Annotated in this window: 110 protein-coding genes, 1 tRNA gene, 1 other RNA gene and 4 pseudogenes; 43 read left to right on the top strand and 73 right to left on the bottom strand. The window is 63.4% G+C overall.

From position 1 onward, the window contains the following. The 7 genes and pseudogenes from ACFX5Q_RS27330 to glmM all read right to left on the bottom strand — a co-directional run. Positions 1-968 (bottom strand): annotated as a pseudogene (locus ACFX5Q_RS27330) (hypothetical protein); the annotation flags it as partial. 73 nt (positions 969-1,041) lie between these two features. Beyond that, positions 1,042-2,340 (bottom strand): adenylosuccinate synthase, encoded by a 1,299-nt coding sequence (locus ACFX5Q_RS27325; protein WP_404282984.1) that lies wholly within the window; start codon positions 2,338-2,340, stop codon positions 1,042-1,044. Between the two features lie 201 nt (positions 2,341-2,541). Next, the gene (gene serA, locus ACFX5Q_RS27320) at positions 2,542-4,143 is read right to left on the bottom strand and encodes a phosphoglycerate dehydrogenase (protein ID WP_404282982.1); all 1,602 of its coding nucleotides are present in this window, start codon (positions 4,141-4,143) and stop codon (positions 2,542-2,544) included. 70 nt (positions 4,144-4,213) lie between these two features. Next, the gene (locus ACFX5Q_RS27315; RefSeq protein WP_404282980.1) at positions 4,214-5,389 is read right to left on the bottom strand and encodes a phosphoserine transaminase; all 1,176 of its coding nucleotides are present in this window, start codon (positions 5,387-5,389) and stop codon (positions 4,214-4,216) included. A 197-nt stretch (positions 5,390-5,586) separates the two neighbouring features. Continuing rightward, a complete protein-coding gene (locus ACFX5Q_RS27310) occupies positions 5,587-6,459 on the bottom strand; it encodes an outer membrane protein (protein ID WP_404282978.1) in 873 nt (290 codons plus the stop codon). Positions 6,460-6,747: 288 nt separating this feature from the next. Further along, the gene (locus ACFX5Q_RS27305) at positions 6,748-7,593 is read right to left on the bottom strand and encodes an outer membrane beta-barrel protein (protein ID WP_404282977.1); all 846 of its coding nucleotides are present in this window, start codon (positions 7,591-7,593) and stop codon (positions 6,748-6,750) included. Between the two features lie 257 nt (positions 7,594-7,850). Further along, on the bottom strand, positions 7,851-9,203 hold the full coding sequence (gene glmM, locus ACFX5Q_RS27300) for a phosphoglucosamine mutase (protein WP_006202419.1): 1,353 nt from the start codon (positions 9,201-9,203) through the stop codon (positions 7,851-7,853). Between the two features lie 885 nt (positions 9,204-10,088). Between glmM and ACFX5Q_RS27295 the strand changes: the two genes are divergently transcribed. Next, complete coding sequence (locus ACFX5Q_RS27295) at positions 10,089-10,745, top strand: hypothetical protein (protein WP_404282993.1); 657 nt, start codon at positions 10,089-10,091, stop codon at positions 10,743-10,745. A 453-nt stretch (positions 10,746-11,198) separates the two neighbouring features. Here the strand turns inward: ACFX5Q_RS27295 and ftsH are convergent, their stop codons facing one another. The 9 genes from ftsH to ybgC all read right to left on the bottom strand — a co-directional run bounded on the left by ftsH (position 11,199) and on the right by ybgC (position 21,120). Beyond that, on the bottom strand, positions 11,199-13,133 hold the full coding sequence (gene ftsH / locus ACFX5Q_RS27290) for an ATP-dependent zinc metalloprotease FtsH (protein WP_006200109.1): 1,935 nt from the start codon (positions 13,131-13,133) through the stop codon (positions 11,199-11,201). Between the two features lie 120 nt (positions 13,134-13,253). Continuing rightward, the gene (tilS, locus tag ACFX5Q_RS27285; RefSeq protein WP_404282974.1) at positions 13,254-14,621 is read right to left on the bottom strand and encodes a tRNA lysidine(34) synthetase TilS; all 1,368 of its coding nucleotides are present in this window, start codon (positions 14,619-14,621) and stop codon (positions 13,254-13,256) included. Next, positions 14,615-15,694, bottom strand: coding sequence for a tol-pal system protein YbgF (ybgF, locus tag ACFX5Q_RS27280; RefSeq protein WP_192182068.1), 1,080 nt, complete (start codon positions 15,692-15,694; stop codon positions 14,615-14,617). The genes tilS and ybgF overlap by 7 nt, the downstream gene beginning before the upstream one ends. Positions 15,695-15,882: 188 nt before the next feature. Further along, the gene (gene pal, locus ACFX5Q_RS27275; protein ID WP_192182067.1) at positions 15,883-16,389 is read right to left on the bottom strand and encodes a peptidoglycan-associated lipoprotein Pal; all 507 of its coding nucleotides are present in this window, start codon (positions 16,387-16,389) and stop codon (positions 15,883-15,885) included. A gap of 259 nt (positions 16,390-16,648) precedes the next feature. Continuing rightward, the gene (gene tolB, locus ACFX5Q_RS27270; protein WP_244425862.1) at positions 16,649-17,920 is read right to left on the bottom strand and encodes a Tol-Pal system beta propeller repeat protein TolB; all 1,272 of its coding nucleotides are present in this window, start codon (positions 17,918-17,920) and stop codon (positions 16,649-16,651) included. Positions 17,921-17,999: 79 nt separating this feature from the next. Continuing rightward, on the bottom strand, positions 18,000-19,157 hold the full coding sequence (locus ACFX5Q_RS27265) for a TonB family protein (RefSeq protein ID WP_404282973.1): 1,158 nt from the start codon (positions 19,155-19,157) through the stop codon (positions 18,000-18,002). Positions 19,158-19,165: 8 nt separating this feature from the next. Then, on the bottom strand, positions 19,166-19,618 hold the full coding sequence (gene tolR, locus ACFX5Q_RS27260) for a protein TolR (protein WP_404282971.1): 453 nt from the start codon (positions 19,616-19,618) through the stop codon (positions 19,166-19,168). Between the two features lie 9 nt (positions 19,619-19,627). Continuing rightward, the gene (gene tolQ / locus ACFX5Q_RS27255) at positions 19,628-20,338 is read right to left on the bottom strand and encodes a protein TolQ (protein WP_404282969.1); all 711 of its coding nucleotides are present in this window, start codon (positions 20,336-20,338) and stop codon (positions 19,628-19,630) included. 308 nt (positions 20,339-20,646) lie between these two features. Next, on the bottom strand, positions 20,647-21,120 hold the full coding sequence (gene ybgC, locus ACFX5Q_RS27250; protein WP_404282967.1) for a tol-pal system-associated acyl-CoA thioesterase: 474 nt from the start codon (positions 21,118-21,120) through the stop codon (positions 20,647-20,649). A gap of 52 nt (positions 21,121-21,172) precedes the next feature. Here ybgC and ACFX5Q_RS27245 point away from each other — a divergent pair, with 52 nt between their 5' ends. Further along, positions 21,173-22,423 (top strand): glycoside hydrolase family 5 protein, encoded by a 1,251-nt coding sequence (locus tag ACFX5Q_RS27245; RefSeq protein WP_404282966.1) that lies wholly within the window; start codon positions 21,173-21,175, stop codon positions 22,421-22,423. 22 nt (positions 22,424-22,445) lie between these two features. On the opposite strand, the gene ACFX5Q_RS27240 is transcribed toward ACFX5Q_RS27245, so the two are convergent. The 5 genes from ACFX5Q_RS27240 to ACFX5Q_RS27220 form a co-directional block, all read right to left on the bottom strand. After that, the gene (locus ACFX5Q_RS27240) at positions 22,446-23,348 is read right to left on the bottom strand and encodes a metallophosphoesterase (RefSeq protein ID WP_404282965.1); all 903 of its coding nucleotides are present in this window, start codon (positions 23,346-23,348) and stop codon (positions 22,446-22,448) included. Between the two features lie 143 nt (positions 23,349-23,491). Next, positions 23,492-24,529: a Holliday junction branch migration DNA helicase RuvB gene (ruvB, locus tag ACFX5Q_RS27235; RefSeq protein ID WP_006200120.1), complete on the bottom strand. Its 1,038-nt coding sequence runs from the start codon at positions 24,527-24,529 to the stop codon at positions 23,492-23,494. A gap of 43 nt (positions 24,530-24,572) precedes the next feature. After that, positions 24,573-25,193, bottom strand: a complete 621-nt coding sequence (ruvA, locus tag ACFX5Q_RS27230) for a Holliday junction branch migration protein RuvA (RefSeq protein WP_404282964.1) — start codon at positions 25,191-25,193, stop codon at positions 24,573-24,575. 27 nt (positions 25,194-25,220) lie between these two features. Then, positions 25,221-25,730: a crossover junction endodeoxyribonuclease RuvC gene (gene ruvC, locus ACFX5Q_RS27225; RefSeq protein WP_404282962.1), complete on the bottom strand. Its 510-nt coding sequence runs from the start codon at positions 25,728-25,730 to the stop codon at positions 25,221-25,223. A gap of 123 nt (positions 25,731-25,853) precedes the next feature. Next, the gene (locus ACFX5Q_RS27220) at positions 25,854-26,384 is read right to left on the bottom strand and encodes a DUF1465 family protein (RefSeq protein WP_040582001.1); all 531 of its coding nucleotides are present in this window, start codon (positions 26,382-26,384) and stop codon (positions 25,854-25,856) included. Between the two features lie 533 nt (positions 26,385-26,917). Here ACFX5Q_RS27220 and ACFX5Q_RS27215 point away from each other — a divergent pair. Further along, a complete protein-coding gene (locus ACFX5Q_RS27215) occupies positions 26,918-27,469 on the top strand; it encodes a DUF2269 family protein (protein WP_404282960.1) in 552 nt (183 codons plus the stop codon). Positions 27,470-27,507: 38 nt separating this feature from the next. On the opposite strand, the gene ACFX5Q_RS27210 is transcribed toward ACFX5Q_RS27215, so the two are convergent. Continuing rightward, positions 27,508-28,278, bottom strand: a complete 771-nt coding sequence (locus tag ACFX5Q_RS27210) for a sulfite exporter TauE/SafE family protein (RefSeq protein ID WP_404282991.1) — start codon at positions 28,276-28,278, stop codon at positions 27,508-27,510. 256 nt (positions 28,279-28,534) lie between these two features. Here ACFX5Q_RS27210 and ACFX5Q_RS27205 point away from each other — a divergent pair, with 256 nt between their 5' ends. After that, positions 28,535-28,936 (top strand): GNAT family N-acetyltransferase, encoded by a 402-nt coding sequence (locus tag ACFX5Q_RS27205; protein ID WP_404282990.1) that lies wholly within the window; start codon positions 28,535-28,537, stop codon positions 28,934-28,936. 1 nt (position 28,937) lies between these two features. Here the strand turns inward: ACFX5Q_RS27205 and ACFX5Q_RS27200 are convergent, their stop codons facing one another. Continuing rightward, positions 28,938-29,390 carry an Lrp/AsnC family transcriptional regulator gene (locus ACFX5Q_RS27200; RefSeq protein WP_192182053.1) on the bottom strand — a complete coding sequence of 151 codons (453 nt, stop codon included), beginning with the start codon at positions 29,388-29,390 and terminating at the stop codon, positions 28,938-28,940. A gap of 132 nt (positions 29,391-29,522) precedes the next feature. Between ACFX5Q_RS27200 and ACFX5Q_RS27195 the strand changes: the two genes are divergently transcribed. From ACFX5Q_RS27195 to ACFX5Q_RS27155, 9 genes and pseudogenes are all read left to right on the top strand, one after another. Then, the gene (locus ACFX5Q_RS27195; RefSeq protein ID WP_404282958.1) at positions 29,523-30,428 is read left to right on the top strand and encodes a DMT family transporter; all 906 of its coding nucleotides are present in this window, start codon (positions 29,523-29,525) and stop codon (positions 30,426-30,428) included. 143 nt (positions 30,429-30,571) lie between these two features. Beyond that, the gene (locus tag ACFX5Q_RS27190; RefSeq protein ID WP_404282957.1) at positions 30,572-31,219 is read left to right on the top strand and encodes a thiamine phosphate synthase; all 648 of its coding nucleotides are present in this window, start codon (positions 30,572-30,574) and stop codon (positions 31,217-31,219) included. Positions 31,220-31,256: 37 nt separating this feature from the next. Next, positions 31,257-32,255 (top strand): tetratricopeptide repeat protein, encoded by a 999-nt coding sequence (locus ACFX5Q_RS27185; protein ID WP_404282955.1) that lies wholly within the window; start codon positions 31,257-31,259, stop codon positions 32,253-32,255. A gap of 140 nt (positions 32,256-32,395) precedes the next feature. Beyond that, entirely contained in the window at positions 32,396-32,962 is a 567-nt protein-coding gene (gene efp, locus ACFX5Q_RS27180; RefSeq protein ID WP_192182049.1) for an elongation factor P, read from the top strand. 26 nt (positions 32,963-32,988) lie between these two features. After that, complete coding sequence (locus ACFX5Q_RS27175; protein WP_404282954.1) at positions 32,989-33,789, top strand: inositol monophosphatase family protein; 801 nt, start codon at positions 32,989-32,991, stop codon at positions 33,787-33,789. A 199-nt stretch (positions 33,790-33,988) separates the two neighbouring features. After that, complete coding sequence (locus ACFX5Q_RS27170) at positions 33,989-34,681, top strand: hemolysin III family protein (protein ID WP_404282952.1); 693 nt, start codon at positions 33,989-33,991, stop codon at positions 34,679-34,681. 104 nt (positions 34,682-34,785) lie between these two features. Next, the gene (locus ACFX5Q_RS27165) at positions 34,786-35,811 is read left to right on the top strand and encodes a MotA/TolQ/ExbB proton channel family protein (RefSeq protein WP_404282950.1); all 1,026 of its coding nucleotides are present in this window, start codon (positions 34,786-34,788) and stop codon (positions 35,809-35,811) included. Position 35,812: 1 nt separating this feature from the next. Then, the gene (locus ACFX5Q_RS27160; RefSeq protein WP_404282948.1) at positions 35,813-36,844 is read left to right on the top strand and encodes a peptidoglycan -binding protein; all 1,032 of its coding nucleotides are present in this window, start codon (positions 35,813-35,815) and stop codon (positions 36,842-36,844) included. 242 nt (positions 36,845-37,086) lie between these two features. After that, a pseudogene (locus ACFX5Q_RS27155) lies at positions 37,087-37,511 on the top strand (hypothetical protein). Positions 37,512-37,574: 63 nt separating this feature from the next. Here ACFX5Q_RS27155 and ACFX5Q_RS27150 read toward each other — a convergent pair. After that, positions 37,575-37,928, bottom strand: a complete 354-nt coding sequence (locus ACFX5Q_RS27150) for a DUF1304 domain-containing protein (protein WP_404282946.1) — start codon at positions 37,926-37,928, stop codon at positions 37,575-37,577. A gap of 162 nt (positions 37,929-38,090) precedes the next feature. Between ACFX5Q_RS27150 and ACFX5Q_RS27145 the strand changes: the two genes are divergently transcribed. Beyond that, positions 38,091-39,578 (top strand): carboxypeptidase M32, encoded by a 1,488-nt coding sequence (locus ACFX5Q_RS27145; protein WP_404282944.1) that lies wholly within the window; start codon positions 38,091-38,093, stop codon positions 39,576-39,578. A gap of 26 nt (positions 39,579-39,604) precedes the next feature. Here ACFX5Q_RS27145 and ACFX5Q_RS27140 read toward each other — a convergent pair whose 3' ends face one another. Next, positions 39,605-41,407 carry an ABC transporter transmembrane domain-containing protein gene (locus ACFX5Q_RS27140; protein ID WP_404282942.1) on the bottom strand — a complete coding sequence of 601 codons (1,803 nt, stop codon included), beginning with the start codon at positions 41,405-41,407 and terminating at the stop codon, positions 39,605-39,607. 205 nt (positions 41,408-41,612) lie between these two features. On the opposite strand from ACFX5Q_RS27140, the gene rpmE reads away from it, so the two are divergent. Then, on the top strand, positions 41,613-41,834 hold the full coding sequence (gene rpmE / locus ACFX5Q_RS27135) for a 50S ribosomal protein L31 (protein WP_006200144.1): 222 nt from the start codon (positions 41,613-41,615) through the stop codon (positions 41,832-41,834). Positions 41,835-41,926: 92 nt separating this feature from the next. Here rpmE and ACFX5Q_RS27130 read toward each other — a convergent pair whose 3' ends face one another. Next, positions 41,927-42,568, bottom strand: a complete 642-nt coding sequence (locus tag ACFX5Q_RS27130) for a TetR/AcrR family transcriptional regulator (RefSeq protein ID WP_404282940.1) — start codon at positions 42,566-42,568, stop codon at positions 41,927-41,929. A gap of 111 nt (positions 42,569-42,679) precedes the next feature. Between ACFX5Q_RS27130 and ACFX5Q_RS27125 the strand changes: the two genes are divergently transcribed. Together ACFX5Q_RS27125 and ACFX5Q_RS27120 are read left to right on the top strand one after the other, a co-directional pair. Beyond that, positions 42,680-43,516: an NAD(P)H-binding protein gene (locus tag ACFX5Q_RS27125; protein ID WP_404282939.1), complete on the top strand. Its 837-nt coding sequence runs from the start codon at positions 42,680-42,682 to the stop codon at positions 43,514-43,516. A gap of 1 nt (position 43,517) precedes the next feature. Further along, positions 43,518-43,997 carry a DUF1772 domain-containing protein gene (locus ACFX5Q_RS27120; RefSeq protein ID WP_404282937.1) on the top strand — a complete coding sequence of 160 codons (480 nt, stop codon included), beginning with the start codon at positions 43,518-43,520 and terminating at the stop codon, positions 43,995-43,997. Positions 43,998-44,031: 34 nt separating this feature from the next. Here ACFX5Q_RS27120 and ACFX5Q_RS27115 read toward each other — a convergent pair whose 3' ends face one another. The 3 genes from ACFX5Q_RS27115 to ACFX5Q_RS27105 all read right to left on the bottom strand — a co-directional run bounded on the left by ACFX5Q_RS27115 (position 44,032) and on the right by ACFX5Q_RS27105 (position 45,650). Next, the gene (locus tag ACFX5Q_RS27115; protein ID WP_404282935.1) at positions 44,032-44,355 is read right to left on the bottom strand and encodes a SelT/SelW/SelH family protein; all 324 of its coding nucleotides are present in this window, start codon (positions 44,353-44,355) and stop codon (positions 44,032-44,034) included. Continuing rightward, entirely contained in the window at positions 44,352-45,101 is a 750-nt protein-coding gene (locus ACFX5Q_RS27110; RefSeq protein WP_192182036.1) for a YebC/PmpR family DNA-binding transcriptional regulator, read from the bottom strand. Before ACFX5Q_RS27110 ends, ACFX5Q_RS27115 begins: the two co-directional genes overlap by 4 nt. Before the next feature lie 225 nt (positions 45,102-45,326). Further along, positions 45,327-45,650 carry a helix-turn-helix transcriptional regulator gene (locus tag ACFX5Q_RS27105; RefSeq protein WP_192182035.1) on the bottom strand — a complete coding sequence of 108 codons (324 nt, stop codon included), beginning with the start codon at positions 45,648-45,650 and terminating at the stop codon, positions 45,327-45,329. 51 nt (positions 45,651-45,701) lie between these two features. Between ACFX5Q_RS27105 and ACFX5Q_RS27100 the strand changes: the two genes are divergently transcribed. Genes ACFX5Q_RS27100 through ACFX5Q_RS27085 form a run of 4 tightly spaced genes read left to right on the top strand, consistent with a single transcriptional unit; the run spans position 45,702 to position 47,517 of the window. After that, positions 45,702-46,184 (top strand): SRPBCC domain-containing protein, encoded by a 483-nt coding sequence (locus ACFX5Q_RS27100; protein ID WP_404282932.1) that lies wholly within the window; start codon positions 45,702-45,704, stop codon positions 46,182-46,184. Positions 46,185-46,213: 29 nt separating this feature from the next. Beyond that, on the top strand, positions 46,214-46,606 hold the full coding sequence (locus tag ACFX5Q_RS27095) for a VOC family protein (RefSeq protein ID WP_404282930.1): 393 nt from the start codon (positions 46,214-46,216) through the stop codon (positions 46,604-46,606). Positions 46,607-46,660: 54 nt separating this feature from the next. Beyond that, positions 46,661-47,023 carry a hypothetical protein gene (locus ACFX5Q_RS27090; protein WP_404282928.1) on the top strand — a complete coding sequence of 121 codons (363 nt, stop codon included), beginning with the start codon at positions 46,661-46,663 and terminating at the stop codon, positions 47,021-47,023. Positions 47,024-47,049: 26 nt separating this feature from the next. Next, positions 47,050-47,517, top strand: coding sequence for an SRPBCC family protein (locus tag ACFX5Q_RS27085; RefSeq protein ID WP_404282927.1), 468 nt, complete (start codon positions 47,050-47,052; stop codon positions 47,515-47,517). Between the two features lie 13 nt (positions 47,518-47,530). On the opposite strand, the gene ACFX5Q_RS27080 is transcribed toward ACFX5Q_RS27085, so the two are convergent. From ACFX5Q_RS27080 to ssrS, 6 genes and pseudogenes are all read right to left on the bottom strand, one after another. Then, positions 47,531-48,298 carry a TerC family protein gene (locus tag ACFX5Q_RS27080; protein ID WP_404282925.1) on the bottom strand — a complete coding sequence of 256 codons (768 nt, stop codon included), beginning with the start codon at positions 48,296-48,298 and terminating at the stop codon, positions 47,531-47,533. Between the two features lie 71 nt (positions 48,299-48,369). After that, positions 48,370-49,194, bottom strand: coding sequence for a YmdB family metallophosphoesterase (locus ACFX5Q_RS27075; protein ID WP_404282923.1), 825 nt, complete (start codon positions 49,192-49,194; stop codon positions 48,370-48,372). A 74-nt stretch (positions 49,195-49,268) separates the two neighbouring features. Then, a pseudogene (locus tag ACFX5Q_RS27070) lies at positions 49,269-49,355 on the bottom strand (5-formyltetrahydrofolate cyclo-ligase); the annotation flags it as partial. 29 nt (positions 49,356-49,384) lie between these two features. Then, a complete protein-coding gene (locus ACFX5Q_RS27065) occupies positions 49,385-49,834 on the bottom strand; it encodes a DUF3592 domain-containing protein (protein ID WP_404282921.1) in 450 nt (149 codons plus the stop codon). Positions 49,835-49,903: 69 nt separating this feature from the next. Next, positions 49,904-50,488, bottom strand: coding sequence for a 5-formyltetrahydrofolate cyclo-ligase (locus tag ACFX5Q_RS27060; RefSeq protein ID WP_404282919.1), 585 nt, complete (start codon positions 50,486-50,488; stop codon positions 49,904-49,906). A 138-nt stretch (positions 50,489-50,626) separates the two neighbouring features. After that, positions 50,627-50,782: non-coding RNA, 6S RNA (ssrS, locus tag ACFX5Q_RS27055), on the bottom strand. A 145-nt stretch (positions 50,783-50,927) separates the two neighbouring features. Between ssrS and ACFX5Q_RS27050 the strand changes: the two genes are divergently transcribed. From ACFX5Q_RS27050 to msrB, 5 genes are all read left to right on the top strand, one after another. Beyond that, entirely contained in the window at positions 50,928-51,767 is an 840-nt protein-coding gene (locus ACFX5Q_RS27050) for an AAA family ATPase (protein WP_404282917.1), read from the top strand. A gap of 94 nt (positions 51,768-51,861) precedes the next feature. Continuing rightward, positions 51,862-52,308, top strand: a complete 447-nt coding sequence (locus ACFX5Q_RS27045) for a GNAT family N-acetyltransferase (protein ID WP_404282915.1) — start codon at positions 51,862-51,864, stop codon at positions 52,306-52,308. A gap of 8 nt (positions 52,309-52,316) precedes the next feature. Further along, positions 52,317-53,507, top strand: coding sequence for a VWA domain-containing protein (locus ACFX5Q_RS27040; protein ID WP_404282913.1), 1,191 nt, complete (start codon positions 52,317-52,319; stop codon positions 53,505-53,507). Positions 53,508-53,526: 19 nt separating this feature from the next. Beyond that, on the top strand, positions 53,527-54,324 hold the full coding sequence (locus tag ACFX5Q_RS27035; RefSeq protein WP_404282911.1) for an MBL fold metallo-hydrolase: 798 nt from the start codon (positions 53,527-53,529) through the stop codon (positions 54,322-54,324). A 196-nt stretch (positions 54,325-54,520) separates the two neighbouring features. Then, positions 54,521-54,925, top strand: coding sequence for a peptide-methionine (R)-S-oxide reductase MsrB (gene msrB, locus ACFX5Q_RS27030; protein ID WP_404282910.1), 405 nt, complete (start codon positions 54,521-54,523; stop codon positions 54,923-54,925). Between the two features lie 134 nt (positions 54,926-55,059). On the opposite strand, the gene ACFX5Q_RS27025 is transcribed toward msrB, so the two are convergent. Beyond that, entirely contained in the window at positions 55,060-55,404 is a 345-nt protein-coding gene (locus ACFX5Q_RS27025) for a hypothetical protein (RefSeq protein WP_404282908.1), read from the bottom strand. A gap of 208 nt (positions 55,405-55,612) precedes the next feature. Here ACFX5Q_RS27025 and ACFX5Q_RS27020 point away from each other — a divergent pair, with 208 nt between their 5' ends. Further along, positions 55,613-56,122, top strand: coding sequence for an arsenate reductase ArsC (locus ACFX5Q_RS27020; RefSeq protein WP_404282907.1), 510 nt, complete (start codon positions 55,613-55,615; stop codon positions 56,120-56,122). 72 nt (positions 56,123-56,194) lie between these two features. Here the strand turns inward: ACFX5Q_RS27020 and ACFX5Q_RS27015 are convergent, their stop codons facing one another. Together ACFX5Q_RS27015 and ACFX5Q_RS27010 are read right to left on the bottom strand one after the other, a co-directional pair. After that, positions 56,195-56,647 carry a hypothetical protein gene (locus ACFX5Q_RS27015; RefSeq protein ID WP_404282905.1) on the bottom strand — a complete coding sequence of 151 codons (453 nt, stop codon included), beginning with the start codon at positions 56,645-56,647 and terminating at the stop codon, positions 56,195-56,197. Between the two features lie 110 nt (positions 56,648-56,757). Then, a complete protein-coding gene (locus ACFX5Q_RS27010; RefSeq protein ID WP_404282904.1) occupies positions 56,758-58,935 on the bottom strand; it encodes a TonB-dependent siderophore receptor in 2,178 nt (725 codons plus the stop codon). A 446-nt stretch (positions 58,936-59,381) separates the two neighbouring features. Here ACFX5Q_RS27010 and ACFX5Q_RS27005 point away from each other — a divergent pair, with 446 nt between their 5' ends. Next, positions 59,382-59,735: a hypothetical protein gene (locus tag ACFX5Q_RS27005; RefSeq protein ID WP_404282902.1), complete on the top strand. Its 354-nt coding sequence runs from the start codon at positions 59,382-59,384 to the stop codon at positions 59,733-59,735. 222 nt (positions 59,736-59,957) lie between these two features. Here the strand turns inward: ACFX5Q_RS27005 and ACFX5Q_RS27000 are convergent, their stop codons facing one another. The 10 genes and pseudogenes from ACFX5Q_RS27000 to ACFX5Q_RS26955 all read right to left on the bottom strand — a co-directional run bounded on the left by ACFX5Q_RS27000 (position 59,958) and on the right by ACFX5Q_RS26955 (position 70,597). Next, a complete protein-coding gene (locus tag ACFX5Q_RS27000) occupies positions 59,958-60,218 on the bottom strand; it encodes a DUF2312 domain-containing protein (RefSeq protein ID WP_006204859.1) in 261 nt (86 codons plus the stop codon). Positions 60,219-60,383: 165 nt separating this feature from the next. After that, positions 60,384-63,842, bottom strand: a complete 3,459-nt coding sequence (gene pyc / locus ACFX5Q_RS26995; RefSeq protein ID WP_404282900.1) for a pyruvate carboxylase — start codon at positions 63,840-63,842, stop codon at positions 60,384-60,386. A 177-nt stretch (positions 63,843-64,019) separates the two neighbouring features. Beyond that, the gene (locus ACFX5Q_RS26990; RefSeq protein WP_404282898.1) at positions 64,020-65,138 is read right to left on the bottom strand and encodes a branched-chain amino acid ABC transporter substrate-binding protein; all 1,119 of its coding nucleotides are present in this window, start codon (positions 65,136-65,138) and stop codon (positions 64,020-64,022) included. Between the two features lie 137 nt (positions 65,139-65,275). Continuing rightward, entirely contained in the window at positions 65,276-65,623 is a 348-nt protein-coding gene (locus ACFX5Q_RS26985; RefSeq protein ID WP_404282896.1) for a DUF6867 family protein, read from the bottom strand. A gap of 17 nt (positions 65,624-65,640) precedes the next feature. Beyond that, positions 65,641-66,369: an ABC transporter ATP-binding protein gene (locus ACFX5Q_RS26980; RefSeq protein ID WP_404282894.1), complete on the bottom strand. Its 729-nt coding sequence runs from the start codon at positions 66,367-66,369 to the stop codon at positions 65,641-65,643. After that, the gene (locus ACFX5Q_RS26975; RefSeq protein ID WP_404282893.1) at positions 66,369-67,463 is read right to left on the bottom strand and encodes an ABC transporter ATP-binding protein; all 1,095 of its coding nucleotides are present in this window, start codon (positions 67,461-67,463) and stop codon (positions 66,369-66,371) included. Before ACFX5Q_RS26975 ends, ACFX5Q_RS26980 begins: the two co-directional genes overlap by 1 nt. Next, positions 67,463-68,857 carry a high-affinity branched-chain amino acid ABC transporter permease LivM gene (livM, locus tag ACFX5Q_RS26970; protein ID WP_404282891.1) on the bottom strand — a complete coding sequence of 465 codons (1,395 nt, stop codon included), beginning with the start codon at positions 68,855-68,857 and terminating at the stop codon, positions 67,463-67,465. The genes ACFX5Q_RS26975 and livM overlap by 1 nt, the downstream gene beginning before the upstream one ends. Positions 68,858-68,861: 4 nt before the next feature. Continuing rightward, complete coding sequence (locus ACFX5Q_RS26965) at positions 68,862-69,764, bottom strand: branched-chain amino acid ABC transporter permease (RefSeq protein WP_404282889.1); 903 nt, start codon at positions 69,762-69,764, stop codon at positions 68,862-68,864. A gap of 349 nt (positions 69,765-70,113) precedes the next feature. Continuing rightward, positions 70,114-70,203 (bottom strand): annotated as a pseudogene (locus ACFX5Q_RS26960) (proline racemase family protein); the annotation flags it as partial. 7 nt (positions 70,204-70,210) lie between these two features. Further along, positions 70,211-70,597 carry an ectoine synthase gene (locus ACFX5Q_RS26955; RefSeq protein WP_192182011.1) on the bottom strand — a complete coding sequence of 129 codons (387 nt, stop codon included), beginning with the start codon at positions 70,595-70,597 and terminating at the stop codon, positions 70,211-70,213. A gap of 99 nt (positions 70,598-70,696) precedes the next feature. Here ACFX5Q_RS26955 and ACFX5Q_RS26950 point away from each other — a divergent pair, with 99 nt between their 5' ends. Then, positions 70,697-71,605, top strand: a complete 909-nt coding sequence (locus tag ACFX5Q_RS26950) for a LysR substrate-binding domain-containing protein (protein ID WP_404282887.1) — start codon at positions 70,697-70,699, stop codon at positions 71,603-71,605. On the opposite strand, the gene ACFX5Q_RS26945 is transcribed toward ACFX5Q_RS26950, so the two are convergent. From ACFX5Q_RS26945 to ACFX5Q_RS26935, 3 genes are read right to left on the bottom strand one after another with little or no spacing between them, the layout of a single operon-like run. Next, on the bottom strand, positions 71,598-72,599 hold the full coding sequence (locus ACFX5Q_RS26945) for a 4-hydroxyproline epimerase (protein ID WP_404282886.1): 1,002 nt from the start codon (positions 72,597-72,599) through the stop codon (positions 71,598-71,600). The genes ACFX5Q_RS26950 and ACFX5Q_RS26945 overlap by 8 nt on opposite strands. 15 nt (positions 72,600-72,614) lie before the next feature. Further along, positions 72,615-73,934, bottom strand: a complete 1,320-nt coding sequence (locus tag ACFX5Q_RS26940; protein WP_404282884.1) for an NAD(P)/FAD-dependent oxidoreductase — start codon at positions 73,932-73,934, stop codon at positions 72,615-72,617. A 46-nt stretch (positions 73,935-73,980) separates the two neighbouring features. Next, complete coding sequence (locus ACFX5Q_RS26935) at positions 73,981-74,874, bottom strand: dihydrodipicolinate synthase family protein (protein ID WP_404282882.1); 894 nt, start codon at positions 74,872-74,874, stop codon at positions 73,981-73,983. Between the two features lie 100 nt (positions 74,875-74,974). Here ACFX5Q_RS26935 and ACFX5Q_RS26930 point away from each other — a divergent pair, with 100 nt between their 5' ends. Then, positions 74,975-75,634, top strand: a complete 660-nt coding sequence (locus tag ACFX5Q_RS26930; protein WP_404282880.1) for a GntR family transcriptional regulator — start codon at positions 74,975-74,977, stop codon at positions 75,632-75,634. An 11-nt stretch (positions 75,635-75,645) separates the two neighbouring features. On the opposite strand, the gene ACFX5Q_RS26925 is transcribed toward ACFX5Q_RS26930, so the two are convergent. Continuing rightward, positions 75,646-75,969: a winged helix-turn-helix transcriptional regulator gene (locus tag ACFX5Q_RS26925; RefSeq protein WP_404282989.1), complete on the bottom strand. Its 324-nt coding sequence runs from the start codon at positions 75,967-75,969 to the stop codon at positions 75,646-75,648. A gap of 156 nt (positions 75,970-76,125) precedes the next feature. Here ACFX5Q_RS26925 and ACFX5Q_RS26920 point away from each other — a divergent pair, with 156 nt between their 5' ends. After that, a complete protein-coding gene (locus ACFX5Q_RS26920; protein ID WP_404282878.1) occupies positions 76,126-76,455 on the top strand; it encodes a nuclear transport factor 2 family protein in 330 nt (109 codons plus the stop codon). Between the two features lie 69 nt (positions 76,456-76,524). Here the strand turns inward: ACFX5Q_RS26920 and ACFX5Q_RS26915 are convergent, their stop codons facing one another. From ACFX5Q_RS26915 to ACFX5Q_RS26905, 3 genes are all read right to left on the bottom strand, one after another. Beyond that, positions 76,525-76,839 (bottom strand): hypothetical protein, encoded by a 315-nt coding sequence (locus ACFX5Q_RS26915; RefSeq protein ID WP_404282876.1) that lies wholly within the window; start codon positions 76,837-76,839, stop codon positions 76,525-76,527. A gap of 261 nt (positions 76,840-77,100) precedes the next feature. Beyond that, complete coding sequence (locus tag ACFX5Q_RS26910) at positions 77,101-77,400, bottom strand: hypothetical protein (protein ID WP_404282874.1); 300 nt, start codon at positions 77,398-77,400, stop codon at positions 77,101-77,103. A 213-nt stretch (positions 77,401-77,613) separates the two neighbouring features. Continuing rightward, a complete protein-coding gene (locus ACFX5Q_RS26905; protein ID WP_404282872.1) occupies positions 77,614-79,110 on the bottom strand; it encodes a CoA-acylating methylmalonate-semialdehyde dehydrogenase in 1,497 nt (498 codons plus the stop codon). A 377-nt stretch (positions 79,111-79,487) separates the two neighbouring features. Between ACFX5Q_RS26905 and ACFX5Q_RS26900 the strand changes: the two genes are divergently transcribed. The 3 genes from ACFX5Q_RS26900 to ACFX5Q_RS26890 all read left to right on the top strand — a co-directional run bounded on the left by ACFX5Q_RS26900 (position 79,488) and on the right by ACFX5Q_RS26890 (position 83,062). Beyond that, positions 79,488-80,369: a LysR family transcriptional regulator gene (locus tag ACFX5Q_RS26900; RefSeq protein WP_404282871.1), complete on the top strand. Its 882-nt coding sequence runs from the start codon at positions 79,488-79,490 to the stop codon at positions 80,367-80,369. A gap of 93 nt (positions 80,370-80,462) precedes the next feature. Continuing rightward, a complete protein-coding gene (locus tag ACFX5Q_RS26895) occupies positions 80,463-80,903 on the top strand; it encodes a hypothetical protein (protein ID WP_006204835.1) in 441 nt (146 codons plus the stop codon). Between the two features lie 44 nt (positions 80,904-80,947). Further along, a complete protein-coding gene (locus tag ACFX5Q_RS26890; protein WP_404282987.1) occupies positions 80,948-83,062 on the top strand; it encodes a phosphatidylserine/phosphatidylglycerophosphate/cardiolipin synthase family protein in 2,115 nt (704 codons plus the stop codon). A 106-nt stretch (positions 83,063-83,168) separates the two neighbouring features. Here the strand turns inward: ACFX5Q_RS26890 and ACFX5Q_RS26885 are convergent, their stop codons facing one another. The 8 genes from ACFX5Q_RS26885 to rsfS form a co-directional block, all read right to left on the bottom strand. Beyond that, positions 83,169-84,425, bottom strand: coding sequence for a D-amino acid dehydrogenase (locus ACFX5Q_RS26885; protein ID WP_404282869.1), 1,257 nt, complete (start codon positions 84,423-84,425; stop codon positions 83,169-83,171). Positions 84,426-84,513: 88 nt separating this feature from the next. Further along, complete coding sequence (alr, locus tag ACFX5Q_RS26880; protein ID WP_404282867.1) at positions 84,514-85,662, bottom strand: alanine racemase; 1,149 nt, start codon at positions 85,660-85,662, stop codon at positions 84,514-84,516. 75 nt (positions 85,663-85,737) lie between these two features. After that, a complete protein-coding gene (locus tag ACFX5Q_RS26875) occupies positions 85,738-86,259 on the bottom strand; it encodes an RNA pyrophosphohydrolase (RefSeq protein ID WP_404282866.1) in 522 nt (173 codons plus the stop codon). A 68-nt stretch (positions 86,260-86,327) separates the two neighbouring features. Further along, positions 86,328-87,482: a divergent polysaccharide deacetylase family protein gene (locus ACFX5Q_RS26870; RefSeq protein ID WP_404282864.1), complete on the bottom strand. Its 1,155-nt coding sequence runs from the start codon at positions 87,480-87,482 to the stop codon at positions 86,328-86,330. A gap of 205 nt (positions 87,483-87,687) precedes the next feature. Then, positions 87,688-89,013 (bottom strand): S41 family peptidase, encoded by a 1,326-nt coding sequence (locus ACFX5Q_RS26865; RefSeq protein WP_192181996.1) that lies wholly within the window; start codon positions 89,011-89,013, stop codon positions 87,688-87,690. A 1-nt stretch (position 89,014) separates the two neighbouring features. Next, positions 89,015-90,376 (bottom strand): murein hydrolase activator EnvC family protein, encoded by a 1,362-nt coding sequence (locus tag ACFX5Q_RS26860; protein WP_404282863.1) that lies wholly within the window; start codon positions 90,374-90,376, stop codon positions 89,015-89,017. A gap of 138 nt (positions 90,377-90,514) precedes the next feature. Beyond that, positions 90,515-90,997 carry a 23S rRNA (pseudouridine(1915)-N(3))-methyltransferase RlmH gene (rlmH, locus tag ACFX5Q_RS26855; RefSeq protein ID WP_404282862.1) on the bottom strand — a complete coding sequence of 161 codons (483 nt, stop codon included), beginning with the start codon at positions 90,995-90,997 and terminating at the stop codon, positions 90,515-90,517. A 58-nt stretch (positions 90,998-91,055) separates the two neighbouring features. Beyond that, complete coding sequence (gene rsfS / locus ACFX5Q_RS26850; protein ID WP_006206388.1) at positions 91,056-91,433, bottom strand: ribosome silencing factor; 378 nt, start codon at positions 91,431-91,433, stop codon at positions 91,056-91,058. A gap of 244 nt (positions 91,434-91,677) precedes the next feature. On the opposite strand from rsfS, the gene ACFX5Q_RS26845 reads away from it, so the two are divergent. Then, positions 91,678-92,535 carry a mechanosensitive ion channel family protein gene (locus tag ACFX5Q_RS26845; RefSeq protein ID WP_404282859.1) on the top strand — a complete coding sequence of 286 codons (858 nt, stop codon included), beginning with the start codon at positions 91,678-91,680 and terminating at the stop codon, positions 92,533-92,535. A gap of 10 nt (positions 92,536-92,545) precedes the next feature. On the opposite strand, the gene ACFX5Q_RS26840 is transcribed toward ACFX5Q_RS26845, so the two are convergent. From ACFX5Q_RS26840 to ACFX5Q_RS26830, 3 genes are all read right to left on the bottom strand, one after another. Further along, positions 92,546-93,835: an MFS transporter gene (locus tag ACFX5Q_RS26840; protein WP_404282858.1), complete on the bottom strand. Its 1,290-nt coding sequence runs from the start codon at positions 93,833-93,835 to the stop codon at positions 92,546-92,548. A 68-nt stretch (positions 93,836-93,903) separates the two neighbouring features. Beyond that, entirely contained in the window at positions 93,904-94,491 is a 588-nt protein-coding gene (locus ACFX5Q_RS26835) for a nicotinate-nucleotide adenylyltransferase (RefSeq protein ID WP_404282985.1), read from the bottom strand. Between the two features lie 249 nt (positions 94,492-94,740). After that, on the bottom strand, positions 94,741-96,021 hold the full coding sequence (locus ACFX5Q_RS26830; RefSeq protein WP_404282857.1) for a glutamate-5-semialdehyde dehydrogenase: 1,281 nt from the start codon (positions 96,019-96,021) through the stop codon (positions 94,741-94,743). Between the two features lie 213 nt (positions 96,022-96,234). On the opposite strand from ACFX5Q_RS26830, the gene ACFX5Q_RS26825 reads away from it, so the two are divergent. Further along, on the top strand, positions 96,235-96,498 hold the full coding sequence (locus ACFX5Q_RS26825) for a hypothetical protein (RefSeq protein WP_404282855.1): 264 nt from the start codon (positions 96,235-96,237) through the stop codon (positions 96,496-96,498). A gap of 26 nt (positions 96,499-96,524) precedes the next feature. Here ACFX5Q_RS26825 and proB read toward each other — a convergent pair whose 3' ends face one another. Together proB and obgE are read right to left on the bottom strand one after the other, a co-directional pair. After that, positions 96,525-97,646 carry a glutamate 5-kinase gene (gene proB, locus ACFX5Q_RS26820; protein WP_404282853.1) on the bottom strand — a complete coding sequence of 374 codons (1,122 nt, stop codon included), beginning with the start codon at positions 97,644-97,646 and terminating at the stop codon, positions 96,525-96,527. 2 nt (positions 97,647-97,648) lie between these two features. After that, positions 97,649-98,677 (bottom strand): GTPase ObgE, encoded by a 1,029-nt coding sequence (gene obgE / locus ACFX5Q_RS26815; protein ID WP_006206379.1) that lies wholly within the window; start codon positions 98,675-98,677, stop codon positions 97,649-97,651. A 202-nt stretch (positions 98,678-98,879) separates the two neighbouring features. On the opposite strand from obgE, the gene ACFX5Q_RS26810 reads away from it, so the two are divergent. Next, complete coding sequence (locus ACFX5Q_RS26810; RefSeq protein ID WP_404282852.1) at positions 98,880-99,743, top strand: endonuclease/exonuclease/phosphatase family protein; 864 nt, start codon at positions 98,880-98,882, stop codon at positions 99,741-99,743. A gap of 168 nt (positions 99,744-99,911) precedes the next feature. Here the strand turns inward: ACFX5Q_RS26810 and ACFX5Q_RS26805 are convergent, their stop codons facing one another. From ACFX5Q_RS26805 to ACFX5Q_RS26795, 3 genes are all read right to left on the bottom strand, one after another. Next, positions 99,912-100,499: a GNAT family N-acetyltransferase gene (locus tag ACFX5Q_RS26805; RefSeq protein WP_404282851.1), complete on the bottom strand. Its 588-nt coding sequence runs from the start codon at positions 100,497-100,499 to the stop codon at positions 99,912-99,914. Between the two features lie 121 nt (positions 100,500-100,620). Further along, on the bottom strand, positions 100,621-100,890 hold the full coding sequence (gene rpmA / locus ACFX5Q_RS26800) for a 50S ribosomal protein L27 (protein WP_006206376.1): 270 nt from the start codon (positions 100,888-100,890) through the stop codon (positions 100,621-100,623). A 101-nt stretch (positions 100,891-100,991) separates the two neighbouring features. Then, entirely contained in the window at positions 100,992-101,690 is a 699-nt protein-coding gene (locus tag ACFX5Q_RS26795; protein WP_404282848.1) for a 50S ribosomal protein L21, read from the bottom strand. A 384-nt stretch (positions 101,691-102,074) separates the two neighbouring features. Between ACFX5Q_RS26795 and ACFX5Q_RS26790 the strand changes: the two genes are divergently transcribed. The 5 genes from ACFX5Q_RS26790 to ACFX5Q_RS26770 all read left to right on the top strand — a co-directional run bounded on the left by ACFX5Q_RS26790 (position 102,075) and on the right by ACFX5Q_RS26770 (position 104,510). Further along, a tRNA-Ser gene (locus tag ACFX5Q_RS26790) sits at positions 102,075-102,164 on the top strand. A gap of 80 nt (positions 102,165-102,244) precedes the next feature. After that, positions 102,245-102,586 carry a hypothetical protein gene (locus tag ACFX5Q_RS26785; RefSeq protein WP_404282846.1) on the top strand — a complete coding sequence of 114 codons (342 nt, stop codon included), beginning with the start codon at positions 102,245-102,247 and terminating at the stop codon, positions 102,584-102,586. Next, positions 102,583-102,969, top strand: coding sequence for a hypothetical protein (locus ACFX5Q_RS26780; protein ID WP_404282844.1), 387 nt, complete (start codon positions 102,583-102,585; stop codon positions 102,967-102,969). The genes ACFX5Q_RS26785 and ACFX5Q_RS26780 overlap by 4 nt, the downstream gene beginning before the upstream one ends. A 302-nt stretch (positions 102,970-103,271) precedes the next feature. Further along, positions 103,272-103,982: a pentapeptide repeat-containing protein gene (locus ACFX5Q_RS26775; protein WP_192182180.1), complete on the top strand. Its 711-nt coding sequence runs from the start codon at positions 103,272-103,274 to the stop codon at positions 103,980-103,982. A 102-nt stretch (positions 103,983-104,084) separates the two neighbouring features. Next, positions 104,085-104,510, top strand: a complete 426-nt coding sequence (locus ACFX5Q_RS26770; protein ID WP_404282842.1) for a hypothetical protein — start codon at positions 104,085-104,087, stop codon at positions 104,508-104,510. A gap of 125 nt (positions 104,511-104,635) precedes the next feature. Here the strand turns inward: ACFX5Q_RS26770 and ACFX5Q_RS26765 are convergent, their stop codons facing one another. Beyond that, positions 104,636-105,340: a hypothetical protein gene (locus ACFX5Q_RS26765; RefSeq protein WP_404282841.1), complete on the bottom strand. Its 705-nt coding sequence runs from the start codon at positions 105,338-105,340 to the stop codon at positions 104,636-104,638. Positions 105,341-105,692: 352 nt separating this feature from the next. Between ACFX5Q_RS26765 and ACFX5Q_RS26760 the strand changes: the two genes are divergently transcribed. After that, entirely contained in the window at positions 105,693-106,571 is an 879-nt protein-coding gene (locus tag ACFX5Q_RS26760) for a hypothetical protein (protein ID WP_404282839.1), read from the top strand. Positions 106,572-106,591: 20 nt separating this feature from the next. Here ACFX5Q_RS26760 and ACFX5Q_RS26755 read toward each other — a convergent pair whose 3' ends face one another. Continuing rightward, the gene (locus ACFX5Q_RS26755) at positions 106,592-106,882 is read right to left on the bottom strand and encodes a hypothetical protein (protein ID WP_404282837.1); all 291 of its coding nucleotides are present in this window, start codon (positions 106,880-106,882) and stop codon (positions 106,592-106,594) included. Positions 106,883-107,051 lie beyond the last annotated feature (169 nt).

The raw sequence follows: 107,051 nt of genomic DNA, 5'->3' as shown, positions 1-107,051 counted from the left end.
GGCACCGGAGTGGTCGGCGGTTGCGTGGTCGGCGCGGGAGTGGCCGCAGGCGGCGTCGCCGGCGGCGGCGTGGTCAGTGCGGCGACGGATTCGCCTTCGCCTATGCCGCTTTGCCCGGCGGCCGGACCGGGATCGGTCTCCTTGCCCTCGGGCGTCAGGCGCTGGGTGAACTTGGTTGTCTCGGCGGTGTCGGTAGCGCCCGCCGCTGGCGGTGCCGCCGCGGCATCGGCCGCCGGCTTGGCCGGGGCCGCCGGTTTCACCAGCGGCTCGGTGGTGACGGTCTTCGACCCGCCAGGGCCGAACATCGAGCCGAATGCGTCCTTGTTCAGCCAGATGCCGTACCCGCCGCCGGCAACCACCAGCAGCACGGCGGCGGTCGCGATCAGCCCGCCATAGCTGCGTTTGCGCACGGCGGGGCGCAAGCGCTGGAAGGTGTCCTCCGCCGCCGGTTGCTCGTCATTGGCAAAGACATTGTCCTGATCGTTCGGCGCCTGCGCGTCCATCCCCGGAAGGCGGTTATCGGCAGTGTCGAATGGCGGCGTCTGCGGCGTCTTCTGCCAGCTCGGCTCTGCCTTGGCGGCGGGCGGCGCCGGCCTGACGGTCTCCGACTTGGCGGGTTCCGGCTTGGCCATAGGCGGCGGCGGCCAGGTCGGTTCCGTCTTTGCCGGTTGCCGTGTGTGGCTCGGCTGGTTCTTGTTGCGGTCTATGGACGAGAAGATGTGCTCCAGCTCCGCCAGCGGGTCGGCGGCAGGTACGTTCTTGGCGTAGGTCCGCTCGACGCTGGAAATGGCATCTTCAAGCGTGCGCTTCTGCTGGTCGGCGACCGACGGGGCCAAAGGCGGAACGTGATCCGCGAGCTTCTTCGCGATCGTCGCCCGGGCCTTGTCGTAGACCCTCGCCCGAATCTCCGGCGTGTTCTCACCGAGACCGTCGATCGTCTTTTTCAGAACAGCAACGAAATCTGCCATGCGTCAGTCGACCTGTATTTTGTCACGGACCGGCCCCCGCAAATCAGCCGCAATGCCCGGAAAGGCTCAGAAACTAGTCTTGAAACGGATCGGTCACAAGTATCGTATCGTCCCGTTCCGGGCTGGTGGAAAGGAGTGCTACCGGCGCGCCGATCAGCTCTTCGATGTAACGGACATATTTGACCGCCTGGGCCGGCAGATCGTTCCAGCTGCGCGCGCCGGCGGTGGTGCCTTTCCAGCCCTCCAGCGTCTCGTAGACCGGTTCGACCCGGGCCTGCGCGCCCTGGCTGGCGGGCAGATAGTCGATCATCTCGCCGTCGAGGCGGTAGCCGGTGCAGACCTTGATCTCGTCCAGGCCATCGAGCACGTCGAGCTTGGTCAGCGCGATGCCCTTGATGCCGTTGACGGCGACCGCCTGGCGGACCAGCACGGCGTCGAACCAGCCGCAGCGGCGCTTGCGGCCGGTGACGACGCCGAATTCATGGCCGCGCGTTCCGAGGAATTCGCCGATCTCGTTCTTCTGTTCGGTCGGGAACGGACCCTCGCCGACACGCGTCGTATAGGCCTTGGTAATGCCGAGCACATAGCCGATGACGCCGGGGCCGACGCCGGCGCCGGCCGCCGCCTGGCCGGCCACGGTATTGGACGAGGTCACGAATGGATAGGTGCCGTGGTCGATGTCGAGAAGTGTGCCTTGCGCGCCCTCGAACAGGATGCGTTCGCCGGCGCGGCGCCGGTCGTCGAGAACCTTCCAGACCCGATCCATATAGGGCAGGATTTCGTCGGCGACCGAAGTCAGCTCGCCCATGATCGCGTCATGCGTGACCTCGGCATGGCCGAGCCCGCGGCGCAGCGCGTTGTGGTGCGTCAGCAGCCTGTCGACTTTCAAGGGAAGCGTTTCCAAATCCGCCAGGTCCATCACCCTGACCGCACGCCGGCCCACCTTGTCCTCGTAGGCGGGGCCGATGCCGCGGCGGGTCGTGCCAATCTTCGTTCCGGAATTGGAGGCGGCGTCCTCGCGGAATCCGTCCAGCTCGCGGTGCAGCGACAGGATAAGCGCGGTGTTTTCGGCTATTTTCAGGCGATCCGGCGTCACCTCCACGCCTTGCGCCTTCAGTTTCGCCGCTTCGGCGACGAAGGCGTGCGGGTCGAAGACCACGCCATTGCCGATGATCGACAGCTTGCCTGGCCGCACTACGCCGGACGGCAGCAGCGACAGTTTGTAGACCTTGCCGTCGACGACCAGCGTGTGGCCGGCATTGTGGCCGCCCTGGAAGCGCACGACGACGTCCGCCCGTTCCGACAGCCAGTCGACGATCTTGCCCTTGCCTTCGTCGCCCCACTGCGAGCCGACGACCACCACATTGGCCATGTTTCTTTTCCCTTGAGATGCCGACCGGCGGCTTTGAAACGACAGGCCTCTATAGCGTCAAGAGCAGGCCGATGCGACCATTCTTTGCCGCTTGAAACGCAACAATTTTCGCCTTCTGCATCATTTACTTGGCCGAGCCGCCGCAAAACAGAAAAGGCGCGGACGGAGCCGCGCCTTCGATAAAGCTTTCTTGGAATCAGGTCAGGCGCTGCCGACGTCGAAGTGCAGCGGCTTGGCCGAGTCGATCGACTTGTGCGCCCGCAGCTGATCGAGCACCCTTTCCGGGAACGGCGCGTCGAGATAGAGCAGCGCGATGGCATCGCCGCCGGGCCGGTTGCGGCCAAGCTGGAAGTTGGCGATGTTGACGCCATTTTCGCCGCACACCGTGCCGAGCAGGCCGATGATGCCCGGCGCGTCGGCATTGGTCGTGTAGAGCATGTGCTGGCCGACCTCGGCGTCGAGATTGATGCCCTTGATCTGGATGAAGCGCGGCTTGCCGTCGGAGAAGCAGGTGCCGGCGATCGAGCGCGTCCGGTGCTCGGTCTTGACCGTCAGCTTGATGTAGCCGTCGAACACGCCCGACTTGTCGCGTTTGACCTCGGCGACGATGATGCCGCGCTCCTTCACCATGATCGGCGCCGACACCATGTTGACGTCGGAGACCTGCGGCCGAATCAGGCCGGCAAGGGCGGCACTGATCAGTGCGCGCGTGTTCATCGTCGCGGTCGAGCCGTCGAACAGTATCTCGACCTCCTTGATCGGATCCTCGGTGACCTGGCCGACAAAGGCCCCGAGCACTTCGGCGAGCTTGACGAAAGGCTTCAGCCGCGGCGCTTCCTCGGCGGAGATCGACGGCATGTTGATGGCGTTGGAAACGGCGCCCTTGATCAGATAGTCGGCCATCTGTTCGGCGACCTGCAGCGCAACGTTCTCCTGCGCCTCGGTGGTCGAGGCGCCGAGATGCGGCGTCGCCACGACATTGTCCATGCCGAACAGCTCGTTCCTCTCCGCCGGTTCGACCTCGAACACGTCGATGCCGGCGCCCGCCACCTTGCTGCTCTTCAACGCCGCCACCAGATCGGCCTCGACGATCAGGCCGCCGCGCGCGCAATTGATGATGCGCACGCCGTCCTTCATCTTGGCGATCGCCGACGCGTCGATGATGTTGCGCGTCTTGTCGGTCAGCGGCGTGTGCAGCGTGATGAAATCGGCGCGGGCGAACAGCTCGTCCAGTTCGACCTTCACGACGCCAAGTTCTTCCGCACGGCTGTCCGACAGGAACGGGTCGAAGGCGATGACATGCATCTTCAGCCCGACGCCGCGCGTGGCGACGATGGAACCGATATTGCCGCAGCCGATCACGCCCAGCGTTTTGCCGGTGATCTCGATGCCCATGAAACGGTTCTTCTCCCATTTGCCGGCATGCGTGGAGGCATTGGCCTCCGGGATCTGGCGCGCCAGCGCAAAGATCATGGCAACCGCATGCTCGGCAGTGGTGATCGAATTGCCGAAGGGCGTGTTCATCACGATGATGCCCTTGCGGCTCGCCGCCGGGATGTCGACATTGTCGACGCCGATACCGGCGCGGCCGACGACCTTCAGATTGGTGGCGGCATTGATCAGCTTTTCCGTGACTTTGGTCGCCGAACGGATGGCGAGGCCATCATATTGACCGATCACTTCGGCGAGCTTTTCCTTATCCTTGCCGAGATCGGGCAGGTAGTCGACCTCGACTCCTCGGTCCTTGAAGATCTGCACGGCGGTGGTGGAAAGTTTGTCTGAGACGAGAACGCGGGGCGCCATGGCGGCCTCCTTGAAAATGGGATTGATCCGTACGGGAAACCGGCGGCCCGAAGGCTGCCGCGCAATGAGCTCAGGCAGCCGCTTTCAGCGACGCCTTTTGCATGGCAAAGGCCCAGTCGAGCCAAGGCAGCAGTGCTTCGAGGTCGGATGTCTCGACCGTAGCGCCGCACCATATGCGCAGGCCGGGCGGTGCATCGCGATAGGCGCCGATGTCATAGGCGACGCCTTCCTTGTCGAGCACAGAGACCAGTCCCTTGGCGAAAGCCGCCTGGCCGTCCGCGTCGAGTGCCGCGACATCCGGATCGATGAAGGACAGGCAGACCGAAGTGTTGGATCGCGTTGCCGGCTGGACGGCGAGATGGCCGAGCCAGGAGGACTTGGCGACGAAGCGATCGAGCACCGCGGCATTGGCGTCGGCGCGGGCGATCAGGGCCTCGAGGCCGCCGATCGACTTCGCCCACTGCAGCGCATCCAGATAATCCTCGACGCACAGCATCGACGGCGTGTTGATGGTCTCGCCCTTGAAGATGCCTTCGATCAGCTTGCCGCCCGACGTCAGGCGGAAGATTTTCGGCAGCGGCCATGAAGGCTTGTAGGTTTCCAGCCGCTCGACAGCGCGCGGGCTGAGGATCAGCATGCCATGCGCGCCCTCGCCGCCCAGCACCTTCTGCCAGGAAAAGGTGACGACATCGAGTTTTTCGAAATCGAGCCTTTGCGCGAAGGCCGCCGACGTCGCGTCGCAGATGGTCAGGCCCTTGCGAGCGGCCGGGATGAAATCGCCGTTCGGCACCCGCACGCCCGAGGTCGTGCCGTTCCAGGTGAAGACCACGTCGCGGTCGAAGTCGATCTTCGCCAGGTCGGGCAGCTCGCCGTAGCCGGCTTCGATCCTGCGCACGTCCGCGAGCTTCAGCTGCTTGACCACGTCGGTGACCCAGCCGGAGCCGAAGCTCTCCCAGGCGACCATGTCGACGCCGCGCTCGCCGAGCAGCGACCACAGCGCCATCTCGACTGCGCCGGTGTCGGACGCCGGCACGATGCCGATGCGGTAGCCCGCTGGTACCTGGAGGATCTCGCGCGTCAGCTCGATCGCCTGTTCGAGCTTGGTCTTGCCGATCTTGGCGCGATGCGAACGTCCAAGCGCGGCATTCTTGAGGGCCTCGACCGACCAGCCGGGGCGCTTTGCGCAGGGACCTGAGGAGAAATTGGGGTTTGCCGGACGGAGTCCGGGCTTCGTATGTGTCGTCATCGTGGTCTATCCTTCCAGATAGTGGCCCCTCGTTGGGGAGGGGTGGCCCACGGACGGCGATATGCGTTCAGGCTTTCGGCGTCAAGAGGAAAGTTTTTGTCGCTGGCAGGATACTGGCGCGCCATGCCATCTTAGGCGCATAATGCAAACGGCGAGCCCGAGGGCTCGCCGTCGATTCCTTGGGCTTCGTTGCGCGCTTACCAGAGATCGTAGCGCAGGCCGAGCTTGACCGTCTGATAATCGATGCCTTTGTGGATGCCGAAGGCGCCATCATCATAGGCGACATATTTGGCGCTTGGGATCGAGAAATACTCGTAGCCCAGGTCAACCGAGACGTTCTTGGTCACTTGATAGGACAGGCCGGCCCCGATCGAATAAGCGAGATTGAATTTGGCCTCTGAGTCTTCCGACCCGCTGTATCCAGCCGGATCGTTACACTGGAAGCCACCCGCGCCCGACGTCGGATCGGGATCGATCGGAATGCAATTGCGCGCGCCCTGGGTCTTGAAATACTTGTTGTAGGCAACACCGACGCCGCCACCGATATAGGGTGTGATGCCCACATAGGTGCCGAGGTCCACATAGCCGTTGGCCATCACGCTGTAACCCTTGTTGGTGCCGTAGTTTGAGGCCTCGCAATCCTGGGTCGTAGCCGTGGGAACAATGATGAAGCCGCCAGCCCCGTCCGGAAACAGGCTGTTCGTTGTGCCGGCGCACCCGCTTGGCACCAGCGCATGGTCGCCGAACTTGTTGGTCGGCAGAATTCCGCCGTTGAGTTCGACCCGAAGGTAATCGTTGATGTGATAGCCCATGCCGATGCTGCCGGTGAACAGGCTGCTGTCGTTGGTGAAAGTGGTCGATCCGCTGGCTGCTGTCTGGTGTTCGAACGGATGGCTGAAGGCGTAGCCGATATCGCCGCGCAGATACCATCCCGAACCGACCTCGACCGGCACGTAGTCGGGCGCCTGGTCGACATAGATGGGTGGATCGTAGTCGGCCGACGACGCCTGCGTCACCGGCATCAGCATGATTGCCGCAAGCGCCAGCGCTATACGCGATTTGAGTACCATGGTCCCCGGGCTCCCGAACTTGGCGCGCATTGCAATGGCACGCGCCGTTTCAGGGAGCATTGTTAACCATAGTGGTTAAGTGCCGGTTAAGGATAACAGAGCGTTAGCGAATTGATTTCGGCAGGGTTTTGACTGGAGCATTTACCCCACTGAAGGTCGGCGGCAGAAAGCGATCCGGTTTTGCTTCGCTGATCTTGGTTCGGAAAGGGTCGGACACGGACTGAAGCGGCACAAACGAAAACCGCCCGGCAAGGCCGGGCGGTTGGCGAAGGTCTGAAATCGAACCGATTACTTGGTGTAGACCGGCTCCGGCACATAGGGCTCCGGCGGAGGAGCGCAGTCGGACCGGCCGAACTGGTAGCGCAGACCGCCGCGCACTTCGTGCACGTTGATGCCGTGATCGTAGCCCGGGCCGACATTGCTGTCCGAAGCGTATTCGAACATCTTGCCGCCATTGATGTGGCTGTAGCGATAGCCGACATCGAGCTTGACCTGATCGGTAAGGCAGTAGGAAGCGCCGGCCATGAGGGCGTAAGCGAAGCGCCAGCCCTTACCGCCTGTGTGTTCAAATTCACCATCGGAGTCGCTGTTGTGCAGCGTGTCCCACTTGACCCAGGCGCCGCCGATGCCGGCGCCGACATAGGGCGTCACGCCGTGCCATGTGCCGATGTCGACATAGGCGTTGGCCAGCAGCAGCATGGCCGAATAGGACGATGTGTCGGTCGAGGTACAGGCAACTTGCGGTGCAGGGCCGCAGAAGCCGTTCGTCGATCCGCGGAAATCAGACTTGCCCATCCAGTCGAAGGTCAGGTCTGTACGGAAGTACCGATTGACCTGATAACCGACACCGGCGCCGGCCGAGAAGGCGCCCTTCAGCTCACCGCTGGCGAAAGACCCAGGATTCTGGGGCGCTGTTCCACTGTATGTGGTGTAGTCGCCACCGCCGAACTCCGACCAATGGTAGTCGATGTCGCCGCGAATGTACCAGCCGCCAAAATCGGCCGGTTCTTGATAGGCCACCGGCGGCGGCGCCTGCTCGACCACGGGCGGCTCCACGAAATCGGCGGCGAAGGCCGGTCCGGCCACGCCCGCCAACAGCGCGGCGAACAGTGCCATTCTTGCTGTACTGAACATGCTTGTCACCCCTAAGAAGCCTCGGAACGACGTATCCGCCCGAATGTGATTGACCTCGGCGTGGATAATGAATTGCAAAGGTTAAAAGGCGTTTAACCGTATCGATTAACCACGAATCTATAGAATTTTAGAAGTAGAGCATGTTCCCCAAGCAGCAGGGTGTTCCGACAAGCACAAAAAGGCCCGCCTGACGGCGGGCCTTTGCAACTCTGGAACAGGTAGTTTTCGCGCCGCGCCCTCCTCGGACGCGCCAGGGTTCAGGCGGCGCTGCGGGTCTCGGAAATGATGCCGACGATGTCGTTGACGACCGCCTCGACCAGTTGCGGATCGTCGCCCTCGGCCATGACGCGGATCAGCGGCTCGGTACCGGAAGGACGGATGACTAGCCGCCCGGCCTTGCCGAGGCGGTGACGGGCATCCTCGATCGCCGCCTTGACCGGCGCCTCCTCGAGCGGCTTGCCGCCGGCAATACGCACATTCTTCAAAAGCTGCGGCACCGGCTCGAACTTCTTCGACAGTTCGCTGACCGGCCGGTTCTGCCGCTTGATGCAGGCCAGCACCTGCAGCGCCGAGACCAGGCCGTCGCCCGTGGTCGAGAAGTCGGAGAGCACGATGTGGCCCGATTGCTCGCCGCCGACATTCAACCCATGCGCGCGCATATGCTCGACGACATAGCGGTCGCCGACCTTGGTGCGGTGCAGTTGCAGCTTCATGTCGCCGAGGAAGCGTTCGAGGCCGAGATTGGACATCACCGTCGAAACCACGCCGCCGCCGGCCAGCCGTCCGCTCTGGTGCCATGACTCGGCGATCAGCGCCATGATCTGGTCGCCGTCGACGATCGTGCCGTTCTCGTCGACGATGACGACGCGGTCGGCGTCGCCGTCGAGCGCGATGCCGATATCGGCGCGCACCTCATGCACCTTCTTCTGCAGTCCGGCCGGATGGGTCGAGCCGCATTCCTTGTTGATGTTGAAGCCGTTGGGCTCGACATTGATGGCCACCACCTCGGCTCCGAGTTCCCACAATGCCTCGGGCGCCACCTTGTAGGCGGCGCCGTTGGCGCAATCGACGACGATCCTGAGACCCGACAGCGACATCGAGCGCGGCAAGGTGCGCTTGGCGAATTCGATATAGCGGTCATGCACGCCGTCGACGCGCTTGGCGCGGCCAAGCCCGTCGGAATCGGCAAGCGCCAGTTCGATATCCTTGTCGAGCATCCCCTCGATGCGCTCCTCGATCTCGTCGGAGAGCTTGTAGCCGTCGGGGCCGAATAGCTTGATGCCGTTGTCGTAATAGGGGTTGTGCGAGGCCGAGATCATCACGCCGATATCGGCGCGCAGCGAACGCACCAGCATGGCAACCGCGGGCGTCGGAATGGGACCGAGCAGGAACACGTCCATGCCGGCGGCGCACAGGCCCGACACCATCGCGTTCTCAATCATGTAGCCGGAAAGCCTGGTGTCCTTGCCGAGCACGACACGGTGCCGATGGCTGCCGCGCTGGAACGACAGGCCTGCGGCCATGCCGACCCGCATGGCGATCTCCGCCGTCATCGGAAATTTGTTGGCGCGTCCGCGAATACCGTCGGTGCCGAAATACTGCCCTGCCATACCTGCCTTGGTCCCCGTCGATTTTTCAGCCGTTCGTATTGCCACAATTGGGCTGCGTCCGAACATCACATTGTGTGATTATGTATTACGATTCCTTAGAAAATCATTGTTGCGGTTAGTTCAAGCGATTCGACAGTCTACCACGATGACACTGTCTCGCCACAATAGACCAGTCGCGGCGGGCAGAACGGCGCAGATTCGCCGGGCAACTCTTGGCCCGGCGGCCTTGATCCGCAACGTTTTCATCACCTTGTCGGCAGAACGCAGTTTCCGGCGACGTCCGCGCCAGTTAGCATCTGGCGCAACCGGCCGTTGAGAGCTATTGATTCCGCAACGGACAAACTTGGGCAGCAGCAACGGAGAAACGCCATGCTCATCCACAGACTTGCAACACTGACGGGCCTTGCCGTCGCAACCCTGTTCCTGGCGGCGCCGGCCAACGCGCTGACCATGGCAGAGTGTAGCACCAAGTATAACGCAGCCAAGGATGCGGGAACACTTGGCGGACAGACTTGGAACCAGTTCCGCAAGGCCGAGTGCGGCACGGACGCGGCAGCGACGACCGACACCAAGCCGGCCAAGAAGACGACCAAGACCGACACCAAGGCGGCGGCAGCCAGTGACGACGATGCGGCCAAGGGCCTGACGGCGAAGGAATGCAGCACCAAATACCAAGCCGCCAAGGCCGCCGGCACGCTGAACGGCATGAAGTGGAACGACTTCCGCAAGACTGAATGCGCCGCCGGCGCAACGGCCGCAGCCGAACCCGCCAAGGCGACGACCAAGGCCGCCGCGGCCAGTGACGACGATGCCGCCAAGGGTCTGACCGCGAAGGAATGCAGCACCAAGTATCAGGCGGCCAAGGCCGCCGGCACGCTGAACGGCATGAAATGGAACGACTTCCGCAAGACCGAATGCGCCGCCGGCGCCACGGCCGCAGCCGAGCCCGCCAAGGCGACGACCAAGGCCGCCGCGGCCAGCGACGACGATGCCGCCAAGGGTCTGACGGCGAAGGAATGCAGCACCAAGTACCAGGCCGCCAAGGCCGCCGGCACCCTCAATGGCATGAAGTGGAACGACTTCCGCAAGACCGAATGCGCCGCCGGCGCCACGGCCGCGGCTGAGCCCGCCAAGGCGACGACCAAGGCAGCCGCCGAAGACGGCAAGGGCCTGAGCATGGCCGATTGCAGCGCCAAGTATCAGGCGGCCAAGGCAAGCAACTCGCTGGGCGGCAAGAAGTGGAACGACTTCCGCAAGAGCGAGTGCGGTGCTTCCGCCTCCGACGACGACACCGTGCCGGCCGCCGACGAGGCGACCTACACAAGCGACCCCGAAAAGCCGACGGTTGCAGCGCCCGGGGGCGTAAAGTTCCCGACGGCGATCTCGAAGAAGTTTGCCGGCGAGACGCCCGCCAAGGGTCGCATGCACACCTGCCTCGAACTGTACTATGCCAACAAGGACGCCAACAAGTTGGGCGGCCTGAAGTGGATCCAGAAGGGCGGCGGCTTCTACAGCCTCTGCAACGCCAAGCTGAAGAGCTGATAGCGCAGTAATATTCCCAACGACGAAGGTCCGCGCACCAGCAAAGTGCGCGGGCCTTTTGCTGCCGGCAGCGGAATGTTCTCCGCAGGTTGATTGGACAGACTGGTCCGCTTTCAAGGCCGGGGGAGCATTTGCGAACGTTGGCACCGCCCTCATCTGCCTGCCGGCATCTTCTCCCCGTAAACGGGGCGAAGGACGCCATCATCGGCGGTTTCACCAATCACCAACGTGGCAGGAAGCGTGCCAAGGCTGCGACCAGCGTCCTTCTCCCCGTCATTATACGGGGAGAAGTGCCCGGCAGGGCGATGAGGGGCGGCGCAGACATCAGCAATTGGCCGGCTATCTTTGCAAACGACGACTTTCAGCTGCGGCAGACCGCTAATAAGCCTCTGCAAAACAAAAACGCCGCGGACCAAGCCGCGGCGTTTTCGAAATCAGTCTCCTACCCGAACCTCAGCTCGACGGCTGAGGTTCCATGCCGCCTTCGGGCTCGGGGCCCTTCTTGCGGCGGCCGCCGGTGCCGGCTTTCGGCACGGCCGAGCCACGGCTCGGCGGCGTGTCGTCGCCGAGGTCGCGGGCCGGCTTGTGGCCGGCGATCAGCTGCTTGATCTCCTCGCCGGTGAGCGTCTCGTATTCGAGCAGCCCCTGCGCCAGCGCGATCCATTCCTTCTTCTTCTTGGTCAGCACGGCCTTCGCCGTCGAATAGGCGTCGTCGATCAGCCGGCGCACTTCGGCGTCGATGATCTGCGCCGTCTCTTCGGAGATGTTCTGCGTGCGTGCCACCGAATGGCCGAGGAAGACTTCTTCCTGATTGTCGCCGTAGGCGACATGGCCGAGCTTGTCGGAGAAGCCCCAGCGCGTGACCATGGCGCGCGCCAGCTTGGTCGCCTGCTCGATATCCGAGGAGGCGCCCGAGGTGATGTTCTCCTTGCCGAACTTGAACTCCTCGGCGACGCGGCCGCCCATCATGATGGCAAGCCGCGACACCATGTATTTGTAGCTCATCGAATAGCGGTCGCCTTCCGGCAGCTGCATGACCATGCCGAGCGCACGGCCGCGCGGGATGATGGTCGCCTTGTGCAGCGGATCGGCCGACGGCACGTTGAGCGCCAGGATGGCGTGGCCGGCCTCGTGATAGGCGGTCAGCTCCTTCTCGGCCTGCGTCATCGCCGACGAGCGGCGCTCGGCGCCCATCATGATCTTGTCCTTGGCATCCTCGAACTCGGCCATGGTGACGAGGCGCTTGTTGCGCCGCGCCGCCATCAAAGCGGACTCGTTGACGAGGTTCATCAGGTCGGCACCGGAAAAGCCCGGCGTGCCGCGCGCGATCACCTTGAGATCGACGTTCGGCGCCAGCGGCACGTTGCGCACATGCACCTTGAGGATCTTCTCGCGGCCGACGATGTCGGGGTTCGGCACCACCACCTGGCGGTCGAAACGGCCCGGACGCAACAGCGCCGGATCGAGCACGTCGGGGCGGTTGGTCGCAGCGATCAGGATGATGCTTTCGTTGGATTCGAAACCGTCCATCTCGACCAGCAGCTGGTTCAGCGTCTGCTCGCGCTCGTCATTGCCGCCGCCGAGGCCGGCGCCGCGATGGCGGCCGACGGCATCGATTTCGTCGATGAAGATGATGCAGGGCGCATTCTTCTTGGCCTGGTCGAACATGTCGCGGACACGGGACGCGCCGACGCCGACGAACATTTCGACGAAGTCCGAACCGGAAATGGTGAAGAACGGCACGTTGGCTTCACCGGCGACCGAGCGGGCGAGCAGCGTCTTGCCGGTTCCGGGCGGGCCGACCAACAGCACGCCGCGCGGAATCTTGCCGCCGAGGCGCTGGAACTTCTGCGGGTCGCGCAGGAATTCGACGATCTCTTCCAGGTCTTCCTTGGCTTCGTCGACGCCGGCGACGTCCTGGAAGGTGACGCGGCCATGCGCTTCGGTCAGAAGCTTGGCCTTCGACTTGCCGAAGCCCATGGCGCGGCCGGAGCCCGACTGCATCTGGCGCATGAAGAATATCCAGACGCCGAGGATCAGGATCATCGGCAGCCAGGAGATCAGATAGCCGAACAGCGAGTTGGAGCCGTCGGATTCAGGCCGGGCATTGATGGTGACGTTCTTGTCCTGCAGCCGTGTGACCAGCGAGGGGTCGCCGGGCGAATAAGTCTGGAAGCCGGTCGAGCTGTCGGTGTAGGTGCCGGAGATGCGGGCGCCGGCGATCGTCACCGTCTTGACCCGGCCCGCCGCGACGTCCTGCAGGAACTGCGAATAAGGCACATCGCTCGAGGCGCCCCGCGTCTGCGGCGTCTGGAACAGGTTGAACAGGGCGATGAGCAGGACCGCTATGATCGCCCAGAGCGCGAGGTTGCGATAATTCGGATTCATCTAATGTCCCGTTAGCGCCCGCACGCGGACACACATGATGAGAGGAAGCTTGAGCCTAACATAGGGAGAGCGCCTCCCCTTGCCAAGCATAACAGCACGTCTGGGTTAAGCTTTCGCCCATCATCGCCCGGCACTATGGCCGCGGAAAGGCAGGGCCGGGACCGGCAGCGCGCCGATCAGCGCGGCAATGGCCGCGGCGGGCGCCAGATCGAAGGACGGCAGGAAGCAGGCAAAGGGCGCCACGACGGGAGACACGCCGACCGTCGTCGGCACCGCGCCGTCGCCCGCAAAACCCAGGCATTCGGCCCCGTGCCAAAGCGCCGGCTCGGCGGCTTGAGCGGCGCGCGCAAGGTTCGGCGGCGTGCCGTCCTCGGCAACCGCCCGCTTTGCGGCCGCGGCCCGCCCGAGCGGCGCGATCAACAATGCACCCGGCCTGTCGCCCAATGTGATCCGCCGACGGCCGTCCCAAAAGACATCGTCGCTGACCGGTGCCGCCAAGGGCAGGCCGCGCGCTTCCCGGCGCAGGAAGATGCCGGCGCGCCGCGCGTCGACCACCGTCCGCGACAATGTGGCGCAAAGCGGTCCGGCCCGCAGCCGGGAAAACAGCGCCTGGCTGCGGGCCTCGTCAGGCAGGAAGGATACGCCGCCAATAGTCGCCAGCAGGATGCGCATGGCGTAGACGGCGGCCTGGGCATCGCCCGATGCCGTGAAGGCGGGGTCGAGACGGATGAGCCCGGTCGTCGGCATGGCGGCAAAGTCACGGATCAGCATGGCCGCGCGCTGCCCGAGCTCTTCGCGCTCGGCGGCGACCCGCTTGGCTAGGCCGATCGCCTCGGCAAATCGCTGACCATCGTCTTCGCCAAGCACTGCCCGGACGCGCGGCCGTTCGAAATGCGCGTCGGCGTTGGTCGGATCTTCGGCCCAGCCGACATTCTCGCGCCGCAGGAATGTGCGCAATGCCGAGCGCCGCGCGCCGAGCAGCGGCCTGACGATCCATTGCCGCCAATCGTAGAGGGTCGCCGGCGCCATGCCGGCAAGGCCGCGGCCCTCATCCCGCGCCTGCCGCATCAGCACGGTTTCAGCCTGGTCGTCGGCGGTATGGCCGGTCAGGATCAGGTCGATGCCATCCTCTACCGCGGCCTGCGCCAACAGCCGGTAGCGCGCCTCTCGCGCGGCGGCTGGCAGGCCGCTCGACGGCTTTGGTCCGGACCAGCGAAGTGTGCGATGCGCGATGCCGCGCTCGGCGCAGAGGCTGGCCACGGCTCGCGCTTCCGCCGCCGAGCCCGGCCGCAAATCGTGATCGATCGTCACCGCCAGCAGCCTGGTGGCCGGCGCGGTGCGGTCGAGATGGTTTTTGAGGAGAAGGAGGAGGGCGGTCGAGTCGCTGCCGCCGGATACGGCTGCAATGGCGCCGTTGGTAAAGTCGATCTTGGAAAAATCCGAAAGGTCAGGCCCGGTAAGGTCAGGCCTGGTATCGAGCGTCAGCACGCCGCAAGCGCCCTTTCCTGCTTGATACGTTCCTTGAGCGCGCTGGAAAGGTCGGGATAGCGCTTGCCGATCTCGCCGAAGGTGGCGCAGGCCACGTCGTTCTGCTTCAGGCCGACCAGCGACACGCCGAGCTTCAAAAGCATGTCGGGAGCCTTCTTGGCCTTCGGATAGTCCTTGCTGGCGGCGAGGAAGATCTCGGCCGCGTCGCGGTATTTCTGCTGGCCGAGCAGCGACTCACCCAGCCAGTAATGGGCGTCCGCCGCCTTGGCGTCCTTGGGGAAGCGGCTGATGTGGTCGCGGAAACCCTGTTCGGCTGTGCCGTAGTCGCCCGACAGGATGAATTGGTAGGAGTTGCGATAGAGCTCATCGGGATTGTTGGTGGACGGCAGCGCCGCGACCACCGTGCCGTCGGCCTTGCCGGTCTTGGACCCGGTTGCCGGAGCCTCGGTAGCCGGAGCAGCAGTCTCCGCCGGCGCGCTCGCCTGCGTGTTGCCGCCGGCCTCGACCACATTGCCGTTCTTGTCGACGGTGATGGTGCCGAACGTCTTCGGCGGCGCGCCGGTGATCACCTTGCCGGGATCGCCGGTCTGCGATTCGACGATGACCTCGCCGACGCTCTGGCCACCCGCCGGCGGCGTGGCCGTATCGGCAGGTGCCTGCGTCGCCGGGGCCTCGGCGACGCTGTTGTCGGTATTCTCCGGCGCCGCTTCCGACTTCTTCTGTGCCGGCGGCTGCTGGGCCCCCTGCGTGCCGCCTTCAAGCTGCTGGAAGCGGAACTCGTTGTCTTCCTGCTGCTTGCGCATCTGCTCCTGCATCTGCAGGATCTGGAAATTGAGTTCCTCGATCTTGCCGTTCATCTGTCGGAGCTGGTCTTCCAGACCGGTGGCGCCGGCAGGATCCTGCTGCGCCACCTGCTGCTGGTCCGGCTTTTTCTTCTGGCCGAAAATGCCCAGCGTCGGCAGGTGGAAGGAGAACCCGCTGTCTGCTGGCTGCCCGGTCTCGCTTGCCGGGGCGGCGATGCTTGATACGAGCAGCAGCGCAAGCGTGCCGCTCAGGACCGTTCTGAAATGCATTATGTCTCTCGCCGTGAAAATCGTTGGTCTGTTGCGCCCTTCCGATCAGAGTGGGACCAAGCGCCCTCGGCTCATAGCAGGGCCTGAGACTTCGGCCAAATTTTGTTTGGCCAAGGGATATCGAAGCTGCACATGAAAAAGGCGGCCCCGAGGCCGCCTTTCGCACAGGTGTGTTGTATTTTTGCCGATCAGGAACCGGCGCCGCTCAGCGTGGTGACGGCGCGGCGATTCTGCGACCAGCAGGAGATGTCGTCGCAGACCGCGACTGGACGTTCCTTGCCGTAGGAAATCGTCTTCAGGCGCTGCGCCGAGACACCCTTGGCGACCAGGAAGTCGCGGGTGGCGGCGGCGCGGCGGGCGCCGAGCGCCAGATTGTATTCGCGCGTGCCGCGCTCGTCGGCATGGCCTTCGATGACGATGGCATACTGCCTGTACTGGTTCAGCCACTGCGCCTGGCGGGCAAGCGTCGTCTGCGCGTCGGCGCGGATCGAGGACGAGTCGGTGTCGAAGAAAATGCGGTCGCCGATGTTGACGGTGAAGTCCTGCGCCGATCCGGGGGTCGCCGCGCCAGCACCGTTAAGGCCGAGATCGGCAGCGCTGTTCGGGGTCTTCTTCGAGGCGCAACCGGTAATGGCGAGCATTGCGACCAGCGCGATCATCACCGGGTTTCGAGTAAGTGCTGCGATACGGCCCATGCCGCCTCTCCTTCGCATTTCGAGTGATTTCGTTGATCACCCAGTAACCACGTTTGGGTTAACCGGCATTCAAGAAACACGGTTAAAATTTGGTTTCGGCTGCCGTCCGCAACCGTCATGACCGAACGCCACAATGTGCGCGGACCGTAGGCGGAAATGCGGCCGAAACGCGACCAAGGCGTGAAAAAAGCCCCAGAATGGGGCTTTTCCGACGCCGTTGCCGGCTTGCAACTGGAGCAAAGTATACTCCGCGGCCAGCCTATTCGAGCAAAGGCGACCAGGCCGGGTCCGAGGCGAAGTTCGACGTCGGAATCGACTGTTCGTTGCGGCCGGTAAGATCGACCGAAACCAGCTTCGGCCCGCCATTGGCATCGCGGAAGAACATCAGCACGCGACCGTTCGGCGCCCAGGTCGGTCCTTCCTGCTGGAAGCCTGACGACAGGATGCGCTCGCCCGAGCCGTCGGTCTTCATGACGCCGATCTGGAACTCGCCGCCGGTCTGTTTGGTGAAGGCGATGAGGTCGCCGCGCGGCGACCACACCGGGGTCGAATAGACACCGTCGCCGAACGAGATGCGGGTCTGGCCCGAGCCGTCGGCGCCCATCACGTAGATCTGCGCGCGGCCGCCACGGTCGGAGGTGAAGACCACCTTGCTGCCGTCGGGCGAATAGGACGGCGAGGTGTCGATGGCGGTCGAATTGGTCAGCCTGGTGGTCGAGCGGCTTCTCAGATCCATGGCGAAGATGTTGGAATTGCCGTCGTCGCGCAGCAGGCTCATGATCACCTTCTGGCCGTCAGGCGAAAAGCGAGGTGCAAACGTCATGCCGGGAAAGTTGCCGACCAGTTCGCGCTGCCCGGTTTCGATCTGCAGCAGGTAGACCTTCGGCTGGCCGCTCTCATAGGACATGTATGTGATTTCCTGCCGGTTCGGCGAGAAACGCGGCGTCAGCACGATCGCCCGGCCGTCCGAGAGGTAGCGCACATTGGCGCCGTCCTGGTCCATGATGGCCAAGCGCTTCTTGCGTGCGTTCTTGGCGCCGGATTCGTCAATGAAGACGACGCGGGTGTCGAAATAGCCCTTCTCGCCGGTCAGCCGCTCATAGATGGCGTCGGCGATGATATGGGCGACGCGCCTGGTGTTGGCGTCGTTGGCGAAAAACTGCTCGCCCGACATCTGCTGGCCGGCAAAGGTGTCCCACAGCCTGTACTGGGCGCGGATGCGGCCGTCGGCTTCCTTGCCGACGCTGCCGGTCACCAGCGCCTGCGCGTTGATCACCTTCCAGTCGTCGAAGCGGGGCTGGGCGTCGGGATTGGATATCTTCTCGATGAAGGCGCTCTTGTCGATCGGCGCGAACAGACCCGAACGCTTGAGGTCGGCGCTGACGATGTCGGAGATCTCCGCCCCTAGCGCGTCGCCGCCCTGGAAGTCGGTGATGGCGATCGGCAGAGGCTCGACATTGCCCTTGTTGACGTTGAGCTCGACGAGCGCCCACGCCGGCAGCGGAGCCGCGGCCGTCATGCCCAGCGCCATCGCTGCAATCGTCAGGAGCGGCTTGAGGAAAGATCTCATATCTTCTCGCTTCTCTTCTTTGATTATGTAGACGCCAGGCCTAGAGGCCAAGCATCTCCCTTGGATCGAAGGTGACCCGGATGTCGTTCCAGATGTCCTGCTTGCCGGCGGGAACCTGCAGGCCGGCCATGTCGCATTTCTGCACCGCGCGCACCGCACTTTCGTCGAACTGGCGGTTGCCGCTCGATTGCTCGACAGATGGACGGCCATCCAGCTTGCCGGAAGTGTCCAGATTGAACCGGACCACAACGACGAAATTCTCCGAACCCTCGAGCCCGACCGGCAGGGTCCAGCAACCGCCGAGCTGACTTTCCAGCGCTCCCTGCTCCGACTTGGAAAGCTTCGCGCCCTGATCTTTGTCACCGCCGAGCGACGATTGCTGGGTCGAGCGCTTGGCGCCGCCACCGGACGGCTTCTGCTTGTCGAGCAGCGCCGAAATCTCGTCGGCGTTGAATTGCTTGTCCTCGGACTTGGGCTTGGATGAGGCTTCCTTGACCGGCTTTTCGGCGTCCTTGCGGTCCGGCGCCTTGGCGCTTTCGGCCTGCGCCGGCTTCGGCTTCGGGCGGGCTTCCGGCGCAGGCGCAGAGTCCGGCAGCTGCGTCGTTTCGGTTGGCGGCTCCTGGGCAATGGCCTCGGCAACGGCGTCAGGCTTGACCTCGGGCTTCGGCTCGATCGCGGCGGTCTTGTCCTCCGGCGGCGTGGGGGCAGGCTCCTTGGCCGGAGTCGGCTTGGGCTCCGTCTGTTTCACCGGCTCTGGCTTGACCTCTTCCTTGGGCTGCGGCTCTGGCGCCACTTCGGTCGCCGGAATCGGCTTCGGCTTTTCCTGCGGCTTCGGCACGTCCTCGGGCTTCGGCTTCTCGACCGGCGTTGGGGCAGGCGGCGGCGCCGACGTCATGTCGACCGGCTTCGGCTTGGCCTCCGGCGTTATCGGCTTGTCGGTGTCGACGCTGTTTTCGCCAATCTTCTGGGCAGCGGGAATGATATCGGGACGCTGGGTCGGCACAGGCGCTGGCTTGTCATGCATCACCGCCTTCTTGTCGCCCTGCAGCACCTGCGCCATGGCTTCCGTCGGCACTATGTCGACCGAGACGGATTCGACATCGGCCGCCGGCAGCGCAGCCGGCGACGTCAGCGTGAACAACCCGAGGGCGAGCGCCACCGCATGCAAGATTACCGATGTGGTGAGGCCGGTCCTCATCTTCTTGTCTACTGATCCTGTTCCTGCAGCGAGACGAGGCCGATATTCTTGTAGCCGGCAGCCGAAATGCGGGCCATCACCTTCATGGCGGTGCCGTAGTCCGTCAGCTTGTCGCCACGGATGAAGATGCGCTCGTCATAGCCGGTCTTCGAGATCGCCTGCAGCTTTGCCACCAGTTCGTCGATCGGGATCTCGGTTTCCTGCAGATAGATCTGGCCGGAGGCGTTGATGGAGACGGTGATCGGCTGGGTGTCGACGTTCATCGCCTTGGCCTGCGTATCCGGCAGGTCGATCGGCACGCCGACCGTCAGCAGCGGTGCCGCGACCATGAAGATGATCAAAAGCACCAGCATCACGTCGACCATCGGCGTGACGTTGATTTCCGAAATCAGCGCATGATGGCGGCCTCGCCGCCTGTGGCCGCGCCCGCCGCGTCCCGACATGCCTACGGACATACCCATGTTTGTACCTCAGGCCTTCTGCGCGACTTTTTCATCGATTTGGCGCGAGAGTATGGCGGAGAACTCGTCCGAGAACCCTTCCATGCGCACGGCGATCTTGTTCGCATCCGATGACAGCTTGTTGTAGGCGATCACCGCGGGAATGGCGGCGAGCAGGCCGATGGCCGTGGCCAGCAGCGCTTCGGCGATGCCGGGCGCCACCACCGACAGGCTGGTGTTCTTGGAAGCGGCAATGGCTTGGAACGAAGTCATGATGCCGATGACGGTGCCGAACAGGCCGATAAAGGGCGCCGCCGAACCGGTGGTGGCGAGGAAGCCGAGCCGTCCCTCCAGCCGCTCCATCTCGCGCGTCAATGCCAGGTCCATCGCCTTGTCGATGCGGGTCTGCAGGCCGAGCGGCGATTTCGCGCCCTTCTCGAAGCTCTTTTTCCATTCGCGCATGGCGGCAACGAAGATCGCGCCCATGCCGGTGGTCTTGCGGTCGGCGAGCGTACGGTAAAGCTCTTCCAGCGACTGTCCCGACCAGAAAACCTGTTCGAAGCGGTTGAGCGCGAGCCGCATGCGGGCATAGGTGACCAGCTTGTCGACGATGATCGCCCAGGTCCAGATCGAGGCGAAGAGCAGGCCGATCATCACCAGCTTGACGACCCAGTTGGCCTGCATGAACAGCGCCCAAATCGACAGATGCGCGCCCGGTTCGGCGAGTGCGATGTTTTCCATGGTTACGTCCTTAAAGATTTTCCGGGCATCGCTGGCGGCTGGCCCATGGGCATCCCTTGTGGTCCGTTCGCGCGAAGCTTGAAGCTTGCGGAGCACCCCAAATGCGCCGTTCTCGGCCTTTTCGGGGCAAATATTGGTCAAAGGAAGGCGTTCGGATTCCGCCAATCTTCACCAATCTCTTCATGAACCGTTATGGTTAAGGATGGGTTAGGACGTACAGCGCGGCGCATTGCCGCGCCTCCGGATCGCTTGGCTGGTGGTTGGGTTTGTTATTCGAATGGTCGCCGAGGTTGCCGATGCGCGAAATATCAGCCGTTTGCCTTGGGTAAGAAAGCCGCCACCCAATCCTTCGGAAAGCGCCTTGGCCTTCCGTTCTCGCCGATGATCGCTGCCTCGACCCGCGCTTTGACCAGGACTTCGCTGCCGCGCTTCAGCTGTTGCGCCATGACGATGCGGGCGCCGGAAATATCCTCGGTGCGCGTGTCGATGGTCAGGATGTCATCCATCCGGGCGGGCGAGCGGAAATCGATCTCCATGCGCCTGACCACCCAGACGATCTTTTCGCCATGCCTGCCGTTGGCCAGCTCGGTGTGGTGGACGCCGGCAAGCCTGAGATAATCGGAACGGCCGCGCTCGAAGAATTCGAGATAGCGGGCATGGTAGACGACGCCGGAGAAATCCGTGTCGGCATAATAGACCCGCGCCATCAGCCGGTGGCCGAATTCCGTCAGCGCGCCGGAAAGCCCGGCCACAAGCGTTGCCGATTCACCATGATCGTCCATAGCGCTTTCCTTTTCGGGCATGAGCAGGCAGGTGTTGCGGCGCGGGAACCGGATGGCACTGTTGGGCGCGATGATCAAGACCTTGCTGGCGATGCTGCTTGTGCTGACCAACCTGGTGCTGCCTGGCCAGGCGGCAACCTTCTCGATGAAGCGCGGCCTCAACCTCGACCAATGGACGACCTGGGTCGGCGAGGACAAGTGGAACGACCCGAAAGCCATCCTGCCCTATCCGGAATGGCGCAAATTCCTCAAAGACGATGACCTCAAGGCGCTGAAGGATGCCGGTTTCGATTTCCTGCGCATGCCGGTCGACCCCTCGCCGTTCCTCTCCGCCGAGACGGTGGCGCTGCGCGACGACCTCTATGCCAGCGTGCTGGACTCGGTGCGCATGATCAACCGTGCCGGGCTGAAGGTCATCGTCGACATGCACCTGATCCCGTCCGGCGGCAGCCGCAAGATCGGCATGGGCCAGGTGATGGACAATCCCGAGATCTTCGAAGGTTATGTCGAGATGGTGCGCAAGATGGCGCGCACGCTTGCCGCCGAGGATCCGCACCAGGTCGCTTTCGAGCCGATGAACGAGCCGATCGTCGACTGTGACGGCGACGGCACCAGCCTGTGGCCCGACCGGCAGCTGAAGCTGTTCGCGGCGGCGCGCTCCTCGGCGACCAAACTCACCCTGATCCTGACCGGGGCCTGCTATTCTAACGCCGCCTCGCTGGCGAAGATCGATCCGAAGATGATCGCCGACGACAACATCATCTGGACCTTCCATTCTTATGATCCGTTCCTGCTCACCCATCAGGGCGCGACCTGGGCCGGCGATTTCATCCGCTATGTCACCGGTCTGCCCTTTCCGCTGACCGCGGTGCCGCACGCTCAGCTCGATGTGGCGCTGGATACGATCCGCGCCCGGATCAGGGCCGAAGCGCCATGGACGCGACAGAACGGCATGCTTGCCTATCTCGACGAGCAGGTCGCCAGTATGGACACGGACGAAAAGCTGCTTGGGCTGATGGATGCACCATTCAAGACGGTGGAAGGTTGGGCCAAGGCCAACGGCATCAAGCCGGAAAACATCACGCTGGGTGAGTTCGGCATGATTCGCCAGGAATACGGCAATTCCTATGTGATGCCTGGTGATGACCGCGCAGCCTATGTCAGGGACATGATCGCGCGCGCCGAAGCGCACGGCTTTTCCTGGTCGGTGTGGAGTTTCGGCGGCGCCTTCGGCATCGTCGATGCCTTCGATGGCGACAAGGCCGAGCCTGAAGTGATGGATGCGATCCGGTCGCTTCACTAAGACGCCGGGCGGGATTGAGGAATTAACCCAAATCGATCTGCAGTATCTCCGGGCGCATTCCAAAACGCACCGGCATGATGCTGAAGCCGAGCCCGCCGGATACGATCAGGTTGCTGTCATGTTCCACGACGTGGCCATAGGCGTAGCGATTGCCGAACCGTGACGGCACGACCGGCGAATAGCCGAACAGCCGCACCTGCCCGCCATGGGTGTGGCCGGACAGGGTCAGCGAAACCCGCGACGGCACCTTCGGAAATATGTCCGGCTCATGCGCCAGCAGGATGACGGGCGCGCTGTCGCTTACCTTGGCCAGCGTGCCGTCGAGATCGTCCAGGCCTTTGAAGCCAATCCGGCCCCACTCTACGCCCGGCCGCAAGGCAAGCTGGTCGGCAAGTCCGGCAAGCCAGAAGCCGTGTCCGTCCTTTTCCAAGCGCACGACATCGTTCTCCAGTACCGGAATGCCGACGGCCTCAAGCGCCCTGCGCGCCACCGTCGGTCCGGCTCCGGCCTTTTGCGCGGCATGATCGTGCCACCAGTCGTGATTGCCGAGGATCGACAAGACACCGAGCGGTGCCATGAGACCTGACAGAGCCGAGGCCCATTCCGGTTCAGTCACCTGGTCCGTCACCAGGCGCATGCCAGCAATATAGTCGCCAAGCAGGACGATCAGGTCCGGCTGCAAGGCGTTCGCCTCGGCGGCGAGCGAGGCAATCCGCTCGGGCGTCATCCAGGGACGGCAGGCATGGATGTCGGCCAGTGCAACGACGCGCAGCTTGAGACCCGCCGGCCAATGCGGCGGTGTCAGCGAATAGCGCTTCACATGCGTCAGCAGCATCGGCTCGATGCCGACTGCATAGGCGCCAAGCGACACCATCGACAGGAACGAGCCGCCGATGAGGCGCAGGAAGCCACGTCTGGTGATCATCGATGAGCCCCGGCCTCTTTGGGATGGCAAGTCCATTGAGCAAGACTTGCCATGAAGCGGGCAATTGCGCCTTCGCGCTGGCGGAGGCGAGGAGATTTTGCGCAGAAAAGCCGTCCCTCGGGCAACCGAAGAACAAATCTCCGTTACTCTTCCTGGAACAGGCTGATCTGCTGCTGCGCCAGATCCTTCGGTGCGTCGAGGCCGAGATGGCGCCAGGCATTGGCCGTCAGCACCCGGCCGCGCGGCGTGCGCTGGATGAAGCCCTGCTGAATGAGATAAGGCTCGATGATGTCCTCGATGGCATCGCGCGGCTCGGAGAGTCCCGCGGCGATGGTCTCTATGCCGACCGGCCCACCGCCGAAATTGCGCGCGATCATCGACAGATAGCGGCGGTCAAGCGCATCGAGGCCGAGCGCATCGACCTCCAGCCTGGTCAGCGCCTCGTCGGCGATCCTGCGGTCGACGTGGCCGTCACCGGCGACCGATGCAAAATCGCGCACCCGGCGCAGCAGTCGGCCGGCGATACGCGGCGTGCCGCGCGCGCGCCGCGCTATCTCAAGCGCGCCATCGTCGCCCAGTGGCATCGAGAGAATCCGGGCGCCGCGCCGCACGATCTGTTCCAGTTCCTCGACCGTGTAGAAATTGAGCCGGACCGGAATGCCGAAACGGTCGCGCAGCGGATTGGTCAACAGGCCGAGCCGCGTGGTGGCGGCGACAAGCGTGAAGCGGGCAAGGTCGATCTTGACCGAACGCGCCGCCGGCCCTTCGCCGATGATCAGGTCGAGCTGGAAATCCTCCATCGCCGGATAGAGGATTTCCTCGACCGCCGGATTGAGCCGGTGGATCTCGTCGATGAACAGCACGTCGCGGTCTTCGAGATTGGTGAGCAGCGCCGCCAGATCGCCGGCCTTGGCGATGACCGGGCCGGAGGTCGAACGGAAGTTGACGCCGAGTTCGCGCGCCATGATCTGCGCCAGCGTCGTCTTGCCAAGACCCGGCGGACCGACGAACAGCACATGGTCGAGCGCCTCGCCGCGCCCCTTGGCGGCGTCGACGAAGACCTTGAGGTTGGCCCGTACCGCCGCCTGGCCGACGAAGTCGTCAAGCGTCTGTGGCCGCAAGGTCTGCTCGGCATCCTCGCCGCGTTTGTCGGGCGCAATCAGGCGGGGCGAAAGGCTCATGCTGCCTTCCTTGCACAGGGCAGAGAACGGAACAAGCGACGCCTCACCGCGCCAGTTCCTTCAGCCCAAATCGAATGAGCTTCGAGGCATCGGCGCCCTCGCCGGCCGTCTTCAACGCCGCCGACACCGCATTGGCAGCGATGTCGCGCGAATAACCGAGATTGACCAGCGCCGAGACGGCATCGGTGATCGGCGCCGGTGCGACGCCCTCGCCGAGCTCCTGCTTGAGGCCGATGGTGCCGGAGGCAGCACCCGCATAGGCCGGCGCCTTGTTCTTCAGTTCGGTGACGATGCGCTCAGCCACCTTCTTGCCGACGCCCGGCGCGCGGGAGACCATCGCGATATCGCGCAGCGCGATCGCATTGGCGAGATCGGCCGGCGCCAGCGTCGACAGGATGGCCAGTGCCACCTTGGCGCCGACGCCCTGCACATTGTTCATCAAGAGCCGAAACCATTCGCGCTCCAGCACCGACTGGAAGCCGTAGAGCCGGATCATGTCCTCGCGTACATAGGTCTCGATGAACAGCACCACAGCCTCGCCGGGCGCCGGCAACGCGGCAAGTGTGCGCGCCGAGCAGTAGGCGACGTAGCCGACGCCATGCACGTCGACGAGGCAGAAATCCTCTTCGATCTCGTCCAGCGTGCCCTTGAGCTTGCCGATCATTTGAGCTTGCCGATCATACGTGCCCCCTCATACGAGCGCCGCCATCCGGTAGGCGACGCTCTGCCGGTGATGCGCGTGGCAGATGGCGATGGCCAGCGCGTCGGCCGCGTCGTCGGTGTCGAAAGTCGCCTTCGGCATCAGCACCTTGACCATCATATGGATCTGCTTCTTGTCGCCATGGCCGACACCGATCACCGCCTTTTTGACAGCGTTGGGCGCATATTCGGCAACGACCAGCCCGGCGCGCGCCGGCACCAGCATGGCGATGCCGCGCGCCTGGCCAAGCTTCAGCGTCGCCGTTGCATCCTTGTTGACGAAAGTCTGCTCGACCGCGGCCTCGTGCGGCATGGCCGCGTGCAGCACCTCGGCCAGTCCGTCATGCAGCTGGCAGAGCCGCACCGCCAGCGCCGCCTTGTCGTCGGAACGCACGGTGCCGGAGCCGACGAAGCGCAGGGAATTGCCGAGGCTCTCGACGATGCCCCAGCCGGTGCGCCTGAGCCCCGGATCGATACCGATGATGCGAATCGCTTCCCCCATCCGCCAACTTTACCCTTGGCGGCAAGCGATGCCAGTGAAATGTGAACAAACCAGAAACGATGCCGCACAGCAACTCACTGGCTGCTTGAGAGTTCGCCCTGTTGGGAGAGATGCCGCGGCTTTTCAGCCGCGGGCAAACGCCGTGTTCAGCAAGCTGATCTGGTCGGAAACCGGATTGGCGCGGCGGACCGCCGGCGGCGCATCAGTGAAGGCGTTGCCGTAGATCTCCTCGTCCATGCGTCGCACCAGCGCCTGCAGGCGCAGCGAGCGCGTGACGAGGTCGAGAAAATCCGCCGGCAATTCGGCCCAGCCGATCGCTTCGTCATGCGCGGAAGCGGTGTCGAGACGCACCTTGGACTTTTCGGACGCGACCTGGTCGCGGGTCATCTCGCCGGAATTGGCCGCCCGCTGCAGAAGCAGCCAGGAAGCGACCTGCATCAGCCTGGTGGTCAGCCGCATCGATTCGGCCGCATAGAGGGTCGCAGCCGTCCTCGACAGCTTCTTGGCCTCGGCGCGGCCCTTGCCGTCGAGATACTCGGCTGCCTGCTCGACCAGGCCCATGCCCTCCTGGTAGAGTGGCTTGAAGGACTGGGAGAAAACCCGGCGCTCCGCCAATTTGATGGTTTTCGCGCTCCCCATGGAAGGCTCGTTCATCGCTACGCCCCTGCACTGCCGCAAGCCGATTCGGCATCGTATGCCGTCACGCCCTGAACCCTAAATGACTGAAGCTTGAAAATGCGCTTCGCCGCCGGTGAAGGCAAGCACATGTTTAACGAAGGGTTAACGGCGGAGCCGGCCTGGCCAAAGCGGGCCGCGGACAAAAAAAGAGCCGCGGATAAGGCGGCTCTCAGGAGTTTAACAGGGAGGCGTCAAACAAAGTGGCTCCAACCACTCGGTAAGAATCCAGATCACTGGATGCGCATAGTAAACGCCCGTAAAGCTTAATGAACCCTTAACGGCGCCGGAAAAATTCTCATCGTGCCGCAAATCTGTACCGCTTCGGGACAGGGCGGGCATCGCCGCGCCCGTGGACAAACGGGCCCGATCGGGCGGCGTGCGCATCGTTGATACAAGCCGGTCTCCCTCCCGACATCGTTCCGAAACAGCCGCCACGCTAAACGTCCGCTCCTCCGAACCGGGGCGGCCGCGCCGCCTGCAATCATTTGGGATATCCAAGGGAGAGATCCATGGACTGGTATTCGATCGTCAAATTCCTCCACATCGTCTCGGCCACCCTGTGGGTCGGCGGCGGTTTCGTACTGTTCCTGCTTGGCGTGCTTGCCGAGCGCGCCGGCAACATCGAAGACAAGCTTCAGGCGATGCGCGCCAGCGGCCAGCTGGGCGGACGCTTTTTCGCGCCGATGTCGATGCTGACGCTCATCTTCGGGCTCATCATGTGCGGCTTCTGGATCGGCTTCTCCGACCTCTGGATCCTGATCGGCCTTGCCGGCTACGCCACCACCTTCTCGATCGGCATGTTCATCTTCAAGCCGACCGCCGAGCGGATGGCCGGCATGATCGCCAAGGACGGCGTGACGCCGGCCGCCCTTGCCATGGGCCAGCGCATGATGAGCGTGGCGCGCTTCGACTATGCGGTGATGCTGGTGATCGTCGCCGACATGGTTCTCAAGCCGACCGCGCATGACCTCGCCGTCCTCGCCGGCATGGCGCTGGTCGTGGTGGCAGGCGCCACGCTCGCCTTTGGCGGCAGCAGCCGGCTCGTGGAGAGCGCTGCCTGAAACGGTGATGGGGCAGCCGCGTGGCCGCCCCTCGCGATCTAAAACAGGCCGGCAATCCCGTCCCGCAGAAGCTTGACCGCGACGACGGCCACGGTCGCGTAGGTGAACGGATAAAAAATCTCCGGCCGCATGCGCCGCACCAGCCAGGCGCCGGCGATGGTCGAGAGCGGCGCCAATGGCATCAGCACCGCCGATGCGGTCAAATTGGCGGTGTCGAACTGGCCGAGCGCGAAATAGGGGATCAGCTTCAGCGCATTGGTGGCGGCGAAGAAGATCGCCGACGTCCCGGACAGCACCTTCGGATCGAGTCGAATCGGCAAGGCATAGACCTGGAAGGGCGGGCCGCCGACATGCGCGACGAAGCTGGTGAAGCCGGCGACGGTGCCCCAGAAGGCGGCGGCCACGCGGTTGGGTGCCGCCGCATGGTCGGCGCCGTGGCGGAACTGCAGATAGAGCCAGCGCAGCACGAAGATCAGCGCGACCGCGCCGACGATCAACCGCACCATCTCTTCGGTGACCAAAGCAGCCGTCAACCAGCCGAGGCCGATGCCGATCACCGCTCCCGGCATCATGTCGATCAGCATCTTGCGGTCGTAGACGCCCCACCATGTCCAGACCGAAACGATGTCCATCAGGCACAGGATCGGCAGCAGGATGGCGGCGGCCTGCACCGGCGGCATCGTCAGCGCCATCAAGGGCACGCCGACAAAGCCGACCGCCCCGCCAAAGCCGCCTTTCGACAGGCCGACGAGAATGACCGCCGGAAGGGCGGCGGCATAGAACCACGGATCGGCGAGCAGACCTGACATCGGTGAAGGAAGGCTGGAGGGGAAGACGGTGGCCCCTGCAATAACCCAGAAACCTTCGCGCCGCGACAGCCAATATTGGAGGCAGCGGCTGCTGGCGATCAACTGTCCGTAACCCCGCTTCACGGATTTGCGGCATCTGGCCGGCCGATGCATAAGATGGTCCGCCAGCGCGCTATGTCCGGGCCATAGGGTTTTGAGATTGAACGAAATCAATATCCGCCGCGCGGAAGAAGCCGACCTTCCGGCCATCGTCGCCATGCTTGCGGACGATCCGCTTGGACGCGGCCGCGAGGACACCAGCGAGCCACTTGCCAAGGCCTATCGGGATGCCTTCGCGGCCGTCGATGCGGACCCCAACCAGTTTCTCGCCGTCATGACCGAGGGCAGCCGCATCATCGGTACGCTGCAGATCACCTACCTTGCCGGGCTGTCGTTACAGGGTGCGTTGCGCGGTCAGATCGAAGCCGTCCGCATCGCCGACGACCGGCGCGGGACGGGGCTGGGGCAACGCCTGCTGGAGTGGGCGGTCGAAGAGTGCCGCCAGCGTGGCTGCAGGCTGGTCCAGTTGACAACCAACAAGAGCCGCCAGGACGCGCATCGCTTCTATGATCGGCTTGGCTTCAAGGCCAGCCATATCGGCTACAAGCTCGAACTGTAGGTCAGCTTCGGGCGGGGGTATCGAGCGGCGGCGGGCGGCGCCTGATCGGCTGCGCCTTGATGATGGCAGTGCTCGTCTCCGCCTTGTCGGCGATGCGGTCGAGCAGGTGGTCCAGTTCGCCGATCGAACGCACGAACAGCCGCGCGACAAAACAGTCGTCGCCGGTGACCTTGTCGCATTCGCCGAACTCTGGAATCTCCTCGATCAGCTTCTGCACGATATGCAGCTTGCCCGGCAGCGGCCGGATGCGCACGATCGCCTGCAGCGAAAAGCCCAGCGCCTGTGGATCGATCTCGATGGTGAAGGCCCGGATGACGCCGCGCTCCTCGAGCCGCCGCAGCCGCTCCGAGACGCTCGGCGACGACAGCCCGATCTGCTGCGCCAGGTCCTTCAGCGAGGTTCGTGAATCTCTCACCAGGATCTCGAGAAGTTTTTTGTCCTGCTCGTCCAGCATTTTTACTTCCTGAGATAAAAAGCCGACAACGCCTAATTAAATTAGGCAACATATCTACATGCCCCTTCCTATCTCATGGAACGCGCCGGCACAACATGGGATTGTCAAGCATCGATGATCCGGGAGCAAGCTATGGACAACACGGTGCGCGGCACGATCGAAATGACGGCCGCAATGGCGATCCTCGGCACGATCGGCTGGTTCGTCGTCATGTCGGGCCAGCCGATCATGGACGTGGTGTTCTGGCGTTGCGCTTTTGGCGCCGTGATGCTGTTGGTTGTCTGCGCAGCACTTGGCTTGCTGCGCGGCAGGCTGACGCTTCGCATCGTGGCGATCGCCGCCCTCGGCGGCGCGGCCATCGTCATCAACTGGCTCTTGCTGTTCAGCGCCTTTTCGCGCGCCTCGATCTCGATCGCAACCGCTGTCTACAACACCCAGCCCTTCATGCTGGTCGGCTTCGGCGCGCTGTTCTTCGGCGAGCGGCTGACCCTGACCAAGCTGACCTGGCTTGGCATTGCCTTCGCCGGCATGCTGCTGATCGTGCAGGCCACGCCCGACGCTGGCAATGTCGGCACCGACTATTTTACCGGCATCGCGATGGCGCTGGGGGCGGCCTTCTTCTGGGCCGTCGCCGCCATCGTCACCAAGAAGCTCAGGGGCACGCCGCCGCACCTGATCGCGCTGATCCAGGTCTGCGTCGGCGTCGTCATGCTGGCGCCCTTTGCCAATCTTTCCGATCTTCCCGCCGACGCGTGGAGCTGGACCATGCTGGCGACGCTCGGCATCGTCCACACCGGCCTGATGTACATCCTGATGTATGGCGCCATCCAGAAGCTGCCGACGCATCTGCAGGGATCGCTGTCCTTCATCTATCCCGTCGTGGCGATCCTGGTCGATGTCGTGGCCTTCGGCCATCGTCTGCATCCCGCCCAGATCATCGGCGCTGCTGCCATCCTGGTTGCCGCCGCCGGGATGAATCTCAGCTGGTCGCTGTGGAGATCGAAGCCGCCGGTCGAAAGCGCTCAGGCCGTCAAATGAGCCTCAGATCGGCCGCCCGCCGATGATCGTAAACCAAGGGCGTCGCAATGATCCCCGCCCGCCTGTTCAAGGCGGGCGCTTTGCTCTATGCCGCAATGCAACCATCTTCGCCCGGCATAGGCGAAAACCGGGATCGAAAGCCAATGAACGACGCCACACCGCCCAACCGCTGCCGCATCGTGCTGATCGCGCCGAAAGACGCGCCGGCCGAGCGCATTGCGGCGGCCTTCGAAGGCGGCGACGTCGCCTCGCTCATCCTGCCTGAAAACGGCATGGACGAGGCCTCCTTCCAGGCCTTCGCCGAACAGATCGTGCCGCTCGCACAGGCTGCCGGCATCGCCGTCGTCATCGCCGGCGACAGCCGCATCGCCGGACGTGTCCAGGCCGACGGCATCCATGTCGAGGTCTCCAAGGGCGAACTTGCCGAGACCATCGAACATTTTCAGGGGAAAATGATGGTCGGCGCCGGCGGCGCCAAGACCCGCGACGACGCGCTGGAACTCGGTGAAGCCAGGCCCGACTACATCTTCTTCGGCCGCTTCGGCTACGACAACAAGCCGGAGCCGCATCCGCGCAATCTGTCGCTCGGGCAATGGTGGGCGGATATGATCCAGATTCCCTGCATCGTCATGGCCGGCTCCGAGATCGCTTCCGTCGAAACCGTGGCCGTCACGGGTGCCGAATTCGTGGCGCTGTCCAGCGCCGTCTTTGCCGACGGCATCGACCCGAAGGCGGCAGTCGCCACCGCCAATGCGATGCTAGACGAAACCGCGCCGCGTTTCGAGGACTGACGTGCGCTGGCTGCGGTTTCCTCTCCTGGCTCTTGTCGTGGCCGTTGCTGCCCAGCCCGCCTCTGCCGCGCAGACCGTTCCGCTGCCGCAGCCCAAGCCGGATGCAGGCGCGCATGTCGACAAGCCGATCGAGACACCGCTGCCGCAGCCCGCCACCACGGCACCGCTGCCGTCGGTCGACACCATCAATCCCGATCGTTTCGGCGCCAAGCCGGCGGATCCGGCCTATGGCGCCTTTCAGCGCGGGCTTTACAAGACCGCCTACAATCTCGCTTTGGTGCGCGCGCAGAACGGCGATCCGGCTGCCGAGACGCTGGTGGCCGAGATCCTGTCGCGCGGGCTTGGCGTGCCGTTGAACGCGGCGGAAGCCGCGAAATGGTACGCGCTTGCCGCCGAGCAGGGCGTGCCGGAATCGCAGTTCCAGTACGCGCTGATGCTGCTCGACGGCCGCTACGTCAAGAAGGACGAGAAGGGGGCCTATGCGCTGATGCAGGCCGCCGCCGAGGCCGGCAACCGGCTGGCGCAGTTCAATTTCGCGCAATTGCTCGTCCAGCAGGACCCGGGCGATGTCGGCATGGCCAAGGCCGCGTCCTACTACGAACGCGCCGCAGCCACCGGGCTCGCAGACGCGCAATATGCGATGGCGCAGATTTATGCCAATGGCATCGGCGGCAAGCCGCGCGACGATGCCCAGGCGCGCACCCTTTTGGCGCAGGCCGCCAGGCAGAATTACGACACGGCGCAGATCGACCTCGCCACCTGGATGATCGAAGGGCGCGGCGGCAATCGCGATCTCAAATCCGGCTTCGGCTGGATGAAGCAGGCCGCCGAGGGCGGCAACGTCGCGGCCCAGAACCGCCTCGCCAAGCTTTATATGGAAGGCATCGGCACCGACCCCGATTTGATCCTTGCCGGCGCCTGGTACGTCGTCGCCCGCCGCGCCGGGCTGATCGATCCGCAGATGGACGATTTCCTGCAAGGCCTGACCGACGACCAGACGAGGCAGGCGCTGCAGAAGGCCAACCGCCTGCCTTGACGCTACCGCAGGTCAGGTAGGAACGCCGTCGCCGCCGATCAGGCCTGTGTCGCCCCGCTCCCTTGCCTCTCCAGCCGATTTGTGGTCTTGGAGGCGCCAAATCGCCGTCAGGCGACAATCTCATTCCGGAACAACTCAACATGGCCAAGATCAATGGCAACGAAATCCGTCCGGGCTATGTCATCGAGCACGATGGCGGCCTGTGGGTGGCGGTCAAGACCAACACCGTCAAGCCCGGCAAGGGCGGCGCCTACAACCAGGTCGAGCTGAAGAACCTCATCAACGGCACCAAGCTCAACGAGCGCTTCCGCTCCGCCGAGACGGTCGAGCAGATCAGGCTGGAGATGAAGGACTTTTCCTTCCTCTACGAGCAGGGCGACGCGCTGGTGTTCATGGATACCGAGAGCTACGAACAGCTTGAACTGCAGAAGGATTTCGTCGGCGACCGCGCCGCCTTCCTGCAGGACGGCATGATGGTGACGGTGCAGCTCTATGAAGAGCGGCCGATCGGTATTTCGCTGCCCGACCAGGTGACGCTGACCATCACCGAGGCCGACCCGGTGGTGAAAGGCCAGACGGCGGCCTCGTCCTATAAGCCGGCGATCCTGGAAAACGGCATCCGCGTTCTCGTGCCGCCGTTCATCGGCGCCGGTGAGCGCATCCTCGTCGACACCAACGAAATCACTTACATTCGCCGCGCCGATTAGGGCTGCGAGCAGCGGGAAGAACAAAAATGGCGCGCTCCGCGATCCTCAATGTCATGGTCCAGGCCGCCATGAAGGCCGGCCGCTCGCTGTCGCGCGACTTCGGCGAAGTGCAGAACCTGCAGGTCTCGATGAAGGGGCCGGGCGACTATGTCAGCCAGGCCGACCGCAAGGCCGAGGACATCCTGTTCACCGAGCTGTCGAAGGCACGGCCGGCTTACTCCTTCCTGATGGAGGAGCGCGGCGCCGTCGAGGGCGATGACGGCCAGCACCGCTGGATCGTCGACCCGCTCGACGGCACCACCAATTTCCTGCACGGCATTCCGCTATTTGCCATCTCGATCGCGCTCGAGCGCCAGGGCCAGATCGTCGCCGGCGTCATCTACAATCCGGCGATGGACGAGCTCTACACCGCCGAGCGCGGCGGCGGCGCCTTCATGAACGACCGCCGGCTGCGCGTCGCCGGCCGCACCAAGCTGGTCGACGCGGTGATCGGCTGCGGCATGCCGCATCTCGGCCGCGGCCAGCACGGCAATTTCCTTGTCGAACTGCGCAATGTGATGGCCGAGGTTTCAGGCGTGCGCCGCCTCGGCTCCGCCTCGCTCGATCTCGCCTATGTCGCCGCCGGCCGCATGGACGGGTTCTGGGAAGTCGGCCTGTCGGCCTGGGACATCGCCGCCGCCCTGCTCTTGATCCGCGAAGCAGGCGGCTTCGTCTCCGACTTCGACGGCGGCCAGGACATGCTGGACAACGGCTCGGTCGTCGCCGGCAACGAGATCATCCAGCGCGCGCTGTTGAAGACGGTCAAGAAGCCGGTTACGCCGCGTTAGAGCAATTCCAGGAAAAGTGTGTAGCGGTTTTCCGTCCGGAATTGCGTAGGACAAATACTCAGGGCGGCTCAACGATTCTACCCAAACTGAACCGCTCTGATGAAGGTTGCCGCGCTGAAGCGCCGCAGTCGCAAAATCGCAACCAAAGCTTGAAATACTGTCCGGCAACCGCCCAGATACGGGCGATGCAGGGCCATTCATGAGCGATACCGGACCACAATCCCAGCTCGACATCCCGTTCATGGGCCGCTGGCACTATTCGCGCGCCGAAATGATCGCCGACGGCATCGTCCACGCGGTGGGCATCGTGCTGGCGATCTCGGCCGGCTCGGCATTCCTGGCGCTGGCGGCCTTCCATGCCGGTCCCGGCGAGTATATCGCCGCCGCCTTCTACGTCGTCTCGCTGCTTACCGTCTTGTCGGTGTCGCTGGCCTATAATCTCTGGCCGGTGTCGTCGCCGGCGAAGTGGATCCTGCGTCGCTTCGACCATGCCGCGATCTATCTCCTGATCGCCGCGACCTATACGCCCTTCCTCGCCCAACTCGATGGCTCGCCGTTGGCTGTCTCGATGATCGTCCTGGTCTGGGTCTCGGCGGCGATCGGCATCGCCATAAAAGTGTTTCTTCCCGGCCGCTTCGACCGGCTGGCGGTCGTCTTCTATCTCGCCATCGGCTGGAGCGGCATCGTCCTGGTCGGCCCGCTGGTGCAGACCTTGCCGACGATATCGATCGCGCTGATCGTCGCCGGCGGCGTTGTTTACTCCTTGGGCGTCATCTTCTTCGCCTGGAAGGGCCTGCGCTTCCACAACGCGGTCTGGCACGGCTTTGTCGTGACCGGCGCCGGCTTGCATCTGGCCGCCATGGTCGACTGCCTGGTGATAAACCGCTTCTGAGCTTTGGCCGGCAATATTGCCAAGCGCCATTCAATTTGGTCACAATTCCGTTTAGAGTCGCGAACAAGTTGATCGGCGGCAGCGGCATCGGAAACGGGGCACGAATGGCTTTTCTCAGATCCTTCGGCATCGGCAGGCGCTCCGACGTTCTGATCTACGACCCCCATAAACTGTCCAGCCCGCAGGTTTTTCTGCTGACCATGCTGATCTTCCTGGTCATCGTGGCCTTCATCGCCGCCATCCTGACCCGCCAGGTCTCGAGCGCATTCGTCACCAATCCGGGCCTCAACGGGCTGATCATCGGCGTGCTGGTGGTCGGCATCCTGCTGGCCTTCGCCCAGGTCGGGCGCCTGTTTCGCGAGGTGCGCTGGGTCAACTCCTTCCGCGCCGGCTCGGAAACCACCGAACCGGTGCTGCTGGCGCCGATGAAGGCGATGATCGGCCGTTCGTCGACGGTGGCCTTCTCGACCTCCTCGATGCGCACCATGCTCGATTCGATCGCCACCCGCCTCGACGAAAGCCGTGACACCTCGCGCTATCTCGTCGGCCTCCTGGTGTTCCTCGGCCTGCTCGGCACCTTCTGGGGCCTGCTCAACACCATCGGCTCGATCCGCGAAACCATCGAATCTCTCGATCCCGGCACCGGTGATGCCGCCGCTGTGCTGGAGTCGCTCAAGCAAGGCCTGTCGGCGCCGCTGGCCGGCATGGGCACCGCCTTCTCGTCCTCGCTGTTCGGTCTCTCCGGCTCGCTGGTGCTCGGCTTCCTCGACCTGCAGGCAGGCCGCGCCCAGACCCGCTTCTACACCGAGCTGGAAAACTGGCTGTCCTCGGTCACCGATCTCTCCTCCGACATCGTCGTTGCCGATCCGGTCAGGAGCGAACCTTCCGACGAGATCCGCCTGTTGTCGGAAAGGCTGCGCAGCCTGCAGGAGAATGGCGGCGGCTCCAATCCGCGCGTCGCCACCGCCATGGCCAATCTCGCCGACGGCATCTCCGGTCTGGTCAAGAACATGCGCTCCGAACAGCAGATCATGCGCGACTGGGTCGAGGCGCAGTCAGACGAGCAGAAGGCGATGCGCAACACGCTGGAAAAGATCGCCGACGCCCTGAAGAAGCAGGGAGTCCACTAGCATGGCTCTCGCCAGGGCACGGCGCGCCGATCGCCGCATCGACTACTGGCCGGGCTTCGTCGATGCGCTGTCGACGCTGCTCCTGGCGATCATGTTCCTGCTCACCGTCTTCGTGCTGGCGCAGTTCCTGCTCGGCCGCGAAATCTCCGGCAAGGACACTGTGCTCAGCCGCCTCAACTCGCAGATCAACGAATTGACCCAGCTCCTGGCGCTGGAGCGCTCGTCGACGCAGGACAAGGAGGATTCGCTCGCCAATCTGCAGGCCTCGCTGTCGGCGTCGGAGGCGGAAAAGAGCCGGCTCCAGCAATTGCTCGCGCAAGGCGCCGGCGCCGGCGATGCGGCCAACCAGCGTGCCACGGCCCTTTCCGGCGAACTCGACAGCCAGCGCCAGATCAGCCAGCAGGCGCTGAGCCAGGTCGAGATCCTCAATCAGCAGATCGCAGCACTTCGCAAGCAGATCGGCGCGCTCGAAGACGCGCTCAACGTGTCCGAGACGCGCGACCGCGACTCCAACACCAAGATCGCCGATCTCGGCCGCCGCCTCAACGTGGCACTTGCGCAGCGCGTCCAGGAGCTGAACCGCTACCGCTCCGACTTCTTCGGCCGCTTGCGTGAAATCCTCGCCGACCGCGAGAACATCCGCATCGTCGGCGACCGTTTCGTCTTCCAGTCGGAAGTGCTGTTTCCCACCGGCTCCGAGGTGATCAACGATGCCGGCAAGGTCGAGATGAAGAAGCTCGCCGATGCCATCATCGAACTGCAGAAGGAGATCCCGCCGGAGATCAACTGGGTGCTGCGCGTCGACGGCCACACCGACAACAAGCCGCTGTCCGGCACCGGCCGCTACCGCGACAATTGGGAGCTTTCGACGGCGCGCTCGACCTCGGTGGTGAAGTTCCTGATTGAGAACGGCGTGCCGGCCAACCGGCTGGTCGCCGCCGGCTTCGGCGAGTTCCAGCCGCTCGACCCCGCCGACACCGACGAGGCCCGCAATAAGAACCGCCGCATTGAACTGAAGCTCACCGAACGGTGATCGCGCATCACGCGAATTTGTTCGCCGGTTCAACGCTAGGGCGCAGATATCAGGCCGGCAAGGCCTGAAAAGATTATCTTTTTTTAATTACACTTCGCCGCCGGTCGCTTCTAGTTTTCGCTGCGGAGGCCGAGAACCGCCGGCGATGACTCCCATCATCGCGACGCGACGGAACCGGACGGCCTGTGACCGGAAGTGGGCGCAGCAATCGCCCCTTCCACAGTAAAGAGGAGGACGCAGCCATGCGCTCTTTTGCTCCCAAGACAATCAGGACTGCAACGATCGCCGCCTTTCTCGTGGCGGTTCCTTTGGCCGGCGCCTATGCCGCCGGACATCACAAGGGTGCTCTCGACGCAACGGACCCGACGGACATGGTCGGCCCGCGCGTGACCGGCCTGATCGATCAGGTGAAGGGCGTCGACGAAGGCATCGCCGACGCAAGGCAGGCGAACACGATTACGCCGGCCGAGGCGCAGCAACTGCACATGCGCGCCGCTCATATCAGCCAGGCGGCAGCAAGAACGGCCGCCGCCGCCGGATACCGGCTGCGCAGTATCATGATTTGCTGCGCCGGCTCGACAATGTCGACCAGGCCCTCCGGATCGACACCGGCGCCGTCTTCCTGATGGGCGACGGCGCCGACGGCGGCCACTATCCGAACGGCTGATCATCGGAACAAGAGGAAGGGACGACCTGGCGCCCAAGGGAACTCATCCCCAAGGGCGCCTTTTTACCAGCCAAGCCAGAGCACGATCAGGGCAAGCACGGACGGCACGGTCTGGATGAACAGGATCTTCCTGCTGGCGGTCGCCGCGCCATAGAGGCCTGCTATGGCGACGCAAAGCAGGAAGAACACCTTGATCTGGAAGCCAGCCGCCCCGAGCGTAAGGCCCCAGATCAGGCCGGCGGCGAGAAAGCCGTTGTAGAGCCCCTGGTTGGCTGCGAGCACCTTGGACGCCTTGGCAAAGTCAGGTGTCAGGCCGAACGCCTTGTGGCCGCGCGGCGTATCCCACAGCACCATCTCCAGATAGACGATGTAGCAGTGGATCAGCGCCACCAGCCCGACCAGAATGTTGCCGATCATTTTGCCCTTCCGTTTGCCGTCTTTTCGGCCAGCCAGCATTGATCACGCACGGGCGTCGCTGCGCAAGGTGCCTCGAGCGCGGCTCTCGCTAGGCTCAGGGTTGCCAACCCCGGCATGTTGGTATCTTTTCCCGCCAGCCAATCGAAGCTGACGGAATCCACAATGTCCTTTCAGAAACTTGACGACCTCGGCCACAAGCTCGAAGCGCTGGAGCATGCGCTTGCCATCCTCGGCGCCGACGAGGCGACGCATATGGCGGTCGGCGGCGGCGAGAAGCGCGCCGAGGCAATGTCGGCGCTTGCCGGCATGCTTCACGCCCGGGCGACCGCGCCCGAAATATCAGACTGGATCGCCGCTGCGGAACAAGAGGTGCTGAACGAGGAACAGCAGGCGGCGGTCGGGGAGTTGCGCCGGCAATACACCAACCTGACCTGCCTGCCGGTCGAGTTCGTCGAGCGCCAGACGACGGCGCGCATGCGCTCCGAACAGCTCTGGCGTGATCTGCGCGCCAAGAACGACTGGGCAGGCTTCCTGCCGTCGCTGGAAGGCGTAGTCGCCCTGGTACGAGAGGAAGCGGCATTGCGCGCCGACGTGCTTGGCCTCGACCCTTACGACGCATTGATGGAACAGTACGATCCCGGCAACCGCGCCGCCGACATCACACCCGTGTTCGCCGAACTGAAGACCTTTCTCAAGGGTTTCGTGCCGGAAGCGCTGGCCGTGCAAGAGGCGCGGCTGGCCGAGCGCCCGCTGAAGCCGCTCTCCGGCAGCTATGCGATCGACAGGCAGCGCGAGCTTGGCCTCGCCATGATGGCGGCCGTCGGTTTCGACCTGACGCACGGCTCGCTGTCGGTGTCGCATCACCCTTTCTGCGGCGGTGTGCCGAGCGACGTGCGCATCACCACCCGCTACAAGACGACCGATTTCCTGTCGGCGCTGATGGGTGTGCTGCACGAGACCGGCCACGCGCTCTATGAGCAGAACCTGCCCACGGCCTGGTCGCATTGGCCGCTCGGCAAGGCGCGCGGCATGGCGGTGCATGAAAGCCAGAGCCTGTTCGTCGAAAAGCAGATCGGACGCAATCCGGCCTTCTGGCGCTGGGCGCTGCCGGTGGTCGAAAAGCATCTCGGCGAGGCCTGGCCGCTCGACGACATCCTGCCGCATGTACACCGGGTCGAGCGCGGCCTGATCCGCGTCGATGCCGACGAGGTCACCTACCCGCTGCACGTCATCCTGCGCTATGAACTGGAGCAGGAACTGGTTTCGGGCCGGCTGGACCTGGCCGACCTGCCGGAGGCCTGGGACGCCAAGATGCGCGACTATCTCAGCCTGTCGACCATCGACAACCCCGCCGACGGCCCGATGCAGGACGTGCATTGGCCAGGTGCGGCGTTCGGCTATTTCCCGTCCTACACGCTGGGCGCCATGATGGCGGCGCAGCAATGGGCGGCGCTGACGCGTGACCATCCTCTAACCGACAGTGACCTCGCCAAGGGCGACTTCAGCGCCATCAACGATTGGCGCCGTGAAAAAATATGGTCGCAAGGGTCGCGCTGGTCGACGCCGGATCTGCTCGAACGCGCCACCGGCGAAGAACTCAACGCAACGCATTTCACCGAGCATCTGAAGAAGCGCTACGGCACCGCCTGACAGCAGGGCCGTGCCGGGTGCGCCGGCTACTCGGCCGCGCCCTTGAAGGCGCTGGCGCCGGTCTCGAATTGCAGTTTGGCCAGCCGCGCATAGATGCCGCCCTTGGCGACGAGGCTCTGGTGGGTGCCTTCCTCGACGATGCGGCCGGCCTCCATGACCAGGATGCGGTCGGCCTTCAGCACCGTCGCCAGCCGGTGGGCGATGACCAAAGTGGTGCGGTCCTGCATCAGCCGCTCCAGCGCCGTCTGCACCAGCGTCTCGCTTTCGGCGTCGAGCGCCGACGTGGCCTCGTCGAGCAGCAGGATCGGCGCGTCGCGCAGGATGGCGCGGGCAATCGCCACGCGCTGGCGCTGGCCGCCGGAAAGCGTCACGCCGCGTTCGCCGACCTGGCTGTCATAGCCTTTATCGAGCTTCAAGATGAACTCGTCGGCGAGGGCCGCCTTGGCCGCCGCCTCGATCTCTGCGGTGCTGGCGCCGGGCCGGCCAAAGCCGATATTGTCGCGCGCGCTGGCCGCGAAGATGGTGACGTCCTGCGGCACGATCGCAATGCGCTCCCTGACATCAGCGGGATCGGCCTCGCGCAAGTCGACCCCGTCGATGACGATACGGCCGGTCTCGGGATCGTAGAAGCGCAGGATCAGCGAAAACACCGTGCTCTTGCCGGCGCCCGAGGGACCAACGATCGCCACCGTCTCGCCGGGCTTGATCTGAAAACTCAGGCCGTGGACGGCGGCGCGGTCGGGCCTTGCCGGATAGGAGAAGGACACGTCGTCGAAGCTGATCGCGCCTCTCGCCTTCGCCGGCAGCGGCGCCGGATTGGCCGGCGACTGGATGGCAGGTTTCTCGGCCAGGATCTCGGTCAACCGCTCCGCCGCGCCCGCCGCCTGGGAAAGCTCGCCCCAGACCTCCGACAGCGCGCCGAGCGCGCCGGCGGCAAACACCGAATAAAGCAGGAACTGGCCGAGCGTGCCCGGCGACAGCGTGCCTGCAAGCACGTCGCGCGAGCCGAACCAGAGCACCGCCACGACCGAGGAAAAGATCATGAAGATGGCGAAGAAGGTGAGGAAGGAGCGGGCAAAGATCGAGGCCCGCGCCGCCTCGAAGGCGGCTTCCACGGCGGCCGAGAACCGCCCGGTGACCAGTTTTTCGTTGGTGAAGGCCTGCAGCGTGCGCACCGCACCGATCTGCTCGCTGGCATAGGCGGTGGCGTCGGCCAGCGTGTCCTGCGCCTGACGCGATTTCCGCCGCACCGAGCGCCCGAAGGCGACCAGCGGCAGCACGATCACAGGAATCGCGGCAATCACCAGGCCTGACAGTTTCGGGCTGGTGACGACCATCATCGCCACCGCGCCAAGGCCGAGGATGACGTTGCGCAGCGCCACCGAGGCGGTGGCGCCGACCGCTGATTTCACCTGCGTGGTGTCGGCGGCGAGCCGCGACACGATCTCGCCCGACTGTGCGGTGTCGAAGAAGGCCGGCGACAGCGTCGTGACATGGGCAAACACATCGCTGCGGATGTCGGCGACAACGCGCTCGCCGAGCGTGATGACGAAATAGTAGCGGCTGGCCGAGGCCGCCGCCAGCAATGCGGCCATCACCACCAGCATGGCGAAATATTCGGCGATGAAGCTGGAATCGGACGCGGAAAAGCCGTGGTCGATCATGCGCCGCACGGCGAGCGGCAAGGCAAGCGTCGTCGCAGCGGCGACGATCAGCGAGATGATCGCACCGATGACCAGCTTGCGGTAGCGGGTGATGTAGGGAAAAAGGCGCCCCAGCGGCCCGAGCGAGCGCCGGCGCCCGTCTTCCTCGCCGCTGATATCCGCCATGACCGTTTCCTCTGGCCGCTTCCAGGTGGGCGTCTTCAATATGCGCCTGCCGCGGCCTTGTGATTCAATTCCGGCTGATGTATAGGCTCGCCGACCGTTTTAGAAGCCGTGGCTCCTCAATAGCTGCGGCTTCGAATTTTAAAAAGGGGCGCATCGACGCAGGCCATGGGCCCGTCGGCAGCGCCGGCAAGCCAGGAACAGAACCATGAAGACCGACATCCATCCCGACTACCACACGATCAAGGTCGTCATGACCGACGGCACCGAATACATGACCCGTTCGACCTGGGGCAAGGAAGGCGATACGATGAACCTCGATATCGACCCGACCACCCACCCGGCCTGGACCGGCGGCCAGCAGACCCTGCTCGACCGCGGCGGTCGCCTGTCGAAGTTCAAGAAGCGTTTCGAAGGCTTCGGCATCTAAGCCGCAACAGCCTTTCACGGATAAAGAACCCGCCTTCGAGGCGGGTTTTTTGTTGATTGGGCCCTGCCACTTCTCAGCCGCTAGCGCGCGGCCTACTCGGCAAGCAATTCCCGCAGCGCCATGCGCTTGTAGGCTGCCACCAGCCTGTCGCCTTCCTCTCGATCGACAGAGATCGCCAGCCGCATCGCGGCCTCGCCCATCTGCCAGACGAAAAACGCCGTCGTCTCCAGCGCCACCGGATCAGCACCGGGCTTGAGCCGCCTCAGCACCGCGATGAGGAATTCGGCATTGGCGCGGCTGTCCGCCAGCTCGAGCTCGCGCAGCGCCTTGTCGGCCTGCGTGCCCGACCAGATGTCGCGCATGACCGGCTCGGCCAGGAACAGCCGGTAGTAGATGTCCACCAGCTCCGAAAACGCCTGCCGCAGGCCTTCGGCATCGCCGATGTCCTTCAGCGCGGCCGCGATGCAGGCCTGGCTTTCGGCGGTGTAGCGCTCGGCCAGCGCCCAGACGATCGCCCGCTTGTCCGGGAAGAACTGGTAGAGCGAGCCGATCGACACGCCTGCCCTTTCCGCCACCTCGCCCATGCGCATGGCGTCGCTGCCCTGCTCGGCGATCAGCACCGAGGCGGCGGCCAGCATCCGCTCGACCCGCTCGCGGCTGCGCTGCTGGCTGGGCGCCCGGCGCGGCGATGCGACCTGCCCATCCTGTTGAGGCGACGCGATCCTGCCTTCCATGGCTCTCTCCGGAAACATTCTTCGACAAACTGGCTTGACTCGCAAAATACGAGGGTTTATCACGTTTTGCAAATGTGAGGATTTCTCATGTTTGTGAAAGAGGAAACCGAGATGACTGACACCACAGCGAAACATCCGACCTTGATCCTCGGCGGCACCGGCAAGATCGGCCGCCGCATCGCCGAGCGGCTGACGGCGCGCGGCCTTCCGGTGCGCATCGGCTCACGTTCCGGCGCCCCATCCTTCGACTGGGAAGACGACGCGACCTGGGCCCCGGCAATGCGGGGCGTGGGCGCCGTCTACATCAGCTACTACCCCGATCTTTCCGTGCCGAGTGCCGCTGAAGCGGTCGGCGCTTTCGCCAATCTTGCGGTGCAAAACGGCATCACGCGGCTGGTGCTGCTGTCGGGGCGGGGCGAAACGGAGGCCCAGCGCGCCGAGGAGATGCTGAAGGCTTCGGGCGCCGACTGGACGATCCTGCGCTGTGCCTGGTTTGCCCAGAACTTCAGTGAGAGCTTTCTGCTTGACCCCTTGCTCGAGGGCGAGGTTGCGTTGCCGGTCGGCGATGTCGGAGAACCCTTTGTCGATGCAGACGACATCGCCGAGGCCGCCGTGACGGCGCTTACCCAGCAAGGGCATGTCGGCCAGCTTTATGAACTGACCGGACCGCGGCTGCTGAGTTTCGCCGACGCGATCGCCGAGATCGGCAAGGCGGCCGGCCGCGACATCCGCTTCAAGCAGATTTCGCATGCCGAGTTCGCCGCCGCAATCGCCGCGCACGAACTGCCGGCCGAGTTTGCCTGGCTGCTCAACGAGCTGTTCACCGAGGTGCTCGACGGCCGCAACGAGGCGCTGACCGACGGTGTCCAGCGTGTTCTCGGCCGTGCGCCAAAAGACTTTTCCGCCTATACAACCGAAACCGCCGCTTCCGGCATCTGGAGCAACTGACATGATCGCGAAGCTTCTTCCCGCCCTCATCTTCATCGCCGCGCTCGGCTCGGGCATCGTCGGCGGCGTGTTCTTCGCCTTTTCCAATTTCATCATGGCGGGACTTGCCCGGCTGCCCGCCCCAGGCGGCATCGCCGCGATGAATTCGATCAACGTCACCGTCATCACGCCGCTGTTCATGACCGCGCTTTTCGGCACCGGGCTGGTCTGCCTGGTGCTCATTGCCGGCGCGATCATCGGCTGGGGCCAGCCGGGCTCTTTCTGGCTGCTCACCGGCGCGCTGCTCTATCTCGTTGGCAGCCCGATCGTGACCATGGTCTTCAACGTGCCGCTCAACGACGCGCTCGCCGCCGTCGATCCGGCAAGCAGCAACGGTGCCGCCGTGTGGACGAACTATCTGAGCAAGTGGGTGATGTGGAACCACGTCCGCACCATCACCGCCATCGTTGCGATGGCCTGCTTCATTTTCGCATTGATCTGAAAGCGACCGCCCAAAGGCAAAAAAAGACCTCGCCTCAGGCCGTGTCTTTTTGCGTGTCTTTTGACGTATGCCCCTTGCGGTCGGCATGGCCGAGATCGCGGTCCGGGTCGATGACGTCGCGGACCAGCTGCTTGAGCTTGGCCGCATCCGGAAAGCCGCCATCGCGCTTGCGGTCCCAGATGAGCGTGTCGTTGCAGGAGATGGTGAAGATGCCGCCGGTGCCCGGTACCAGAGTCACCTCCCCGAGATCCGTGCCAAAGGTGGAAAGCAGTTCCTGCGCCATCCAGCCGCCGCGCAACAGCCACTGGCACTGCGTGCAATAGGTGATGCGGATGGTGGGCAGCGGCTTTTCGGTCATGCCGCGCTGAGCTTGGCCATGGTCTCGTCGTCGACCTCGAAATTGGCGTAGACGCTCTGCACGTCGTCGTCGTCCTCGAGCGTGGCGACCAGCTTCATCAGCGACTGCGCGCGCTCCTCGTCGACCGGGATATTGTTCTGCGGCTGCCAGATCGGCTTCACCGATTCGGCTTCGCCGAGCGCGCCTTCCAGAGCCTTGGAGACTTCGCCGAGATTTTCGAAGGCGCAATAGATGGTGTGGCCTTCCTCGTCCGACTGCACGTCGTCGGCGCCGGCCTCGATCGCCGCATCCATGACCTTTTCGGCGCTGCCGACTGACGCCGGATAATAGATTTCGCCGACCCGATCCCACATGAACGACACCGAGCCGGTTTCGCCCATCGCCCCGCCGGCCTTGGTAAAGGCCGCGCGCACGTTCGAGGCCGAACGGTTGCGGTTGTCGGTCAGCGCCTCGACGATCAGCGCCACGCCGCCCGGCCCGTAGCCTTCGTAGCGCACGGCTTCGTAGTTTTCGGCATCGCCCATCGACGCCTTGTTGATGGCGCGCTGGATGTTGTCCTTCGGCATCGACACCGCCTTGGCATTCTGCACGGCAAGGCGCAGGCGCGGGTTCATCGACGGGTCCGGCGTCCCGGTCTTGGCGGCGACGGTGATTTCGCGCGCCAGCTTGGAAAACATTTTCGACCGCACCGCATCCTGGCGGCCCTTGCGGTGCATGATGTTCTTGAACTGTGAATGGCCAGCCATGGCACCCCTGTCGTCTTCGGCTAGAGCATTTGCGGCCGGGCGGTTTCACCCGACGTTTGCGAAAATGCTCGAATTCAAATTTTCAGAACGTCCCTAGTATGCCCGGTTGGACATACGGCGCTCTCTGTCGGAATGGCCGGCTTATAAATAAATCGGCTCAATTCGTCCAGCCGCGCCGTTGGCGACCAGTACGGGATCAGCCCGACGGGTCTGGCCCGCGGCCGTTCACGCCTCGAGATCGGACTTCAGCCGGTCGATGATGCTGATCGCGTGGCCGGCATACTGGCTGATCCAGCGGTCGTGGATCTGCTTGATCGGCAGCGCGTTGAGATGGTTCCAGCGCTCGCGCCCGTCGCGCCGCGCCACGATCAGCTCGGCCTCCTCCAGCACCTTGAGGTGCAGCATGACGGTACAGCGGTCCATGTCGGGAAAGGCCTCGCACAGCATGCCGGTGGTGCGCGGCGCGTCCTTCATCTGGTCAAGCAATTCGCGCCGGCGTGGATGCGCCAGCGCCTTGAAAACATTGTCGTCTTGCGATCGGCTTGACATGTTATATTCCTATAACATATTGTTGGGCAGATCAAGGAAGGAGCTGTGGATATGTCCCTTGGATTCAAGATCTCCGGACGCATCGGCAAACCGGTCGCCGAAGTCTTCGACGCGGTCGTCAATCCGAACAAGCTCAGCGGCTACTTCACCACCATAGGCGGCGCCAGCGCACCGCTGGTGGCGGGCACTACCGTAACATGGTGGAAGACGGTGCCCGTCGAAGTCGACGAGGTCGCGAAAGACAGCCGCATCGTGCTGCGTTGGGACGCCACCGACGCCGACGGCAAGTCGGCCTACAAGACGCGCATCGAAATGAATTTCGAGCCGCTGGACGATGGCGGCACCTTCGTCACCATCGCAGAGGCCGGCTGGCGTGAAGGAGAGGTCGGATTGAAAAAATCCTACCTCAATTGCGAGGGCTGGTCGCAGATGCTGGCCTGCATGAAGGCCTATGTCGAATACGGCATAAACCTGCGCGATGGCTATTACCGCAGTGAGATGAAGGGCGAACCCGCCAACGAGACCAATATCTGAGCGACCGTGGATGGAGACGGAGACCTGCTATGAAGAAGGTGACGCCATTCCTGATGTTCGAGGGCAAGGCCGAGGAAGCGACGACCTTCTACTGCGAGACCATTCCCGACAGCAGTGTCCTTGACGTCACCCGTTACGGCCCCGGCGAAGATGGCCCGGAAGGAACGCTCAAGCTGGCGCGTGTGTCCATCGGCGGCCTGGACGTGATGGTTTTCAACAGCCCGGTGCACCATGCCTTCACCTTCACGCCGTCGGCCTCGCTCTACGTGGACTGTTCCTCCGAGCAGGAGCTGAACCGCATTGTCGAGGCAATGGCGAAGGACGGCGCGTTCCTGATGGCGCCCGACAATTATGGCTTCAGCCGCCGTTTCGCATGGCTCAACGACAGGTTCGGAGTCTCCTGGCAGATCAATCTGGCGTAGCGAGCGCTGGGCCGAGCCGACAAGCAGCAGCTGAACATGACAACGGAGCCAGCAATGACCGCGAAGATCACCGGCGGCGTCAACATCGCCATGAAGGTACCGCCGCATCAATATGAGGCGACGATCGCCTTCTACCGCGATGTCGTCGGCCTGAAGCCGTTCACCGCCAAGGCGCCGGCAATCGGCTTCGAGCTCGGCCCCAACCGCCTGTGGATCGATGAAGCGCCGATGATGAGCCAGGCCGAAATCTGGCTGGAGCTGTTTACGGACGATTTCCCGGTCGCCGCGGATCATTTCGCCAAGACCGGCGTTGTGCGCTGCGACGCGATCGAACTCCTGGGCGAAGGTTTTCGCGGCTTCTGGATCGCCAATCCGGCCAGCATCATCCACATGGTGCGCGAACCGGACGCCTGGTGAGGGCCAAAGCCTGAAAGGAGACCGCCATGGAAATCCGCGAAGCACCAACCGCCGAAACCGCCATGCTGATCAGGCGGCCCGTTGCCGAGGTGTTTGAAGCGATCGTCGACCCGGCGATCACCACGAAATTCTGGTTCACCCATGGTAGCGGCCGGCTGGACGCAGGCAAGCCGGTTCAGTGGGAATGGCGCATGTACGGCGTCTCGACGGCAGTCGATGTCAGCGAGATCGTCAAGGACAAGAAGATCGTCATGCAGTGGAGCGACCCGCCGACCACGGTGGTCTGGACCTTCACCGAGATACCGGGCAACGCGACCTTTCTCGATATCCGCAATTTCGGCTTCGCCGGCAGCGGTGACGAACAGGTCAAGCAGGCGATCGATTCGACCGGCGGCTTCTCGCTCGTGCTGGCCGGCGCCAAGGCGTGGCTGGAACAGGGCCTGACGCTTGGCCTAATCGGCGATCGCCATCCGAAGGGTGTGCCGGCGAGCTAAGAGCCGGCCAGCCTCAGTGCCCGCCGCCGGACCTTGCCTTCCGCCGCCGCCGCGCCAGCATGTTGAGGCCTTCGACCAGCGCCGAGAACCCCATAGCGGCGTAGATGTAGCCCTTCGGCACATGGTAACCCATGCCGTCGGCGATCAGCGTCATGCCGATCATCAAGAGGAAGCCCAGCGCCAGCATGACGATCGTCGGGTTCTTGGCGATGAAGTTGGCGAGCGGCGCGGCGGCCAGCATCATCACGGTGACCGCCACGATCACGGCGATGTACATGATGGCGATCTCGTCGGTCATGCCGACGGCGGTGATGATCGAATCGATCGAGAAGACGAGGTCGAGCAGCAGGATCTGGAAGATGGCGCCGGCGAGCGAAAGCTGCAGCGTCTCTCCCATCATCGAATCCTGATGATCGTCGAGATCGACCGTATGGTGGATTTCTTTGGTCGCTTTCCAGACAAGGAACAGGCCACCGGCGATCAGGATCAGGTCGCGCCAGGAGAAGCCATGACCGAAGGCGGTGAACACCGGCGTCGTCAGCTGGACGATGATCGAGATGGTGGCAAGCAGCACCAGCCGCATGATCAGCGCCGCCGAGATGCCCAGCTTCCGGGCGCGGGCCCGCTGCGCTTCCGGCAATTTGTTGGTCAGGATCGAGATGAAGATCAGATTATCGATGCCGAGCACGACCTCCAGCACCACCAGCGTCAACAGCGCGACCCAGGCGGTCGGGTCGGAGACAAAGGCAAAATGCGGTGCCAGGAATTCGATGAGCTGCATGGAGGTCGTCCCCTCTACGATCTGAAGCAGGTGTCGCCGGCAATTAGGTATTGCGTGCGTCTATATCAATGTCATGACCAGAAGGACGGCGCGGTTTCCTCGAGCCGCGGCCCGCGACGAAACGGCGCGATCTTCTCGGCCAGCCCGGTGCGGTCGGAAATCTCGATGCCGACGCCGCACAGCGTCGCCGGCCCGTTCGCCGCCTCGAAGCGACCTTTCGGCACTTTCGACAGAAAGCGGTTGAGCGGCTCCTCCTTGTCCATGCCGAGCGAGGAATCATAGTCTCCACACATACCGGCGTCGGACATATAGCCGGTGCCGCCATTGAGTATCTGGTGGTCGCCGGTCGGCTGGTGGGTATGGGTGCCGACGACCAGACTGGCGCGGCCGTCGACGAAATGCGCGAAGCATATCTTTTCCGACGTCGCCTCGGCGTGGAAGTCGATGACTGCCGCATCGGCCTGTTCGCCGAGCGGGCAGGCCGCGAGTTCGCGCTCGCCGGCCTGGAACGGATCGTCCAACTCGGGGTGCATGAACACGCGGCCCATGATGTTGGCGACCAGGACCCGCGCGCCGTTCCTGGCGATGTAGACGCCGGAGCCGCGCCCCGGCGTGCCCTTGGGAAAATTGGACGGGCGCAGGAAGCGCTCTTCGCGCGGCGCGAAGACAAGCGCGTCGCGCTGGTCCCAGACATGGTTGCCTGTGGTGACGACGTCGGCACCGGCCGCGATCGTCTCGCGAAAGATCTCTTCGGTGATGCCGAAGCCGCCAGCGGCATTCTCGCCATTGACGATGACGAAGTCGAGCTTGAAATCGGCGATCAGGCCGGGCAGTTGTTCCCACACCGCTGTCCGTCCAGTCTTGCCAACCATGTCGCCGAGGAAGAGAAGTCTCATAAGATCCCGAGCCGAAAGTCCATGAAGCACCAGCTGCATGACTTTCCGCAAAAGACCATGCACCCCAAGACTATCTACAATTGCGGGGTGAAGCGACGCAACCCGCTCTCGGTGAGTATTTCCGGAATGATCACGCCGTGATTCTCATCCGGCACCTGTGCGCCCGCAACGCGATCGGGCCAGGCGGCGTCTACGGCGCGTTCCGCCGGCGTAGCCAGAAGAACCAGACGTAGAAGGCGCTGAAACCGCCGGTAGCGGCATCCAGCAACAGCCCGCCGCGCCAGCCTTTCATTGCAGCGGTATCGAGGTTCGATGGATCGGCAGGGTCGTAATACATTTCTACCTTGTCGCCTATGGCCGCCTGGTAAAGACCGATGACCTTTCCCTTTCCGGACCAAGTCATCGGCGCGTCGTCAACCACATAGGCAACGGCGACATTGATGCCATCTATCGTGAGGCCGTTTTTTTTCGTTTCAGTGTAGGGATCGACATCCGTCACGGTGGCGACCGTCTGATACCAGGCGGCTTTGTGATACAGGGTGGTTCCGGTGATGTGCAATCCCATCGCAAACAACACTACCGCGATCAAGGCGAACGGCATCAGGAGGAAACGCAATAAGATCATAGCTATTGCTGCCATCGAATCGGATTGTATTACAGAAGTACTATCCGATATGTCTTAGAAACGCGTTAAGCGGATCATCATATTTCAAGAGATACCGAACCGGCGCAGCCCGCTCTCGGTGAGTATTTCCGGAATGATCACGTCATGGTTTTCGTCCGGCACCTGTGCCACCTCCTGGCAGTCGAAGGCGATGCCGATCAGCCGTGGCGGCTGCCCCTTGTCGACAAGCTTGGCGATGGCGCGGTCGTAATAGCCGGCGCCGTAGCCGATGCGGTGGCCGCGCGCGTCGAAAGCAGCGAGCGGCACCAGCATTACGGCCGGGTCGAGCACCGCGGCCTCTTCATGCGGGCCGATTGTGCCGAAGCCCATCTCGACCAGTGGCGTGCCACGCACCAGTTCGCGAAAGACGATGGTGGTCTTGTCGAGAATGGCCGGCAGGCAGAGCCGCGCGCCCTTTTCGCGCAAGGCGAACATCAATGGCCGGACGTCGACTTCCGAACGCATCGGCCAGAAACCGGAGACGATCTGGCCCGGTTCGACCGCGAGCTGGTCGCGCGCGGTCTCGGCCATTTCGAGCGCGATTTCCACGCGCCAGAATTCGTCGAGGGCATCGCGCCTCCCGAGAGCTTCCTTGCGCAGCTGTTTTTTTAGTTCTTTGGAAGATGTCATGCGCGACGCTAGAAAAGGTCAGATTTGGATGGAGTTTTAGGAGCGACGTTTTGGAGGAGCGGAGCGAACTTTTCGTTCGTGAGCACCGCACAAAGCGGCGCGACGACAAAATCCGCCAAATATGATCTTTTCAACGAGTGACGATCCACACAACCGGTGGAGAAGTCGATCCCGGGTGCCTACAAAGTAGGTGGGCGCCGTGTGAGAAAACCCACGGGTCTTCCCAGGGACAGCTCCCTAAGGATCGTTAAGGCCCCGGGGAAAAGTGTCTCCTGCCGGGAAGCGCAGACCGCCAACCCCAATATAGGCCGATGGGTGGCCAAGCGCCAGAGAGACGACATTCTTTCCACGCTGGGTCCAGGCCCTCGCCACCGCCACCCACCCTTGCGCCGGCCAAGCCGCCTCCTTACGGTCGGCTCGATCGAACCGAGGAGCAAAAATGCGTTTCGAAGGCACGGCGGCCTATGTCGCCGACAAGGATCTGATGGTCGCGGTCAACGCCTCGATCGCGCTGGAGCGGCCATTGCTGGTCAAGGGCGAGCCGGGCACCGGCAAGACGGAGCTTGCCCGCCAGGTGGCGGCAGCGCTCGGCCTCGAGTTGATCGAATGGCACGTGAAGTCGACCACAAGGGCGCAGCAAGGCCTCTACGAGTATGACGCCGTTTCGCGGCTGCGCGACAGCCAGCTCGGCGACGACCGCTTCAACGACATCAGGAACTACATCAAGCGCGGCAAACTGTGGGAGGCGTTTGCGGCCGGCAAGAAGGTCGTGCTTTTGATCGACGAGATCGACAAGGCCGACATCGAGTTCCCCAACGACCTGTTGCAGGAACTCGACCGGATGGAGTTCTTCGTCTACGAGACCGGCGAGACGATCCGTGCCGCGGTCAGGCCAATCGTCATCATCACCTCCAACAACGAGAAGGAACTGCCGGACGCTTTCCTGCGCCGCTGCTTCTTCCACTACATCCGCTTTCCCGATGTCGAGACGCTGCACAGAATCGTCGACGTGCACTATCCCGGCATCAAGCAGAATCTGGTTCGCGCCGCACTCACCCAGTTCTACGAGATCCGCGACGTGCCCGGGCTGAAGAAGAAGCCCTCGACCTCCGAGGCGCTCGACTGGATCCGGCTGCTGGTTGCCGACGACATCGCGCCCGAGGATTTGCGCGCCGATCCGAAGAATGCCCTGCCCAAGCTGCACGGCGCGCTGCTGAAGAACGAGCAGGACGTGCATCTGTTCGAGCGCCTGGCTTTCATGGCGAGACGGCAGGGGTAGGAAAAGACCGGACAGCGGTTATCCCCTCGCTGGACCGTTGCCGCCAACCGGGCGCCGAGGCAGCTTCAAGCCACAAGCTTCGGAGGAGAACGAAATGACCGAGATCACCATCCGCCCCTTGGCGCAGTCCGACCGTGCCGACTGGCAGCGCCTGTGGACCGCCTATCTCACCTTCTACGAAACCAAGCTCCCGGAGGAGGTCTACGCCGTCACCTGGAAGCGGCTGTTCACGGCAGGCGAGTTCGAGCCGAAGGGTTTCATCGCCACCCTCGACGGCAAGGCGGTTGGCCTCACTCACTATCTCTACCACCGCTCCTGCTGGTCGGAAAAAAACAATTGCTATCTGCAGGACCTGTTCGCCGACCCGGAGGTGCGCGGCAAGGGCGTGGGTGCTGCGCTCATCGAAGCGGTGAAGCAGGAAGCGGCAAAGATCGGCGTCAAGAACGTCTACTGGATGACGCACGAGACCAACGCCACCGCGCGCAAGCTCTACGACCATGTGGCGCGGCGGACGGGATTCATCGAGTATGATCTGCTGTAGATAGCGCCATGTTTATCCCCTTCTTCCTCGAACTGAAGGCCGCACGGGTTCCCGTCTCGCTTTGGGAATATCTGTCGCTGCTGGAGGGGCTGGAGGCCGGGCTGGTCGACTATGACGTCGAGGGTTTTTACTACCTCGCCCGCGCCGCTTTGGTGAAGGACGAGCGCCACATCGACCGTTTCGACCAGGTGTTTGCGCATGTCTTCAAGGGCGTCGAGGCGCTGGGCGGACCGGATGCGGTCGACGTCGCCGACATTCCCGAGGAATGGCTGCGCCGGCTCGCCGAAAAGCACCTGACCGAGGAGGAGAAAAAGCTGGTCGAGGCGCTCGGCGGTTTCGACAAGCTCATGGAAACGCTGAAACAGCGGCTTGAGGAGCAAAAAGGCCGGCACCAGGGTGGCTCGAAGTGGATCGGCACCGGCGGCACCTCGCCCTTCGGCGCCTATGGCTACAATCCCGAAGGCGTGCGCATCGGCCAGCACGAAAGCCGCCACCGCCGCGCGGTCAAAGTCTGGGACAAGCGCGAGTTCAGGAATTTCGACGACGCAGTCGAACTTGGCACCCGCAACATCAAGATCGCGCTGAAGCGGCTGCGGCGCTGGGTGCGCGAGGGTGCCGAGGAGGAGTTCGACCTGCCCGGCACCATCCACGCCACCGCCGAGCACGGCTATCTCGACGTCAAGACGCGGCCCGAACGGCGCAATGCGGTGAAGCTCCTGATGTTCTTCGATGTCGGCGGCTCGATGGACGACCACATCAGGACCGTCGAGGAGCTGTTTTCGGCCGCTCGCGCCGAATTCCGCCAGCTCGAATATTTCTATTTCCACAACTGCCTCTACGAAGGCGTTTGGCGGGACAATCGCCGCCGTCTCGCCGAGACGACCCCGACCTTCGACCTGCTCCACAAATACGGGCCGGACTACAAGGTGATTATAGTCGGCGACGCCTCGATGAGCCCCTACGAGATCGCACACCCAGGCGGCTCGGTCGAGCACTGGAACCCGGAGGCGGGCGCGATCTGGCTGGCTCGCCTGCTGCAGCAATGGCCGAACGCCGTCTGGCTTAACCCGGAAAACCAGAAGAACTGGGGGTTTACCCATTCGATCACTATCATCCGCGACATCTTCGGCGGCCGCATGTTTCCGCTGACGCTGGCCGGGCTCGAGGCCGCGACGAAGCAGCTTTCGCGCAAGCACTGAGCAGTCTCCCGGAGCCACCATGACCTGCTTTCTCTGCCTGCAATGCGGTGTCCAGTTCGCGGCGAGCGATGCGCCGCCGCAACACTGCCCGATCTGCGAGGACGAACGGCAGTTCGTGCGCTGGGAGGGCCAGGCCTGGATCACGCCGGAAGAGCTCGCCGCCACGCATCGGCTTGTGATGAAGGACGAAGCCGGCGTGCTCGCCTTCGGCATCGAGCCGCGTTTCGCCATCGGCCAGCGGGCTCTGCTGGCGCAAACGCCGCACGGCAATGTGCTGTGGGATTGCATCTCGATGGTCAGCGACGCAGCGGCGGCCGAGATCAACCGGCGTGGCGGCCTGGCTGCCATCGCCATCTCGCACTGTCACTACTATTCGGTGATGGTCGAGTGGAGCGAAGCGTTTGGCGGCGTGCCGATCTATCTCCATGCCGACGACCGCCAATGGATCATGCGGCCGCATCCTGCCATCGTTAGTTGGGAAGGCGAGAGGCTTGCCATCAATCCATCGCTGACACTCATCCGCTGCGGCGGCCACTTTGCTGGTGGCCAGGTGATGCACTGGAAGCGCGACGGCGGCAACGCCCTGCTGTCCGGCGACATCCTGCAAGTCACGCCGACCCGCCGTCATGTCAGCTTCATGTACAGCTACCCGAACTACATCCCGCTGAACGCGACGGCTTTGCGCCGCATCGCGGCGGCGCTGGAGCCTTTCGAGTTCGACCATATCTATGGTGCCTGGTGGAACCAGAACATCATCGGCGGGGCGAAAGTGGCATTCGGAGCTTCGGTTGCGCGTTATCTCGCGGCGATCGCCTGAGAGCACGATCGAAAATCCGGGCAAACGCCGTAACAAATGCCTATGTTGGTGCGAATACAGGCTGCAACTCGCGCATGACCCCGAACCTCCGGTTCGGAAAGGATCATGCGCAAACCAAAGCGCTACAGCGTCCTTTGCGCGTCCGACGGACGCGCGGCGCTGTAGTAACAAGCCGCCAAGGCCGAGGAGATTCTTCATGGACACCCACACCTACCCCGTTACCCGCACCGACGCCGAATGGCGCGCCCGGCTGACGCCTGAGCAATATGCCGTCATGCGCAATCATGGCACCGAACGTCCCGGAAGCTGCGCCTTGCTCTACGAGAAGCGCGCCGGTACCTTTTCCTGCGTCGGCTGCGACCAGCCTCTGTTCGAATCCAAACTGAAGTTCGAGAGCGGCACCGGCTGGCCGAGCTTCAACGACCCGGTGCCGGGCTCCGTCGAGAACACGATCGACCGCAGCTATGGCATGGTCCGCACCGAATGCCATTGCGCCCGCTGCGGCAGCCATCTCGGCCATGTCTTCGACGACGGCCCGCCGCCGACAGGCCTGCGCTATTGCATCAACGGCGTGGCGCTGAAATTCGAACCGGCCGCCTGAGCAATTCCAGGAAAGTGTGAACGGTTTTCCGTCCGGAATTGCGTCTAAGCAAGAGATAGAGCGGCAAGTCGATGAAAATGGAAAGGCGGCTTCGGCCGCCTTTTTCTTTGCCGGTGAACAAGCATTCGAGCCTGTCAGACCACGACCACCAGGATCAGCCAAAGCGCGGAACCCAGCATCATCAGCGAAGCCTTGGCACCACCGGATCTTTCCGCGGTGCGCCAGACGGCAAAGGTCAGGAAGATATTGTAGGGCACTGGCAGGAAATGCACCGCCAGGACCACGGCCAGCGACAGCTTCATCCCGAGCAGGATCAGCGCCACCACCGACAAAGCGATGTTGATCGCCGTGCCGACAAGCACCAGGTCGCGCCAGAACAGTCGATCGAGCGGCACCAGGCCTTGCCAGCGCGAGCGGAAGAAGCCCGGCGTGCGGCCTGCCTCGCCGCCTTCGCCTGCCAGGGGCTCCGGAGAACTCATTGCCGCGGCCTTCTTTTTAACGGCGGCCGACATGCCGAATGCAGCAAGTCTGTCGACGCGAAGCTATAGTCGGGTATGCGCGAGCCTGTTATTTGAACGATTGTCATCAAACCGTCGTCAAACCTTCCTACGTCGCCCCTGTCGGCATCATCGGCACCTGCCGGAACTGCCGGCCAATCATCCAGTCGCCTGCCAGGGAGGTCTTGAGATGAGCGACAATTTCTACAACGTCCTGTTTCTTTGCAACGCCAATTCGGCGCGATCCATCATGGGCGAGGCCATCCTCAACCGGATCGGCGCCGGCAAGTTCAAGGCCTTTTCCGCCGGTTCGCAGCCGAGAGGCACGGTCAATCCCCACGCGTTGCAGCTGCTGGAAAGCCTCAACTACGACACGAGTTTTGCCCGCTCGAAAGGCTGGGACGAGTTTGCAGCGCCCGATGCGCCGGAAATGAATTTTGTCTTCACGGTCTGCGACAACACCGCAAACGAGGCGTGCCCCATCTGGCCCGGCCATCCTATGACGGCGCTCTGGGCGATACCGGACCCGGCCAAGGCGGACGGCACCGCCGCTGAGATGCACCTCGCCTTCGCCGATGCCTATCGCATGCTGAACAACCGCATCTCGCTGTTCACCAACCTGCCTGTGGACGCGCTCGACCATCTGACGCTGCAAAACCATCTGGACGAGATCGGCCGCGACCAGGCGAAGCCGAACTAAACCAGACCTGACCCGGCTGCGGCCATCGCGATCCTGTCGGGATGGCCGCAGTCGCAAGCAGGGCGAGGCGATTCATGAACCGTCGCCGCCATCTCCGAGCACTTCGGTCACGGCGCGCTCGAAGCGCGAGCATTCCGTCACCAGCCAGTCGGCCATCGCCGGCCAATTGTCCTCGGCAAAGCAGTTCACGCGCCACAGCGAATTGATGCCGAGCCCCTCGCAACTCTGTTCCGGCCTGAGCTTCAGCCTGCCTTCGATCGCCGGCTGGAACGGCTTCAGCCGCGACCAGACCTCGGTAGCGCCGAGCTTCTCATTGCGCCCGAAGAAGACGCCGGCATGGTTCTGCGCCGGCGCGACATACATGGAAAGGACCAGTGCGAAGTCCGGCAGCCCGCGCTGCCAGAACCAGGGTCCGCGCCGGGCCAGCCTTGCCCTTTCTTCCGGATGCCGCTCCGCAAACAGCGCCCAGAAGCCGCGATGCCGGAATTCCGAACCGCGGCGGGCTCCGAAATCGAATTCGCTCATGGTTGGTTCGATGCTCGTTGCAGCCTCATGGATAGCCGAGGCTGCCTTACATCACACCATCATGCTGACATGCAACGGTCACGCCCGGCCATCGCCAGGGAGCACGGAACCTACCAGCGGTATTTCAGGGACGCGGTCATGTTGCGGCCCTGGCCGAGATAGCAATAGCCTTCGTTGCACACCGTCGCGCGATCATCGGCAATGTTGCGGACGGCAAAGGCCGCGGTGACGCCGTCATACTTCTTGTCGATGGCGCCGAAATCGTAGGATGCGGAGGCATCAAGATAGAAGGCCGCGTCATTCTTGCTGGTGTTGGCGGTGTCCGTATAGGTCTCGCTGAGGAGCCGCACCCCGGCCCCCACCGACAGGCCCGAAACGGTCGAACTCTGATCGAACGTGTAGTTCGCCCAGAGGGTCGCCACATGTTCGGGCGTGACGGCCGGCGCATTGCCGACACCGTCGCCTGCGGTGATTTCGGCATGGTTGTAGGTGTAGGCGGCGACCACCTCCAGCCCGTTCATGACGGCCGCGCGCGCCTCCAGCTCCAAGCCATTGCTGGTCACCTCGCCCAGCGAACGGTATGTCCCCAGATTGGCGTCGACGACGACCGGCTTGTTCTTCTCAACAAGATGATAGGTGACCGCCGAGAGCAGCATATCGGTTCCCGGCGGTTGGTACTTGACGCCCAGTTCGAACTGCTCGCCCTCCTGAGGCTTGAGGATGCCGCCCGACACCGACTGGTTGTTGATCGGCTCGAACGAGGTCGCGTAGCTGGCGAAAGGCGCGACGCCGTTGTCGAACAGATAGAGGGCCCCGGCCTGGACGCTGAATGCGTCCTTCTTCACATCCTCGGAGCCGTCGCTCAGAAGCTGAACGCGGGTCTGCTCGACCCAGGTCTGGCGACCGCCAAGCGTGAAGCGCCATTTGTCCATTTCGATCTGGTCCAGCACATAGAGGCCGGTCTGGCGCAGATCCGCGTCGGACTGCATAAAAGTGTAATCCGGCGTCGGGCCGGAGACACCATAGGTGGGATTGGCGATGTCGAAGTCGTAGGCCGGATTGGTGACGAAGTCCAAGCCGTAGCCGAAGGAAGACGTCACGTTGGTATAGTCGAGGCCGAAGAGAACTGTATGCGCCAGCGGCCCGGTGTCGAACTTGGCTTCGAGCTGGTTGTCGGCCTGGAAGACGTTCATCTCGTCGCGGATCGAGCTCGCGCCGCGATGGGCGACGGTGCCCGTCCAGTCATAGATGCCGAGATAGCGCGATCTCAGGTCCAGATGCGAATAGCGAAGGTTCTGTCGAAACGTGATGCCGCCGTCGAACTCATGCTCGAACCTGTAGCCGATCTGCTGCTGCCGCATCTTCTGGTAGTCGTAGTCCGGATCGCTGGAACGCAGCTGGAGAATGTTTCCCGACGGGTCCTTCACGGCGCCGACGTCGGTGTCGGTTTCGTCGGCCTGCACCAGCCCATAGATCGTAAACGACGTGGCGGCATCCGGAGCCCAGGTCAGCGAAGGCTGCAGGAAATAACGGTCGTCGGCGATGTCGAAATTGGTTTCGCCGTTCCGCGCCAGGCCGACGACCCTGTACAAGAAATCGTTGCTGCCCTCCTGAACCGGGCCGCTGAAATCGAATGCCGCCTGCGCCCTGTCCTGCGTTCCGTAGAGCAACTCCACCTCGCGGATCTTCTCTTCGGTGGGAAGTTTCGACACCTTGTTGATGATGCCGGCGGGCGTGCCGGCACCGTAGAGGACGGACACCGGCCCCTTGATCACCTCGACGCGCTCGAGCGAATAGGGGTCGGTGCGGAAGGTGCCGTAGTTCATGTATGGCTGGCGCAGGCCGTCCTTGTAATCGCCGATCGTCGTCGTGCTGTAGCCGCGGATGTAGATCTGGTCGAAACGCGGATCGAAGCCATAGGCGCCGGTCGTCACGCCCGCCGAGTAGCGGACCGCCTCGATGATGTCCTGCGCGCCGCGCTGTTCCATCTCCTTGCGCGTCACCACCGACACGGAGCGCGGCGTCTCGATCAGCGGCGTGTCGGTCTTGGTTGCGCCGGAGCTGCGCTTGGCGACGACCGTCTTGCTGTCATCCTCGGACGCGCTTTGGGCGGCTTTGTCGCTCACCGTGATCTGCTCCAGCACCGTCGTGCCGTCCGATGCGGAAGCGCCGCTTTCCTGCGCCGCCGCATGACCTGCGCAAAGCAGCGTCGACAGGCAGGCAATCAGCCTTCCTCGGTAAAGGACTCCGCCACGTTCAACCACGTCGCCACCACGATGAAATGCCATTTCGATATGCCCCACTGCTTTGGTCGCCGCGGACAGTGGTCACCGGCGCGTGTGAATTGTTGACTAGCTGATTCAAGTTCAATGTTGACTAAGAGAGTCATGTTTCTTAGTCAACCGGTCATAGGGCATGTGGGAAGGGAAAACGCACCCCTGATGCGAGGCGACGAAAGATGCCGAAAAAGGGCACTGGCGAAGCCATATTGCGAACCCATGGCATCGGCCATCCGCCAAGGTGGACGCCGAGCTCCAAACGGCATCGGCCCGCGCGCGATACCCTCGCGCGACGGTTCAGCTTAGCGAAGCTAAAACAACAGAAATCCAAAAGAGGGGGCACTCAGGCCCCGCTGGCCCTCTCCCACGCAGCCGCTTTGCGTTGCCGTCACGAGAAGCGGGCTCTGGAGCGATGAGACGGGTTCGATCAGTTCGAGTTCGAATTGGAATTCGAGTTGCTGGACGAGCTCGTCGAGGTGCTGGTGCTGGTCGACGTGCTGCCGTTTGTATTTCTGTCGCGGTCGCGATCCCTGTCACTGCTGCAGGAGCCGCCGGAGCAGCTCTTCGACGTCGATTTCGACGAGCTGGACGATTTCGAAGTCGATACGGATTTCGTGCCGACAAGGATGGCCCTCGCCTGCGAAGAGATTTGCCGGCGCTCGCGGCAACACCGGCGCTGCCTGCGCCGTCAATGCCATGAGCGCCGATGCAGCAAGCGCCGCCGATGCAAATTGCCAGAGACCTGCCATCGCGCTGCTCCTTCCAAAGTCCGGGCACCAGCCGTGGCGGCTGGTGAACATGGAATTTGAACACGTGCAGCGGCTACTTTGAAGTAGGGCATTGGAGCTAAGTCCAGAGATGCTCCTGGCAGAACTCGCCGAGATCTGCGCCTGGCTCGACTCTATCGCCGGGATAGCCCCTTCCTGTGGCCTCCGGCGCGACAGCGCGCTTCGAAGCGCTCGGCAGACTATTCCGCGCGGGTCATGCGCGAAGGTAATCGGCTCAAGCCTAAAAAGAAAAGCGAACCAGTCTCAGACCATGCCGAGAGCGGCCTTGTAGAGGTCGAGGATGCTTTCCTCTTCCTGCCGCTCGGCCTGATCCTTTTTCCGAAGCCGGATGATCGACCGCATCGCCTTGGTGTCGAAGCCGGTGCCCTTGGCCTCGGCGAACACTTCCTTGATGTCGTCGGAAATCGTCTTCTTCTCTTCCTCGAGCCGCTCGATGCGTTCGATGAAGGCGCGCAACTGGCCGGCGGCAACAGTCTGGCTGGTCTCGGTGATGTCGTCGGCCATCTTTTTCTCCACGTCGTTTCGGCGCCGCGATCAGGCGATTCTCGCCGCGGCAAATTCGAGCGGGTTCGATGCCCGAGCGGGCGGCGCGGGTCAAGCCGTTATCGATGCGACACGAAGGGTTGCTGCCAGCCGCAGACAGCGCCTCCCGACGGCGCCGCCGCGATCTTATCCAAACGCAATCAGCAGATCCTTGGCATCGATCTGGTCGCCGGCCTTGACCAGCACCTCGACAACGGTGCCGTCGCGTTCGGCATGCAGCGCCGTTTCCATCTTCATCGCCTCGATGGAGAGCAGCACGTCGCCGGCCTTGACCGCCTGACCGGCGGCAACGGCAAGCGCGGAGACCACGCCCGGCATCGGCGCGCCGACATGCGCCTCGTTGCCCGGCTCGGCCTTGCGCCGTGCCTTGGCCGCCGACGCGCCATGTGCGCGATCCGGAACCTTCACGCGGCGCGGCTGGCCATTGAGCTCGAAGAACACGGTGACCATGCCCTTCTCGTCGACGTCGCCGATCGCCAGGCAGCGCACCACCAGCGTCTTGCCCTTTTCGATGTCGACGAAGATCTCGTCTTCCGATTTCATGCCGTAGAAATAGGTCGGAGTCGGCAGCACGCTGACCGGCCCGTAGATCTCCTGCGTGGCGGCGAAGTCGGAGAACACTTTCGGATACATCAGCCACGAAGCGAATTCGTATTCGCTGAGCTTGCGTTCGAGCTTCTGCTCGATCTCCTTGCGGCTGGCCTTGAGATCGGCCGGCTTGAGCAGTGAACCCGGCCGCGCCGTGATCGGCTTGTCGCCCTTCAGCGCCTTCTTCTGCAGCTTCTCAGGCCAGCCGCCAGGCGACTGGCCGAGATCGCCGCGCAGCATCGACACCACCGAGTCCGGGAAGGCGATGTCCTTGTTCGGGTTCTCGACATCGGCGACGGTCAGATCCTGGCTCACCATCATCAGCGCCATGTCGCCGACGACCTTGGACGACGGCGTCACCTTGACGATGTCGCCGAACATCAGATTGACGTCGTGATAGGTCTGCGCCACCTCGTGCCAGCGTGTTTCGAGCCCCAGCGAGCGCGCCTGCTCCTTGAGGTTGGTGAACTGTCCACCCGGCATCTCGTGCAGGTAAACTTCCGAAGCCGGTCCCTTGAGGTCGCTCTCGAACGCGGCATACTGGTTGCGCACCGCTTCCCAGTAGAACGAGATGTTGCGGATCCATTGCGGGTCGAGACCGGGGTCGCGCTCGGTGCCCTTCAGCGCCTCGACGATCGAACCGAGGCAAGGCTGCGAGGTGTTGCCCGAGAAAGAGTCCATCGCTGCGTCTATGGCGTCGACGCCGCTTTCCACCGCCGCCAGCACCGTCGCCGCCGACAGGCCCGAAGTGTCATGCGTGTGGAAATGGATCGGCAGGTCGGTTTCCTCGCGCAGCGCCTTGAACAGCACGCGCGCGGCACTCGGCTTCAGCAGCCCGGCCATGTCCTTGACCGCAATGATATGGGCGCCGGCGGCCTGCAATTCCTTCGCCAGTCCGACATAATATTTGAGGTCGTATTTGGCCCGCGCCGGATCGAGTATGTCGCCGGTGTAGCACATCGCGGCTTCGATCAGCTTGCCCTCGGCGCCGACCGCGTCCATGGCCACGCGCATGTTCTCCACCCAGTTCAGGCAGTCGAAGACGCGGAACAGGTCGACGCCGCCGCTAGCCGCTTGGCGGACGAAATACTGCACGACATTGTCGGGGTAGTTGGTGTAGCCGACGCCGTTGGCGCCGCGCAGGAGCATCTGCAGCAAAAGGTTGGGCGCCGCCTCGCGCACCAGCGACAGCCGCTCCCATGGATCCTCGGTGAGGAAGCGCATGGCGACGTCGAAGGTCGCACCGCCCCAGCATTCGAGCGACAGCAATTGCGGCAGCGCCCGCGCATAGGTGCCGGCAATACCGGCGATGTCATGCGTGCGCATGCGGGTGGCGAGCAGAGACTGGTGTCCGTCCCGCATCGTCGTGTCGGTGACCAGAACCTCTTTCTGCGCACGCATCCAGGCCGCGAATTTCTCCGGACCGAGCGCATCGAGCTTCTGCTTGCTGCCGCCAGGCACCTTGCCGTTGAGATAGGGCACCACCGGTGCCGCCGCATCGGCCTTGGGCATGGGGCGGCCGCGCGTCTCGGGATGGCCGTTGACGCTGACATCGGCCAGATAATTGAGCAGCTTGGTCGCGCGGTCCTGCCGCTTGACCTGCTGGAACAGTTCCGGCGTCGTGTCGATGAATTTGGTCGTGTAGGAATTGTCGGCGAAGCTCGGGTGATTGATGATCGCTTCGAGGAAGGTGAGATTGGTAGCCACGCCGCGAATGCGGAATTCGCGCAGCGCACGGTTCATGCGGGCGATCGTCTCGGCGGGCGTTGGCGCCCACGCGGTCACCTTCTCCAGCAGCGGATCGTAGAAGCGGGTGATGACCGCGCCCGAATAGGCAGTACCACCGTCGAGGCGGATGCCGAAGCCGGTGGCGCCGCGATAGGCGGTGATGCGGCCATAGTCCGGGATGAAATTGTGCTCGGGGTCTTCCGTGGTGATGCGGCACTGCAGCGCGTGGCCGTTCAGCCTTATGTCCTTCTGCGCTGGCACGCCCGATTCCGCCGTGCCGATTGCAAAGCCGTCGAGGATGTGGATCTGCGCCTTGACGATGTCGATGCCGGTCACCTGCTCGGTGACGGTGTGCTCGACCTGGATGCGCGGATTGACCTCGATGAAGTAGAATTTGCCGGTGTCGGCGTCCTGCAGGAACTCGACCGTTCCGGCGCCGATATAGGCGGTCTCGCGCGCGATCTTCAGCGCATAGCCGCACAGCTCCTGGCGCAGCGCCTCGCTCAGATAGGGCGCCGGCGCGCGCTCGACGACCTTCTGGTTGCGGCGCTGGATCGAACAGTCGCGCTCGAACAGATGCACGGCGTTGCGATGCGTGTCGCCCAGCACCTGCACCTCGACATGGCGGGCGCGCTCGATCAGCTTTTCGAGATAGACCTCGTCCTTGCCGAAGGCGGCCTTGGCCTCGCGCTTGCCTTCCATCACCTCGCGGGCGAGATCGGCCTCTGAGCGGATGGCCCGCATGCCGCGGCCGCCACCACCCCACGATGCCTTCAGCATCACCGGATAGCCGATGGTCTTGGCGAGCGCCTTGACTGCCTCCATGTCGTCCGGCAGCGGCTCGGTGGCGGGCACGACCGGCACGCCGACCTCGATTGCCAGATTGCGCGCCGCGACCTTGTTGCCGAGCCGGCGCATGGTCTCCGGCTTGGGTCCGATGAAGGTTATGCCGGCCTCGGCGCAGGCCTCGGCGAACTCAGGGCTTTCTGACAACAGCCCGTAGCCCGGGTGGATGGCGTCGGCGCCCGACAGCCTGGCGACGCGGAGCACCTCTTCGATCGACAGATAGCTTTCGATCGGCCCCATGTCCTTGGCCAGATGCGGCCCGCGCCCGACCTGGTAGCTTTCGTCGGCCTTGAAGCGGTGCAGCGAATATTTGTCCTCTTCGGCCCAGATCGCCACGGTTTTGAGGCCAAGCTCGTTGGCCGCGCGGAAGACGCGGATGGCGATTTCGGACCGGTTGGCGACAAGGATTTTCGTGATGGCCAAGGACTGCGCTCCAAAGGCGGAGAGGATGGGGGCTGCCGCAATGATTAACGTGAAAATGCTGCAGTGCAAACGGATTCGCGCGACATCTAAACCGATTTAAATGGTTTGTTCGCGCCAGCAACGAAAAATGCCCGGCGCGGCGCGCCGGGCATTCTCCGGTTTCAGACGTTTGTCGGCTTATTGCTCGAAGTAGGAGTACTTGCCGTCGTCACCCTTCTTCCAGGTGTACATGACGTAGTCCGGGCGGGTGATGTCGCCCTTGGCGTCATAGCCGATGTCGCCGATGGCCGTCGTCCAGGGGCCGCTCGACTTGATCGTCTCGGCGACTTTCTGGGCATCGTCGGCCGAGCCGGTCTTGGTGATAGCCGCCGCGATGATCTGTATCGTGGCGTAGGAGTAGAGCGTATAAGCCTCCGGCTCGAAACCGGCGGCGCGGAACTTCTCGACGAGCTCCTTGGCGTTCGGGTTCTTGCGCGGATCGGGAGCGAACGTCATCAGCGTACCTTCGACGGCGTCGCCGGCGATGGAGGCCAATTCGTTCGAGACGATGCCGTCGCCGGACATGAACTGGGCCTTGAGGCCTTGGTCGGCGAGCTGGCGGATGATCAGGCCGGCCTCGGTGTGCAGGCCGCCATAATAGACGACGGTGACGCCGGCTTCCTTCATCTTGGCGATGAGCGCCGAGAAGTCCTTGTCGCCGACATTGATGCCTTCATACATGGCTTCGGTGACGCCATTGCCGTTGAGCGCCTTCTTGGTTTCGTCGGCAAGGCCCTGGCCATAAGGCGTCTTGTCATGGATGAGCGCGATCTTGGCGTCCTTGAAGTTCTTGGCGACATAGTCGCCGGCAACCTTGCCCTGCTGGTCGTCGCGTCCGCAGGTGCGGAACGTGTTCCACATGCCGCGTTCGGTGAACTTCGGATTGGTCGCGGCAGGCGTGATCTCGAGGATGCCATTTTCGGCATAGACTTCCGACGCAGGAATTGAGACGCCCGAATTGAAGTGGCCATCGACGAACTTGATGCCGTCGGCGACAAACTTGTTGGCGACCGAGATGCCCTGCTTCGGATCCGACACGTCGTCACCGACGCTCAGCTTGAGTTGCTGGCCGAGGACTCCGCCGGCCGCGTTGATGTCAGCGACGGCCTGCTCTGCGCCCTTCTGCAGCTGGGCGCCGAAAGCGGCGTTCGGGCCGGTGATCGGACCGGCGACGCCGATCAGGATGTCAGCCCACGCGCTGCCGCTGAACGCGATGAACGCGGTCAGGGCCACGGCGGACAAGAGTGACTTTTTCATATAAACGCTCCCATTTACGGAGTGGGCGTGGATGACACTTTCATGCGATGCCCACCCTTATCGCAGAAAGCTCAGTTTGCCGATTTTCAGGCACTTGTCACGCCGATTCATCCCCGAAGCGGCGTTAATCATGAACGTCAACCCTTCGGTTTCCAGCTCAAAAGCGATGCTCTTTCGTAAAGCCAATTATACTGCGTCACCATCTGGTTGGTGCGCGTGTACTGGTAGCCGATGAAGCCCAGTATCATCAGCACGATTGTATCGACGATGTAGTAACGCAGCGAGAACATCGTGCCGTCGAACAGCGCGTGATGGATGAACCTGATGCCGATTCCGAGGCCCAGCATGTAGAGGAACAGCTGGAAGAAGCTGCGCCAGGTCTGCGCACTCGCCTTGCCCGTCATCCATGCGGCCCAGCCGCCGAGCAGGCAGGTGACGAAGAAGAACTGCCAGATCGAGGGTTCCTCGTAGAGAATGCCCTGCATGATGATGTCTCCTGAACTCAGTGGTGCCCGCCTTCGAGATAGGCGGCGCGCACTTCCGGATTGGCGAGCAGCTCCTTGCCGGTGCCGCTCATCGTCACATTGCCGTTGACCATGACGTAGCCCCGGGTGGCGAGCTTCAGCGCGCCGAAGGCGTTCTGCTCGACCAGGAACACGGTCAGCCCCTGGGTGCGGTTCAATTCGCGGATGGCGTCGAAGATCTGCTTGACGATCAGCGGCGCCAGCCCCAGCGACGGCTCGTCGAGCAGGAGCAGCTTCGGCCGCGCCATCAGCGCGCGTCCGATCGACAGCATCTGCTGCTCGCCGCCCGATAGCGTGCCGCCGCGCTGGGCGATGCGCTCCTTCAGGCGCGGGAACAGCGTGAACACCTTCTCGACATCCTCATCATAATATTTGAGGTTGTCGAGGCTGGCGCCCATCTGCAGGTTTTCCATCACCGTCATGCGCGGGAAGATGCGGCGACCCTCCGGCGACTGGGCGATGCGCATGCGCGCGATTTCGTGCGTCGGCATCTGCGTGATGTCGGTGCCGGAAAAGGTGATCGTGCCGGCGCGAGCCCGCGGCGCGCCGAAGATGGTCATCATCAGCGTCGACTTGCCAGCGCCGTTGGCGCCGATCAGCGCCACGATCTCACCCCGGTTGACGCTGACGTCGACGCCGTTCAGCGCCCGGATGTTGCCGTAGTAGGTCTCGACGCCCTTTATATCGAGCAGCGTTGTACCGGCCATTACTTACGCCCTCCGCGCGGCTTGGGTGTCGACCCGGTCGGCTTGGCCGTGGCCCGCTTGGCAGGCGTTCTTGGCGCGGCGTTGGCCTTTGCATCGACCTGCTCTGCTTTCGAGGCGCCCTTCGACACCGTGACGCGCTCGCCCTCGCTATGGCCGATCGTGTCGGTCACCGGTCCGGCGAGAAACGAAGACGACGTGCCCGGGCCGTGCGCGGCGTCGGGGCCGGTGTCCAGCTGCTCGATGACGTCCTCGTCGCCGACCTCGATCAGCACCGTCTCGACCTCCTCATCGTCAACGCCGAGATAGGCGGCGATGACGCGCGGGTCGGTGCGCACCGATTGCGGACTGCCGTCCGAGATCTTGCGCCCGTATTCGAGCACCACGACATGGTCGGAAATCTGCATGACCACCGACATGTCGTGCTCGATCAAAAGGATCGAGGTGCTTTTCTTGATGTCCATCAACAGTTCATTGAGTGCCGCCGATTCCTTCGGATTGAGGCCGGCGGCCGGCTCGTCTAGGCACAGAAGCTCCGGCCCCGTGCACATGGCGCGGGCGATTTCCAGGCGCCGCTGCGCGCCATAGGGCAAATCGCCGGCGGGATCGTCGGCGCGATCAACGAGGTTGGCCTTCTCCAGCCAGTGCTTGGCCAGGTCGATCGATTCCGTCGATGCCTTGCGGTAGCTCGAGAAACCGAACAGGCCAAGCATTGTATAGCCGGACGCCTTCATCAGCTTGTTGTGCTGGGCGACCAGAAGGTTCTCCAGCAGCGTCATGCCCGAGAACAGGCGGATGTTCTGGAAGGTACGGGCCACCTTGGCGCGTGCCGGGATCTCGTGGTTCGGCAAGCGCTCGAGCAGGTAGCTCGAGCCGTCAATCCGGTTGAGCGTGATCATGCCTTCCGACGGCTTGTAGAAGCCGGTGATGCAGTTGAACACGGTGGTCTTGCCGGCGCCGTTCGGGCCGATCAGCGCGGTGATCTCGCCGCGCCTGGCCTGGAAGGACAGGTCGCCGATGGCGATCAGGCCGCCGAACTTCATCGACAAATGTTCGACCTGCAGGATGAAGTCGTTCGTGGAAGGGCTCGCACTCATCAGCCGTGACCTTCCTTGGTGAAGGAGCCCGATACCGCTTTTCGCTCCTTGAGGAAGGCGGTTGGCTCACGGCTGCCGACAAAACCGCGCGGCTTCCACAGCATGACGATGACCATGGCCATGCCGAACAACAGCATGCGGTAGAGTTCCGGCGTGAAGTCGGGACCGAACACCACCTTGAGGAAGTTCAGCTCGCGCAGGATTTCGGTGCCGCCGATCATCACCAGCGCCGCCACCGCGATGCCGCCCAGCGACCCCATGCCGCCAAGCACGACGATGGCCAGGATGATCGCCGATTCCAGGAAGACGAAGGATTCCGGGCTGACGAAGCCTTGCCGCGCGGCGAAGAAGGAGCCGGCGAAGCCACCGAACATGGCGCCGGTGGCAAAGGCGGTGAGCTTGGTGGTGGTGGTGTTGATGCCGAGCGAGCGGCAGGCGATCTCGTCCTCGCGCAGCGCTTCCCAGGCGCGGCCGACCGGCAGGCGGCGCAGCCTGATGGTGACGAAGGCAGTGAGGAAGCAGAGCCCGAGGATCAGATAATAGAGGAAAATCTTGTAGTAGGCGCCCGACTGGGCGATGCCCAAAACCTTGGCGATGTAGTTCGGGTCAGAAACGTTGAACGACATCAGGCCGAAGAACGTGACTTTCGGGATACCGGAGATACCGGCCGAGCCGTTGGTCACCTCGCGCCAGTTGATCAGCACCAGACGGATGATCTCGCCGAAGGCCAGCGTCACGATCGCCAGATAGTCGCCGCGCAGCCGGAGCACCGGAAAACCGAGCATCACGCCCCAGAACGCGGCCATCAGGCCGGCAGCCGGCAGCAGAATCCAGAACGACAGGCCGAAATGCGTGCCGAGCAGCGCATAGGCATAGGCACCGACGGCATAGAAGGCGACATAGCCGAGATCGAGCAGGCCGGCGAGGCCGATGACGATGTTCAGCCCCCAGGCCAGCATCACATAGATCAGGATCTGGATGCCGAAATTGTCGACCCATTTCAGCGAACCCTGGAAGCCGAACATAAGCACGATCACCACCGGATACAGCAACAGCACGGCAACGCCGATCTGGTTGAAGTTTCGGCGTACGAAGCCGGGCGCAGTTGCGGCCGCCGCTGGCGCCGCGGCCTTTTGCGCCTTGGCCCGTTCCAGCGCCGGCTGCGCATAGCCGACATAGACGAAGCGACCGACGGCGGTAGCGATGACGACGATGGCAAGGAGGACCCAGCGTTGCACCAGGATCAGCTCGTTCGAGATGTTCTGGTCGGTCTTCAGGCCGATGAACAACACGAACAGGCCGAGCGCGATGGCGCCGGCATAGAGCGCCTCGCGGAAAGCGCGCTGCACGGGAGTGGCGACGACGTCGCGCTCCGGGGAAACGGTGACTGCCATGAGCTCAGACCTTTTCGACTTCTGGCCGGCCCAGAATGCCGGAAGGCAGGAAGATCAGCACGATCGCCAGGATGGAGAAGGCGGCGACGTCCTTGTAGTCGATCGAGAAATAGGCCGACCACATGCTTTCAATGAAGCCGATCAACAGCCCGCCGAGCACGGCCCCGGGCAACGAACCGATACCGCCGAGCACGGCTGCGGTGAAGGCCTTCACGCCCGGCACGAAGCCGTCGGAGAACACCACGACGCCGTAATACATCAGGAACAGCGTGCCGGCGACGGCGGCAAGGGCCGCGCCCATGATGAAGGTGATGGAGATGGTACGGTCGACGTCGATGCCGAGCAGTGCCGCCATCTTGCGGTCCTGCTCGCAGGCGCGCTGCGCCCGGCCAAGCGAGGTCTTGTTGACGAGATACCAGAAGATCGCCAGCAGGATTGCCGTGACCAGAACGATGATGATCTGCTTCAGCGACACGCTGACGCCCTCGATCGTGTAGACCTTGGACACCAGCGGCGGGATCGGCTTGTTGCGCGGCCCTTGCGTCACCTGGACGAAGTTGGACAGCGCGATCGACATACCGATCGCGGTGATCAGCGGCGCCAGCCGGAACGAGCCGCGCAGCGGCCGGTAAGCCACCTTTTCGATGGTCCAGTTGTAGAGGCTGGTCAGAAGCATCGCCACGATTATCATGATCAGCAGGGCGATGACGACCGGCACTGAATAGAACATCGCGCCGAGGATGAGAAAGACGATGAGGGCGGTGAAGGCGCCGACCATGAAAATGTCGCCATGGGCGAAATTGATCATGCCGATGATGCCGTAGACCATCGTATAGCCGATTGCGATCAGCCCATAGATCGATCCCAGCGTCAGCCCGTTGATAAGCTGCTGGACGAAGTACTGCATACTGCCGTGGCTCCCCTGGAATGTCGCCTTTGTGGACGCATTCCTTTTCGTATTTCCCCTAGTCGTAAAGTTTCGAGCCCGGATTGCAACGTGATTTTTCAATCGTCGAACGTGTTTTGCCGGCACGCCATCCGATTGCCCGTTTTTTCGCTACCCGACCCCTGGACTATCGCGGACCCTATCATTGGCATAACGCAATGTCTTTGACGATTCAGCCGTATCATGCACCCCATTTCGAAGAAATCGCCGTCAAAATTAGGTGATGGGCAGGATCGTTGCGCCGGCCAAGGCCGTCCCGTTTGCGCTCCTGCTGTTCCGCTTGGTCAGGATTCTCCCTGTTTGACGACGAACCATGCGCCAACGGGTCGCAGTCGTCGATGAAGATGGTGTTCAGTCCGGTCATGCGCGCCCAGCCGCCGATAGAGGGGATGATCGTGCGGCAAGGGTCAGTAAGCCGAGCCGCCATCCCGACCGAGAACGTGCCGCTCGGTGCCGTTCAACGGGGGATTGAATACACTGACCAGGACCATGTCGCTGGCCGCGTCCGCACGCAAATAGTGCTCGTCATGTTCGTCGAGCACATAGATCGTGCCCGGCTCGATTCGGTGCACCTGGCCGGACATGTCTTCGACCTCGCCCGCGCCGGCGATGCAGTAGCAGGCCTCGAAATGCCTCCGGTAGTGCAGGCGAGATTCGCTGCCTGCGCGCACAATGGTATGGCAGACGGTGAAGCCCATGCCGTCCTGCTGCGTCAGCAGGCGATGGCTTGTGCCATTGCCCCAATCGACGAAGAAGTCAGTTTTTTCTACATCAGTCAGTTGTCTTGTAAACACGATCGTTCTCTCCAAAGGCATAGTTGGCCAACGAATGCCGCAGCGAAGGCAGGATTTCAAATGATTGCTTCTCACACGATATGTTAGTAAATTCTACAGATGGACTACATCCCACTGAATGCCGTTCGCGCTTTCGAGGCGGCTGCCCGCCATCTGAGCTTTTCGGCTGCCGGCGAAGAGCTTCACGTCACCCATCCCGCCATCAGCCACCAGATCAGGCGGCTCGAGGAATGGCTGGGCGTCTCGCTCTTTCACCGGGATGCCCGCAAGGTCCGCCTGACGGAAGCGGGGGTGCTCCTGCTAGCCTCGGCGAGCGGCGCGCTTGCCGAACTCGGCGCCACGTGCCGCCGAATACGGCGCAATGCCGGGCTTGAGACGTTGTCCGTGGGCTGTATTCCATCCATCGCCAGCCGCTGGCTGGTGCCGCGTCTGTCGGACTTCACCGCGCGTCATCCCGGTATCGGCATGAGGGTCGCCTACGCCAAGGCCGACGAGAGGCTCGGCGACGACCAGAACGACGTGCTGATCACGCTCGGTGCCGATCCATCTCCCGACGTCACCAGCCTAAAGCTGTTTTCACGCTTCAATCGGCCGGTATGCAGCCCGCACTATCTCGCACGCAGGGAGCATCTGCGCACGCCGGCCGGCATCGCCGTCGCCGACCTTCTGCACGACGAGACTCGCCAGGGCTGGCGTGAATGGTTTCTGGAGGCCGGACTGCCCGGGGTCGATGTGGGCAACGGACCGGTTTTTGCCGACTTCAACATTCTTGCCACGGCGGTCATCGCCGGTCACGGCGTGGCGCTCTGTCCGGTCGAGGTTTTTCGCGACGAGTTGAGGCGCGGCGACCTGATCGTTCTGTCGGAGGTCGCGACAAACCGCGACAAGGGCTACTTCCTGACGATGTCGGCGCAAGCCTCACCGGCAGCGCTCAAATTCGCCGACTGGTTTCGCCAGGAGGTTTCAGCCGACAAACAATCTCAGGCCGGCCCAATCGACGTCACTTGACGATGAACCCATGCGCGAACGGATCGCGGTCGTCGATGAAGATGGTGTTCAGTCCGGTCATCCGCGCCCAGCCGCCGATCGAGGGGATAATCGCCGGCTTGCCCGCGACGCTGGCTTCCTTTTCGACCCTGCCCTTGAACAGCGAGCCGATGATCGATTCATGCACGAAGCTGTCGCCGGCCTTGAGCTTGCCCTTGGCATGAAGCTGCGCCATCCGCGCCGAGGTTCCGGTGCCGCAAGGTGAGCGGTCGATCGCCTTGTCGCCGTAGAAGACGGCATTGCGCGCATCCGCTTCAGGATGCGTCGGCTTGCCGGTCCACAGCATGTGCGACAGCCGGTTGATGCCCGGGTTCTCGGGATGCTCGAATGTGTACTTCTCGTTCAGCCGTTGCCGCACCACCGGGCTCCAGGCGATGAGGTCGCCGGCGGAATGATCGGCCATGTCGCGGTAATTGTCCTGGGGCTCGACGATGGCGTAGAAATTGCCGCCATAGGCGACGTCGACCTTGATCTCGCCGAGCTGCGGACATTCCACCGTCAGGCCCTCGGCATAGAGGAAGGATGGCACATTGGTGATGCGCACCTCCTCGACATACTCGCCGACCTGTTTGTACTCGGCGATGACCAGGCCGGCAGGCGTGTCGAGCCTCAGCACGCCCGGTGTCTTCGGCTTGATCAGCCCGTGCTCGATCGCCATCGTCACCGTGCCGATGGTGCCGTGGCCGCACATCGGCAGGCAGCCCGAGGTCTCGATGAACAGGATGGCGATGTCGCAATCCTCGCGCGTCGGCGCATAGAGGATCGAGCCCGACATCACGTCGTGGCCGCGCGGTTCGAACATCAGCCCGGTGCGGATCCAGTCATATTCGGCGAGGAAATGCGCGCGCCGCTCCATCATCGTCGAACCCTGGAGCAGCGGCCCGCCGCCGGCGACCAGCCGCACCGGATTGCCGCAGGTATGGCCGTCGATGCAGAAGAAGGATTGCTTGGCCATGACGTCTCCTGGAACTCAAAACCGTTGTGGACTGAAGGGAGCGAGATCGATCGGCGGAGTCTGCCCGAGAACCAGATCGCGGATCAAGCGGCCGGTGGCCGCCGACTGGGTCAGGCCAAGATGGCCGTGGCCGAAGGCATAGAAGACCGATGCGCTGTTCCGGGCACCGCCGATGACCGGCAGCGAATCCGGCAGCGACGGCCGGAACCCCATCCATTCGCGACCGCCGGCCGGATCGAGTCCGGGCAGGAAGGCTTTCGCCTTTTCCAGCATGGCCTTCGAGCGGGCGAAATTCGGCGGCCGCTCGATGCCGCCGAGTTCGACCGCGCCACCGACGCGCAAGCCCGTTTCGAGCGGCGTGATGACGAAGCCATGGCGGGAGAAGATCAGTTGCCGCTTCACGTCGAAAGCGGTCTTCGGCAGCGTCGTGTTGTAGCCGCGCTCGGTCTCCAGCGGGATGCGCTCGCCGAGGTTTTTCGCTAGCAGATGCGACCATGCTCCGGCGGCGATGATGAGCTGCCTTGCCCGTCGCGTGGTGCCATCGGCAAGCGTCAGCGTCGCACCGTCCTGGCCCGCATCGACACGCTCGATCCGGGTTTTTTCGAAGCGGGCGCCAAGACCCTCGGCATAGGCCCAGACCGCCTTGCCGAGTAGTTTGGGATCAGCGACGGTTTTCCATCCCGGCACGAACGTGGCCTTGACGAAACGCGGCGACAGGCCTGGCTGCAGCCCCGCCAGTTCCTCGCCCTCAACATGGCGGAAGCCGATGCCGAAGCGCTCGCGCGCCGCCCAGCTCGGCAGCGAAGCGCGAAACTCGGCCTCGCTCTCGTAGAACTCCAGCGAGCCGTCCTCGCGCAGCATCGGCCGCGTGCCGGAGCGATCGAGCAGGCCCATCCATTCCGCCTCGGCAAGCCGCATCATGCCGACCTGCGCCGCAAGGCTGGCTTCGTAGAGATCGGCCCGCCCGGCGCGCCAGAAGCGGAACAGCCAGGGCAGGAGTTTCGGCAGATAGGCGGGCGGAATGCTGAGCGGCCCCAGCGGATCGGCAAGCCATTTCGGCAATTGCCTGATCATGCCCTTGTGCGCGAGCGGCAGCACGTCGGAAAAGGCGAAGGCGGCGGCAGTGCCGGAACTCGTCTCCTCGCAAATGCCGGTCCGATCGAAGATCGTGACGTTTCTCCCCGCCTCGGTGAGATAGGCGGCGGCACAGATGCCGATGATGCCGCCACCGACGATGGCGATGTCTTCACCTTCTCCCTGTTCACGGGGAGAAGGTGCCCGAAGGGCGGATGAGGGGCTGCGCCCTTCTTCTGCCGATTTGGAATTTCCTTGCACGTGGGCGCTACCCCTTATCAGCTGCCGCCATCTTCTAAGAGATTACTTATAACTGCGGCAGCTTCGGCCGCACTGCCAATGCGTCCTTGACGATCTTCTCGACCGCCTTGCGGCGCTCGCCCGACAGCGGCTGGCGCGGCATGCGCACGCGGTCGTTGGTTTGAATAGCAAACACTTCCGCCAGCTTGATGTTCTGCACCAGATAGGTCGACACGTCGAGGTCGAGCAGCGGCCGGAACCAGCGATAGATGGAGAGAGCCTCCTCGCGGCGACCCTGCTTCATCAGCTGGTAGATGGCGACCGTCTCGCGCGGGAAGGCGGTGACCAGCCCGGCCACCCAGCCGATGGCGCCCACCGACAGTGCCTCGAAGGCGAGATTGTCGACGCCGGTGAACAGGTCGTAGCGTGTGCCGAAGCGGTTGATGATCTCAGTCGAGCGACGGATGTCGTCGGAGGATTCCTTGATGGCGACAAAGCGCTTGTCGGCCGCCAGTTCCTCCATCTGGTCGACGGTAACGTCGACGCGGTAGGCGAGCCGGTTGGAGTAGATCATGACCGGCAGGTCGCCGGCCTCGGCGACGGCGCGGAGCGCCGCGACCGTCTCTTCCTCATTGGTGTGATAGATAGGGCTCGGCACGACCATCAGTCCGTTGGCGCCTTCCTTGGCGGCGCGGCGCGCGATGCTGGCCGCCTCGCGGGTGCCGGCCTCGTTGACCGTCAGCAGCACCGGCTTCTTGCCGGCGACCTTCTGTGCCGTCTTCAGCACCTCGATCTTCTCGTCATGCGACAGCATCGGCCCTTCGCCGAGCGAGCCGCAAACGATGATGCCGTCGCAACCGGCCTCCATCTGTAGTGCAAAGCAGCGCTCCATCTCGGCGTGGTCGAGGCGGTCGTCCTCGGTGAATTTGGTCGTGACGGCGGGGAAAACTCCGGTCCACATAGTTATCTCTCCATCTGATATATCAGTGATATATTTGACAAGAAACCCGCTGTCAATGCGGAATCTGTTATGATATATCTAAAATATATCAGAGGGCGCGATGGCATTGTGGGATGATATATCTGGCTACGAGCCAGCGGCGGCAAAAGCCTATCGCATGCTCGAGCACATGATCGTGACGCTCGAATTGGCGCCGGCCAGTTTCGTCACCGAAGGCGCGCTGATCGAACGCCTCGGCCTCGGCCGCACGCCGGTGCGCGAAGCGATCCAGCGCCTGGCCTGGGAAGGACTGCTCGATGTCCGGCCACGTGCCGGCATCGCGATTGCTCCGCTCCATCCCGGCGACTGGCTGCGCGTCCTCGACGCGCGTCGCGGCGTCGAGGTGGTGCTCGCCCGCTCGGCCGCACGCTTCGTCACCCGCGAGGCGGCCGACCTGTTTCACGAAGCCGCCCTTGCCATGCAGAAGGCGGTGATTTCGGGCAATGTGCTGGCCTTCATCCAGGCCGACAAGGCGCTCGACGAGGCGCTTGCGCAGGCCGCCGACAACCCGTTCGCGGCGCGGCTTGCCGCACCCTTGCAGACCCACAGCCGCCGCTTCTGGTTCCGCTACAAGGCCGATACCGGGCTCGCCGAATCGGCCGAGCACCATGTCGCGCTGATCCGCTCGATCCTCGATGGCGACGAGGAAGGAGCAGCAAAGGACGCCAAGCGGCTGATGGCGCTGCTGCGTGGCCATGCCGAGACGGCGGCGACGCGATAGACGAATCGGAATCAGCGTTCGGCCGGCTCCTTCTGCGCCGCCCATTTCAACAAGGCGTCGAGAGCCGGGCATAGCGCCTGGCCCCAGTCGGTCAGGCAGTACTCGACCTTCGGCGGCACCTGGTGATGCACGATTCGGCGTACGATGCCGTCGGCCTCCATCTGCCGCAGCTGCTGGATCAGCATCTTCTGCGAGATCGCCGGGATCGCCCGTTCGAGATCGGAAAAGCGAAGCACCTTGCCGCCGAACAGGTGAAACAGGATCACCAGTTTCCAACGGCCCTCCAGAATACGCAGCACATTCTCGACGCCACTCGCCGCTGACAACGGCGTCAGCACCTCGACCTTACCTTCGGGCCCGTCCTTACTTTCAGGTAAGTACCTTACTTTTTCGTCGGTTCTTGTCATTTCTTCAGCATATCTCATTTTAGGAACCGGACAAGCGCCGCGGCCGTCAGGTCGACAGTGGCAATCGGAACCGGAGACGAGCCCATGACCATGAAACTGCCCCAGCCACTGGTGGATTATTTTGCCGCCAAGAACAGGCATGACATCGACGGAATGCTCATCCCCTTCTCACCGAACGCAACGGTCCGTGATGAAGGCGAAACCCATCAGGGGGCAGCCGCCATCCGTGACTGGATGGAAGCAACCACACGCAAATATCGGGTGACGGTCGAGGTTGCCGGCGCGACGGTCGATGGCCATGCATGGCGGGTCGCCGGCATCGTGTCGGGCAATTTCCCCGGCAGTCCGGCGACACTCCATTACAACTTCACGCTGGCCGACGAAGGGATCACGCGGTTGGAGATCGGCGCATGACGATGCTGCCGGCGAGGCCATTGTTCATCGGCTTTGACGGCGGGCGCGCAAGGCACAGCGCTCGTTCCGTCACGCATCGTGGCCGGGCTGGGCCACCACGTTTTCCCAATTGTTGCCGGCCGCGATGATGCAGCTTGTGCCGGCGACATCGGTGACGACGATCGTCCAGGTTCCGCTCTTGGCGACGAAGACTTCCATGATCGCGGTCTGACCGATCAGCCCGAACGCAAACTGCTTTTCCTGGAAATTCTCGCTCAGATGCGCGACGAGAACGCCGTGCTCAACGCAGAACTGGTACTGGGCGCTGGCGGCACTCGTACCCATCGCCAGTGCACCGGCAAGAACCAGGGTCTTCACCCAAGCTGACAGAGATTTGCGTGCCATAAAGCACCTCCTTTGCCATCGCGTCCCGGCAAGAAGAGGTGGTTGACGGCCTCATTTTGCCGGGGCGACCCAGGCCGGTTCCGACGTCATCATCGCGTCGCTCCTTTCTGTGTTCCGGTCTGCCGTCCAGCGGATGTTCCCGCTATGTTCCATATATGGTGCTGGCCAAGGAAAATAACAAGCGGGCGCCGCCCGCTTGTTCCCTTTTAGATCCGAAAGACAGTCGCGGTCTGGCCATGCCGCAACAGCCTTGGAAAACCTTCAGGTACCCGGCAGGGCAGCCACCATCGTCGCACCGTCCCAACCTTCGCCCGCCATGATGACGCAACTCTGACCTTGCGTGTCGGTGGCAAGGATCGTCCAGGTGCCCTGCTCGGAAACGAAGACCTCAAGGATGACGCTTGGATTGACCAGGCCGCGTGCGGTTTCGCTTTCGTGGAACTTGTCGCCGAGCGCCCTGACGATGTCGGCGCGCGCCGCGCATTGTTCGGCCGCCGCAGCTGGGGTGGCAAAGGACGCCGCCGTCGCCACGCAAAGCATCATTGCCGTGAGACGTACCATCTCACACCTCCTTGCACCGGTGACGCTCGAAACAATCGCCACCGCCATCGATCCGCCGGCCCTCCGCGGCGGCGCTTAGCGAGGTAAGATCACCGCTGCCCGCATGGTTCCATCACATTAGCATTCCGGCAGATACTGGCCGCGATCCGTAATCCCAGAAAGCAAAAGGCCCGGTTCTTGGCCGGGCCTTTGATTGTCGATATTCGAAACGGATCAGTTCATCGTCGGAATGACGAATTCCGCGCCGTCCTTGATGCCGGACGGCCAGCGCGAGGTGACCGTCTTGGTCTTGGTGTAGAAGCGGAACGCATCCGCGCCGTGCTGGTTGAGGTCGCCGAAGGACGACGCCTTCCAGCCGCCGAAGGTGTAATAGGCGATCGGCACCGGGATCGGCACGTTGACGCCGACCATGCCGACCTGGACCCGCGAGGCAAAGTCGCGCGCCGCGTCGCCGTCGCGGGTGTAGATGGCGACGCCATTGCCCATCTCGTGGTCGTTGGCGAGCTTGATGGCGTTCTCGTAGGTCGGCGCGCGCACCACCGAGAGCACCGGCCCAAAGATCTCTTCCTTGTAGATGCGCATGTCGGCGGTGACGTTGTCGAACAGGCAGCCACCCATATAGTAGCCGTTCTCGTAACCCTGCATGGAGAAGCCGCGGCCGTCGACGACCAGCTTGGCGCCTTCCTTGACGCCGATGTCGACATAGCCCTTGACCCGCTCCAGCGCCTGCGCCGTCACCAGCGGGCCGAAATCGGCGGATGAATCCGTCGACGGGCCGACCTTCAGGCTTTCGACGCGCGGGATCAGCTTTTCCATCAGCCGGTTGGCGGTGTCGTTGCCGACCGGCACAGCCACCGAGATCGCCATGCAGCGCTCACCGGCCGAGCCATAGCCGGCGCCGATCAGCGCGTCGACGGTCTGGTCCATGTCGGCGTCGGGCATGATGATCATGTGGTTCTTGGCACCGCCGAAGCACTGCACGCGCTTACCGGCTGCGGTGCCGCGCGAATAGATGTAGTGGGCGATCGGCGTCGAGCCGACGAAGCCGACGGCCTTGATGTCCGGATCGTCGAGGATGGCGTCGACCACTTCCTTGTCGCCATTGACGACGTTGAGGATGCCGGCCGGCAGGCCGGCCTCGAGGAACAGTTCGGCAATGCGGATCGGTACGCCCGGATCACGCTCGGAAGGCTTCAGGATGAAGGCGTTGCCGCAGGCGATGGCCGGCGCGATCTTCCACAGCGGGATCATCGCCGGGAAGTTGAACGGGGTGATGCCGGCGACAACGCCGAGCGGCTGGCGCATCGAATAGACGTCGATGCCGGGGCCGGCGCCGTCGGTGAATTCGCCCTTCATCATATGCGGCGCGCCGATGCAGACTTCGACCACTTCGAGGCCGCGCTGGATGTCGCCCTTGGCGTCGGCGATGGTCTTGCCGTGCTCGCGCGCCAGGATGTCGGCCAACTGGTCATAATCCCTGGCGACCAGTTCGAGGAATTTCATCAGGATGCGGACGCGGCGCTGCGGGTTGGTGGCGGCCCATTTCGGCTGCGCCGCCTTGGCGTTCTCGACCGCAGCGCGCAGTTCCGCCTGCGAAGCCAGTGCCACCGTGCCACGCACGGAGCCGTCCATCGGCTGCATGACATCCTGCTTGCGGCCGCTGGTCCCGGCGACATGCTTGCCGCCGATGTAATGACCGTATTCGATCATGATCTCTCTCCCTTGTTTTGGATGAGCCATTGTCCGCCTTTGTCGGGGCGATGGCAACGCGAGCCAGAACGCAACCGTTGTGCGGGAAATAGATAGCGCTGGGTGTCTGTGCATCAATTGCCGCAAATGATAGGGTGTGCTTGTCGTCACAGGAACTCCAACGTTGAGCTTCGTCACGCCCCCCTCTGTCCTGCCGGACATCTCCCCCTCCAGGGGGGAGATTGAGCTGTCATCTCTGCTTTCGCCAATCACAAAGGTTGGCAATTGGGAGCTGCCGGCGAAACCGCCAATCTCCCCCCTAGAGGGGGAGATGTCCGGCAGGACAGAGGGGGGCGCGAAGGAACGCAACGTCGACCATCATCATACGGACCACCCCCATGAACTGGGATGACGTCCGCATCTTCCTCGCCGTGGCTCGCGCCGGGCAGATCCTTGGCGCGGCAAAGCGCCTTGAACTCAACCACGCCACCGTCTCGCGCCGCATCGCCGCGCTCGAGGACGCGCTCAGGACAAAGCTCTTTCGCCGGCTGACCACCGGCAGTGAGTTGACGCCGGCGGGCGAACGCTTCCTCGACATTGCCGAGCGCATGGAGAGCGACATGATCGCCGCGCGCTCGACCGTGGCCGGCGAAGGCGACGACATCTCCGGCACGGTGCGCATTGGCGCGCCCGACGGCTTCGGCGTCGCCTTCCTGGCCAAGCACCTCGGCCAGCTGACGACACTCCACCGCGAACTCACCATCCAGCTGGTGCCTGTGCCGCGCTCGTTCTCGCTGTCCAGGCGCGAGGCCGACATCGCCATCACCGTCGAGCGGCCGACCGAGGGCCGGCTGGTCGCGGGCAAGCTGGTCGACTACACGCTCGGCCTGTTTGCCTCGCGCACCTACGTCGAGGCGCATGGCCTGCCGCAAACGGCAGCCGCGCTTGGCCAGCATACGCTGATCGGCTACGTGCCCGACCTCATCGTTAGCCCCTCGCTCGACTATGCGGCCGAGTTCAGCGCCGATTGGCGCACCAGCTTCGCCATCTCCTCGGCGCTCGGCCAGGCCGAGGCGGTGCGCTCCGGCGCCGGCATCGGCATCCTGCACACTTTCGTCGCCCGCTCCATGCCGGAGTTGGTGCCCGTCGACATCGTGGCCCCTATCCGCCGCGCCTACTGGCTGGTCTATCACGAATCGGTGAGGCCGCTGCGCCGTGTCCAGGTGGTCGCCGGCTTCATTACAAAGGTGGTGGAGCGGGAGCGAACGCTGTTCGTCTGAGCGCCTTGCCCTTGCCACAAAATCGGCCAGTGTGGCATCCGCCACCGAGCGGCAAGCGCGGGTGGACCATTTTCGAAAGCTGGCGCGGAAACAATGCGAGCCGTTCTTGCCATCCTGCCGCTGGTTTTCCTATCGGGCTGCGCCAACCCCTGGACCAAGGTGCCCGAAGCGGAATTGCCGAAACCGATCCGCTATGCCCTGGCCCGCCCCTCACCTTTCGTCTTCGGCAATTATTGCGGCCCGGGCACGCGTAGCGGCGACCTGTCGTTGAGGCCGGTCGACCGCCTCGATGCCGCCTGCCAGACCCATGACGCCTGCTACATCGCCCGCCACGATCATTGCGATTGCGATGGCGCGCTTGTCGCCTCGGCAAGGACGATCCGCGACGACAATTCGGCTCCACGGAAAATGCGCAACGAGGCCGAGCTTTTGATCGCCACCTTCGCTGTCCCCGTCTGCAAGGTGTTTCCGCAGGGCTTCATGCCGCCGCGCGATCCCGCCCAGCTCAAGGCGATGAACGGGGCGACAGGGTGAGTAAGCGTAATACTGGATGCCTGGCCCTGCTCTGGCTGGCGTGGATGGCGCTGGCCGGTTGCGCCGGCCCGCATCGCGGCACATGCGATTTCTTTCCCGGCGAAAACACCTGCACGCGCCCGTCCCTGTCGGCCAAGGCGCCTGGACCGGACATCGCGGCTGCCCAGTATTTCGGCGGCCCTGGCGAGAGCGACTACGAGAAGCAGTTCCTGGCGCTGCTCGCCCACAACGAGATCGGTGCCATGGACCGGGCGAACGGCACAGGCCCCTTCGGTCACGACCGCCACGACATCGCCAACAGTGACTTCCAGGCGACATACCGGACGCTGGAACGGCTGGCAAAGCCTGTCGCCGCGACACAGGTACCGCCGACGCACGGCAAACCCGGCGAAGGCCACTTCACGGCGCGCTGGCGGGCGTCGCGGCAGACGCTTTATGTCGATGCCGCGGCTCGGCCTTCCGAGGCGAAGACGTTCACCTTTTCCGGCCTGCAGTCCCGCTCGGTCGAGATCGCGCTGCGCCAGGCCGGCGCCAAGGCGGTCGACATTGGCGGCACCTGCGACGGGGCGCTGGCGATCCGCGCCGATGGCCGCTCCCGCACCATAGAGCGGGGTGCGGCCTTCAGCTTCCGCCTGCCGGCAAGCGACACCTCGATCAGCCTGTTTCCGGACGAGACCCTGAACCGCTGCGACTTGAAAATCCGCTCCAGCCTGGCGCCGGCCGGCGCGCCGCTCACCATCCTGCGCGAAGAGACCGCCGATCCGGCGCTTGCCGCACTCGACAGCCTATACGAGCGCTGCCCGGAACCTGATCCGGCGGGGCTGAAGGAACTCGACCGCGTCTTCTACGCCAGCCGCTGGCTGTCGCAGAGCTGCGCGATGCCGCTCGCTAAGCCGCGCCTGCTGCGCAAATCGCGCGACGGTTTTAACGCCAAGGTCGAAGCCTTGCTGGGCGCGACGCTGCCTGACAGCGCCTTCGACAAGGGCGACCCGGAGTTGCCGCTCGATTTCTCGCACGCGCCAAAGCTCAGGCTGATCTATCTGTCGTCGCTGGAGTTCAAGGCGGATTTTTCCGGACGCATCATCGAGCGGCTGATCCGCCACCACGCCGCTTTGGGCACCAAGTTGCGCATCATGGTGACCGACGTGCTCGAGCGCGAGAAGGACGACGCCATGCTGCACCGGCTGGCGGCCGAATTCCCCAATGTCGAACTGCAGGAATACCGCTGGAAGGCCGACCGCGGCGCGCCGATCGACGAGCAGCTGTCGCAGCTGCACAAGACCCATCACGTCAAGATGCTGGCGACGCTGGCCGCGGATCCCGGCCGCTCACGCGTCATCATCGGAGGCCGCAACATTCATGACGGCTTCCTGTTCCACAAGCCGGTCGACCTGTCGCGCTACCCCTACCTGCAGCAATACGGCAAGACCGACGGCTTCTCGCTGAACTACTACTCGAACTGGAGCGACTTCGACATCGAGATCGCCGACCCGGCAACAGTCGAAACGCTCGCCGCGCATCTTTCGACCCTGTGGCTGCACGACGCCGACACCAACATCTCCCGGCCGTTCTCCATCCCCGTCCGCTCAGGCAGCCGGCTTCCGTCAGGCGTGGCGCGGCATTTCATTTCCGTGCCCTATGAGGACGGGCATGCGCTGGAGAATTATTTCGTCGAGCTGATCGACACCGCCGAGCATCACATCCAGATCGTCAATCCCTATCTCAATCTGACGCCGAAGCTCGCTTTGGCCTTCGACCGGGCGCTGGCGCGCGGCGTGAAGATCGATATCGTCGGCCGCATCGACCTCAAGGGCGACATCGGCGGCAAATTCCTCACCGCGCTCAACAAGCTGTTCGTCGAGAAGTATGGCGACCGCATCGACATCCGCGAATTCAAGGCGCCGGACGTCGTGCTGCATTCCAAGATCATGATGATCGACGAAAGGCTGGTTACGATCTCGTCGGTCAACCTCAACAACCGCAGCTTCTTCCACGACTCGGAAAACGGCATGATGGTGCTCGATCCCGCCTTCTATCGCCGCATGAAGCCGATCTATGACGACTATCTCGCCCATTCGAACCCGGTATCCACCAACGTGACGATCCCCTGGGCCTACCGGCTGCTGTTCTCAGAAGGCTGGGTGAAGCAGGCGTTCTGAAGCAATTCCAGGAAAAGTGTGAAGCGGTTTTCCGTCCGGGATTGCATCAAACAAAGAGATAAGCGTGATCTCGAACCGAAGGTTCGGTAAATATCATGCTCAAAAGCTACTTCAGATAGCGGTCTGGGCTGAGGTCGCGGGCGTTGATCTCCGGCACCCGGTTGGAGATGATGTCGGCCAGCACCCTGGCCGAGCCGCAGGCCATGGTCCAGCCGAGCGTGCCGTGGCCGGTGTTGAGGTAGAGGTTGGACAATTCGCTTTGGCCGATCAGCGGCGGCCCGTCCGGCGTCATCGGCCGCAGGCCGCACCAGAAGCTCGCCGCCTTGAGGTCACCGCCGCCCGGAAACAGATCGCCGACCGAATGCTCGAGCGTGCGCCGGCGCGTTTCGTGCAGCCTGAGATCGAAGCCAGAAATCTCCGCCGTACCGCCGACGCGGATGCGGTCTCCAAGCCTGGTGATCGCCACCTTGTAGGTCTCGTCCATCACAGTCGAGACGGGTGCCGCGTCGGCGTCCTTGATCGGCACCGTGATCGAATAGCCCTTGACCGGATAGACCGGGATCGGCCGCTTTACTTTGCGCATGAACTGGGCCGAATAGCTGCCCATCGCCATCACATAGGCGTCAGCCGATCGTCCGCCCTTGTCGGTGTTGATGTGTTTGATGCGATTGCGGGTCCTGACGATGTACGAGATCGTCGTCCCGTATTCGAAGGTCACGCCGCGCGCTACGCAGAGCTCGGCCATGCGGTCGGTGAACATCTTGCAATCGCCGGTCTCGTCGCCGGGCAGCCTGAGGCCGCCGACGAATTTGCCGCGCACGTTGGCCAGTGCCGGCTCGGCTCCGATGCAGCCTTCGGGATCGAGAAGTTCGTAGGGGACGCCGTATTTCTTCAGCACCTCGACGTCGCCGCCGGTGCCGTCGAGCTGCTTTTGCGTGCGAAACAGCTGCAGCGTGCCTTTGGTCCGCTCGTCATAGGCGATGCCTGTCGCCGCGCGCAGCGCCTTCAGCGTATCGCGGCTGTATTCGGCCAAAGGCACCATGCGCGACTTGTTCAGCGCGTAGCGCTCGGCCGTGCAATTGCGCAGCATCTTGAGCAGCCATGTCCACATATGCGGATCGAAGGCGGGCCGCACCACCAGCGGGCCATGCTTCATCAGCAGCCATTTGATCGCCTTCAGCGGAATGCCAGGCCCCGCCCATGGCGAGGCATAGCCCGGCGAGACCTCGCCGGCATTGGCGAAGCTTGTTTCCAGCGCCGGCCCCTTCTGGCGGTCGAACACCGTCACCTCATGGCCGGCCTCGGCGAGATAATAGGCAGTGGTGACCCCGATCACGCCGCCGCCCAACACGAAGATCTTCATCGCATCACTCTCCACGACGACGTCTCGTCAGGCCGGGTCGTCATGCTCTGTCTGCCGGATTTTCGAGCGCCCGCCAAGTACCGCGTTGCTATCCGTGCACGTAGCGCCGATGAAAGCGGGCCCCGAGGCTGGTCAGGATTTCATAGCCGATCGTGCCGGCATGGCCGGCCGCGTCATCGACGCTTTGCGACGGGCCGAGCAATTCGACTAGATCGCCCTCGCCGAGCGTGCCCACGGGGAGCGCGGAAATGTCGAGGATGATCGAATCCATCGATACGCGTCCGAGAAAGGGCAGGCCGACCGTACCGAGCCAGGCGGCCGAGGCGGCGCGGCGATGCCAGCCGTCGGCATAGCCGAGCGAGATCGTCGCCGCTTCCAACGGGCCGGTTGCACGAAACGTATGGCCATAGCCGACGCCGGCGCCCTTCTCGAGGCTGCGCGTCTGGACGACTTTCGCCTGCAGCCGCACCACCGGCAGCATCGGGTTCGGTTCGCTCGGCGTCGGATTGATGCCGTAGAGCGCCGCCCCCGGGCGGGCGAGGTCGAAATGAAAGGCCGACCCCAGGAAGATGCCGGACGAATTGGCGAGCGAAGCAGGCGCTTCTGGCAGCATCTTGCGCAAGCGCTCGAAGGCCAGCCACTGCCGCTCATTGGCGGGATGTTGCGGCTCGTCGGCGCAGGCGAGATGGCTCATCACCAGGACGATTTCGACGCCGTCGAAAGCGCGCCGATCCTGGCTGATCGCCTCGACCTCCGCCGGCGGCATGCCGAGCCGCGACATGCCGCTGTCGACCTGGATCGCGGCCGGGACCTTGCGGTCGGCCTGCTGGCCGGCGTTGCTCCAGGCCTTCAGTTGTCCGACGCTGTTGATGACGGGAACAAGCTCCGCCGCAATCGCTTCCGGCTCGGAGCCAGGCGGCAGGCCGTTGAGGACATGGATCGCCGGTCCGGGTCCGAGTTCCCCGCGCAGCGCCATGCCCTCGGCGAGCAGCGCGACGAAGAATGTGGTGCAGCCTTCGGCCGACAGCGCCCTCGCCACGGGCGCCGCGCCCAGGCCATAGCCGTCGGCCTTGACGACACCGGCGCACGGCACGCTCCCAAGCTGCGCCTTCAGCCGCCGATAGTTCTCGCTTATGGCACCGAGATCGATGGTCAGGATGGCGCCGGCCACCGCTTCACTGACCAGCTCACCTTGCGTGGCGATGCTTTCGGGAACGTTTTTGGAGGCGTCGTTCATACCGACCCTGTGCGAAGCAGCTCAGCATCCATAAGACCACGAAACCGACGCAGCGACCATGCGCGATCGCGCTGGTTACGCCACCAGATGCCGGAACGCCGCCACCACGTCCTCATAGACCTTGCGCTTGAACGGCACGATCAGGTCGGGCAAGTCGCGCATCGGCCGCCACGCCCATTGGTCGAACTCGGCCGTGTGGCCGCCCGGTGGCGGGTTGATCTGGATCTCGCTCTCGTCGCCGTGAAAACGATAGGCGAACCATTTCTGCGTCTGGCCGCGATAGCGGCCCTTGAAGGCGATGCCGACCAGATGCGGCGGCAGGTCGTAATTGATCCAGTGCGGCGCCTCGGCCAGCAGCGAGACCGAGCGCATGCCGGTCTCCTCGTAGAGTTCCCGCGCGGCCGCCTCGAGCGGATCCTCGCCCTTGTCGATGCCGCCCTGCGGCATCTGCCAGAGCTGCGTGGTGCCGGCGAATTCGCTGTCCGGCTCGGCGATGCGGTGACCGACCCAGACCAGCCCTTCGCCATTGAGGATCATCAATCCGACACAGGGGCGGTAAGGCAGCGTCTCGGGATCGACCGGTTTTGTCTTCGCCATCAGTCAGTCTTTCCAGCTTTCCGCCGCTTTTGAGAATTCGCTCGGGAGAGAATTATCGAGAACGGCTGCTAGCCTTTTTGCGGATCGATGGCCACCGCCGAAATCGGCACGATCTCGATGCCGCGCTTCTTGGCTTCCGTCACCCAGGACGACACCGTGTCGACCGTCAGATCGAATGCCGAGCCGACGCCGACAGCAAAACCCTTTGCCCGCGCCGTGGCCTCGAGCTCGTCCAGTTTCTTCAGGATGGCGCCGCGGTCCTGCACCGCATCGATCGACGTGTCGCCGGCGACGAACGGCACGCCGTCCTTGAGCGCCAGGTCGGGCGCCAGGCTGCGCGCCGACGAACCATCGTCGACATAGGCCAAGCCGCGCTTGCCGAGCTCGGCCATGAACGGCCCCATCGCCGCGGAATCGGCCGAGAAGCGGGCGCCCATATAGTTCATCACGCCGGTATAGTTGGTGGTTCGCGACAGCGCCCAGTGCAGGCTCTTCAAATTCTCGTCCGGGCTCGCCACCACCGTCAGCGTGTTGCGGCCGGGATTGACGTTGGGATAGTCGAACGGCTCGAGCGGTACCTGCATGACGATCTCGTGCCCGCTCTGTCGCGCCGCCTGCATCCACCGGCCGATGCTGTTGCCTTGCGGGGCAAAGGCCAGCGTCACCTCGGCCGGCAGCTTGGCGATGGCCGCCTGGGTACCGGTCTGCGACACGGCGAGCCCGCCGATGACGATCGCCACGCGCGCGCCGCGCGATCCCGACCACGGCCGCGCATAGACGTCGAACGGACGCCTGCCGTCGGCGGCACGCATCGGCAGCGGCCCGGTTTCGCTGGTCTCGATCAGCGCCTTGTCGGGAATATGCGCGATCTTCAGGTTCTGGCCGACCGTCGAGGGGTCGCGAATGACGATCGCCGCCTTCGGCGGACCGTCGCCTTCTTCGGTCTGCACATGGATGATCTGCGGCCCGTCGGTCTTGGGAGAGGTTTCCTTGGGCGGCGTTTCCGTCTTGGGCGCGGCGGTCACCTTCGGCGTCGAAACGGCAACCTCTTCCGGCTTGCGGAACGGCTTTTCGCGCAGCGCGATCGCGCTTGAGATACCGACCACGGCCAGCACCGCCAGCGTGGCCCCGACCGTGCCGGCGCTGAGCCCGCGCGACGCGGCACGCGGCGGCCGGATCGTCTGTCCGAGCGGGCGTTCGATGTCCTTGCTGATGTCAGCCAACTTGTGTCCCCGGAAGCACGACCCTTAAGTGAAAGTCACCTTTTACGAGACATGCTGCGCAAAATTCGCAATCGCCGGCGCGTTAACCCAGACGCGTGGCGCTCCAACCGCGGTCCCCCGAATCAAACTGCCGGAACCTCGCGGCCCCGGCAGCATCGCATTGCTTTGATCGGGCGGCCAGAGCCTTGCTCTGACCACTCGGTCCTTACTGGTTGAGCACGGCCTTGTCCGGATTCGGCGGAAACGCCGGATCGGTCTTCTGGCCGCGCAGCAGCTCTTCGGCATAGATCAGCTGCAAATCGTCCTTCGGATCCGGCGGCACATAGGCAGCCGAGCCGGAGCCGGTCGAACCCTCATCGGCGCCCTTGATATGGCCCTTGAGATCCGATTCGCCGCGCGTCAGGTCCCTGCCCTGCAGATCCGGCGGCAGCGGCTGCTCGACCTTGATGTCGGGCGTGATGCCCTTGCCCTGGATCGACTTGCCGGACGGCGTGTAATAGAGCGCCGTCGTCAGGCGCAGCGCGCCGTTCTCGCCGAGCGGGATGATGGTCTGCACCGAACCCTTGCCGAAGGACTGGGTGCCGACCACCGTGGCGCGGCGCAGATCCTGCAGCGCCCCGGCGACAATTTCCGAGGCGCTCGCCGAACCGCCATTGACCAGCACGATCAGCGGCTTGCCCTTGATGTCGTCGCCCGGACGGGCGTCGAAGCGGGTGACGTCCTTCGGATCGCGGCCGCGCGTCGAGACGATCTCGCCACGGTCGAGGAAGGCGTCGGACACGCTCACCGCCTGGTCGAGCAGGCCGCCAGGATTGAGGCGCAGATCGAGCACAAAGCCCTTGAGCTTGTCGTTCGGCACCTGCTTCTTGATGCTGTCGATGGCGTTCTCGAGGTCGTCATAGGTCTTTTCGGTGAACGACGTGATCTTCATGTAGCCGATGTCGTTCTCGACCCGGAACTTGACCGCCTTGACCTTGATGATGTCGCGCACGACGGTCAGCTCGATCGGCTTGTCGGCGCCCTGGCGCAGGATGGTGAGCTTGATCGGCGTGTTGACCGGCCCGCGCATCTTCTCGACGGCGTCGTTGAGGGTCAGGCCGCGCACCTCATCGCCATCGATCTTGGCGATGTAGTCGCCGGCAAGCACGCCCGCCTTGGCGGCCGGCGTATCGTCGATCGGCGTGATCACCTTAACCAGGTCGTTTTCCATGGTGACTTCGATGCCGAGGCCGCCGAATTCGCCCTTGGTCTGCACGCGCATGTCCTGCGCCTGCTCGGCATTCATGTAGGAGGAGTGCGGATCAAGCGAGGTCAGCATGCCGTTGATGGCGTTTTCGACCAGCGACTTGTCGTCCGGCGGCGTCACATACTGCGCCCGGACGCGCTCGAAGATGTCGCCGAAGATGGCCAGCTGCTTGTAGGTCTCGGAGCCCGCAGCGTTCGCCGTCGAGCCGGGTGCGCCGTAGACCAGGCTCATCGCTGATGCGCCCATCAGCGCACCGGCAAACAGAAGCGACAGTTTCCGCATCATTTCACGTCCTTCCAGAAAAACGGTCCGCCCACCATGGGGCCGGATCGACGGGTTTTCCATCCTTGCGGAACTCGACGTAGAGCTCCGGCGTGGCATTTCCATTCTTCGAGGCCGAGGTGCTCGCCACCCGGGCCTCTCCCATCGCGCCGACCGGCTCTCCTGCGAGCACCGGCTGGCCAGTCGCGACGCTGATTCTGCTCATCCCCGCCAGGACGACATGATAGCCGTCGCCTGCGTTCAGGATCAAGAGTTGACCATAGGAGCGAAAAGGCCCCGCATAAAGCACATTTCCATCCGCCGGCGCGGTGACGATGGCGCCCGATTGTGTCGCAACCATGTCACCAAGCATCACCGCGCCGTTACCGTCATCGGTGCCGAAACGCTGTTTTATCTTGCCGATGACCGGCAGCGCGATCTGCCCCTGAAGCGCCGAAAACGGCGCTGAAGCGGTCAGCCGGTTACCTTCGGGCACCGGCAGTGCAGCCAGTTCCGTCTGCGCCGGAGCCCCTGCTTGTGCGGGAACCTCTTGCGCCGGAGCCGTGTCGCCGTCGGCCGATTTCTGCTCGCCGGCCTTGGTCTGGTCCGCCGCCTTGCGCGCCTTGTCGGCCTCGAGCGAGGCGATCAGCTCCTTCAGGCTGCCGGCCTTGGCCGCCAGTGCCTCGGAGCGCTGCTTTTCCGCCGCCAGCGCCGTTTGCGTGTCGGCTTCGAGCCTCTGTTTGGCTTCAAGCAGCATGGTGAGCCGCTTCTTTTCCGCCGTCTGCTCGCCGACCGCTTCCGTCAGCCTGGCGCGCTCGGCCTCGATCGAGGCCGTCACCCGTGTCTGTTCCTTGAGGTCGGCCAGCAATATATCGGTCTGCTGGCGCAGTTCCGGCACCACGGCGCCCAAGAGGATGGCGCTGCGCACCGACGACAGCGCGTCTTCCGGCTTGACCAGGATTGCCGGCGGCGGATTGAGCCCCATGCGCTGCAGCGCGCCGAGCACCTCAGCCAGCACGTCGCGCCTTGCGTTGAGCGAGGCGCGGATCTTCTGCTCCTCGCCCTTCAGCCCCTCCAGCTTGGCGCCGATGTCCTCGATGTCCTGGCCTAGCTTCTGCTCGGTCATCGCCGACTGGATCAGCGCCGCGGTGATCGAGGCATGATCCTTCTTGACCGCCGCTATGTCGGCCGCAAGCTTGGCCAGCCGCTCGGAAGACAGCGTGATCTCCTTCGAGACCTGCTCGTATTCGGCGCGGCTCTTGTCCGGATCGGGCGCCAGGTCGAGCGTGTTCTCGGCCCTGGCGGCACCGAGTAACAGCACGAACGCCGCCGCCGCAATGCCGCAGCCGCGCAGAATGCTCGCTCTGGTTCGTCCAAATTCAGACATTGAAGCCCGACTCTATGCGTGGCTTCGTTAACGAACAATCAACCATGTTCGATAGGTTTGCCAATGGCGTACACTCTGCCGCTGCATTGGGGCGGAAATCCGGGCGGGCGGGCGCCGATGCACAGGATTCGGCCTGGTCTAGGAGCGATGATAGGGATGTCCCGAAAGGATGGTGGCGATCCTGTAGAGCTGTTCGCCCAGCATCACCCTCACCAGCTGATGCGGCCAGGTCAGCGCGCCGAACGACACCACCAGATCGGCCTGGTCGCGCAGCGACTGGTCGTGGCCGTCGGCGCCGCCGATGGCGATGACCAGCGCCTTGCGGCCGCTGTCGCGCAGCAGGCCGATGCGGCCGGCGAAATCCTCGGAGGAAAAGCTTTTGCCGCGTTCGTCGAGCAGGATCAGCGCGGTGCCTTGCTGCAGCTGCGTCTGCAGCTTCTGGCCTTCTTCGCGCCGCCGCTCATTGGCGGTCTGGGCGCGGCCTTCGGCAATCTCGACAACGCCTGAGAATTCGAGCCCGACCGGGGGACCGCTCTTGGCGAAGCGCTCGAAATAACGGTCGGCGAGCAGCTTCTCGGGGCCGGCTTTCATCCGGCCCACGGCATGAACCGTAATCTTCATCCCTGCCTCGAAGAGCCGTCGATGCATGCTGAGCGGCATGCATCAAAACAGATGCGGCTCAGTGGAGCGTCTCTTCCTCGAGGTCCGGCGCCTGCCACATCTTTTCGAGATTGTAGAATTCGCGGACTTCGGGGCGGAAGACATGGACGATGATGTCGCCCGAATCGATCAGGACCCAGTCGGCACCGGCCAGCCCCTCGACGCGCGCCATGCCGAGGCCGGCATCCTTGAGCGCCTTGAGGAGGTGATCGGCGACAGCCGAGACATGACGGTGCGATCGGCCCGACGCGACAACCATATAGTCGCCGAGGCTCGATTTCCCCTGAATGTCGATTGAGACGATGTTTTCGGCCTTGGAGTCTTCCAGACTGGCAAGGACTGTCTTGATGGCGCGGGACACGGCGTCGTTTACGCTGATCCCGGCCGGCGAAGGCACGATGTCGGCCTTCTTCCGCAGTGCTGTTCTCAGTGTATTTCCTTTCGCAGCAAGAACAACCAAATCACCCGCCAAATCAGGTGACACCACTTAGATAGGCAGAGTTCCGTTGCAGTTTCAAGACGTGGGTCGCGGCCGCCGCCAACGCGATGCTCTGCGTTTGGTTCCAAATGCCTGCAAATATCGGAACTTTGGGCTCATTGGCGGGTTTATCGGCTTTCCCCCCAAAATCGGATTTCCCAGAATGCCTATCGATCCTCAGAACACGCTCCTCACCGTGCAGGCGGGCCTTGCCCAACTCAGCACCCTGATCGTCTCCTACTCATTCTCCGCCATCGGCGCCGTCATCCTGCTCGTTGTCGGCTATATCGTGGCCGGCCTCGCCGAGCGCTCGATCTCCGCCGGCCTGAAACACATCCATGGCTTCGACGCGACGCTGCGCCATTTCTTCTCAAAGATCGTCCGCTACGCCATCCTGATCCTCGTCGTCATCATGGTGCTCGGCCAGTTCGGCGTGCAGACCGCCTCGATCATCGCCGCCGTCGGCGCCATCGGTCTCGCCATTGGCCTGGCGCTGCAGGGCACGCTGCAGAACATCGCGGCCGGCATCATGCTGCTGGCGCTCAGGCCGTTCCGTATCGGTGAATATGTCGAGGTCGGTGCCATTTCAGGCACCGTCGAGGAGGTCGGCCTGTTCGCCACCAGGTTGCGGACGGTCGACGGCGTGTATGTGCTGGCGCCCAACTCGACCCTCTGGAACCAGCCCGTCCGCAATTTTACCCGCAACGGCGTCCGCCGTGGCGACATCACGCTGACCATCGGCTCGTGGAACGACATCGATTTCGCGCAAAAGACGATGCTCAGTGTCGCGGCCGCCGAACGGCGCGTCAGGCGGGAACCGGCGCCGATCGCCTTCGTCTCGACCGTCGGCGACACCAGCGTCGCCGTTTCCTTGCGCTACTGGACCTCGGCGGCGGATTTCTTCGCCACCCAGATCGATCTCACCAAGCGCATCAAGCAGGCCTTCGATGCCGAAGGGCTTTCGGTTCCCGCGCCGCCGCCGGACGCGCAGCGGCTGGAACCCTCCAGCACCCGGCAATAGCGAGGCACCTTCAGCTGTCGCGCTGCTGATCCGGTGCGAAGGCAAGCTCCACCGGCAACGGCGCCTGCGCGCTCATCGGCGCGAAGCTGCCGGTCTCGGCCGTCGGCACCGGCTGCGTTGTCAGCACCCGCCACAGCACGAACAGGCAGAAGGCCGAGGCGATGACGATCGCCACGTAGATGAAGGCCTGTGTGCCATAGAGGGCGGAAAGCCCGGTCACGATGCCCGGCACGACGAAGCCCGACAGCGACCAGGCAAACAAAAGCGAACTCGACAGCGCCACCATGTCGTTCTTGCTGGCGCGGTCGGCAGCATGCGCGCTGGCCAGCGAATAGATCGATTCCGAGGCGCCGTCCCACACGATGTAGATCACCACCAGCGCCGCCAGTGCGCCGCCATCGAAGCCGATGGCAAGCATGCCCGCCGCCACCGCCAGCGCGGAGGCGGCGATCAGCACATAGCGCCGGTCGGTGCGGTCGGAGATCCAGCCGAGCGGTATTTGCAGGATCAGCGTGCCGAGCGGCATCGCCGCCAGGAGCAAGGCCACATCGGCCTGGCTGTACCCCTCGGCGGTGGCATGGATCGGCGCAAAGCCCGAAATCGCCATCGACAGGCCGCCGACGGCAAGCATGCCGGCGACACCGACCGGCGAGATCCGCCAGGCACGGCCGAGCGCCACCGACGCGGCCTGTGGCGCTGGCGGCTGGGCAAGCCGCGTCATGCCGACCGGCAGGATCGACAGAGCGGTAAACGCGATGCCGATCAGCGGCGCGGCCGCGGTCTGGATATCGATCGCCGCCAGCGTGGCATAGCCGACGCCGAGCCCGGCGACATAGGCGACGTAGAACACCGCCATGACGCGTCCGCGTATAGCGTTGGCGACGGCATCGTTCAGCCAGCTCTGGGCGACGATGAACAGGCCGCAGATGGAAAAGCCGTAGAGCGCACGCGCCGCGATCCACAGCAGCGGGTAGGTCCCGGCGCCAATGGCGGCATTGGACAGCGCAATCAGCGCCGACAGCACCATGAACGCGCGCGCATGCCCGACCCTGCGCACCAGCGGACCGGTCAGGATGCAGCCGGCAAGGCCGCCTGCGGAAAGGCCGGTGATGATCAGCCCAGCCCAGGTCGGATCGAACCCCTCGACGCCAAGGCGGACCGGGATATAGGCGAACATCAACCCGTTGCCGACCGCGATCAGCGCCATCGACAGCACGACGCTGGCAATGGCGATCACCGGCGCCGGCGGGTTGCCATCTTCCGAACCGGTTTCGAATTGATTCTTCTTTGAAATCGCCATGTCCGGTCAGGATCGCCTACCAAACGAACAAACGCAGCCGCAAATGCGACATGGCCGGGCGGCCTGGCTCAGTCTTTTGCAGCCTTGCGAATGGCGCTTGACGACAGCGACGAGCGCGGGCCGTGGATGAAGGTCCAGGCCGGCGCCTTCATGCGGGCGAGGCGTGGCGCGTCGCCCTCGTCGACGCGGGCATAGTCGAAGGTCTTGGCAACCACCGACGACAGGAAGGAGAGCGTCGCCCCTGGCCGGTCGATGACGGCGATCGGGAAGGTCATGACGATCTGGCGCCAGCGCTGCCAGCGGTGGAAGTCGCGCAAGCTATCGGCGCCCATGATCCAGACGAAGTCGACGCCGGGATTGCGCGCCTTGACCAGCGCCAGCGTGTCGGCGGTGAAACGGACATAGTGTGCCGCCTCGAAGGCGGAGACCTTGATCTTCGGGTTCTTGGCGATCTGCTCGGACTGCTGCAGGCGCTCGCTGAGCGGCGCCAGTTCCCGCGTGCTCTTCAGCGGATTGCCTGGCGTCACCATCCACCACAGTTGGTCGAGCGCCAGCCGTCTCAGTGCGATCTCGGCGACCAGCGCGTGACCTGCATGCGGCGGGTTGAACGAGCCGCCGAACAGCCCGACGGCAAGGCCTTTGCCGGCGTGCGGCATGTGGAGGTAGTGGGAGGGGACGGCGGAGTCAGAAGGGGACAGCATGGTGCTAGGCACCCCCCTCTGTCCTGCCGGACATCTCCCCCTCAAGGGGGGAGATTGGCAGTTTCACCGACGGGAGAAATTCTGCAACGCTGGTAGTTGTCGAAACCGGAAAGGACAGTCGATCTCCCCCCTTGAGGGGGAGATGTCCGGCAGGACAGAGGCGGGTGGCTGGGCGCAACCTTCAAGCCCTTGGGACGAAAAACGTCACGGCCTCACCTGGCCAGACCCGCGCACGCGGTATTTGAACGAGGTCAGCTGTTCGACCCCGACCGGGCCGCGCGCGTGCATCTTGCCGGTGGCGATGCCGATCTCCGCACCCATGCCGAACTCGCCGCCATCGGCGAACTGGGTCGAGGCATTGTGCAGGAGGATCGCCGAATCGATCTCGTTGAAGAATTTTTCGACCGCCTTGGCGTCCTCGGCGACGATGGCTTCGGTGTGATGCGAGGAAAAGGTCTCGATATGCTCGACCGCGCCGGCAACGCCGTCGACCAGTTTTACCGCAAGGATGGCATCGAGATATTCGGTCATCCAGTCGGCTTCGGTCGCCGGTTTGGCGTCGAAGAACAGCTTCAGCACCTCTTGATCGGCATGGATCTCGCAGCCGGCCGCACGCAGCGCGTCGAGGATCGGCACGAGATGCGTGGACGCCACGGCACGGTCGACCAGCAGCGTCTCGGCGGCGCCACAGACGCCGGTGCGCCGCATCTTGGCGTTGACGGCGATCCTGATCGCCATGTCGAGATCGGCCGAGCGGTCGATATAGAGATGGCAGATGCCTTCGAGATGCGCGAAGACCGGCACACGCGCCTCGCTCTGCACGCGCCCGACCAGGCTTTTTCCGCCGCGCGGAATGATCACATCGAGATTGCCGGAAAGCCCCTTCAGCATCTCGCCGACGGCGGCGCGGTCGGTGGTCGGCACCAGCTGGATGGCATCTTCCGGCAGGCCGGCGGCCTTCAGCCCCTCGACCAGGCAGGCGTGGATGGCGGCCGAGGAATTCAGCGAATCCGAGCCGCCGCGCAGGATGACCGGATTGCCGGCCTTGAGGCAGAGCGCGCCGGCATCCGCCGTCACGTTCGGCCGGCTCTCATAGATGACGCCAACGACGCCGAGCGGCGTGCGCACCCGTTCGATCTGCAGGCTGTTCGGCCGGTCCCAGGCGGCGATGACGTCGCCGACGGGATCCTTAAGTTCGGCGATCTCGCGAATACCATCGGCCATCGCGCGGATGCGCGCCGGATCGAGCTTCAGCCGCTCCATGAAGGAGCCGGAAAGCCCGGACTCGTGGCCGCTCGAGATGTCGAGGGCGTTGGCGTCGAGTATCTCCCGCTCACGGGCGATGATCGCCTCGGCCATGGCCAGCAGCGCGGCATTCTTGGCGGCGGTGGTCGCGATAGCCAGCGGTCGGGCGGCAGCGCGCGCCTTGCGGCCTATCCGTGCCATCAAACTGGCTACATCTTCGCCTTGGTGTTTGTTCAGCATTTGACCGCTCCAGTGAAGCTTCGTGGATTTACACGCGGCCGGCCTTCGCGGCAATGGCTACTGCGACGACAAGATCGAACCCGGCGAGAGCCCCGACGGCAAGGCCATGACTATGGTAGGTACGATGGTGTCCCTCGCGCTCGCCGAGCGCTATTGCGGCGCGCCACCGACACCGCTTTCCCAGATCTTTGTCGTTGTAGAGGAGGGCCACGGATGTGGCCGCGTGCTCGGCTTGAGGCGGAATTTAAGAAAAAGATGGAAGAGGAAAAAGGCGCGGAAGCAATGACGACCGACGCGCTCATCCGCGACATCGTCTTCGGCGACGAGAAGGATGTTCCCCAAGCCGAAATGGATCGACGTGCCAAGGCAGCCATCGAAGCGGAGTTGGGAGGTTGCAGCGAGCTTCTGAAAATGCAGCAGGCGTTTCAGGGTCGTTATCGCAACCCACCCAAATGGCCGCGTGAACCTGACAAGTAGCGCGCCCTCAATCGCGGGACCGCATCTCAGTCGGCGCCGCCGCTCACCACAAGGTCGTCGCGGTGGATCATCGCCGAGCGGGCCTCATAGCCGAGCACCGTTTCGATCTCGGCCGTCTTCAGGCCTGCGATCCTTACGGCATCGGCGGCATCATAGGCAACCAGCCCGCGCGCGATCTCGCGGCCCTCTGGCGACAAGATTGCCACTGTGTCGCCGCGCGAGAAATTGCCGCTGACCAATTTGACGCCGGCCGGCAGCAGCGACTTGCCCGACAAGAGCGCACCGATGGCGCCGGCATCGACGGTGAGCCGGCCCGCCGGTTCGAGCTGGCCGGCGATCCAGGTCTTGTAGCCCTTGACCGGGTTGGCGCTCGGCCGGAAGAAGGTGGCCCGCTCGCCGCGCTCGATTGCCATCAGCGGCGACAGCCGCGTGCCTGATGTGATGACCATGGCCGTGCCGGCGGCGGTGGCGATCTTGCCGGCGTCGAGTTTTGTCCGCATGCCGCCGCGCGAAAGTTCGGAGGCAGCCGCACCGGCCATCGCTTCGATATCGGGCGTGATGCGGTCGACCACCGGAATGAATTTTGCGCCTGGGTCTCTGGCCGGCGGCGCCGTGTAGAGCCCGTCGATATCGGAGAGCAGCACCAGCAGATCGGCGCCCATCATGGTGGCGACGCGCGCGGCCAGCCGGTCGTTGTCGCCATAGCGGATCTCGGAGGTCGCCACCGTGTCGTTCTCGTTGATGACCGGCACCGCCTTCATCTTGAGCAGCGTCGAGATCGTCGCCCGTGCGTTGAGGTAGCGGCGGCGCTCCTCGGTGTCGCCGAGCGTCAAAAGGATCTGGCCTGATTTCAGGCCGCCCTTGCCAAGCGCATCCGACCAGGCGCCGGCCAGCGCGATCTGGCCGACGGCGGCGGCGGCCTGGCTCTCCTCGAGCTTCAGCGCCCTTTTTCCCAGGCCTAAAATGGTGCGGCCGAGCGCGATGGCGCCGGACGACACGACCATCACCTCGGCGCCGCCATTGGCCAGCACGGCGATGTCGTCGGCCAGCGAATCCAGCCAGTCGCGCTTCAGCCCCGTCGTCCTGTCGACGAGCAATGCCGAGCCGATCTTGACGGTGATACGCCGGTATTTCTTCAACGACTGCATGGTCATTGCCAGCGCGTGCCAACCGGAACGACGACCTTGTCGCGCGCCTCGGCAACAACGGCCATCAGCGCCCGTTGCACCGCCTCGACGCCTTCGCCGGTGACGGCCGAAAGCAGCATCGGCGCGCGGCCGGCGGCGCGTTTCAGCGAAGCCGCCTTCTTCTTGCGCTCATCGGCATCGAGAATGTCAACTTGGGACAGCGCCAGGATCTCGACCTTCTCGATCAGCCCGTTGCCATAGGCATCAAGCTCAGCGCGTACCGTCTTGTAGGCCTTGCCCGGATTTTCCTCTTGCGCGGAGACCAGATGCAGCAGCACCCGCGTGCGCTCGACATGGCCCAAAAAGCGGTCGCCGATGCCAACGCCCTCATGTGCGCCTTCGATCAGGCCGGGAATGTCGGCGATGACGAATTCGCGGCCGTCGATGCGGGCGACGCCGAGGCCGGGATGCAGCGTGGTGAAGGGATAGTCGGCGATCTTCGGCTTGGCCGCGGTGACCGCCGCCAGGAAGGTCGACTTGCCGGCATTGGGCAGGCCAACCAGGCCGGCGTCGGCGATCAGTTTCAGCCGCAGCCAGATGTTCATCTCCTCGCCCGGCAGGCCGGGATTGGCGCGGCGCGGCGCCTGGTTGGTCGAGGTCTTGAAATGCTGGTTGCCGAAGCCGCCATTGCCGCCCTTGGCCAGCAGGAAGCGCTGACCGACCACGGTGAGGTCGCAGATCAGCGTCTCGTTGTCCTCTTCGAAAACCTGGGTTCCGGCCGGCACTTTCAGCGTCACGTCGGCGCCCTTGGCGCCGGTCATGTTGCGGCCCATGCCATGCGTGCCGGTCTTGGCCTTGAAATGCTGCTGGTAGCGATAGTCGATCAGCGTGTTCAGCCCGTCGACCGCCTCCAGCCAGACATCACCGCCGCGGCCGCCATCGCCGCCATCCGGCCCGCCGAACTCGATGAATTTTTCGCGCCGGAACGACACCGAACCGGCACCGCCGTCGCCGGAGCGGATGTAAACCTTGGCTTGATCGAGAAATTTCATCGGATTTTCGGGTTTCTGCTAGTGGGCTTGCGCGATTGCTCTAAACCAAGGCGAGGCGAAGGGCGAGGCCGTTCTGCGAAGGATTGCGCCGACGCCGGCTTTTGCTGAGGCGCGGGACGCGGTAGCACTGTGAGCCTGCACGTGCCCCGGCGAAGGTCGATTTCGGCTTTCGGGTCAGGACGCCGGGCTGGGGAATGCTGGCATGAAGCTTGTGACCTACAACATCCAGTACGGCATCGGGCTCGACGGCCACTACGATGTCGGCCGCATTGCCGACGCCGTGCGCGGCGCCGACGTGATCGCGCTGCAAGAGGTTACCCGCAACAACCCCAGGAACGGCAACCACGACATGGTGGCCGAACTCTGCGACGCGCTGCCCGATTACTTTGCCGCCTATGGCAGCAATTTCGAGGTCAATGTCGGCTCTCACCTGGAAGCCGGCCGCGCTATCACCACGACGTTCCAGCTCGGCAACATGGTGCTGTCGAAAACGCCCATTCATCTGTCGCGCAACCTCCTTTTGCCGCGCAGCCGCAGCCTGGAAGCGATGAACTTCCAACGCGGCGCGCTGGAAGCGCTGATCGAAACGCCGCTCGGCTTCATCCGCTTCTATTCCACCCATCTCGACCATCGCAGCCCGGTTGAACGCCAGGGCCAGATCCGCTTCCTGCGCCAGCGCCTGCTGAACTATGCGCTGGAAGGCGGCGGCCTGTCCGGCATTCCCGAGATCGGTCTGCCCGACCTGCCCTATCCGGAAGCCTTCATCGTCATGGGCGACTTCAATATGCTGCCCGGATCGCCCGAATATGTCGAACTGGTCGGCCGCCCGGATCATGAGTTCGGCATGCCGCTGACCGCCGACCTCGCCGTCGACGCCGCCCAGCGCCTCGACACGCCCGATCTGGTCACCTGGGTCGATCCCAAGCGGCCCGACGATGCGGGCCGCCACAAACGCATCGACTATGTCTTCACCTCAGCCTCGCTCGCCGGAACACTGAAGCGCCTGTGGGTCGACCGGCAGGCGGTCGGCTCGGACCATCTGCCGGTTTGGGTCGAAACGGCTTGACCTCAAACCTCTGCTTCGAGCCTACGCGCCGAGCGTCGAGATTCAGGTCAGGCCGCGCCGAGAATGGTGGTTTCCGAGAACCGGAGCGGAGCGTACTTAAAGTACGTGAGCACCGGAAGCGGAGGAAACCGCCATTCGCAGGCCGGCCTCACCTGAATATCGACACACCTAAAAGTGCACCCAGTTCCTGAGGCTCGTCCAGGTCTTCCTGTCGAGCCGGTAGCGCTCGACCGGCACCTGGCCGGCGACGATCGAGTTCAACATGCCCTGCCCGGCATACTGGAACCCGCATTTGTGGATGACCCGGCGTGAGGCCGGGTTGATGACCCTGGTCGAAGCATGCAGCACCTGGGTCGACGTCCTCTGGAAGGCGAGGTCGACCAGCGCGTGCGCGGCCTCCGTCGCATAGCCGCGCTTCCAGTAGGGTTCGCCGATCCAGTAGCCGAGCTCCAGCCCGCGATCGGTGGTGTTGAGGCCGGCGCAGCCGACGAAAGTGTCGGTGCCGGCCAGCGTCAGCGCATAGACGATGCCGGCGCGGCGCGCTGCCGTCATGGCGAGGAAGGCGCGGGCCTCGGCCTCGCCATAGGGATGCGGCATGCGGGCCAGCATTTCGGCGATGTGGCGGTTGTCCGCGAGCGCCACCAGCTGCCCGATATCGCCTTCGTGCGGGCGCCGCATGACCAGCCGCTCGGTGGCCAGCACCGGGCAATCTATCGCGTAACTTTCGTCGTCCGTGTCGTCCGCTTCGGCAACCATGTCAAAGTCCTCCAGGCGCAAGAAAAAAGGGGAGATGGAAACCCATCTCCCCTGATCCTTTTCCTGGCCTGGCCAGACACCGGTTCCCGAGATGGGCGCCGGTGTTGTGGTGCGGAACCGGCTACTCCGCTGCTTTGGAAATCGGGTTCACCGATACGTAGGTTCGGCCGTTGGCTTTCTTGTTGAAGGTGACTGCGCCAGCTTCCAGCGCAAAAAGGGTGTGGTCCGTGCCCATGCCGACATTGACGCCGGGATGCCACGAGGTGCCGCGTTGACGAATGATGATGTTGCCCGGAATCACGGCTTCGCCGCCGAACTTCTTCACGCCGAGACGCTTGGAATGCGAGTCGCGACCATTGCGCGACGAACCGCCAGCTTTCTTGTGTGCCATCTAACTAACTCCGATGCGCCCTGGGGGCGCTTGAATGGTCTTATGAACGCGTTCGCGTTCCGTTTCAAGTCCGATCCGGCGATCGTTTCGCCGGTTCGTTCCTACTTCTTCGCCAGCTCCTTGGCCTGCTCGCGCCAGTCCTTGATCTGGTCGGCGCTGAACGGCATGTGCTCGTCGATCTTGGCGACATCCTTGTCGGTCAGCTTGGCGAGCTGCGCGAAGGTGATGATGCCCTGCTCGGCGAGGTCCTTGGCCGCGACCGGGCCGATGCCCTTGATCACGGTCAGGTCGTCAGGCTCGCCCTTCGGCGCCTTGAACAGCGGCGCGGCGGCAGTGGTCTCGGCCTTGGCTTCTTCCTTCGGAGCAGCCTCAGCCTTGGCTTCCTTCTTGGCCTTGGCCTCCTTCGGCGCGGCCTCGGCCTTCGCCTCGACGGCAGCCTCTGCCTTGGCTTCCGGCTTCGCCGCGGCCTTCTTCGCCGGCTTGGCGCCGCCCAGCAGGATCTCGGCGATCCGGACGGTGGTCAGAAGCTGACGGTGGCCGATCTTGCGGCGCGAATTCTGCCGGCGGCGCTTCTTGAAAGCGATGACGGTGCGGTTCTTGCCCTGCTCGACGACTTCGGCGGTGACGGTGGCACCATCGACGAACGGCGCGCCAAAGGTAACGTTCTCGCCCTCGCCATGCGCCAGCACATTGCCGATCTCGACGATATCGCCGACCTGGGCTTCGAGTTTCTCGATCTTCAGGAGATCGTTGGCGGCAACGCGATACTGCTTGCCGCCCGTTTTGATGACTGCGAACATTTTTTGCCTTTCGCTGTTCGGTCGGCCTTGATGAACCGCTTCAGGCGGTTCGGCCGTCTTTTTGTCAGTCTGCGGGTTCAAAAAACAAGCGGCGCGGAAGACCCCTCCACGCCGATTGCGCGCTGTCCCTAACCGAAGGTTGGGCCGAAGTCAAGGCAAGTGGCTGTATCTCTGACCCGCCCGCCGCGCCATCACCGGTCGCCGCGCTGGTTGCTTCCGGCAAGGCGACGAGGACACCCGTGAAACACCCTGCCCGGAGGGGTTCGCGCCATCGCGACACGGCGGTGGTTCGCGAAGGCCGGAAATCAGGCTGATAGGGCCTTGTAACCTGCCCGCCCAGCCGTTATCTAGTGCGCCGCGCCGGCAACGGCGGACCATGACCGCGGAGAGGTGGCAGAGTGGTCGAATGCACCGCACTCGAAATGCGGCATGCTCGCAAGGGCATCGGGGGTTCGAATCCCTCCCTCTCCGCCAGATTTCTCTCCTAACAGATTGATTTTGTAGGATAGTTGTCCGCGTCCTTTGCCTCCTTCCCAATGCGTTTCCCAAGGAAAATGCACCCGAAGGAGACCTTGATTATGCACCGCTTTTCAGACCAGACCGAAAACCCGATCGTCGGGAGATTCTCTCGCCGTGCCTTGCTTGTCGGCGCAGTCGCCTCCGTTCCTGCCATTGCTTCGGCAGCGCCGCCGCCCGTCCTGGCGCTTCCCGAGCCGCGTGAATTACCTGTCCAGCGCGTCAATCGGCTCGCTGCGGAACTTGCCCACGCGATGGATGACTGGATGGCCGACATCAGCCACTCAGGCCATCCCCATGCCTTGTGGGAGGCGCATGTATGGCCGGCCTCAACTGGCCTCGGCATCTACTATAAAAACCACGATAGGGGCGTGTCATGAACGCCCACACGCCCATTCTGAAGCCCCTTGGCATGCCGAAGGGCATGGATCCGCGCGAGTGGCGCCAGTCGGTCGAGAAGCGCCTGAACGACCTCCTAGACCGCGCCATGAGCCTGATAACGGCGCTCGACTTGATGGAGGTCGATTGCGATCTGGAGGAGACGGCAGACGACGAGCCGTCCCTTGGATGGACGGAGCGGGGCGGACACGGTTCAGCGTCATACCTTGCGCCGAACCTTCCGGCCGGTGACGTGCTCGACCTCGAAATGGACAACTGCGACGACGAGGAAGGCGGCGACGCGGAACCGTGTCCGGACATCGCCGGCGAAACCGTCATGTGGCCGGACGATCTGAAGTCGCAGGAAATGCTGGTGTCGCTATGAGCCGGCGCGCACCTCTGACGATAGAGCCGAGCAACGACATGCTTCGGGATGATTCCTATACGCACCGACGACGAAGAGTTCATGCTCGTCGCTCCGTCGCATTACGACCCTGAGTACTATCCGCCGGGCTCTTGCATTCAATAGGTCCGACGCCGACCCATATTTGGCCCGCTGCCTCACGGTGGCGGGCTTTTCATTTGGCGGTGGGGACTAGCGGGATTAGCGGGCAAAATGCCGTCGCTTTCGAGTGTCAGCAGATGTGGTAAGGTTGATTGTCGGCGAGTAGCAGAGGTCCAGCAACAATGACTTTGAGACGAACCAGAGCTTACGGCACATCCGGCTTGGTTCTAGCGGTTTGCATTGTATTTGCTTGGCAGAACGCCGCTGCCGCTCAAAATTGCGACGCAGCCGCGACGCCTGGCGTCAATTGGCAGGACTGTGACAAAAAGCTTCTCATCCTAAAAGGACAGGACCTGAGCGGGGCGAACCTGATCGGTGTTGATTTCACTTCGACCGACCTCAGGAACAGCAATCTCCTTGCGGCAAATTTTGAGAAGGCAACGCTTGTGCGTGCTTCCCTGGCCGACTCGACCGCCAAAGGCGCCCGGTTCGACAAAATCGAGGCCTACAGGACCGACTTCAGCCATATGGACGCGCAGGGCGCTGTGTTTACGAGCGCGGAAGTGCAGCGCTCGAATTTCCAGGACGCCAATCTGACCAATGTTGATTTCACAAAGGCGGAATTGGGGCGAGCGCAGTTCCATGACGCCGATATCAGCGGCAGCCGCTTTTCGTTTGCCAATCTCGCGCGGGCGGACTTCCGAGGAGCGACGTTCACCGCGCCGATAGACTTTGACCGCGCTTTTTTCTTTCTGACCCGTATCGAGGGCCTCGATCTTTCCAATTCGGCGGGTCTATCCCAGTGGCAGCTCAACATGGCTTGCGGAGACGCCCGGACCGAGTTGCCTTCTGGCTTGACGAGGCCTGAAGATTGGCCCTGTAGCGAGCCATAGGCTCGGCGCCGTGTCGCTGCCGGGGCTGAAATCGTCAAGCGCGCCCTTGCGAGGGCGAAGCTTGCGCTGCATCCTTGGCGCGACGTGAGGGGGCGTCGAAGTATGGGCGAAAGGACAAGGATTGCGGCCGTCGCTGTCGTCGCGATCGGCCTTGTTTGGATGTTCAAGGGCCATGACAGGAGTCCGACGGGCAGCGCGAGCTCTACCAGTGGCGTTGTTGCTTCGGGCGTCAATGCCGGTGTCTACGGAGACTGCGCCAAGATCAACGCGAAAGCCGTGCTTGCTTCGTGGGATAACACGATAGACAGCATCAGGCGCAGCGACGCCACCGATTTCAGCGGACCTCAAATATTCGTACACGTCTCGACCGAAAGATGGGGGGATGCCGGCCACGAGGGGCGACTGAGCATCGCGATCGCTGCGTATTGCGATGCCGCTGACACGCATGGCAAGGGCGTAGCCATCATAAAGGGAAGCATTGACGAGAAACTCGGTGGCGTCGTTGACGGCAACTACACGAGCCCCTGACCTTTTGTTCACCTGGCCGCCGGGCGTCGAGTTCATCCCGAGAATGGCGGCGGCGCCGGGGTGAGGCTGCGGAAATGAAACAGCCAGCCAGCGCCTAGCGCCCGTGCTCTAAAAATGCCACCTATTCACAATCTGCCCGCGGCTACTCGGTACCGTTCGATAGCCTCCGAGTTCAGTAGCTCTTGTGCAATTGATAGAAGGACATAGTCGAGGTTGTTGCGTTTGTAGAGCGGATAGAATTCGTCAATTTTGTCGAGTGCGGCTGCTGCCACCGGGCTGCGCTTAAGGTAGCGATCCCCCTGAGCATGGATGTATCCAAGTCGATATGCCGCGTACTCGATGACGTCAAAACGGCTGAATGACTTGCCTTCACAACATCCGACACTGCATGCAAAATAATCGGCGAGGCTCCTATCTCTATCGTGAAAAGGATCCCCTCCCATGGTGAAGTCGATAGACGTAGTTTGGCTCATGATTATCGAGCTCAGGCCAATACTAGGGTGCTCGATTGGCGCTCCCTGAGCATCCACGGAGTGGACAATAGGCTTCAGTGGCCCAGCATGTCCGAACTGTGGGGTCTCCTCGCCTCCAAAAAGAATAGCGGTGATGTCGCCCGGCAAAGGATTCCATTCCAATCCATAAGCTTTGATAGTTGGGTCTCCAGATAGCCCAACATAGGCCCAGAATTCCTGAAGATTGTCGTGGATATCGCGAAGCCAGGCAGTAGCTGCTCGAACATTCGCGTCAGAAGCGCCAACAGGTACCAGTTTACGCAGATCATCAATGCGGCTTGCCAAGTTTTTAGCAAAGCGGGCGTTTTGCGTCGTCATTGGTAGGCCCTGCAACGTTTGAGTGCGCAGCCAGTTATAATCGGCATCCAGCTTTAAGAGGCAAGGCATTGATACGAGCCGAAAGGCGCTCTAGCTTGGGAGGCCTCGGTCGTGCCAAACATCCCTAGGCTCGAGGCTGGCTGTTGTGTACTGTGGTCGCATGATGAAAATGTGCTACGCATCCCTTGCCCTAGTTGTTTACCTGTTGATTGGGTGCGCCCCTTCTCAAGAGGAGATCGCCGCTAGTTGCAAGGATAGCGAGGATGTCCAGAAATGTGTTGAGCAGAATAAAGCTCAATTGGACAAGGACTTAAACGCAATTAGCCCTAAGCCGTGATTCGGGTCCCATCGTATGGCGAACTCGAAGGAAACGGGCCGCTGCATCTTTTGCGGCGGCAACGGCTTAACAAAGGAACATATCTGGCCGGATTGGCTTGCTGCGTACGCGCCAAAAATTGGTGATAGTTCCAAACACACCGCCAACTTCATGAAGTTCGACCAAGAGGGGCCGCCGCAAGAAGTGGACCGGCGCGTCAACGTCAAGCAGGGCGACCCGAGGTCGAAGAAACTCAGATGCGTCTGCCGAAACTGCAACGGCGGCTGGATGAGTAGGCTGCAAAGCCTGGTCAAGCCTGTCTTGTTGGATCTCGTTTTGGGAAACTCGCTAGGCGAATCGGCGGCAGGCGTTCGTCGTGTGCTGACGCCCGAGGAGCAGCATCTGCTGTCGAAATGGGCAGTAATGTTTACTATGGTCGCCGAGCACTTGGACTACAAGACAATAGCGGTGCCAACTGAGCAGCGTCGCGCTTTTGCCGAGACGCAATGCATCCCTGAGAACTGGCGGGTTTGGATCGGCAGGTACCAGGGTTGGAGATGGCATGGCAATCTGATCCACCGAGCGGCGGCAGTCACGCAACCGGGCGACGCTGCTGCGCGGATGAACCTGCAGACCAGTGCTTTTGCGGTGGGTAAGCTATTCTTACTCACATGGAACACCACAGTTTCAGGTCTCGATCTGATCGACTTCATCCCGCCTCGCAAGGCCGCTTTGGAAGCAATCTGGCCTAGCGGAGGAGCCCCTTGCTCCCAACCCACAAGGATAATCTTCGACTTCAGGTTTGAACGCAACGCCAGCCTCTTTTTTGAATATCTCGGCCTTGATGTGCCGCTCGCAACCCAACTGCCCCATCAACAATTTGCTTCCTCAGCAGTAGTCCGTCCCCGCGACTGACTTGAGATGCATCAACCGGACTAGTGGCGATCGAAAGTCGGCTTCCAGCCGCGATTCCGCGCCCGCTGCTGGCCTTCGTAGTCAGGAATGCATGTGAAAAACACCGGGCTGCGGTGGCGGCCCTCTGCCTTGCATTTCGAGCAGCCGAAGAGCCCGACCAAATCCTGATGCATCGAGCCGTGATCGGCGCCGAGCCTGTCAATCAGTGCTTGGACATCTAGCTTTGTCGATCTGCCGCACATCGGATGCGCGCAATTGACATAGAGGGTTTCGTTGGCGGCTAAGGTGTCGGCAAGAGTCTTTTGGGGCATGGCGATCTCCGTTGAAAGGGGTTCGCCGCAATTGGAGGATTATATTCCTAATTATATACTTGACGTACCAGACGCAATTTGCGATAACAAACCCAAGGAGTTACCGCAATGTTCGATCTGACCGCCGAGATTTACCACGACGCCGACAAGGCCCGCGAACATTTGGAAG

The organism is Mesorhizobium sp. IMUNJ 23033, assembly GCF_044778005.1.
GTDB classification, from domain to species: domain Bacteria; phylum Pseudomonadota; class Alphaproteobacteria; order Rhizobiales; family Rhizobiaceae; genus Mesorhizobium; species Mesorhizobium amorphae_A.
Note: the sequence above shows the minus strand (reverse complement) of the source record. Positions and strands in the feature narration are given on the sequence as shown.

Coding starts and splice junctions, on each gene's coding strand:
- pal (WP_192182067.1), bottom strand. CDS start 16,389: ATGGGCCGTATCGCAGCACTTACTCGAAACCCGGTGATGATCGCGCTG.
- ACFX5Q_RS27115 (WP_404282935.1), bottom strand. CDS start 44,355: ATGACCGAAAAGCCGCTGCCCACCATCCGCATCACCTATTGCACGCAG.
- rpmE (WP_006200144.1), top strand. CDS start 41,613: ATGAAGACCGACATCCATCCCGACTACCACACGATCAAGGTCGTCATG.
- ACFX5Q_RS26785 (WP_404282846.1), top strand. CDS start 102,245: ATGCACCCGAAGGAGACCTTGATTATGCACCGCTTTTCAGACCAGACC.
- ACFX5Q_RS26810 (WP_404282852.1), top strand. CDS start 98,880: ATGAAGCTTGTGACCTACAACATCCAGTACGGCATCGGGCTCGACGGC.
- alr (WP_404282867.1), bottom strand. CDS start 85,662: ATGAACGACGCCTCCAAAAACGTTCCCGAAAGCATCGCCACGCAAGGT.
- ACFX5Q_RS26945 (WP_404282886.1), bottom strand. CDS start 72,599: ATGGCCAAGCAATCCTTCTTCTGCATCGACGGCCATACCTGCGGCAAT.
- obgE (WP_006206379.1), bottom strand. CDS start 98,677: ATGAAATTTCTCGATCAAGCCAAGGTTTACATCCGCTCCGGCGACGGC.
- ACFX5Q_RS27220 (WP_040582001.1), bottom strand. CDS start 26,384: ATGAACGAGCCTTCCATGGGGAGCGCGAAAACCATCAAATTGGCGGAG.
- ACFX5Q_RS27035 (WP_404282911.1), top strand. CDS start 53,527: ATGACCTGCTTTCTCTGCCTGCAATGCGGTGTCCAGTTCGCGGCGAGC.
- ACFX5Q_RS27015 (WP_404282905.1), bottom strand. CDS start 56,647: ATGAGCGAATTCGATTTCGGAGCCCGCCGCGGTTCGGAATTCCGGCAT.
- ACFX5Q_RS26905 (WP_404282872.1), bottom strand. CDS start 79,110: ATGATCGAATACGGTCATTACATCGGCGGCAAGCATGTCGCCGGGACC.
- ACFX5Q_RS27010 (WP_404282904.1), bottom strand. CDS start 58,935: ATGGCATTTCATCGTGGTGGCGACGTGGTTGAACGTGGCGGAGTCCTT.
- ACFX5Q_RS27050 (WP_404282917.1), top strand. CDS start 50,928: ATGCGTTTCGAAGGCACGGCGGCCTATGTCGCCGACAAGGATCTGATG.
- ACFX5Q_RS26805 (WP_404282851.1), bottom strand. CDS start 100,499: ATGGTTGCCGAAGCGGACGACACGGACGACGAAAGTTACGCGATAGAT.
- ACFX5Q_RS26890 (WP_404282987.1), top strand. CDS start 80,948: ATGGCGCTGGCCGGTTGCGCCGGCCCGCATCGCGGCACATGCGATTTC.
- ACFX5Q_RS27060 (WP_404282919.1), bottom strand. CDS start 50,488: ATGACATCTTCCAAAGAACTAAAAAAACAGCTGCGCAAGGAAGCTCTC.
- ruvC (WP_404282962.1), bottom strand. CDS start 25,730: ATGGGGGAAGCGATTCGCATCATCGGTATCGATCCGGGGCTCAGGCGC.
- ACFX5Q_RS26975 (WP_404282893.1), bottom strand. CDS start 67,463: ATGAGTGCGAGCCCTTCCACGAACGACTTCATCCTGCAGGTCGAACAT.
- ACFX5Q_RS27160 (WP_404282948.1), top strand. CDS start 35,813: ATGGCTCTCGCCAGGGCACGGCGCGCCGATCGCCGCATCGACTACTGG.
- ACFX5Q_RS27130 (WP_404282940.1), bottom strand. CDS start 42,568: ATGGAAGGCAGGATCGCGTCGCCTCAACAGGATGGGCAGGTCGCATCG.
- ACFX5Q_RS27125 (WP_404282939.1), top strand. CDS start 42,680: ATGACTGACACCACAGCGAAACATCCGACCTTGATCCTCGGCGGCACC.
- ACFX5Q_RS27100 (WP_404282932.1), top strand. CDS start 45,702: ATGTCCCTTGGATTCAAGATCTCCGGACGCATCGGCAAACCGGTCGCC.
- ybgC (WP_404282967.1), bottom strand. CDS start 21,120: ATGGACGATCATGGTGAATCGGCAACGCTTGTGGCCGGGCTTTCCGGC.
- ACFX5Q_RS27165 (WP_404282950.1), top strand. CDS start 34,786: ATGGCTTTTCTCAGATCCTTCGGCATCGGCAGGCGCTCCGACGTTCTG.
- ACFX5Q_RS26835 (WP_404282985.1), bottom strand. CDS start 94,491: ATGCCGCACGCCGGCAAAGGCCTTGCCGTCGGGCTGTTCGGCGGCTCG.
- ACFX5Q_RS27075 (WP_404282923.1), bottom strand. CDS start 49,194: ATGAGACTTCTCTTCCTCGGCGACATGGTTGGCAAGACTGGACGGACA.
- ACFX5Q_RS27140 (WP_404282942.1), bottom strand. CDS start 41,407: ATGGCGGATATCAGCGGCGAGGAAGACGGGCGCCGGCGCTCGCTCGGG.
- ACFX5Q_RS27110 (WP_192182036.1), bottom strand. CDS start 45,101: ATGGCTGGCCATTCACAGTTCAAGAACATCATGCACCGCAAGGGCCGC.
- ACFX5Q_RS27210 (WP_404282991.1), bottom strand. CDS start 28,278: ATGTCAGGTCTGCTCGCCGATCCGTGGTTCTATGCCGCCGCCCTTCCG.
- ACFX5Q_RS27240 (WP_404282965.1), bottom strand. CDS start 23,348: ATGATCACCAGACGTGGCTTCCTGCGCCTCATCGGCGGCTCGTTCCTG.
- ACFX5Q_RS27265 (WP_404282973.1), bottom strand. CDS start 19,157: ATGAGGACCGGCCTCACCACATCGGTAATCTTGCATGCGGTGGCGCTC.
- ACFX5Q_RS26875 (WP_404282866.1), bottom strand. CDS start 86,259: ATGGCGAAGACAAAACCGGTCGATCCCGAGACGCTGCCTTACCGCCCC.
- ACFX5Q_RS27245 (WP_404282966.1), top strand. CDS start 21,173: ATGGCACTGTTGGGCGCGATGATCAAGACCTTGCTGGCGATGCTGCTT.
- ACFX5Q_RS26860 (WP_404282863.1), bottom strand. CDS start 90,376: ATGTCTGAATTTGGACGAACCAGAGCGAGCATTCTGCGCGGCTGCGGC.
- ACFX5Q_RS27170 (WP_404282952.1), top strand. CDS start 33,989: ATGAGCGATACCGGACCACAATCCCAGCTCGACATCCCGTTCATGGGC.
- ACFX5Q_RS27150 (WP_404282946.1), bottom strand. CDS start 37,928: ATGATCGGCAACATTCTGGTCGGGCTGGTGGCGCTGATCCACTGCTAC.
- ACFX5Q_RS26845 (WP_404282859.1), top strand. CDS start 91,678: ATGCCTATCGATCCTCAGAACACGCTCCTCACCGTGCAGGCGGGCCTT.
- glmM (WP_006202419.1), bottom strand. CDS start 9,203: ATGGCAGGGCAGTATTTCGGCACCGACGGTATTCGCGGACGCGCCAAC.
- ACFX5Q_RS26930 (WP_404282880.1), top strand. CDS start 74,975: ATGGCATTGTGGGATGATATATCTGGCTACGAGCCAGCGGCGGCAAAA.
- ACFX5Q_RS26780 (WP_404282844.1), top strand. CDS start 102,583: ATGAACGCCCACACGCCCATTCTGAAGCCCCTTGGCATGCCGAAGGGC.
- ACFX5Q_RS27085 (WP_404282927.1), top strand. CDS start 47,050: ATGGAAATCCGCGAAGCACCAACCGCCGAAACCGCCATGCTGATCAGG.
- ACFX5Q_RS26775 (WP_192182180.1), top strand. CDS start 103,272: ATGACTTTGAGACGAACCAGAGCTTACGGCACATCCGGCTTGGTTCTA.
- ACFX5Q_RS27000 (WP_006204859.1), bottom strand. CDS start 60,218: ATGGCCGACGACATCACCGAGACCAGCCAGACTGTTGCCGCCGGCCAG.
- ACFX5Q_RS27215 (WP_404282960.1), top strand. CDS start 26,918: ATGGACTGGTATTCGATCGTCAAATTCCTCCACATCGTCTCGGCCACC.
- ACFX5Q_RS26920 (WP_404282878.1), top strand. CDS start 76,126: ATGACCATGAAACTGCCCCAGCCACTGGTGGATTATTTTGCCGCCAAG.
- ruvA (WP_404282964.1), bottom strand. CDS start 25,193: ATGATCGGCAAGCTCAAGGGCACGCTGGACGAGATCGAAGAGGATTTC.
- tolR (WP_404282971.1), bottom strand. CDS start 19,618: ATGGGTATGTCCGTAGGCATGTCGGGACGCGGCGGGCGCGGCCACAGG.
- ACFX5Q_RS26935 (WP_404282882.1), bottom strand. CDS start 74,874: ATGTGGACCGGAGTTTTCCCCGCCGTCACGACCAAATTCACCGAGGAC.
- ACFX5Q_RS27095 (WP_404282930.1), top strand. CDS start 46,214: ATGAAGAAGGTGACGCCATTCCTGATGTTCGAGGGCAAGGCCGAGGAA.
- ACFX5Q_RS27315 (WP_404282980.1), bottom strand. CDS start 5,389: ATGACGACACATACGAAGCCCGGACTCCGTCCGGCAAACCCCAATTTC.
- ACFX5Q_RS27120 (WP_404282937.1), top strand. CDS start 43,518: ATGATCGCGAAGCTTCTTCCCGCCCTCATCTTCATCGCCGCGCTCGGC.
- ACFX5Q_RS26765 (WP_404282841.1), bottom strand. CDS start 105,340: ATGACGACGCAAAACGCCCGCTTTGCTAAAAACTTGGCAAGCCGCATT.
- ftsH (WP_006200109.1), bottom strand. CDS start 13,133: ATGAATCCGAATTATCGCAACCTCGCGCTCTGGGCGATCATAGCGGTC.
- ACFX5Q_RS26915 (WP_404282876.1), bottom strand. CDS start 76,839: ATGGCACGCAAATCTCTGTCAGCTTGGGTGAAGACCCTGGTTCTTGCC.
- livM (WP_404282891.1), bottom strand. CDS start 68,857: ATGGCAGTCACCGTTTCCCCGGAGCGCGACGTCGTCGCCACTCCCGTG.
- ACFX5Q_RS27040 (WP_404282913.1), top strand. CDS start 52,317: ATGTTTATCCCCTTCTTCCTCGAACTGAAGGCCGCACGGGTTCCCGTC.
- ACFX5Q_RS26900 (WP_404282871.1), top strand. CDS start 79,488: ATGAACTGGGATGACGTCCGCATCTTCCTCGCCGTGGCTCGCGCCGGG.
- ACFX5Q_RS26980 (WP_404282894.1), bottom strand. CDS start 66,369: ATGGCCGGTACAACGCTGCTCGATATAAAGGGCGTCGAGACCTACTAC.
- ACFX5Q_RS26895 (WP_006204835.1), top strand. CDS start 80,463: ATGCGAGCCGTTCTTGCCATCCTGCCGCTGGTTTTCCTATCGGGCTGC.
- ACFX5Q_RS26950 (WP_404282887.1), top strand. CDS start 70,697: ATGGACTACATCCCACTGAATGCCGTTCGCGCTTTCGAGGCGGCTGCC.
- rpmA (WP_006206376.1), bottom strand. CDS start 100,890: ATGGCACACAAGAAAGCTGGCGGTTCGTCGCGCAATGGTCGCGACTCG.
- ACFX5Q_RS27065 (WP_404282921.1), bottom strand. CDS start 49,834: ATGGCAGCAATAGCTATGATCTTATTGCGTTTCCTCCTGATGCCGTTC.
- ACFX5Q_RS26965 (WP_404282889.1), bottom strand. CDS start 69,764: ATGCAGTACTTCGTCCAGCAGCTTATCAACGGGCTGACGCTGGGATCG.
- ACFX5Q_RS27105 (WP_192182035.1), bottom strand. CDS start 45,650: ATGTCAAGCCGATCGCAAGACGACAATGTTTTCAAGGCGCTGGCGCAT.
- ACFX5Q_RS27190 (WP_404282957.1), top strand. CDS start 30,572: ATGAACGACGCCACACCGCCCAACCGCTGCCGCATCGTGCTGATCGCG.
- ACFX5Q_RS27200 (WP_192182053.1), bottom strand. CDS start 29,390: ATGCTGGACGAGCAGGACAAAAAACTTCTCGAGATCCTGGTGAGAGAT.
- proB (WP_404282853.1), bottom strand. CDS start 97,646: ATGCAGTCGTTGAAGAAATACCGGCGTATCACCGTCAAGATCGGCTCG.
- serA (WP_404282982.1), bottom strand. CDS start 4,143: ATGGCGCCCCGCGTTCTCGTCTCAGACAAACTTTCCACCACCGCCGTG.
- ACFX5Q_RS27310 (WP_404282978.1), bottom strand. CDS start 6,459: ATGGTACTCAAATCGCGTATAGCGCTGGCGCTTGCGGCAATCATGCTG.
- ACFX5Q_RS27025 (WP_404282908.1), bottom strand. CDS start 55,404: ATGAGTTCTCCGGAGCCCCTGGCAGGCGAAGGCGGCGAGGCAGGCCGC.
- msrB (WP_404282910.1), top strand. CDS start 54,521: ATGGACACCCACACCTACCCCGTTACCCGCACCGACGCCGAATGGCGC.
- ACFX5Q_RS27205 (WP_404282990.1), top strand. CDS start 28,535: ATGCTTGCGGACGATCCGCTTGGACGCGGCCGCGAGGACACCAGCGAG.
- tolB (WP_244425862.1), bottom strand. CDS start 17,920: ATGGCGCTGGGCATGACGGCCGCGGCTCCGCTGCCGGCGTGGGCGCTC.
- ACFX5Q_RS27145 (WP_404282944.1), top strand. CDS start 38,091: ATGTCCTTTCAGAAACTTGACGACCTCGGCCACAAGCTCGAAGCGCTG.
- ACFX5Q_RS26985 (WP_404282896.1), bottom strand. CDS start 65,623: ATGCAGGGCATTCTCTACGAGGAACCCTCGATCTGGCAGTTCTTCTTC.
- ACFX5Q_RS26865 (WP_192181996.1), bottom strand. CDS start 89,013: ATGATGCGGAAACTGTCGCTTCTGTTTGCCGGTGCGCTGATGGGCGCA.
- ACFX5Q_RS26910 (WP_404282874.1), bottom strand. CDS start 77,400: ATGGTACGTCTCACGGCAATGATGCTTTGCGTGGCGACGGCGGCGTCC.
- ACFX5Q_RS26795 (WP_404282848.1), bottom strand. CDS start 101,690: ATGTTCGCAGTCATCAAAACGGGCGGCAAGCAGTATCGCGTTGCCGCC.
- ACFX5Q_RS26840 (WP_404282858.1), bottom strand. CDS start 93,835: ATGGCGATTTCAAAGAAGAATCAATTCGAAACCGGTTCGGAAGATGGC.
- ACFX5Q_RS26885 (WP_404282869.1), bottom strand. CDS start 84,425: ATGAAGATCTTCGTGTTGGGCGGCGGCGTGATCGGGGTCACCACTGCC.
- ruvB (WP_006200120.1), bottom strand. CDS start 24,529: ATGAGCCTTTCGCCCCGCCTGATTGCGCCCGACAAACGCGGCGAGGAT.
- ACFX5Q_RS27325 (WP_404282984.1), bottom strand. CDS start 2,340: ATGGCCAATGTGGTGGTCGTCGGCTCGCAGTGGGGCGACGAAGGCAAG.
- ybgF (WP_192182068.1), bottom strand. CDS start 15,694: ATGCATTTCAGAACGGTCCTGAGCGGCACGCTTGCGCTGCTGCTCGTA.
- ACFX5Q_RS27175 (WP_404282954.1), top strand. CDS start 32,989: ATGGCGCGCTCCGCGATCCTCAATGTCATGGTCCAGGCCGCCATGAAG.
- ACFX5Q_RS27020 (WP_404282907.1), top strand. CDS start 55,613: ATGAGCGACAATTTCTACAACGTCCTGTTTCTTTGCAACGCCAATTCG.
- ACFX5Q_RS27295 (WP_404282993.1), top strand. CDS start 10,089: ATGAAATGGAACGACTTCCGCAAGACCGAATGCGCCGCCGGCGCCACG.
- ACFX5Q_RS26990 (WP_404282898.1), bottom strand. CDS start 65,138: ATGAAAAAGTCACTCTTGTCCGCCGTGGCCCTGACCGCGTTCATCGCG.
- ACFX5Q_RS26760 (WP_404282839.1), top strand. CDS start 105,693: ATGGCGAACTCGAAGGAAACGGGCCGCTGCATCTTTTGCGGCGGCAAC.
- ACFX5Q_RS26825 (WP_404282855.1), top strand. CDS start 96,235: ATGTGGCCGCGTGCTCGGCTTGAGGCGGAATTTAAGAAAAAGATGGAA.
- rlmH (WP_404282862.1), bottom strand. CDS start 90,997: ATGAAGATTACGGTTCATGCCGTGGGCCGGATGAAAGCCGGCCCCGAG.
- ACFX5Q_RS26830 (WP_404282857.1), bottom strand. CDS start 96,021: ATGCTGAACAAACACCAAGGCGAAGATGTAGCCAGTTTGATGGCACGG.
- ACFX5Q_RS27045 (WP_404282915.1), top strand. CDS start 51,862: ATGACCGAGATCACCATCCGCCCCTTGGCGCAGTCCGACCGTGCCGAC.
- ACFX5Q_RS26770 (WP_404282842.1), top strand. CDS start 104,085: ATGGGCGAAAGGACAAGGATTGCGGCCGTCGCTGTCGTCGCGATCGGC.
- efp (WP_192182049.1), top strand. CDS start 32,396: ATGGCCAAGATCAATGGCAACGAAATCCGTCCGGGCTATGTCATCGAG.
- ACFX5Q_RS27305 (WP_404282977.1), bottom strand. CDS start 7,593: ATGTTCAGTACAGCAAGAATGGCACTGTTCGCCGCGCTGTTGGCGGGC.
- ACFX5Q_RS26755 (WP_404282837.1), bottom strand. CDS start 106,882: ATGCCCCAAAAGACTCTTGCCGACACCTTAGCCGCCAACGAAACCCTC.
- ACFX5Q_RS27195 (WP_404282958.1), top strand. CDS start 29,523: ATGGACAACACGGTGCGCGGCACGATCGAAATGACGGCCGCAATGGCG.
- ACFX5Q_RS27090 (WP_404282928.1), top strand. CDS start 46,661: ATGACCGCGAAGATCACCGGCGGCGTCAACATCGCCATGAAGGTACCG.
- ACFX5Q_RS27080 (WP_404282925.1), bottom strand. CDS start 48,298: ATGCAGCTCATCGAATTCCTGGCACCGCATTTTGCCTTTGTCTCCGAC.
- tolQ (WP_404282969.1), bottom strand. CDS start 20,338: ATGGAAAACATCGCACTCGCCGAACCGGGCGCGCATCTGTCGATTTGG.